Genomic DNA, 87,772 nt, shown 5'->3' with positions numbered 1-87,772 from the left:
CAGAAGGTTACGAACCAACAACACCGAATGTCGGCAACCCTGAATTGGACTCAAACGGAACAACAACAACAGTAACTGTAGACAATGCAGACGATAAAACAATTGACAGCGGATTCTACAAACCAACAGTTGAGCCAACACCAGTACCAGCAACATATAACTTAGGTGATTATGTATGGGAAGATAGTAATAAAGACGGTATCCAAAACTCTAACGAAGTAGGTATCGAAGGTGTAACAGTAACGTTAACGAAACCGGATGGTTCAGTCGTTACAACAACAACAGATGCGAATGGTAAGTATGAATTCACAGATTTACCAAATGGTGAATACACGATCACATTCGAAGCACCTGAAGGTTATGAACCAACATTAGTTAATGTAGGAAATACTGCGCTTGATTCAGATGGAACAACTACAACAGTTACAATCAATAATGCAGATAACTACACAATTGATAGTGGCTTCTTTAAACTAGTAGTAGAACCAACACCAGTACCAGCAACTTACACAGTTGGCGATAAAGTTTGGGAAGATACAAACAAAGACGGTATCCAAAACTCAAATGAACCTGGCATCCCTGGCGTAGAAGTAACGTTGACAAAACCAGATGGATCAACAGTTACAACTACAACAGACGAAAATGGTAATTATGAGTTCACAAACTTACCGAATGGTGAATATACAATTACATTTGAAACGCCAGAAGGTTATGAACCAACATTAGTTAATGTAGGAAATACTGCATTAGACTCAGACGGCAAAACTGTAACAGTGATTGTAAATAACGCAGATGATAAAACAATCGATAGCGGATTCTACAAACCAGTAGTAGAACCAACACCAGAGGATCCAACACCGGAAGAGCCAGGCACACCTGAAAAGCCGGAAGAACCAGGCACACCTGAAAAACCAGAAGTTCCGACAACACCGGAAGAGCCAGGCACACCTGAAAAACCGGAAGTTCCAACAACACCAGAGGAACCAACTGCACCAGCTGTTACTCCAGCTCCAAGCGTGGAACAACCAGCAGTTGAAAAACAAGAAAAGCCTTCTGAAGAAGCAAGTTCTAAAGAGAAGAAAGAAGCTTTACCAGACACAGGTGAAACAGAAAGCACAAATAACGCACCATTATTCGGTGGATTATTTGCAGCTCTAGGTTCAATCTTGTTATTCGGTAGACGTCGTAAAGACAATAAAGATAAACAATAAGTTTAACTAAAAAAATCTATCAATGATTTTTGGAACACATCTCATTTGAGGTGTGTTCTTTTTTTATACATAATGAAAGTAATAGGGATTAAAAGAAATTATTGAATTTGCAGCGTTTAAATAGATAAAAAGAAGAAAAGGTGATTTAATGACGAAAATGAGTGATTATCAATCTCCAATAGGAACATTAACGCTTGTAAGCGAAGATGATGTATTGACAGGTATTTATTACGAAGGACAAATTAATAAAGAAGATCCAAATATAGATAAAGTGGCATTAACCTCAGTGCCAGTTTTTAACCAAGTCAGGGATTGGTTAGATCGTTATTTTAAAGGGGAAAATCCAGAAATTAATTTTAAGTATCATGCTTCTGGTACTGAATTCAGAGAACAGGTATGGAATGAGCTTGTTAAAATTCCTTACGGTGAATTAGTAACGTATGGAGATATAGCACGTAAAATTGCACAGTTAAGAGGTAAGAAAAAAATGTCTGCACAAGCAGTTGGTGGAGCAGTAGGCAGTAATCCGATTTCTATTATTATCCCTTGCCACCGTGTGGTAGGCCACCATAACAAACTGACTGGATATGGTGGCGGATTAGATAGGAAACGTTATTTATTAGAATGTGAACATCATGACTTAAATCAATTTACGACTTAAATTTCTAAACATTGGTGTAAGAATTGCTCTGCTTGTTGGTATATTGTTTTAATATTACTATTAAACGAACGATCAAAATCGTGTTCATCACTATCGAGTGTAATTAATGTGGAATTAGGAATATATTGTTTCAACCGTTCGCTTTCACTAAAAGGAACATCAATATCTCTTGAAGCATGCGCAATAAAAATGGGAGGCAATTGTTTTAAAGCACGTGCACTTAAATTTAATTCAGTTTTTTCAGCATCTTGAATACCGACAAATTCATACCACTGTCCGATGCCTCTTGTATATAAATAGAGTGGATAACGAAACTGAATCGGTCCTTCTGTAATCGGTTGTGATTGAATCATCATATCAATCATAGCTGAGTTCAGATGGGCCGTTTTCTTTTGGAATTCACTGTGCGGTAATTTGAATTCAGGCAAGTCCACTTTTGCATAACCATAAAAATCAATGACACCTTTAACAGTACGTTGAGATGCGATTTGCAAAGCTAAATAACCACCGGAAGATCGTCCGAAAGTAAAGAGTGGCAAATCAGGATATATTTTATTGATGTTATCAAATACTAAAAAAGTATCATTTAAAATAGTGCCGATATTGGATTCGGGTGCTAACCGATAGGGTGCTTCCACTAAATGAAAATGTTGTGTCAGTATTTGAATTGCTTCATCAGATAAATCGTGAGGTGAACCCGCAATTAAACCACCACCATGATAATAGATGATGATACCTTTCGGTTGTTGTGAAAGGTGCGTACGTATATGAAGTTGGAAATTATCAGGTGTTTGTATGGTATGTGTTTGTGTATCTATTAGAATCACTACTTTCTGCTTGAATAAGTCACTACAAATGACTTGTTAATAGTTTAAGCTTTTTTGAATAGAAAAACGAATCATAAATATATAAATAAGAGGGAATGACACACATGTTCATTCCCTCTTATTCATTAGCTATATTATTGAATGGATGCGCCAAGCAATCCGAATCCGATTGAAATAATGACTAATGCAACACCAAAGATAATAGAAACTTTTCCTGATAACTTACAAGTTTTATACAGTAAAACACTCAATAAATAACCAGAAAGTAAAGTCTGTAAGTTAAATACGCTAAGTACTTTATTACCTGGGTCAAATATATTCAAGCTTGTGATCGAAATTTTCACAATATCTAAACCAACAATCACTTGAATCACTAAGACAATCAGTGCTACTAATGAGCTGATTAACAGCGCAAATAATGTTCCCGCAAAAATGCTTTTCTTTTTCACATTAGATTTGAAAATACGCGCAATTGCCCAAACGATTAAAAATGCGATAAGTAAATAGAAAAGTTGTGAGAAGAGGCCTCCAATAACAGTGACTGGTCCCATAAACGATCTAGCTTGTTCAACTTGTGCTTGATTCATATTTGAGTTGGTTTGTTTCATGAGTTCTGTCCAATCACTAAAAGCGAAAGTCAACCATAGTGAACCAATAACTACGACAATCCAAATAATTAAATTAAGTATCCATTTTGGACGTTCTCTGAATTTGCTAAAGGAATCCCCTAGCAGTAAGTTAGAATTTTCCATATGCTACTCCTTATGTAAGATTTATTAAGAGCGTATCATAGTCATTAATTTTAATAAATGGTTTTTCTAAAAATGATAAAAAATTTTTATTGATGTTTTAATCATTTGATTTCATTGTTAATGAACGTTGCTTAAATTAGTAGACAACTTTAAAGATTATAAATATCTAACTTTATTAATGTAAAGGTATTCATTTATTTTTAAGTTGTGATATTATGCAATTGTGAGTTTACAATTAATCGTTAGGAGAGAGAATTAGTGTGAAAAAGAAAATGACATGGATAATTTTAATCATTGCGGCAATTCTACTATTATTTATTATCGCAATCATTGTTAAAAATGCTGGAGGCACATCAAATAAGGAAAATACATATAGTGTCTATAAAGCTAAAAAAGAAAGTCCGCTAACTATCCAAGGTAAAGCTTCTCCGGAAACAGTGAAGTCTTACCAAAATAATTCAACTATCGGTACATATATCAATACCACTGTTTCAAATGGTCAAGATGTTGAAAAAGGTCAACAAATTATCAGCTATGATACGAGCCAGAATCAACGTCAAAGCTTACTTGATAAAGTGAACCAATCAGAACGTGCAAGACAAAAAGCGCAAGAAAGTGTCAATCGTGCACCAAATGATGAGCAAGCCAACGAACAACTATCAGAAGCACAAGCAAACTTAAATAAAGCGAATCAATCATTAAATCAATTTGATCAACAAATTAACGATAGCTTATTTGCGGCTTTCCCAGGAAAGATAGAAATTATGCAAGAGGATTATCCTAATGAAGGTGAAACGATTCTTCAATTAATTTCAAAAGATCCGCAAATCAAAACAACAGTAACTGAATATGATTTGAATAAAATTAAAGAAGGACAAAAAATTGAATATAAGGTCAACAGCACAGGTGACAAAGGGACAGGTGAAGTTATAAAGATATCTGAACTTCCAACAAGTTATGAAGACAGTCTGAATGAAAATGCGATGAGTGGTGCTTCTGCTGCAGGTGCTTCTGAAGAAGAAGGAGCAGGACAAGCTTCGAATCCTGTTATGAATGATGTATCAGGTAAAGACAGTTCAAACGATGCTTCGAAATATAAAGTGCTTATTGGTCATTTATCTTCTCCAGTACGTGCAGGTTTATCACTAGATGCTTCTGTCGCTACTGACAAAATTAAAATTCCTCAAAATGTATTGGACAAAGATAATACAATTTATGTTCTAAATAAAGAAAATAAAATTGAAAAACGTAAAATCAAAGTAGAAAAGAAAGAGGGTTCTATTTACATTAAGTCAGGATTGAAAGAAGGAGAACGTTTAGTTCAAAATCCTAAATCATCTCTAAAAGAGGGAGATAAGATTGAGGTGAAAGAATGATTAAGTTAGAAAACATCAATCGTTCTTTTAAAAATGGAGATAAAGTGAATCATATCTTAAAGGATATTTCCCTGGAAATAAAAAAGGGCGAGTTTATCGCAATTATGGGACCTTCTGGTTCAGGTAAAAGTACGTTGATTAATATCATAGGTTTCATTGATAGAGGCTATGAGGGCGAATACTTATTTAATAACAACAATTATAAAAAGAGTTCGGATAATCAATTAGCTGAAATTAGAAACCAAGTTGTAGGTTTTGTCTTTCAAAATTTTAAATTGATACAAAATAACACCGTGCTAGAAAATGTAAGTATTCCTTTAGTTTATGCAGGTATCGGAAGTCAAGAACGAAAGCAGCGTGTTTTAAATACACTGCATAATGTCGGGCTCTACGATAAAGAAAATTTTGTGCCAAATAAATTATCTGGGGGTCAACAACAACGGGTGGCAATTGCGCGTTCCATAGTGAATCAACCAAAGTTTATTATCGCAGATGAACCTACGGGTGCACTCGACTCAAAAACTTCAGAAGATATAATGGAATTATTTATACGTCTGAATCAAGAACAAGAGACAACGATGATTATGGTGACACATGATAGAGCAGTAGCTGAAAAAGCAGATCGCATCTTCCACATCTTGGATGGGCGCATTCAGGAAGAAGAGGTGATAAAATGAGTCGATTATCTAATATACTCATTGTTTCGCTACGTTCAATCATGAAAAATAAGCGACGTAATATCTTCACAATGATTGGGATTATTATTGGTATTGCGGCCGTTATTACTATCATGGCTTTAGGAAATGGATTTAAAAAGACCGCAAATGAACAGTTTTCAGATTCAGGTGCTTCTAAAGATGCTGCGCTTATTAGCTTTATGCAGTCTACGGATGCTGATATAAAAACAGAGCCTTTTGCACCTAGTGATATTCAATTAGCGGAAAGAGAAAAAGGAGTAGAAAAAGCACAGATTAAAAAAGATAAAGATCAAGCATTTACAGCTAAAGTGACGAATTCACGTAAAAATGGCAATGCAAATATTTACGTGAAGGACCAATTTAGCAATGTAGATGAAGGTCACGGTTTTAATCAAGGTGATAATGCGATTGAAAACAAAGTTGTAACCATTGATAGGAAATTAGCTGAGGATTTATTTGATAAACCTAAAAAAGCAGTTGGACAATCACTATATATTAATGGACAAGGATTTAAGATTGTCGGTATAACCACGGGTGATGGCTTTGAAAATAATGTCGTACATATGCCGACACAAACGCTTGAACATTATTTACCCAATCTAACGCAAGATTTTGCACAGTTAGAAGTTAAGATCGAAGATGGTTATAACAAAAAGAAGTAGGTGAACGTGTCGCAAAGGTGTTATCGAAAAAAGGAAGCGGCCAAGCAGCAGGTAGTTATCAATATTCAGATATGGAAGAAATGATGAAAGGCATCAGTAAAATATTTGATGGAATTACGTACTTTGTAGCAGCAGTCGCAGGTATATCTCTATTCATTGCAGGTATTGGTGTGATGAATGTGATGTACATTTCCGTTGCGGAGCGTTCAGAAGAAATCGCAATACGTCGCGCGTTCGGTGCTAAAGCAAGAGATATTGAGATACAATTCTTAGTTGAAAGTGTCGTACTTTGTTTAATAGGTGGCATTATCGGATTATTATTAGGTATCGGCATTGCTTCGCTTGTCGATGTAGTCACACCTGATTATATCAAGAGTGCTGTAAGTTTAGGCTCTGTTTTACTCGCAGTGGGTGTATCAACTTTAATTGGTATTATATTCGGTTGGATACCAGCACGTGCAGCAGCTAAAAAAGAATTGATTGATATTATTAAATAAAAAGAAAGCAGACCGAGAGTTGAAAAGTTCTCTGGTCTGTTTTTCTGGATATATAGCACTTCAGCAGTTGATATTATAAAATAGTGGTATATGTGAAAAGAAAGAAATTGTAAAAAGAGAAGGGGCACAAACATGGATATTAAACAAATGGGATATTTTATTGCAGTTGTACAACATGGCGGTATGACAAATGCCTCTAAAGAACTTTATATTGCACAGCCCACAATCAGCAAAGCAATCAAAGATTTAGAAAACGAACTGGGCAGTGCGTTATTTGATCGTAGTAAACGTCATTTAACTTTGACAGACAGCGGAGAGATTTTCTATAAGAAATCATTGGAAATTATGAATTTGTTTGAGAACCTGCCTAAAGAAGTGAATCAGTTAAAGGGACTTGAAGCGGGTCATATCAGTATTGGATTATCAGCTGTCATGAACATGAATAAATTCATTGATACACTAGGTAATTTCCATCAAATGTATCCAAATATTACGTACAATTTGGTAGAGAATGGCGGGAAGGCATTAGAATCTCAAATCATCAATAATGAAATTGACATTGGCATTACAACTTTGCCTGTAGACAGTGCTATCTTTGAATCTATTCCACTTTATACAGAGGATATTTTGTTGGTTGTTAGTGAAACACATCCATTCGCTGGACGTGAAATGGTAGAAATGCATGAGTTAGCAAATGAAGATTTTATATTGTTTAATGAAGATTTCTATTTAAACGATAAAATTATTGAAACAGCTAAACGTTCTGGTTTTGTGCCTAAGACTATTTCCAAAATTTCGCAATGGAACTTTATCGAAAACTTATTAACAGCTGGATTAGGAGTCAGTATCCTACCAGAAAACATTGTGAAAATGCTGCGTGGGCCTATTCATAGTGCGAAAATTAATGATGCTTCTATGAGATGGCAACTAGGTGTGATTTGGAAAAAAGAAAAGTATATCAACTATGCGACAAGAGAATATATTGATTACATGAAATCATCATTAACTATATAAAAAATTAGACAAAGGATGTCACTTTTTGCGACAGCATAAGGGCGTCCTATTTTTATTAGATTGTAATATACCTAAAGGGGGTATATGATAAGTGTGGGAGTAAAGAAAGGGTGAAAGGTATGTTAAAAAGAATCGGAATGGTTATGTTAACGTCGTCTCTGATACTTACCGCTTGTTCAAATGATCAAGAGGACACACAAACCTCAAGTCAAAATGCTCAAAATACAACACAAGATAAACAGACTTCAAAAGAGGGAGAACATCACATGGGGCATCATCATGGTCAAATGCCTGAACATATGCATCATGCACGTCACAGTCAGTTTGATGAGGGGGATGATGTTAGATTGAAAGAAGGCCACATGCCAGGCATGATGAATGCTGACGGTAAAGTTAAAGGCGCTTATAATACATGTGTGTACGAAGTCAGTTATCAACCAACTGATGGCGGTAAAAAAGTTTCTCATCACAAATGGGTCGTGAATGAGGAAATAGAAAATGCACCGAAAGAAGGTTTCAAAAAAGGGGACACTGTTACTTTGAAAGCGAATCATATGAAGGGTATGAAAGGTGCGAAAGCAACAATCGATAAAGTAGAAAAAACAACAGTTTATACAGTGGACTATAAAGATAAAGATAATGGCAAGATGGTTAAGAATCATATGTGGATGACTGAGGATGAATTGTCACCAAGATAAGTAAAGTTCACTAGAATGTCATAATGGGGTATAAAGCGAATGTTTAAGAGGTTGCACAGATCATACAATTATATTTAACGGTATTTTCAATGTTTTCATTTCTAAAGCAAGACAGTTGTTCGGTAAAATGAACAGCTGTTTTTGTGTGCTTTTAAATTTATTGTTAAGACTGTCAGAAAGGGGTATATACGTTATGGAACAAGATTGATGGTAACAAAAGTTCGTATTTGGAAGAAAAGTAATCGATGTTATCGCTTTCATAGAAAAAAGTAATAGGTAGTATCTAAAATCGATATTTTTATTATACACAGAATTGTCATAGAATAAGGAATGTAAGTCAAAAGAATGTGTATAAATAGTGATGGACACTAGATTCAGACACCAGAATCGATTTGGAAATGACCATTTATACGCTTATTTTTAAGGAAAGGTGTTAGCTTATGACATCGAAGGTTTTAAAGATTATCTTCCAAATTATCTTGATTATGGGCATCACGTATTTAGGCAACACCCTTCAGCACCTTTTGCATATTCCATTAGCTGGAAGTATCGTCGGCCTAGGACTCTTTTTCCTACTATTACAATTTAAAATTATACCTGTCAAATGGGTCGAAGCGGGTTCCAACTTCTTGCTAACAACGATGGTGTTTTTCTTTATCCCTTCCGTCGTTGGTGTAATGGATATCATAGGTGACATACACCTCAACTTTATTTTGTTCTTCGGCGTCATCATTCTCGGAACAATAGCTGTCGCTTACGTCTCTGGGCTAATTGCTGAGAAGATGGCCAGAAGACAACATGGTGGTAAGGGGAGTCACACATCATGATTATTTTAAAAGACATCATAATGATAGTACTGACAGTGGTTATGTATCTTGCAGCGAAGAAGCTGCACAAGAGATTTCCTAGCCCATTCTTAAATCCAGCCCTAGTTGCTTCAATTGGAATTATAATCGTGTTATTGTTGTTCCGTCAGAATTATAATTCTTACATGGCAGGCGGCCATTTAATTAATTACTTGCTGAGCTGTACGGTTGTTTGCTTAGCTTATCCGCTTTATATCAATCGTCATAAAATATTTGAAAACTTCAATATTATTTTTACAAGCGTATTGACTGGCGTATTACTCAATTTTGTGTTAGTTTATTCGTCGTTGAAGATTTTAGGCTTCAATAAAGAAGAAATTGTCACATTATTACCGCGTTCCATCACAGCAGCGGTTGGTATCCAAGTATCTCACCAAATGGGCGGTGCAGATACAATTACAGTACTATTTATTATTACCACTGGCTTAATCGGCAGTATGCTCGGCTCATTGCTGTTGCGTATGGGGAACTTTAGAACTTCCATTGCAAAAGGGCTTGCATTTGGAAATGCATCACATGCGTTCGGAACAGCAAAAGCCTTAGAATTAGATTTAGAATCAGGTGCATTCAGTTCAATTGGTATGATTCTGACTGCAGTCATCAGTTCAGTGTTGTTACCAATCCTGATTATTCTTTTTTATTAGCATTAGAATATATAGACACACTTTGCATAACGCAGCATCAAACACTAACTAAAGGGTAGTTTGAATACAGTTACTTTTTTAATGAATAGAAAGGGGCTATTTTTAAAATGGCAAAAATTAAAGCAAATCAAGCACTTGTAGAAGCTTTACTACAATGGGATATTGATCACTTATATGGTATCCCGGGCGACTCTATCGACGCAGTAGTTGATAGTTTACGTACAGTAAGTGAACAAATTAAATTCTATCATGTTCGTCATGAAGAAGTAGGAAGCTTAGCAGCTTCAGCTTACACAAAACTTACTGGTAAAATCGGCGTATCATTAGCAATCGGTGGTCCAGGTGCGATCCACTTATTAAATGGTATGTATGACGCTAAAATGGATGGCGTTCCTCAATTAGTGCTAGTAGGTCAATCTAATAGTACTGTACTTGGTACTAAAGCTTTCCAAGAAACAAACTTATTATCATTATGTGAAGATGTTTCAGTATACAACCGTCAAATCTCAGAAAAAGATGACGATATCTTTGGTATCGTAAACGAAGCTATTAAAACAGCTTACGAGAAAAAAGGTGTGGCAACTTTAATCTTGCCTAACAACTTATTAACTAACAAAGTTAAAGATACAACTAATAAAGTTGTAAACAAAAAACGCCCAACAATCCCAGCACCAAACACAGCTAAAATTAAAAAAGCTGCAAAATTAATTAATAAAGCTAAAAAACCTGTAATGTTAATGGGTACTGGTGCAAAACATGCTGGACCTGAAGTAGAAGCTTTAATCAATAAAGCACAAATCCCTACAATCATCACTTTACCAGCTAAAACAATCATTCCAGATGACCACCCATATAACTTAGGTAACATCGGTAAAATCGGTACAAAACCTGCATATCAAGCAATGCAAAATGCTGACTTATTAATCATGGTAGGTACAAACTATCCATATGTTGACTACCTTCCTAAGAAAAATATCAAAGCCGTTCAAATCGACATTGATCCAAGTGCAATCGGTCACCGTTTCAAAGTAAATGCTGGAATTATCGGTGACGCTAAAATCGCGTTAACTGAATTAACAAACCTTGTTAAACCAGTTAAAAACCGTAAATTCTTAAAAGAAGCATTAGATAACATGGCTACTTGGAAAGAATGGATGGAAAAAGACCTTAACAATGATTCTTATCCAATCCGTCCAGAACACTTGATGCAAGCTATCAACAGAGAAGCAGACAATGACGCTGTATTCTCAATTGATGTTGGTACTTCAACAGTATGGTCAACACGTTACCTAAACCTTAAACCAAGTAACGAATTCATTATTTCTAGTTGGTTAGGTACAATGGGTTGCGCGTTACCAGGTGCAATTGCATCTAACGTAGCATTCCCTAACCGTCAAGTTATCGGTATCGCTGGTGACGGTGGTTTCCAAATGGTAATGCAAGACTTCGCAACAGCTGTTCAATATAACATGCCAATGGTTATCTTCGTATTGAACAACAAACAATTAGCGTTCATCAAATACGAACAACAAGCAGCTGGTGAATTAGAATATGCAATCGACTTCTCAGATATGGATGTTGCTAAATTCGCTGAAGCATGCGGCGGTGCTGGTTACACATTAGAAGATCCAGCAGACATCGATACTGTTGTTGAAGCTGCATTAAATGAAAACAGACCAACAATCGTAAACGTACATGTTGATGCGAACGCTGCACCACTTCCAGGTAAAATCGTACCGGATGAAGCAATCAACTATGCTAAATGGGCATACAGATCAATTACTGAAGATAAAAAATTAGACTTTGATGAAATCCCACCACTTTCAGTAGCAGCTAAACGTTTCTTATAATATTTAAGAAATGAACTGAATACTCAATTTCGACGAGTAGTGCATTTTGCATTACTCGTCTTTTTTTACATCGAATTAATATTGAAATATTCTGTCAACTCCACTATACTCTAGTTATTCATGAAAAAATACATAGAGCGAAAGCAGGCGATACATGTGGACTTTTTTTATTTTCCAGTAGATGAAGACATAAAGTTAGCACAACCTGAAACATTCATGGCTGAACCTTTATTTCAAATGATTGAACAAGATAGAGCATTTCTTTCAACGTATTTACCGTTCATTGATCATACATTAACGGTGGAAGATGAACTCAACTTCATTAAGTTAATGTTGAAGAAACAGGCTGCAGATGAACATCGTCTTTTTGTGATTTACTATCGAGACCAAGTGGTTGGTACTATTGATATACAGCAAATTGATTTAGAAAATAAAAAAGCTTTTGTAGGATATTGGTTGCAGAGTAAGTATAATGGCTTAGGAATCATTGCCCGTTGCCTACATAAAATCTGTGATTTCGCATTCAATACTTTGGATTTAAATAAGTTATCGTTGCACATCAACACTAAAAACAAAGCCAGTCAAAAAGTCGCAGAACGTGCAAACTTCCGTTTTGTTGGAACGGATAAAGATGAGTCATTTGAACGTGGACAATTTGAAGACTTTCATAGATACGCTTTGCTGAAACATGAATTCAATACAGAAACTTCATTGTAAATTAAGATAACACTTATCAACTTTATAAAAAGGTTGTTATACTGATGATATAAAGAAAGATAGGAGTTGTCGGTGTTGAGCGAACGTAAATTAGTAGCAGAAACAGAAATTGAAGTAAACGGCTATGATATTGATGCGATGGGTATCGTCAGCAATATTGTCTATGTCCGTTGGTTTGAAGATTTAAGAACAATATTTGTAAATAAGCATCTAACCCCTTCTGAAATGTTGAAACAAAATATTTCACCTATACTTATGCATACCGAAATTGATTATAAGATACCACTTACTATTCACGACAAACCCGTTGGCAAATGCTGGTTAACGAAAATCAGTCGTTTAAAATGGGTGTTTGAATTTGAAATCAGTACAGGTAATCAAATACATTGCCAAGGTATGCAGTATGGCGGGTTCTACAATATTGTTGAACAAAAAGTAGTACCAGTACCTGATGCATTCAGAGTTTTATAAGCTACATTAAATCTTCGGAAAATGAATGTTTTTCGAAGATTTTCATATACATAGAAAGAGGATTGATAGTCATGACTGAACATCCGCATTTAAAAGCTATAAAAGCAGCATTTCCTCAAACAATTCCAATTTTCGCAGGGTTTTCATTTATTGGTATTGCTTATGGTATTTATATGCATTCATTAGGCTTCCCGCCAATTTATGCGATGCTGATGAGTTTGTTGATTTTTGCAGGATCCATGGAATTTGTGGCCGGAAGTTTATTATTAGTTCCATTTAATCCATTAAGTGTCTTCGTATTGACACTTATGCTGAATTCCAGACACTTATTTTATGGTATTTCCATGTTGGATCGATTTAAAGGGACAGGAAAATATAAGCCATACTTAATTTTTGGGATGTGTGATGAAACCTTCGTAATTAATAATATGGCGAATGTACCTAAAAATGTCGATAAGACCTTATTTATGTTCTATGTCACATTATTAAATCAATTTTATTGGTTTTTCGGTACGACAATCGGAAGTCTGTTCGGTGTCTTTATTAAGTTTGATACAAAAGGCTTAGATTTTGTGATGGTCGCTCTTTTCGTTGTAATCTTTTTAGAGTCTTGGTTGAAAGAAAAGAATCATGTAAGTTCATTAATTGGGTTGGCTATCCCTATAGTTTGTTTGGTCATCTTCGGACCTAATCAATTCATCTTACCTTCAATGATTTTAATTGTGCTCGCATTGACTATCCTCAGAGGATATTTCGCAAGAAAGGGTGTGGCTTAATATGACCTTAACCCAACAAATTTTAACGATTGCGGTTGTTGTGATTGGAACGATGTTGACACGCTTCTTGCCGTTTTTAATCTTTTCTAAAGATAAAGAAACACCAAAGTTTGTACAATATTTAGGCGCTGTACTTCCTGCAGCGGTATTTGGTTTCTTAGTCGTTTATGCGTTACGTAAAACGCCTATCTTAACTGGCAATCATGGGCTGCCAGAGTTGATGGCGATTTTAGTGATTATTATCTTGCATGTGATTAAACGTAATATGTTGATTTCAATTGCGGGTGGTACAATCGCTTATATGATATTAGTTCAATTTGTATTTTAAAAAGCAATCCTTACATTTACTTATTTTTAAAGTGAAACGTAAGGATTGCTTTATTTTAGATGAAGGTAAGGAATTGTTATGGTAAGAAAAGTTTTGAATACTACCGCAACTGTTGTTCTTCAAAGTGATTAAGTTTCCAAATAATCACAGATACTAACCAAAACAATAAGAATACGCCAACGAGCAGATAACCTAAATGATTAAATTCAATTGATGCAACTTCATCCCAAAAAGGACTGTGCAATTTAAAATGTTCACCAATCATTTGTAGTATTTCTACAGTACCGATTATCAACGCAGCTATGACGGAGATAGCGGTAATGGTAATATTGTAATAAATTTTACGAACTGGTTTTAGAAATGCCCAGTGATAAGCAGACTTCATGAGCGCGCCATCTAGTGTATCTAATAAACTCATGCCTGCCGCAAATAATAATGGAAGTGCGATAATGCCAGCAAAAGGTAATGACTGTTCAGCAGCTCCAGATGATAATGCAAGCAAAGCAATCTCACTTGCAGTATCAAAGCCTAATCCAAATAGGAAACCTAATGGTAAAACGTGCCAACTTCTGTTGATGAATTTAAAATAAGGACCAACAAATCGTTGAATAAGCCCTCTAGAAGCTAACAATTGATCCAGTTCATCGTCAGAAACTTGTTCAAAGCGTAAACGCATAAATAAACGAATCAATGACACTAAGATAATTAAGTTCAAAATACCAATTAGTAGTAGAAACAGACCAGAAACCATCGTTCCGATGATTCCACCAATAGCTTGAAAGAGGGGCATCTGTCGCTGTGCCCATGATACTGAAACACCTAATAAAAGTGCCATGATAAAAACTACGCTGGAATGGCCGATAGAAAAATAGAAGCCAACACCTGACGGATTTTGTTTTTCTTGCATCAGTTTGCGAACTGTATTATCAATAGCTGCAATGTGGTCAGCATCAAATGCATGACGTAAACCTAGTGTATATGCTAAGATACCCATTCCGAATAAAATAGGGTGTGTATGTGCACCCATCCATAAACAAGTAACACCTATCAGGTGCAATAATATAATAATGATTAAATAAGGAAGCATATCTTTAATATGAGTAGTCCTGATGTTCAATAGCGTCATCTGCTTTCTGTATTTTATAATTTAGTAAATATAATAAATTAACTATGAAAGAACTCTATTATTTTAATATGAATAAACAAGTAAGTAAATAACTAAAAGAGAATGGAGCTATTGTATTGAAAAAGTGATTTTCAAGTCTGCATAGGGTAAGTGAAAATAAGGATATATAGTGAAAGAGAGGTTTTTATCTGTGTCAGATATTGATTATATTTCATCTTTTGATGGTGTGAATCTCTACAGTAAAATTACGTTAGGTGAACAGCCAATGGCTAATTTGATTATTGTACAAGGATTGTCAGAAGAATTAGATGATTATGATGGTGTGGCTTCAACATTTAATGAATATGATTATAATGTCATTCGTTATGATCAACGAGGTCATGGTAAAACTCCTGGTGACAAAAATCTTTATGAACATGTAGATATCGTCGTAGAAGATTTAAAGGCTGTTGTAGATTATGTTAAAGCACAATTGACAGGAAAAATATTTATTTTAGGCCATGGTGTAGGCGGTACAATAGCGACATTATTTGGTATACGTTATCCGAATGCAGTGCACGGTTATATTTCTGCAGGTGGTTTGTCTCCAACGGGGCAACCTGTCTTTCGTGATGATGTCGTAGATCATTCAGCAGAAATAGAAAATCAGGATGAAGAAGCGGATATTGAGAAACATAAAAGAATCAAAGCATTTAGAGAAGCGGTCCGAGATATGGATATCGAATTTTCGAAGTTTGAAGACAAAGTGTTGATTATGCATGGTGGCAGTGACCGCATTGTAAGTTCTGATGATGCAATCCAATTCTTCAAAGAAGCTAAAACCACACATAAATCATTAAGAATTTATGACGGGTTAGATCATGAGTTATTAAATGTAAGTTCATATCGCGGTATGTTATTATCAGATATTGTAAATTGGTTAGATTTTGAATTATCTATGGAGAACATTGATAAGTAAGCACACCAAGAATGAACAACAATTCAACTGATTCAAGGAGTTTGAAAGAAAATGAAGAAAACACAACCGACCTTACATGATATTGCGAGAATTTCTGGCTTGTCGATTGCGACGGTCAATCAAATATTAGAAGATAAAAAGCATGTTTCTAATGATCAAGCACGTGCACGTGTAGTGGAAGCATTAGAAATGTTAGGCTATGAACCGAGTCGATATATTCAATCTTTACGCGGAGAAAGTATTAAAACAATCGCATTTATTATACCGAGACACGATGCTTATTATGCCTCTGTCATTGATGCGATTGAGCATCAACAAGGTTCAGAGTCTATTCGAATTATTGCGATGGCATCTAATGAACAAGTACAACGTCAAGATGAACTGATAGATTGGTTTGTATCACAACAAGTAGATGGTATTATTGTTTCGCCAGTTTCAGCACAAATGCGTATTTCAAAACGTTGGAGAGACATTCCAATGGTAATTATTGATAATCAAATTGAGGATGAACAGATACCTTACATTGGATTAAATCATGAAGATACAGCCTATCAAGCTGCTGAACATTTATTGAAACAAAACCATCAATCAATCGCTTTAATTTTAGGTAATCCTGCTTCTAGTGCAACAGCTGATACAAGAATGGGATATAAAGCAGCATTAGAAGATTTTGAACAACAAATGGATGAACGACTAATCTCATATCAATATACTGATTTAAGTTTACAAGCTACAGAAAAATACGGCTATGACACCGTCCAGCAACTCTTTGCGCAATCAAATCATCCAACTGCATTGATTGCTTCGAATCATGCGATGTTGTCTGGTATTTTACAAGCACTTAAAACAAAGGAATTAAAAGTGCCTGAAGATGTTGCAATTGTTACATTAGAAGAGAATAGTTGGAATAAAGTACATTATCCATCATTAACCGCTGTAGGTATTCATGCTGAAACTATCGGCGCATCAATTTTTGCACGCTTAAAACAATTTTTTGAAGGAGAAAGTGAACAAATTCAATCAGATTGGTTAATGGCACAGTTAAATGTCAGAGACTCTAGTGTGCACTCATCTAAAAATGAATAAAAAATAAACAGGCTTAGAAACAATGTCTTAAAGAAAGGGAGAAAAGACAGGTTTCTAAGTCTGTTTTTTTAGGGATTTTAGAAATGATATACTAGGGATTTTTCAATCAAACGTCATCTCGGTTTGGGACAACTGAACGTGCATTTTGTCTGCATACGTGAATAAGGGCAATAGTAGAGACAACAATACTCATAATAATGGCTATGACAGCACCCGATTCTGGATGGTCAACGTGTCCTGTTTCTGGCAAGTCAGCGTATGATGCGGTTTCACCCTGATAGTGTGAGCCTGCATCTTCACTTTTTGAAGTTGTTGCTGATGCTTGATGCGCATAGGTTTGTCCTGCTGTTGCTTTTGAGGTTGTGGACTCAGTATCTGCTTCTTTACGATTTCTTTCTGCATCTGCGATATTTGTCTTTGAAACATTTTCTGCAAGGGAAGGATCGGGTTCAACATCAGTAGCTTGAGCCACATCAGTTGGATGCGATGTAGGGATAAATGTTTCAGTTGTTTGAGCAGTATCAGTATTTTCGACCAAAGCGGATAATTTAGCGGACTGTTCATTTGCGTAATCATGACTTTCAGCAGCATTCATCACTCCAGGCATATTAAAGAATAGTAAACCGCTTAAAGCTAGCGTAGAAACATGAAGCAAGCTTTTCTTTTTACTTAACTTCATAGGCATGAAAACAACACTCCTATTTCAAAATGAAAGTGTCATGTCATCCATGGTGTTATGAGTATGAGGTATAAACTGTCGGATGAAACAGACAAAACGACAACGAAGAAAATTGATATACACATGCGGATATGTGAGAGATAGATTTCTGGTGTACGGCTTTATGGGATAGTATTGCTTTCCGCAGTGATTCGGCGTTATCATCAATTTCTTCACTTCAAGCATGGCATAGGAATATTAAGCTAACTTAAAATTGAGTTTAAAAAAGGATAAACTTCGTAAATTTTCAGTATATTAGAACTTTTTAGGTATTAAATTGCTCAAAATCCTACGGTATCAAGCATTTTAGCTTTTACCCGATAAAATCACCCGAATTTGTTGGTTTAAAGTTATTTACTAAAGTGTTATAGTTGCTAATGGAAAATAATTTGTATAGACAAATAACAATAAAAGTCTAAAGGGAGTCTTTTAATGTTGTTTTAGGGTTAACAAGATTATTTTTATTAATGGTAAGTGTTTAAATTAATTGCTATCGTTTAAACTAATTGTGACAACTTTATAAACGTTATGATTATAATTACTCTTTATATTTAAAAATAAAGAGTAATAATAGTCATAATAAAGAGTTTGTGAAATTATTCGCAATTTGTTCACAAAATGTTTGCAAAAGGTATTGAAAACGCTTTATAAAAGGTAGTATGATGTCGGTGGTAGGAAAATTAAATATATAGTAGGAAAAGAGGTCATTTGGCATGGATATTATTTTGGGAACTGGGACGTTGTTGCTAGTCCTTCTAGCAATGTCGTTATTCTTAAAATTTGCTCCTTATGGTAAACAGGGGCTACAAGCACTTTCAGGTGCAGCATGTGCAACATTTTTACCGCAAGCATTCTTAAGTTATGCGATCGGTGGCGTGTTCCACTTGGAATTCTTCCAAAGAATTGGAGACTTAGCAGGAAGCTTAAGTGGTATTGCAGTAGGTATTTTAACTGGTTTGAAATTGGGAATCTCTCCAGTCTTCGCAGTTATCATTGGTTTAGTTTTACATGATCAAAAATTACTACCGGCATTTATCGCTGCTTACTTAGTGAGCTTCTTGATTAAATTGATCGAGAAAAAAGTACCAGAAGGCTTAGACTTAATTGTCGTAATCTTAGTCGCTCCGGCATTAGCATTCGGAATCGGCGGATTAATTTCACCAGGAGTAATGGCTGTGTTAAGACAAATCGGTGGTGCGATTACAGCAGTTGGTGACAATAATCCTTACGCTTTAGCAATTATTTTAGGCTTAATCATTCCGGTGGTAGGTATGACGCCATTAAGTTCTATGGTATTAACAAGTTTACTTGGTTTAACAGGTGTTCCGATGGCTATCGGTGCATTAACAACTACAGGTTCATCATTCGTTAACTTTATGATGTTCAGAGCACTTAAAATCGGCGGCTTAGGTAAAGCCTTCGCAGTTGCAGTAGAACCTTTAACACAAATCGATACAATCGCAAAATATCCGATTCAACTTTACGGCGCAAACGCCATAGTCGGTATGTTTACAGCGACAATTGTTACGATTGCAGGTTTAGTTATTAATGTAACGGGAATGGCAACACCAATAGCTGGTGCAATTGTATTGTTTGGATTTAACAAACCAATTCCATCACTTATTACTATCGCAGCTGTTATCGTGACAGCAATTATCCTTGGTTGGATTTTAGGTAAGATTATGAACAAAATCAACTTCAAGAAACTATCTGACAAATTACCTGAAGGCAAAGCAGAACCGTCAAAAGCAAATTAATTAAGCATTTCTTATAAAGAGATTAAGGAGATGACAATACGCTATGGCACGTAAACATGATTACCAAAGCGCATTTGATATAATCGGTCCAGTTATGATGGGACCATCAAGTTCACACACTGCAGGTGCAGTAAAAATCGGTAACGCAGCAAGAATGGTACTTCAAGGAGAACCTGAAGATATTGAAGTTCATTATTATGAATCATTTGCACAAACACACTTAGGACACGGTACAGACGTTGCAATCGTTGGTGGCTTACTAGGATTCAGCACTTTCGACGAACGTATCAGCAATGCAGTAAACATTGCTAAAAACGATGGTATCGATGTTCGTTTCATCGAAGAAACAGGAAGAAGTTTAGGAGAGCATCCTAACTGTGCATTAATTAAAGCAAAACAAGGTGATCGTCACATCGAATTGAACGGAATCTCAATCGGTGGCGGAACTATTAAAATTAAAAGCATTAACGTCAATGGTCAATGTATTCTAATGAACCACGGCTTACCATTATTAGAAATCGATGGACCAACTGACAATGCGACAATCAACCATTTAATCAATGATTTAATCGAACACGGTGCAGACATCAACGAAGAAATCAAAACGATTAATCCAGATGGCTGTTTAATGGCTTTACACTTAAACAAAGCCTTACCAGAAGAAGCACTTAGCGATTTAAGAGAGAAATATAGCGACTTAAACTTTGCATATATAAAATAAAGAGGTGTAATGTATGTTTGATTCAATTAAAGAGATCATAGATTATGCGAATAAACATGATATGAAATTCTCAGAAATTATGATTGAAGAAGAGAAAGAATTAAGTGGGAAATCACGTGATGAAATCCGTGAACAAATGAGACAAAACTTACAAGTAATGCGCGACGCAGTTGAAAAAGGGACAACTGGCGAAGGCGTTAAAAGTGTAACAGGGTATACTGGTCAAGACGCAATTAAAATAAAAAATTATAACGAAAACAACCATGCGCTTTCAGGTAATGAAATGATGAGTGCTGTTATGGGTGCAGTTGCGACAAACGAAGTGAACGCAGCAATGGGTATCATTTGTGCTACTCCAACAGCTGGTTCCTCCGGTACAATTCCAGGTACACTATTCAAATTAGAAAAAACACATGGCTTAACTGAAGATCAAATGGTGGACTTCTTATTCACAGCAGCTATCTTCGGCCGTGTTGTAGCAAACAACGCAAGTGTTGCTGGCGCAACAGGCGGTTGCCAAGCTGAAGTTGGTTCAGCATCAGCTATTGCTGCAGCAGCTGCAGTTGAAACATTCGGCGGTAAACCAGAAGCTTCAGGTCAAGCAATGGCTATCGCAATCAGTAACTTATTAGGTCTAGTTTGTGACCCAGTTGCTGGTTTAGTAGAAATTCCATGTGTAATGCGTAACGCAATCGGTTCAGGTAACGCATTAATCTCAGCTGACTTAGCATTAGCTGGCGTGGAAAGCCGTATCCCAGTAGATGAAGTAATTGAAGCTATGGATAAAGTTGGACGTAACTTACCAGCTGAATTACGTGAAACTGGTCTTGGTGGTTTAGCAGGTACACCGACAGGTGAAGCAATCAAACGTAAAATCTTCGGTGACTCACAAGTTAAATCATAATTGCCTGATGAATATGTAAATTTCATTAAAAGTTAAATTGATAAATTCTAGAAACACGCAACCTGAAAAAGGTTGCGTGTTTTTATTTATAAAAACATAAGTTGTCACAAAATTCAAAATACATATTGCAATTTGTATCTTTTATGGGTAAACTAGTCAAAAGGGGATGATGGGATATGATAACAAGATTACTATACATTTTTATTGCTTTCTTCATTAACTCAGCCATTACGTTTTACCTGACAGATATCGGTACAATGATGAATAGTCTGTTGAAATCAATGTCTATCAGTATGATCATTGTATTCTTATTCTATTACACAAAGTTAATGATGGAGACCAAAGGGGAATAACTAAATAGTACGACTTAAAATGAGATGACTTCGGGGTACATCTCATTTTTATTTTGAATGAAAGGAAGGATTATCATGTCCACATTAGTAATTATTGCACATCCTGATATTCAAGAAGGCGACGTTAATCAAGTATGGAAGAAAACATTAGAAGATCGTTCTGATTTAGTGACGGTACATGACTTGTATCAAACTTATCCAGATGGAAACATTGATGTTGAACATGAGCAAGCGTTATTACAGAAACATGATTATATTATCTTTCAATATCCCATGTTTTGGATGAGTTATCCGCCACTTTTACAGCAATGGTTCGATGAAGTCTATACACATGGTTTTGCGTTTGATGGCGGTGACGCTTTAAAAGGAAAACATTTCGCATTAGCCATTTCATGCGGCCAACCAAAAGCACATTATAAAGAAGATGGACCGATAGGGTATACGATTGACGAAATTTGTAATCCATTAAAAGGTGTTGTTAATTTAATCGGTGGCCATTTCTTTGGCATTCATGCGATTTACCAAACGGATGACATCGATAATTTTGCGACTCTCGCAGAAAATGCTGATGAATATGTGGCATTTGTTGAAAGACTTCAAAAACAGTAACCACAAGCATTTTCCTTTAGACTCCTTGGTAGGTTCACTATACTATAGGTGACTACATAAGATGAGGAGCGAAAATAGTAATGGAACAACAAGCAATACGCGATCAAATTTTACAAGCATTTAATTTTAGACATGCGACAAAACGTTTTAATCCAGACAAAAAAGTGAATGCGGAAGATTTCCATACCATTATTGAAGCTGGGCGTCTTTCACCAAGCTCAATCGGTGCGGAACCGTGGCGCTTTTTAGTCGTTCAAAATGAAGACTTACGTCAAAGATTAAAAAAAGTATCTTGGGGTGCACAAGGCCAATTAGATACAGCCTCACACTTTGTGATTTTACTTGCGCGTAAAAACGTACGTCCGGGTACAGAATATTTAACACATATTATGAAAGAAATAAAAAATGTACCAGATGATGTATTAGAAGATATGAATAAACGTTATGAAATGTTCCAAAATGATAGCTTGGATTTATATGAAAGTGAACGTTCATTATGGGACTGGGCAAGTAAACAAACATACATTGCCTTAGGTAATATGATGTCAGTAGCCGCATTTTTAGGTGTAGACTCTTGTCCAATTGAAGGTTTCAGTATGAAAGAAGTCACACAATTGCTTTCTGATGAAGGAATTATGAATGAAGATGAGTTCTTACCATCCGTTATGGTAGCTTTCGGTTATCGTGCAGAAGATCCGAAACGTGCCAAAACTCGTCAAGCATATGAAGATGTCATTGAATGGCTTGAATAGTTATTTATGAAAGACTTGAGCTTTAACAGCTTGAGTCTTTTTATTTTAATTGTCTGAATCTTGTGTTTTTTACCTTTGTTTCAATGCTATAATATTACCTATATTCTTGATTTATAAAGATGTAATACATATTAAAGGGGAGTTTTAAGATGGTAAGAATAAAAATGTTTGATGTCGCACCTTATGAAATCGACGCAATTAAAAATTGGTCTGCAGAACACCAAGTAGAAGTGGATTATGAAAGCAATCCTTTAACTATGGACAATATTGAACAAGTAAAAGGATATGATGGCTTATCATTATCTCATAATGGACCATTCAATCCTGAGATTTATAGTAAATTAGAAAGCTATGGTATTAAACAAATTGCACAACGCAGTGCTGGATTCGATATGTATGACTTAGAAGAAGCCAAAGCACATAATTTAATCATTACAACAGTACCCAGCTATTCACCAAGTTCTATTGCTGAATATGCAGTCACAGGCGCTTTGTATTTTGTGAGACAGTTGCCACTTATCAAACAACGTATGGAGAATCATAACTTTGTATGGGATGCACCATTGATTTCACGTCCTGTCAAAGATTTAACCGTAGCGATTATCGGTGTAGGACGCATCGGTAGTATTTCAGCGCAATTGTTCTCAAATTTCGGTTGTAAAGTCGTTGGTTACGATATCGAAGATAAGCCGGAATTAGAAAATATTGTTGAATTTAAAGATTCGTTAGAAGAGGCAATCGCACAAGCAGATATCGTTTCACTTCATGTCCCGGGAAATAAAGAGACGTACCATATGTTCAATCAAGCAGCATTTAATCATTTGAAAGATGGTGTGATCTTTGTCAACTGCGCACGTGGTATGGTTGTTGAGACACAAGCTTTGCTAGATGCATTGAATAGTGGTAAAGTAGCGGGTGCTGTTATCGATACGTATGAAAATGAGGCGCAATATTTCCGAAGAGATTTTTCAAATAAAGAGGTTCAAGATGAAACCTTACTAGAGTTGATTGAACGTAATGATGTGTTAGCTTCTCCTCACATCGCATTCTTTACACACGAAGCTGTAAAAAATCTTGCTGAAGGCGGATTGAACAGTACTATGGAAGTGTTAGAAACAGGAGATGCACAAACAAGAGTTAATTAAAATGCTGTTGATAAATAAAAAGATAAAAGAAAGGAGGAAGTGATGAGATGAAAGTGTTTATGCATTTAAGCTGGTTTTTTAAACAAGAGAAGTTGAAGTATATTGGCGGGCTATTAGTATTACTCTTTATCGCATTATTTCAGCTTATTCCGCCGCAAATCATCGGTAAAACGATTGATGCGATTGCAGCTGATCGTTTAACGGGAAGGCAGCTATTTACTTATATGATGATACTTGCTTTTGCGGCAGTGATGATTTATATTCTACGCTACTCTTGGCGTGTTCTGATTTTTGGAACAAGTAATAAGTTAGGGAAGATTTTGCGTAACCGTTTATATGAGAAATATACTTCTATGAGTCCATCTTTCTTCCAAAGACGTCGAACAGGTGACTTGATGGCCCATGCGACCAATGATATTAATGCTGTTCAAGGTGCCGCAGGTCCAGGGGTGTTAATGATTGGCGACTCTTTAATTACAGGAACATCAATTTTAATTACGATGGCACTGACAATCAACTGGAAATTGACGTTGATAATTATGCTGCCTTTACCTATTTTAGTCTTATTAACAAGTTATTATGGTCGTTTGATGAGCAAAGGCTTTAAAAAAGCACAAGCGGCATTCAGTCGTTTAAATGATAAGACACAAGAAAGTATTGCTGGTATTAAAGTTACTAAAACAATGGGTTATGAAAAAAGTGACCAAAAGGACTTTAAAACTATCAGTGATGATGTGGTTCGAAAAAATTTAAAAGTTGCGCAAATTGATGCCTTATTCAGTCCAACGATTATGTTAGTGATTGGTACAAGTTACTTCCTCGCGTTAGTGTTTGGTACATTTATGATTTTCAATCATACAATTACGTTGGGTCAGTTAATTACCGCAACAACGTATCTCGGTATGTTAGTGTGGCCGTTACTTGCGTTAGGTTTCTTCTTTAATATTATTCAAAGAGGTCATGCATCCTATGAAAGAATTAGTGGTATTTTAGACACAGAAAATGAAATAGATTTAACTTATAAAGTAAATGGTTATCCATCAGGACCCATCACTTATCAAATTAAATCTTTTACTTTCCCGGGCAGTGAGCATCCTTCGTTAAGAGATGTACACTTTACTATTGAAGAAGGTATGACTGTCGGTATAGTTGGGCGTACAAGTTCAGGAAAGAGTACGTTATTACGACTGTTAGTACGTGAATTTGATACGCAACGTCCTGAAGATATTACTTATGGCGGTATTCCAATCCGTGATTATGAAATCCAACATTTACGTGCGATGTTTGGTTATGTACCGCAAGACAACTTCTTATTCTCTACAACTATCCGAGAAAATATTGCTTTTGCGGCACCGAATAGTACAAAACAACAAATTCAACAAGCAGCTGAGACCAGCTATGTTCATCATGATATTTTAAATTTCCCTCAAGGGTATGACACGATTGTTGGAGAACGTGGTGTTTCATTATCAGGAGGTCAAAAACAACGTGTTTCTATCGCACGTGCAGTCATTTCGGATCCGCCTGTCTTGATGTTTGATGACTCTTTGTCAGCGGTTGATGCAGATACAGAAGAACATATTCTTAATAATATGAGAGACCAAAGACAAGGCAAAACGAATATTATTACTGCCCATCGTATGAGTGCAGTGAGTCATGCGGATTTAATTATCGTGATGGATGAAGGTACAGTGGCAGAACAAGGGACACATGAACAATTGATGCGCAATCAAGGTTGGTATGCGAAAACTTATCAGTCACAACAATTACGCGACCAATTAACTAAAAAGTTAGATGAAGCGGCACATGAAGAGGAGGGTGATTATCATGGCTAGAAGACAGAAAATGCATGGTGATAATCAGCTCAGTGCGCGTGATCAGTGGCATACATTAATGCGCTTGATGCGTTATACCTTTCCGTTTAAATGGTTGATTTTAGCTGCCTTTGTGATGCTTGGGATTTCCACAGCAGCAGGTGTGGCGGTGCCTTATATTGTGAAAGTGTTTATTGATGATTACTTTACACCAAGACACTTTCCACAACATGAAATCATTTGGATGATTGTTATCTTTATCGGCATTGAATTGATTGGTGCGATAACAACATATATTAACATTTATATGTTCCAAAACTTCGCATTTAAAATTATCCAACAATTACGTATTGATGCGTTTGATAAAATGGGCGAACTCGGCATGAAGTATTTTGATGAGGTGCCAAGTGGAAGTATCGTGTCACGATTAACGAATGACACAGAAGCCATCGTCAACATGTTTGTTGGGGTTTTTTCTTCCTTTATGATGGCATTATTTACAGTCATTTCAAGTTTTATTATGATGTTTATTCTAGATGTCAGACTTGCGTTAATGGCTTTATGTTTTATGCCGATTATTATCATTATTTTAGCTTTATATCGTAAATATGCTTCAATATTCTTTGCGCAAGCACGTCAACGGTTATCTGATTTGAACGCGAAACTTGCCGAATCTATTGAAGGTATCCGTATGATTCAAGTCTTTAACCAAGAACGCAGACTACAAAAAGAATTTGATGAAATTAACGAAGAGCACTATCAATATAACTTGAAAACGATTCGCCTAGATGGTCTATTATTACGTCCAGCCATCGGTATGTTAAGTATCTTTGCGACAGTAATGATACTAAGTTATTTCGGATTATTAAGCTTCTCTTCGACTGTGACGGCAGGGGTTGTTTATGCGTTCGTACAATATATGCAGCGCTTTTTCGAACCTATTAACCAAGTCAGTCAAAATTTGAATATATTCCAACAAGCTATTGTCGCAGCTAACCGTGTCTTTACATTACTAGATAACGACACATTAGAACCTAAACAAAATGAAATCGTTGACCATCATATCACAAAAGGTAAAATTGAATTTAAAGATGTAACCTTCAGTTATGATGGAGAACACAATGTATTAAAACATATTACATTTACTGCTAATCCTGGTGAAACAATAGCGCTTGTAGGCCATACAGGTTCTGGTAAAAGTACGATTATTAATTTATTTATGCGCTTTTATGAATTTCATCAAGGTGAAATATTAATTGATGGTCAATCTATCAAATCAATTCCAAAGCAAGAATTGAAACAAAAAGTAGGACTGGTTCTGCAGGATCCGTTTATCTTCTATGGAACAGTCTTATCTAACATCCGCTTATATCATCCAACAATGACATTCGAACAAGCAAAAGCTGCTGCAGAATTTGTGCATGCTGATCGCTTTATTGAACAACTGCCAGATCAATATGAGCATAAAGTAATAGAGAAGGGTAGTGCATTCTCTAGTGGTGAACGTCAGTTAATCGCATTTGTGAGAACGATGGCAATTGACCCTAAAATTCTTATTTTAGATGAAGCAACTGCTTTTATTGATTCTGAAACAGAAGAACAAATACAAAACTCATTGAAAGATATGCGTAAAGGACGTACAACGCTCGCAATTGCACATCGATTGTCGACGATTCAAGATGCAAATCAAATTTTAGTGTTAAATCAAGGTGCGATAGTCGAACGGGGTACCCATGAAGAATTACTTGCGCAAAAAGGCATTTATTATAATATGTATTTGCTGCAAAATGGATAAAAGAATAAGCGTAACAAAAGAAGCACCTAAAGCCGTTTGAACTTTAGGTGCTTCTCTTTAGTTTATGTAAGTGTTATTCCTTACCAGCTAAGAATAGTTTAAACTCTGGGAATTGTTCAATCACACGTCTTGCGAATGAACAGCTCACAGTGATTTTAAGTTGATTTGCATTCGCGTAATCTACTACTTTTTCAACGAGTTTCGTTCCGATACCTTGGCCGCCTAATTCATCACTGACAGCAGTATGGAAAATATCAATCACATTTTCTTACTCATCTCTGAATTCAATGATGGCGCTCGGTGAACTTTCTTCCCCAATAAAGAACTTATGGTCGCCTTGCTTTAAATCTGTCATAGTCATAATCCCCTTTATCTATTTAATGTTACTCCTATCTAAATGGTACAAAACAAAGCGGGTCAGAAACAAGGGTTATTACAAAAATTATATGTTTTCTTTAATGTAAGCGTTTTCTTTAATTTATAAATTTACAAAATAATTAGAGTCAAATTAAAAAGAGTACTTTTCTCTTTAATGTTTATATGAATAGTGAACCTAACTGTTTTTTAATTATAAAATATTAGGTTGAAAATTTCAGAATTCTGAGAATCTAAAAGATTTCATGAATACCATTGCAATTTAGTGTATTTAAGGGTATAGTTTAAAACATAATGATTACGATTTGGAGGGACCTTTTAAGATGAAAAAGACACTTTTCATAATATTATCTTTAGTCTTAACAGTTGTATTAGCAGCTTGCGGTAATGGTGACAGCAGCAAAGAGAGCGGTAATAAAGACAGTAAAGATGCTAAGTACAGCGAAAGCAATAAGATGAAAGTTAACACAACTGTATTCGCATTCCAAAGTTTTGCGGATCAAATCGGCGGTAAATATGCAGATGTGAAATCAATTTACCCACCAGGTACAGACTTACATAGTTTTGAACCAACACAAAAAGAAATCATGAACATTTCTAAAGGCGACTTATTTATTTATACAGACAAAGAAATGGACCCAGCAGCGGGTAAAATTGCGAAAACAATTAAAGACAACAAGAAAGTGCTTGAGTTAACAAAAGGCTTAGACAAAAACGCGATTCTTCCTGGTGAAGAACATGAGCATGAACACGAACATGAACATGGTGACCATGAAGAAGGTGAACACCACGAACACGGTGATCATGAAGAACACGGTGAACATGAAGAGCATGGTGATCACGAAGAACACCATCATCACCACGGCAAATACGATCCACATATTTGGTTAGATCCAGTAGCAGATAAAACATTTGCGAAAGAAATCAAAGATGAATTTGTGAAAAAAGACCCTGATCACAAAGATTACTACGAAAAGAACTACAAAAAATTAGTTCAAGACATCTCAGATGTAGATAAAGAATTAAAAGACGTTTCTAAAAACAAAAAACGCGACAAAGTGATTATCTCTCACGATTCATTAGCTTACTTAGCTAAACGTTATGACTTCGAACAAGAAGGTATTAACGGCATGAACAACGATGAACCAACACAAAAAGAATTAATGGCTATCGTTTCTGATATCAAGAAAGAAAAACAACCATATGTATTATACGAACAAAACATCACTTCTAAAGTGACAGATATCATCAGAAAAGAAACTAACACGAAACCATTACCATTCCATAACTTATCAGTTTTAACAAAAGATGAATCAAAAGATAAAGATGTTACTTATCAATCATTAATGAAGAAAAACATCGAGTCACTGAAAAAAGCTTTAGACAACTAATGTGATTAACGTTTATGATACGCATTTCCGGTTAAATCGGAAGTGCGTATTTTTTTTATTTACATGAAACAAAATACTGGTATAAAAATTATACTAGTGTTATAATGAGTTTAACAAAGTAAGTATAATAATTATACTGAATAAAGGAGGTTTCCATATATGGAAAATATTAAACGCATACATCATATTTCAGCAATTGTAGGTGACGCACAAGAGAACTTAGACTTCTATCGTAATGTACTTGGCTTACAATTGATTAAACAAACAGTAAACTTCGATGACCCAGGTGTTTATCACTTATACTTCTCAAGACAAGATGACGACAAACGTATGGTAATGACATTCTTTAACTGGCCAAATCAACATAAAGGTCGAGTGGGAAGCGGACAGGTTGGACGTATCGCATTCAGAATTCCTAAAGGCTCAATGGATGCTTGGGAAGCAAATTTAAATGAACAAGGTATTGAAACTAAAATTTCTGGTTTGTTCGACGAAGCAACATTAGAATTTAATGATGTGCATGGACTAGCTTTAGCATTAGTTGAAGGACAAGAAGAAGCTGAAGATAATGCTATTATAGGTTTCCATGGTACAGAACTATTATCTGCAGATCCAGCAGGTACTCGCAGTACATTAGTTGATGATATGGGATTAAGAGTTGTTAACGAAAACCCTTCTAAAATCCACTTAGAAACAGAGGGCGAAGAAAAACACCAAATCATTATGTCTGCACAACCATTGCCAAAAGGTTTATTCGGTGTAGGTACAGTGCATCATGTGGCTTGGTCTATCCCAACAGAAGCAGAACATTTAGAATGGCAAAAACACATGGAAGACCATGGTTACTTTGTGACAGAAGTTAAAGACCGTAACTACTTCAAAGCGATTTACTTCAAAGAAAAAGGTGACATCGTATTTGAAATGGCGACAGATGGTCCAGGCTTTGCGGTAGATGAGCCGAAAGATCAATTAGGTCAACATCTTCAATTACCGCCACAATACGAAGATAGACGCGAAGCTTTAACGCAAAATCTTAAACCATTGAAATTATAATATCAGTTATATAAAAGAACTCCTGTACTTACTTATTTAGAGTAAGTGACAGGGGTTTTTTCGTTTGAATAATGATAATAACAAGATGAGGAATTATTTTTTAAAGGTTCAAAGTGCCATAAATATTTTAACTTCGAAACATTTGGACATATAAAAGAAAGATTTGGATATTCTATTGTTTTCAGAAAAATGATAACGTTTACATGAATAGAAAATTAATTATTTGAAGGTACAAAGACAACACCAGAAATAACAATCTATAGATAGAGGTGAAAGGATTGGAAAGAAAATTAACGCGCTTTGAAAAGTATGCATTTGGATTCGGAACAGTAGGAAAGGACGCCATTTTTAATATTGTCAGTTTGTTTTTAATGTTCTATATTACGGACATTGTTGGACTCTCACCCGCATTCGTCGGAGTGTTGTTCTTCGCAGCACGTATTTGGGATGCGATTAACGACCCGATTATGGGCATGATTGTTGATAATACACACAACCGCTTCGGCAAATTCAAAACATGGCTCGTTATCGGTACATTAATTAACGCTGTCATCACAGTATTACTCTTCACAAACTTTGATTTCGCAGGCAACGGCATGTACATTTATATCTCAATCATGTACATCATATGGGGTATGACTTATACCATTATGGACATCCCATACTGGTCTTGGTTGCCGAACCTAACAAATAATCCGCGTGAACGTGAAGAAGTTGCGGTAGTGCCACGTTTCTTTGCGAGCTTTGCAGCATTTGTGATCGGAAGCTTCGGTTTAATGTTTATCCATAAATTAGACGATTTCTTAGGTCAACCGTTCAGAGGTGCAGGTATTTTTGCGCTTGCAATCATCTGTAGTATTACATTTATCATTACTATCGGTATTACAGTATTCTTCGTTCATGAAGACACTGAAATTGAAAGACAAAACGCAATTAAAGTCCGTTTTAAAGATATTTGGCGTATTCTCTTTAAAAACAAAGAGTTGCTTGCGGTAATTGGTGTAATCTTAGCATTCAACTTATGTGGACAAATGATTAACGCAATTATCTTGTATTACTTTAAATATGTGGCAGGCGTAGAAAGCTTATTCTCTGTCTTTAACACAATGATTATTATGGAAATGGGATCATTATTGATTTTCCCATACTTAGTTAAGAAAGTCGGACGTAGTGCAGTATTCAACTACGCTGTATTTGGAATTATTATTGGTTTAGTAGTTATCTTGCTTGCAGGCTTTATTGCGCCGCACGCAGCAATCTGGGTAATTATTGGCGGTGCATGTATCCGCTTCGGTACAGGTACACTTGTCGGAATCAACACAGTCGCGTTAGCTGACGTAATCGACTACAGTGAAGTGAAATTCGGTCAACGTAACGAAAGTGTCATCACATCAACACAAACATTCTTAGTAAAATTAGCACAAGCATTTGCGGGATTAAGTGTCGGTGTCGGTTTATCAATGATTGGTTATGTGCCAAATGTTGAACAAACAACAGATACAATCTGGGGTATCAGAATCGGTATGATTGGAGTACCAATCTTCTTTATCATCATTTGTAGTATTTTATATCATAAAGCCTTCAACTTAAAAGGCGATTTCTTACGTGATATTCAACAAACACTTGAATTTAAACGTAAAAGAGAAGGACGTCCGCCGATTCATAAAGAAGAAAAACTGTAACAATACAATAAGCAGTGTTAGAGCTTTCATTCATAACTCTATCCACTGCTTTTGTTTTACAGCAACAAAAAAGTAGCTGCTTGATAGTTTCATTTATTCAGATTGCAATGCTTTTCTGGCCTTATAATTTTTGCGGTATTGCGTAGGTGGACAGTTAAAGTACTTAGAGAAAGCCTTGGAGAAAGCAAGTGACACATCATAATTAAGTTCATCTGCAATGGCTTGCACAGTTTTATTTGTGAATTTCAGCTGTTCAGCCGCAAAAGCCATACGAAGATCGGTGAGATATCTACTTGGTGAAGCGCCAAATTGCTTTTTGAAACGTTTATAGAGCTGACTACGGCTCATGTTTGCGATTTGAGCAGCATTATCAACAGTAGTATCTTTGCTTTTGAAGTTGTCATTGAAATATTCTAAAGCATCTTTTAAATCTGTTGCTTCACGTTGATCAGGAATTACAATTTCTTTTTGGTTTTGTTGTGTTAGGAAATATAACAATTCAAATAGTCTTATCTTTAGTAAGATATCGTGGGTGTCCTCAGGGGTATGGCTGTTTGCCAGAATGCAGATTTTAAAGATTAATTTAAACAGTGTTTCAGTGTTTTGATTTAAGAGGACGAATTCATCTGATAAAGAAGTACGTGTAATAAAGCTGATGGCATGCGTGCCGCTGAAGCCGACCCACATATAATGCCAAGGTGTTTCTCCTGTCGCATGATATTTGACATGCATGCCTTTGAGCAATAAGAAGACATCACCTTTCTTTAAATGGTAAGTCGTATCATTCACAGTAAAGGTGCCGGTTCCTTGTGTCACGATATGCAAGACAGCAGGTTTAGTGACTTCATATTCATAGCCGTTACCTACGTATAAGTTTTCTTTGCCGCATTCATCAACTTGGGCTTCGTAGCTTGTTTTTTTAAGTTTTGTCCAAAAGACTTGCACTTGTCTCACTCTCTTTCTCTCTATGATAGAGCCATTATAACACGTATATTTAACAAAATTATATAATTTTTGAAAAATACTTAGGAGGGTCATACCTTGAAATTAGATTTACACTATAACTTAGAACAATTACATGTTAATACATTACCTTATGCCGCTTATTTTATCCCAAAGCCGCAACAACACAATACTTCTGTAACACAATTATCTGGTGACTGGAACTTCGGTTTCTTCAACAGTGTGGCAGAGTTTGAAGCAAGCCGTCATAAAGCGACACAAACTTTACCGGTACCGTCTGTGTGGAATTTACATGGATTTGACCAAACACAATATGTCAATATTAAATATCCAATCCCATTTGATCCGCCGTATGTACCAGAAGATAATCCATGTGGTTATTATGAACGCAACTTTACCATCGATTCTATCTATGACAATGACCATCAATTTGTGTTGAACTTTGACGGTGTCAGCAGTGCGTATTATGTATGGATCAATAATACATTTGTAGGCTACAGCCAAGTTTCACGCAGTGCGTCACGTTTTGATGTCACATCTTTTGTTCAAGAAGGAGACAATACGATTCAAGTATTAGTCGTTAAATATTCAGATGGTACGTATTTTGAAGATCAAGATATGTTTAGACATTCAGGTATCTTCAGAGATGTGTATATTGTAGAACGTCCTAACAATCGTATTGAAGATTATACGATTCAAACGACAGTCGATACAGCTGTACAAACAGGTGCAGTCCATTTAGATGTGACGCAAGTAAATGGTAAACCTGATTATACAGTAGCGCTGCTTGACCAAGAAGGTGGCGTCATTACTGAACAAAAAGGGACAAATGAAGATGTTTTAGTATTAAATGTAGAAGATGCTGCTTTTTGGAGTGCTGAAACACCTTACCTTTATACGCTAGTCATCACTACTGCGGATGAAGTTATCACTGAACAGGTCGGTTTACGTGAAGTTGAAATTAAAGATCAACAGTTATGGATTAATGGTAAATCTGTGAAATTGCGTGGGGCTAACTATCACGACAGTAACCCGGAAACGGGATATGTCTTAACTGAAGCGCAAATGCATGAAGATTTGACATTAATGAAACAAGCCAACTTTAATGCGATTCGTACAGCACACTATCCGAAAGCGCCTCGCTTCTATGAGTTAGCTGATGAATACGGGTTCTACGTGATGAGTGAAGCGGATCTAGAAACACATGGCGTAGTGCTGTTTTATGGAGATGAAAATACTAAAGACTTTAATATTATCGCTGGTGATCCGCAATACGAAGCACCGATTTTAGATCGGATTGAAGCGTCTATTGTACCGCTGCGCAACTTCTCATCTATTATTATGTGGTCATTAGGTAATGAATCTGGATATGGTGTCAATATTGAGAAAGCAGCTGAACTTGCGAAGGATTTAGATGCAACACGTCCGGTCCATTATGAAAGTGCCTTTTACGCAGAAGGTGGGGAAGATTTCTCTAAACTAGATATGATCAGTCGTATGTATCCGTCACCTGAGGAAATTAAAGAGCGTTATTTAGATAATCAAAATATTACACAACCCTTTATCTTATGCGAGTATGCACATGCGATGGGGAATTCACCAGGCGGTCTTTTAGAATATCATGAATTATTAGAAGCGTATCCAAGCTTTATTGGTGCGTTTGTTTGGGAATGGTGCGACCACGCAGTAAATATCAGTCAAGATGAAGCGCAACCAGTCTTTCGTTATGGCGGAGATTTCGGAGAAGATTTACATGACGGCAACTTCTGTGTAGATGGTATCGTGTCGCCAGATAGAACGCCGCACGAAGGTTATTATGAATTCCAACAAGTGAATCGTCCGGTGATTTTATCTCATTATGATAAACAGACGTTAACGTTTTATAATCGTCTCGATTTTATTGATGCAGATGAAGTCTTGCAATTACGTTTTACGATTACGACATTATCAGGTGAACAATATGAAGAGTATGCAGATTTAACAGGATTTGAACCACATACTGAAATTTCTGTGGAACTGCAGACGTTTATTGATGAAGCGATTTTAAACCAAATCAGTGATATTTTAGTAGAGTATATTTCACTTAAAGATCAAACAATTTTAGGTCATGATCAAATCGTTCAAGAACGTTTGGAATTTGAAACAGTAACAGAGCATGAAGCTGCTTATCAAGTTTCAGTGGATGATACAGCACATACTATTCACATTTCAGGAGAGAATAGTGATTATGCGTTTGATACGCGAACTGCTTCATTAACGCACGTTACACAAGCAGGTAAGCTCGTGCTTCATGAACCTACTGCAATCCGCATTTGGCGTGCACCGACAGATAATGACATTAATATTCGTAAGCAATGGGAAGAAATGGGTTACGAACATGCGCATACGCGTGTATATGATTATTCGATTGTCGAATCTGAAGGCGGCGTAAGTATTCAATTCCAAATCAGTATTGTGCATAAACGTGTGCCGAAAATCTTAACAGGTACTTTAACTTGGTTAGTGCATGCGGATGGTAAGATTGAAGCGGATTTAGAACTTGAGAAGAATGCGCGTAAGCCGTTCTTACCGAGACTTGGCTTAGAATTCAAGTTATCAAATGACTATCAAAAATTAGCATACTATGGTCATGGACCCTTCAGCAGTTATGAAGATAAGCAGCTTGCGAGTCATTTAGGTTACTTTGTTTCTACAGTCAATGATAATTTCTGGCCGCATATCAGACCGCAAGAAGACGGCAGTCACAATAATACAACACATGTGACATTAAACAATACAACAACACAAGTTGCGTTTAACGCTGAAACACCATTCAGTTTCAATGCGAAACCTTATTCAGATGCGCAACTTACAACAGTAGAACATGCGGATCAATTACACTTAGATGGTTACACATATGTTAATATCGATGTCGGTCAAAGTGGTATCGGTACAAACAGTTGTGGACCGGAATTACCAGAACGTTATCGTATGGATGATGCAGAGTATCATTTAAACTTTACATTGGAGTTCAATACATTATCTTAAATCCTAGTACACGAGACAAATCACAAGCTATAAAAATAAGATATAACCACAAAAAAGCAGAAGGTGACGTTTAATCAGTCAACCTTCTGCTTTTCTTTATGGTTATTAATCTGTATAGCGATGAGACATAAGTTCTTTTAAGTTGCGGATTTCTTCTTTGATGAATTGTCCTGTGTTCGTATCGCGGATACGTTTACGTTGAAGTTCTTTATCGACAAGACGTTTTGTAGATAATTCATCTGCACCGTAACGTAATACGTTTTCTTTCGTGTTGAAGTGTTGGTGTGCCACTAGCTGCATACCATAAGAGTTGTACAGTAACGTATAACCCGCAATACCTGTTGTAGATTGATACACTTTAGAGAAGCCGCCATCAATGACGATCATTTTACCGTCGGCTTTAATCGGATCTTCACCATCAATTTCTTTGACTGGTGTATGCCCGTTAATGATATGACCTTGTTCAGGATCTAAATCAAAGTCTTCTAAGAGTTTGCCTACAACTTTAGGGTCTTCACGTAGTGAATAATATGGGTTCTTTTCTTCTTTATGAGTTGCTTTATCTTTAATGAAATAACGTTCGAATGTTGTCATGGCACGTTTTCCGAATAATGAAGAATATTTACCTGTCCATAAATACCAAACTAAGTCAGTTGCTAAATCGTCGGTAATATCTTTATTTCGGAATGCTTTACGCATATACATTTCGAATTGGTCTAATAATGGACGGCCAGCATAGAATGTGCCATCAATTTCCATGCCTTCCATATTGCCATGTTCATCAATCGGGATACAGCCGTGAATTAATAAATTACCGTTGTAAGGTAAGTAAAGTGAACCTTTATCCATTAAGAATGTCATATGACGTTTAAGCTTTTCTGATTCTTGTACAGAAACTAATAATTTATCAATGACCTCTTGTTCTTCTGGTAATAATTTAGCTGGATCTTCTGGATCTACTGTCACGAAACATGTATCTGTTAATTCATGTGTTTGGCCATGTAATGTATACGTTAAGTTATCATAGTCAACATGTTCTAAGACTAAGCGTTCTTCCATTTCGAAAGAAGGACGACGTTTGATAATCGGCATTTCTAATTTGAATTGAATCATCGCAATGGCTTGATGAATTTTAGTGATTTGAAGTTGTTCTTGTTCAGATAAGTTAGAATCAGAACGTAATTTTGGACGGAAAGCTGGGTTATCACCATAGTATTTTTCAGCTAAGTTTAATAATGGGCGTAAGTTGATACCGTAAGCATCTTCAACGATATTCAAGTTATCGTAACGTGCACAAATACGTAAGATGTTAGCTAGACAGACACGAGAACCGGCATAGGCACCAATCCAAATCGCATCGTGGTTGCCCCATTGGATATCAACAGAATGATAGTTGATTAATGTTTCTACAATTTTTTCAGGTTCAGGACCACGGTCATAAATATCACCGACAACATGTAAGTGATCTACGACTAGACGTTGAATTGTGTAAGATAAACCGATAATTAAATCATCTGCTTGTTGAGTTTCGATGATTTGACGCATCAACGTATTGTAGTAAGGTGTTTTATTCTCAAGTTCGTTGGTTTTATAAAGTAACTCTTCGACAATATAAACAAACTTTTTAGGTAATGCTTTACGTAATTTAGAACGTGTATATTTTGAAGCGGAATATTGAACCATTTGAATCATTTGGTCAATACGTGTTTCATACCAACGGTTTAATGGCTCTTTTGTTTCGAAGCTGCTTTTAACCATTCTTAATTTATCTTCTGGATAATAAATTAAAGCAGTGAAATCGCTGATTTCTTGGTTCGACATTTTATCTTTGAAGATGTCGTTGACTTTCGTACGAACATTGCCTGAACCGTTACGTAAGACATGTTGGAAAGATTCATATTCTCCATGTAAGTCACTGACAAAGTGTTCTGTACCTTTTGGTAATTCTAAAATAGATTCTAGACTGATAATTTCTGATGCAAGTTGTTCTTCATGGTTGAATTTCTCTGCAAGTAAATCGAAATACTTATTTTTAAGTTCACGTTCGTTGGTAATCATTTGTGCCTCCTGGGTTTAATAATAGCGCTTACATTTGATTATTGTACTTTTTTAACAATTTTTCAATGGTGACGTTTTAAAAAAACGAAAAAATAATGTGTGGTTGGATTAGAAAGAGGGAGAATAGAGAAATAAACTAAATATTTGAATCAGCTATGTTAAAATAAAAATAACATAAAAATATCAGGAGGTCTTATGACACCATTATTATCAGTACATCATTTAACGAAACAGTTTTCTAATAGCCGCTTCTCCATCAATGATGTCTCCTTTCAAGTTGATCCAGGTGAAATTGTCGCTTTAATCGGCAAAAATGGTTCAGGCAAATCAACGTTAATTCGTATGATTGTGGGAGATTATCCTTTAACTAGCGGAGAAATCTATTTTTTCAGTCAACGTGTCTCACCTGAAGATACAGCTTACAAAAATGACATAAGTGTTGTATTTGATTCCATGAATTTCACTAAAAATATGACCGTTGATAAGTTGAATCGTATGTTTCAAAAGGTGTTCCGCCATTTTGACAGTACTTTGTTTAATGATTATATCCAGCGTTTTGAACTGCCAGAAAAACAGGCAGTTAAATTCTTTTCAAGAGGTATGTCTATGAAACTCTCTATGGCAGTCGCATTGTCACACAAAAGCCGTTTATTGATTTTAGACGAAGCGACAGCAGGATTAGACGCAGCAAGTCGTGATGAGATTCAAGATGAAATTGAAAAGTTCGTACATGATAGCAATCGTGGTGTGTTGATGACATCTCATATTGCGGAAGATATTGACCGCTTAGCGACAAAGTTAGTTTTTCTGAGACATGGCCAAGTTTATACGCAAATTGACAAAGCAGCATTATTCAACAATTATGCACGTTTAACATGTGATGAAACAGAATTTGAAAAACTTGAAGACGAAGATGTGTTGGCAAAAAAACACCACTTAGGTGAAGTTCAAGCGATTGTGTTAAAAAATGAACGTACTTTATCTTTTGATTTAGAACCTATCGAGTATATTGATCAAGTCAACAAAATAATCTTAAGAGGTGAAGACATATGAAGGGTTTAATTTATAGTCAGTATTATTCAACTCAGAAAGCATTGTGGATCTACCTAGGTATCGGTTTATTGTTAGGTATCGGGTTCACAGCTGTGGATTTAGAAGGGTTTCAACCGTTAATCAGTTTAATCATTTTAATGTTTTCTGTTTCAGCTGCGACTGATAATTTGAAAAATGAAGCAGCAGTGGGTTGGTATAAATATGCGATTACATTACCTGTCAGTCGCAAAGAAATTGTACAAGCACATTATGCATATTATTTTCTGTCTGCTGGATTAGGGTTAGCCATTGTTCTGTTTATTTTTGCAGGCAGATATCTATTAGGCTTCGGTACTATTACGGAATCCCTTTCAGCTATCATGTTAGGGATAGGAATTTGTTTGTTAGTGTCATTATTTTATCCGTGTACCTATGTGGTTGGTGCAGATAAATCGAATATAATTCAAATGATTATCACAGGAATTATAGTAGTTACATATCTCGTGTATAACACTGTAACACTTATCATTGGCGGTTATATGTATGGCTCAGGTAATGATGCCATGCAGCATACTGGTTTTGAACTGGGACGCATGTCTATCTTCCTTGTCTTTGCGCTAATACTTGCGCTGTTTGGTTACTTCATAGGTTTGAACAAGTTTAAAAATCAGAATTTCAAAAAAATCAAAATAAATCATAACAAATAGATAAAGCACACTTCATTTTTTTGAAGTGTGCTTTGTTTTCGTATTGTTTAGTTTTGTCTATGACGGCGTTTCGCAATGTAAGGGTAAGCAAAGTATACTAACGCAATTGCGATAATAGCATACATGATATATGAGTATGTATGCATTACATTTAAAATATCGTGCCAGTTATCGCTTAACGATTTACCTAAATAGATTAAACCGAAGTTCCAAATTGTTGTGCCGACTAATGACAATGTCGCAAATGTGACGATGTTCATTTTGTTGACGCCTGCAGGAATAGTAATCAATACACGTAAGACTGGAACGAAGCGACAGATAAAGACTGCGATTGCACCGTATTTTTTAAACCAATTGTTGGCACGTTCAACGTCTTTACCTTTAAGTTTAATCCATTTACCGTATTTGTCTACGAAGCGGTAAAGTTTCTGTTCATTAACTAAGCTACAGATGTAATACAGAATCAATAGCCCCATAAATGAAGCGACTGTTGCGATAATCAATAGCAGCCAAATAGAAATATGTGATTTTGCGGCTAATACACCTGCGAAAGTCAGCACAATTTCTGAAGGCACGAAAGGCAGGATATTCTCAGCAAGAATTAAAATGAAAATTGCGAGATATCCCCAACGCGAAATAAAGTCAGTCAGTATTTGTTCCATGGTAATGCGATGACTCCTTTTTATGTACAAGTTTTATAATGTTTTAATTTTATTTAAAGAACACCTGTGGTTTTGTGTCCAAGCTATATTGTACTAAAAATAGAACCAAATAACATCTATTTATATATCCAGCATAAGCATGTCCAAATTTAAAAATCGTAAAAGTCAGGCGTAATCATGGTTTATTCGAGGTGTTTTATAAATAACAAAATAATATTGTGTCATTCATAGTGTTCAAATTTCTGTAAAAAAGTTATTGTGAACGGTTTCAAATAGTGGTAATATTTACTAGAACAACTTAGGTCATATGATGACCTAATGTATTTTGAACACAGAAAGTTGGGATATCTATGAGTGAAAGAAAGAGTAACGTACGATGGTTCTTCGCATTTGCGTTCTTTATTATTGGGGTTATTGCCTATATGGACAGATCTAACATCTCCTTAATTGCGGCACCAATGATGGAAGATTTACATATGACGAAGGCTCAGTTTGGTTTATTAGCAACATTCTTCTCAGCGGGCTATGCCATGATGCAAGTCCCATCCGGTATTCTTGCGGAAAAATTCGGACCGCGAAAAATGTTGACGATTGCGTTGATTTGGTGGAGTGCATTTACGATTTTAACTGGTTTAGTTAAGAACCACGGTTTATTATATACTGTGCGTTTCTTATTCGGTGTAGGGGAAGCGCCGATGTATCCATCGAACGCAGTATTCAACTCATATTGGTTTACTAAAAATGAAAAAGGGCGTGCATCTAGTGCGTTACTTGCAGGGTCATATTTCGGTCCGGTTATCGCACCGATCGTGACAGTATGGATTGTAAGTTTATTTAACTGGCAAGCCGTATTCTATATCTTCGGGGCAGTTGGTTTTGTGATTGCGTTATTGTGGGTGATTATCGCAAAAGACTTACCTGAACAACATAAAATGGTTAACAATGCTGAAAAACGTTATATCATTCAAGGTCGTGACGTGGTTGATGCAGGTGAAAAACAATCTGCACCATGGAGCGCATTCTTTAAACATTTCAGTTTCTATGCGATTGCAGTTCAATATTTCGTAGTACAATTTATTGTTGGTTTATTCTTAATTTGGTTACCGACTTACGTAATGGAACAATATCATGTTAAATATACAGCATTAGGCTTATTGGCAGGGGTGCCATGGCTTGCGATGTTTATTTGTATCATGATTGCTGGTGCAATTTCAGATAGAATTTTACAAGCTGGCAAATCACGTTTTGTCGCTCGTGGTTCAATTGCGATTGTAGGTATGGTTGTCTTTAGTATTGGTTTATTATTCGCAATCCGCAGTGAAGTATTAGAAGTGAATATCGCTTGGTTAGCAGTATGCTTAAGCGGTATGGGTGTCACTACTGGTATGAGCTGGGCAGCAGCTGCTGACATCGGACGTAACTTCTCAGGTACAGTTTCAGGTTGGATGAACTTATGGGGTAACGTCGGTGCGATGTTAAGTCCATTAATCGCTGGTATTTTAGCTGATTTGATCGGTTGGACTTGGACATTACAATCATTAATTATTTTGGTTGCGATAGCTATATTAATGTGGTTCTTCGTTAAACCAGATAGTCCGCTTGTAGTCAATCGTTCTAAAATGTAAGCACAAGTATAAAATAAGATAGTAAATACAGGTCATGTTACGATGAATGAGAGAAAGGGTCTTATCAAGCGTAGCATGACCTTTTAATTTTATTATGGTTCGTTGAATTATTTTAGGGGAAAGAAAGTACTGGTAAAATATAGAAATTGGAGAGGGAAAATATGATTACAGTAATTGTTAAAACAAAAGTCAACGATATGAATTATGATAAATATACACAATTAATGGGACAATTAGTCGCAGCATCACAAGCTGAAGCATCAAATATCAGCTATGAACATTATGAAAATGCGAATATCCCAAATGCCTTTGCGATTATTGAACAATGGAGTTGTGAAGAAGGCTTTGAAAATCATAAGAAATCTGATCATTTCCAAGTGTATTGGCAAGAAATCGTACAACTTTGTCTAGATGAGCCAGAAATTATTGTCTTTGATAACCAAGAAACACTCACAGAAAATTAAGCAACAAATAAGGCAGGGCATGACTTTAGTGCTATAATAGGACATAAATAGACAAAGACATAAAGATGTCTGTCATGTCAAATCAGTAAGGAGAATGAAGAGTATGATTTACCAACATGGAACTTTGGCGACGTTAATGGCTGGAATGCTTCAAGGCACAGTATCTGTAGATGAGATGCTTGAACAAGGAGATATGGGCATCGGTACATTGACAGGTTGCGACGGTGAAGTCATTTTTATTAACGGTAACGCTTATCACGCAGATGAATACGGCGGTTTCAGACACTTAGACGGTCATGAGATGTTGCCGTTTGCGACCATTACGAAATTTGACCCTACACAGGCATTTGAAGTGTTGAATGTTACAACTCAAGATGAATTGTACGATCAAATTATGGAACGCATGAAGAGCCGCAACTTATTCTCAGCAATCCGTATCACAGGCAGTTTCAATCATGTCCATGTACGTATGATGCCGAAACAAGAGCCGCCATATACGCGATTAATGGAATCAGTGAATCGCCAACCAGAACACCATTATGATTATTTAAATGGTACAATTGTCGGTTTCTTCACACCTGAACTGTTCCATGGTGTTGGTTCAGCAGGTTTCCATTTACATTTCGTGGACCAAGACCGTACAGTAGGCGGCCATATTTTAGGCTTTGAATTAGAACGAGGCAGTGTAGAAATTTCTGATGCAGAAACGTTCGAGCAACACTTCCCAACTAAAGATGAAGCATTCTTAGAAGCAGATATTGATTACGAAAATATCGATGAAGAAATCAGAATGGCAGAATAAGCGAAACAACATCCTAACGTCAGGATATAATACGCGGGTATTATGTTCTGGCGTTTTTTATTTTCATATAGGACATGACCATCTGATAAATTAAAAGATAGATGACTTTAATATTTGAAAGGAGAAATCGTATGGCGCACTATATCAAGTCGCTATTTAAATTTAATAAACACAATGTGAATTACAGTAAAGGAATAAGACAAGGCTTATTGATGCTGACACCGTTACTGTTAGGATATCTGTTAGGTTACTTCCAATTTGGTTTATTAATAGCGACAGGGACATTGGCTAACATTTATGTCTTTGGCGGATCTGATAAATCTAAATTACGTATTTTATGGTGGTGTGCTGTCGGGTTTGCGTTATGTATTACATTTGGAACACTGACAGTTGCAACACCGTTGCTGTTTGGAATATTGTTGCTGCTTGTTACTGTTGTAGCATACTACATATTCAGTGCTTTAGAAATTCCTGGTCCTTCAGCAACTTTCTTCATTGTAACGTTTGCGTTACCGATTAACATGCCGATTGCGCCGGAACAAGCATTGACACGTGGCGTTTTTGTATTTATCGGCGGTATCTTTGCGTTAGCAGTTGTAGCAATACTGTTAAAATTACAAGAGAAAAATACACAAGAGCGTGCCATTGAAGCGGAGTATCAAAGCTTATTAAAACTTGTTAAAGAATACGCAGACAGTGAGAAATTCAAGAAAAATACTGAGCAGTTGGTCAATCAGTTTAAATCTACAGATAAACAGCTGATTACTTCTTTTACTTCTAATAAGAAACAATCTGAACAATTACATCGTTTATATTTACTGCATAATAACGCAGAAGGTATCTTTGCTGAATTGTTAGAGTTGAAGACTAAAGAAGTCGAAACATTACCAGATGTTTTAATTGAAATGATGCAGTATATTGAACGAAGTGTTTCTTCAAGGTTAGAAGAACAAGAAATCATGCAGTGGAGAGAAAAAATAGAGCTGCCGGTTAGCTTTCAACGTTTAGAAAAACAGATTTATCGTACAGATGAAATCTTACATAGTCCGACAGGCCAAATTGAATACGAAGCGAATCTAAGACAACCATTATACGGACAACAGTTAAAATATAACTTAACATTAGATTCACTCGTATTAATGAATACTTTACGTTACAGCATGATTATGGGTGCCGCCATCTTTATCGCGTTGATGTTTGATTTTGATAAAGCGTATTGGATTCCATTGACGGCACATACGATACTGATTGGAACGAATACGATTCATAGTATGGAACGTGCCGTTGCCAGAACAATTGGTACGTTTATCGGGGTCTTCTTATTGACCGTTATTTTATCCCTTCACCCGCATATGATTGTTAGTATTATTGTACTTGCGTTAAGTGCGACGATTACTGAAGTTATTATCGGTGCGAATTATGCGATAGCGATGATTTTCATTACAACGCAAGTCATTATGTTGAACGGCCTTGCATCAGGCAAGTTATCTATTTTAATTGCTTTACCAAGGGTTGTAGATGTAGTTATCGGTGTGATTATCGCAGTCATCGGTCTCTTAATACTCGGCAGAAAAAATGCATCGCAAACATTACCAGATGCGATTGCTGAAGTGGTTCGTTATGAAATGTCTTTCTTCTATTATGTCTTCTCAAGAAATGAACATTTAGCAAAACAAGCACCGAAGTTCAATGAATTAAAATTACGTATCAAACTAAGCAATATGAATAGTATGTACCAAAACGCACATGGTGAGTTATTTGCGGATAGTACAAAAATCAGTGCGTATTATCCAATTATCTTTGCGTTAGAAGAAATCAGCTTTATGTTATCAAGAGCGCAAAACAATCCAAAACCGCAAACGATTGATGATGTCGTTATGGGTCAGTATTTAATTGCGTTTGAAGGTATCGCGACGCACTTTGAACAACATGTACCGCTTTATCAAGGTACAGGCTTACCTTCTTTACCGCAATATACGAATATTCGCACTGCGCTGTTGAATATCCAACAATATGCACGTTTAAGAAATTCAGACAAGATTGGAGATCCTCAATAAGTGGTATAGCAATATTAAGTGATATTGAAGAGGAGGGCGTTATATGCCTTGGACATTAGATGACTATCCAAATACTTGGAAGAACTTAGATAAGTTAGAACGCAAGAAAGCGATTGATATCGGTAATGCGATGTTAAAAGATGGTTATGACGAAGGTACATTGATTCCGATTGCGACAAAACAAGCTGAAGAATGGTATAAAAATGCGTCGAAAGAAGAACTTGATGAGTTAAAAAATAAAAATATTACAAGTCATCAAAAAGATAAAGACGCACGTCCGGAATTAAATGAAAATGATGTCGAAGTCTATAAAGAAGATAACGAGTGGAAAGTCAGAACGCATGGTGCGAAACAAGCTGCAGATAGTTATGATAAGAAAGAAGAAGCGGTTAAACGTGCCAATGAAATCGCAGATAACCGTGGCACAAAAGTACATGTTAAATCTTAAATTAAGTGCACGATAATGATTATTTAAAACAGGACTTGGGTATTTTAAAAGTACCGATTCACAGTATGCAATATAATAAGAAACTGAGCGCGTTGCATTGTGAATCAAGGGAGCAACAGATACGTTATTATAGAAGAAAGCCTCTTAACAAATTGCGTTAAGAGGCTTTCGTTTGTCTAATATACTGTTGTTTATGCTTGTGTGATTTGCCATCCATAAGGTTCTGGTAGTTGAGACCAATCTTGATCGTATTCTTCTGTTGTTAGTAAGCATTCATCTAATGATTTTGTTAATACTTCTTGGTCTAAGTCTGTACCGATAATCACAAATTGTGTATGGCGGTCGCCAAACTCAGGATCCCAGTTTTCACGCACATCTTCACGTTCATGCAAGATTTCACGTTGTTGTGCTTCAGACATTGCCGCAACCCAGAAAGTAACAGGATGGATAGAGACTGAAGAACCTGCTTGTGACATTAAGCACGCCACATGATTATATTGTGCTAACCAAACAATACCTTTAGCACGTACAATTGTATTCGGCATATTTTCTAACCACTTATGGAAACGTTCTGCGTGGAATGGCATTCGACGTTCATATACAAATGAAGCAATACCGTATTCTTCTGTTTCTGGAGTATGTGTCGCATGACCGCCTTCTGTTAATTCTTGAAGCCAGCCTGCAGAGTTTGATGCAGCTTCAAAGTCGAATAAGCCAGTGTTTAACACATCGCTCAGTTCAACTACTGAATTTTGTGTACGGATGAATTTCGCAGTTGGTTGTAATTTGCGTAAAATACCTTCTAGTTTGTTTAATTCTTCTTCTGAAACTAAGTCTGTTTTGTTTAAGACTAAAACGTCACAGAATTCGACTTGGTCAATTAATAAATCAGCAATAGTACGTTCATCTTCTTCACTTGTACCTTGATCGCGGTCAACTAATAAATCTTCTGATTTGATGTCGTTGATGAAGCGGTTCGCATCAACAACAGTAACCATTGTGTCTAAACGGCAGATGCTTGTTAAATCGATACCAAGTTCTTCATCGATATATGAGAATGTTTGTGCGACAGGTACAGGTTCAGAAATTCCTGTTGATTCAATCACGATTTGATCAATGCCGCCACGTTTAACAATATTTTCAACTTCTTTTAATAAGTCTTCACGTAATGTACAGCAGATACAACCGTTAGAAAGTTCCACTAATTTTTCATCAGTACGTGAAATGCCCCCGCCTTCAATTACTAAGTCTTTATCAATATTCACTTCACTCATGTCATTAACAATGACCGCAATGCGTAAGCCTTCTCTATTTTGTAAGATATGGTTTAATAAAGTTGTTTTACCTGAACCAAGGTACCCACTCAGTACCGTTACTGGTATTTTAGCCATAAATAAATCCTCCTATTTATATATACACGCGTTTAATCGTAATTATTACGATTTATATTGTATAGAAAAAAAGAACGGTGCGCAAGGTGATGAACCTAAACTATGAATGTTTAAAAATAAAGAATTGTCTATTAAATATGCAGAGACTCGTTTTGTATCTTTTGAAAATTTATGCGCAAATATTCGTTTGTGAATTACAAATAATTAATTTTAACTACAAACTTCGTTATAATAAAGATGTCTGAAGAACGGGGGATTATTATGTATGTAGAGAGAAGAGAAACACTTAACCTTAATGCGCTTAAGGAAGATTTAAAACGTAATATCACAAAGTTTCAAGAACAAAATTATCGAATTGAAGAGCTCGTGGACTTTGTGAGCTTACATCATTTGTATGCATCAGCGTTAGAAGAAGTCAGTACGAAGTTGAGTATTTTAGATAATGACTTCCAAATCTTATATGAACATAATCCAATTCATCATATGGAACGACGTGTTAAAGAAATCAGCAGTTTAGTACGTAAGCTGGAAACAAGGGGATTGCCAGTAACGACTGACTCTGCACGTCAAAATATTACAGATATCGCTGGAATTCGTGTGGTATGTAATTATTTGGAAGATATTGAAGTCGTAGCTTCTTTATTATTAAGACAAGCTGATGTTAAATTATTAAAACGTAAAGATTATATAGAAAATCCTAAAGAGAATGGCTATCGCAGTTTACATCTTGTAGTATCAATACCGGTGTTCTTAACAGATACGGTTGAGTATGTACCAGTCGAAATTCAAATCCGTACGATTGGTATGGATATGTGGGCCAGCCTTGAACATAAATTACGTTATAAAAATGCGACAAATACAGAAGTTTATAAAGATACATTAAAAGAATGTGCTAAAGAGATCGAAACAGTAGAGTATAAGTTGCAGAAAATGCATGGAGACATTTTAAAACAGGTCAGCCATGAAGATTAATCGGAAAGAAGTTGAGTCTATGAAGATTCAACTTCTTTTTTTATGAAAAAATCAATGTAATGTACACAGAGGTACTCAGATGGTTGGTAAATTAGTTATTTGGTATATTTAACCGAAAAAATCCAAAAAAACTTAAAAAAACTTTGAAAAATGCATATTTAGTACTTGATTTATGCATAAATATGCGTTATAATTACATATGTAAGGTTGATAGAGGCGATAACTAAAGGAATTAAGTTATTTGACTTTAATTGACCAAATAATAATTATACAAATTTTAACTTGAAAACAAGACATGAAATTGCAAGGACACAATAGATAATGTAGAAGTAGAGAAATAAAAAGAACATGTAATATTAAAGTGTTTTGAATCTTTGACAAGGTGGGTATATTTGAAATGTAAGAAGTAGTTTATCTTGTCAACTAATTGAATATCCGAATTTAAAGCACTTATCTGTTAATAATATGACTCGCACAGCGAAAAAGTATTGTGTACTTGCCACAGGAAATAACATAAATGGAAGTGTAAAACAGTTATTTTAAGTCAGACAGAGATTCTTAAAATAATGGAATTTTACCAATTAACGGAGGTTATGAATATATGAATAACGGATTTTTCGGAAATGAATTTGACTCAATTTTTAGAAGAATGATGCAAGATATGCAAAATGCAGATGGAAATAAAAAATATTATATTAATGGTCGTGAAGTATCACCTGAACAATTACAAGCATTACAACAACATCAAGGTGGTCACCCTTCACAACAAGTACAAAGTGCACAACCAGGACAAGCTGGCGGTGGACAAGGCGGCGAAGACTATTTAGAAAAAGTAGGCCGTAACTTAACTGAAGAAGCAAGACAAGGCTTATTAGATCCAGTAATCGGACGTGACAAAGAAGTTCAAGATACTGCAGAAGTATTAAGCCGTCGTAATAAAAACAACCCAATCTTAGTCGGTGAAGCTGGTGTAGGTAAATCAGCAATCGTTGAAGGATTGGCACAAGCAATTGTGAAAGGTAATGTACCAGCAGCAATTAAAGATAAAGAAATCATCTCAGTAAACATTTCTTCATTAGAAGCAGGTACTCAATACCGTGGTGCTTTCGAAGAAAACATCCAACAATTGCTAGACAGCGTTAAAGAACGAAAAAATGTCATCTTATTCTTTGACGAAATTCACCAAATCATCGGATCAGGTTCTACTGGCGGAGATTCAGGCAGCAAAGGCTTATCTGATATTATCAAACCAGCATTGAGCCGTGGTGAAATTTCAGTTATCGGTGCAACTACTCAAGACGAATATAGAAACAACATCTTGAAAGACCCAGCTTTAGCACGTCGTTTCAACGAAGTAGTTGTTAAAGAACCATCAGCACAAGATACAATCAAAATCTTAGAAGGTGTTCGTGAAAAATTCGAAGAACACCACAATGTAACATTACCTGATGATGTATTGAAAGCTTGTGTAGACTTATCTATCCAATACGTGCCACAACGTTTATTACCGGATAAAGCATTAGATATCTTAGATATCACAGCTGCACATTTAGCTGCACAAAATCCTGTAGTAGACAAAGTGGAAGTTGAAAAAGAAATTAAAGAATTAGAAGATAAAAAATCTAAAGCAGTCAGCGAAGAAGCTTATTCTGATGCAGACAAATATCAAAAAGAAATCAAAGAATTACAAGACAGACTTGAATCAGGTCACGGTGAAGGTTCAACAGCAACTGTTCAAGATGTAGCAGACACTGTAGAACGTATGACTGGTATTCCAGTATCACAAATGGACGACAATGATATTGCTCGTTTGAAAAACATTTCTAAACGACTAAAAAGCAAAATCATTGGTCAAGATAAAGCAGTAGATATGGTAGCTCGTGCCATCCGTCGTAACCGTGCAGGTTTCGATGAAGGTAACAGACCAATCGGCAGCTTCTTATTCGTAGGTCCTACTGGTGTAGGTAAAACTGAATTAGCAAAACAATTATCAATCGACTTATTCGGTAATAAAGAAGCGCTTATTAAATTAGACATGAGTGAATACATGGACCGTACAGCTGTATCTAAATTGATTGGTACATCTGCTGGTTATGTAGGTTATGATGATAACTCTAATACTTTAACTGAAAAAGTTAGACGTAACCCTTACTCAGTCATCTTATTCGATGAAATCGAAAAAGCGAACCCACAAATCTTAACTTTATTACTACAAGTAATGGATGACGGTAACTTAACAGACGGTCAAGGTAATGTCGTAAACTTCAAAAATACAATCATCATCTGTACTTCAAACGCAGGTTTCGGTGATGAAGATGAAAAAGATCGCGAAGCATTAATGGACGACCTTAAAAAATTCTTCCGTCCAGAATTCCTTAACCGCTTCAACGGTATCGTAGAATTCGTTCATTTAGACAAAGATGCATTACAAGATATCATCAACTTATTATTAGATGATGTTGCTGATACACTTGATAAAAAAGGTATCTCACTTGAAGTAAGCCAAGATGCTAAAGATTGGTTAATTGATCAAGGTTACGATGCAGAACTTGGTGCACGTCCATTACGTCGTGTGGTTGAAAGAGAAATTCGTGACCGTATCACAGACTACTACCTAGAACACACAGATGTGAAAGACATCGAAGTAACACTTGATGGCGATGACATCTTAATCAACGGTGAAAAAGTAGATTCTCTATAATCCACCACGATTGAATAATTAAATCACATTTAAATTTCACGCTCTCATCTATAGAAATATGGATGAGGGCTTTTTTATTACTTTCTTGTAAGCGATTGCAATCTTCGAAACTTTGTATTAATATACTTGTATACAAGTATGTAGAACGAAAAGAGGTGCGTGATGGAAAAACAATATCCGAAACAATGGTTAGCGAATATGACAACAGGGGAAACAGTTGCGGCTGAGTTACGTTTGAAGATTATCAATGGTGAATTGACATCAGACGATGCCTTGACTGAAAATCAAGTCGCTAAACAATTCAATGTCAGTCGTTCTCCTGTGCGTGATGCGTTTAAATTATTGAAACAAGATCAATTGATTCGTTTAGAACGTATGGGGGCAGATGTCTTAACGTTTGGAGAAGCTGAACGTCGTGAAGTGTATGATTTACGCATTATGATGGAATCTTTTGCGTTTGCGCGTATTAAAGATGAAGAACGTGCAGCGTTAGCTAAAACTATGCGTAAGCATTTAGAGATGATGAAAGTAGCGGTACAGTTTGAAGATGCAGAATCTTTTACTGAACATGATATTTTGTTCCATGAAGTGTTAATTCATGCGACGAAGCACCGTTATTTACTCAGCAGCTGGAATAATATTAAACCTATTTTATTGTGTTTAATCTTGTTATCGATGCGAGATAGAATGCAGACGGACCCTGATGATTTTGAAAGAATTCATGCCAACCACGAAGTATACGCACAAGCCGTTGAACATAACGATACGACATTATTACGCGATGCATTCCATCGTAATTTTGATGATGTCGGAGATTATATCAGCGCATTATTTTTAGAGAAGAAATAAGGAGGTCAAACCATGCAGTATATGATTGGAGTCGATATTGGCACAACGAGTACGAAAGCTGTTCTTTATGATGAAAATGGTCAATATTTGTTAAAACATAATATTGGTTACGACATGCAGACACCAGATGTCGATACCTCTGAAGAAAATCCAGATGAAATTTTTGATGCCGTTTTAATGACGATTAAAGCAGTCATACGAGAAGGCAAAGTAGGACCAGATGATGTGAAGTTAATCGCATTCAGTGCACAAATGCATAGTTTAATTGCGATGGGCAACGAACAAAAACCATTAACACAAAGTATTACTTGGGCCGATAACCGCGCAAGTCGACATGCTGAAGAAATTCGTCAACAACATCACGGACACGAAATCTATAAACGTACAGGGACACCGATTCATCCAATGTCGCCGTTATCTAAAATCTATTGGTTGAAAGATGAGCATCCAGAGATTTATCAACAAGCGACAAAATATATTGATATTAAAAGTTATGTCTTATATCAACTTTATGGACGCTATGTGATGGATCATTCTATCGCTTCAGCAACAGGTATGATGGACCTTGAAACATTGACATGGGATAAACCAGCATTAGATTTGCTTGGGATTACACCAGAACAATTACCAGAACTTGTGCCGACAACATATATCTTAAAAGGAATGAAACAACGCTATGCGACACTATTAGGTCTAAACAAAGAAACACCTGTAGTTATCGGCGCAAGTGATGGCGTATTGTCAAACTTAGGTGTGAACAGTTTCAAGAAAGGCGAAGTAGCGGTTACTATCGGTACATCAGGTGCGATTCGTACTGTGATTGATCATCCAAGAACAGATGAGAAAGAACGTATTTTCTGTTATGTCTTAGATGAAGGACAGTATGTGATTGGCGGTCCAGTAAATAATGGCGGTATTATTTTACGTTGGTTGCGTGATGAATTGCTTGCGAGTGAGGTAGAAACAGCGAAACGTCTTGGTGTCGATCCTTATGATGTTTTGACAAAAATCGCAAGCCGTGTAGAACCAGGTGCGAAAGGTCTGATTTTCCATCCTTATCTTGCGGGTGAACGTGCACCTTTATGGAATGCGGATGCAAGAGGTTCGTACTTTGGTTTAACGTTATCACACCAAAAAGAACATATGATTCGTGCAGCGCTTGAAGGTATTTTATACAATCTGTATACCGTTTATCTTGCGTTAATTGAGATGATGGGTGAAACACCAACGGCCATTAAGGCAACAGGTGGTTTTGCGAAAAGTGAAATGTGGCGCCAAATGATGTCGGATATTTTTGACACGGATTTAATTGTACCTGAAAGTTATGAGAGCTCTTCTCTTGGTGCGTGTGTTCTAGGACTGAAAGCATTAGGAGAAATTGAAGACTTTTCAATTATCGAAGACATGGTCGGAACAACACATGCACATCAACCGAACCAAGAAGCGGTAGAGATTTATCAGCAATTGATTAGTATTTATATTGATTTGAGTCGTAGTTTGGCTTCGCAATATCGTAAGATCGCAGATTTCCAAAGAAAACATTTATAAAAACAAAAAGCCATGAGCCACTGAGAAAAAGCAGTTGAAGTGTCTACCCATAATTATTAAGCACTTCGGCTTTTTCTTTGACTACTGATGTAAACGCTGTCAGTATAGGTGCTCATGAGGAAAGCGAGGAAAAGTTATGTTTACAGAAATTTGGCCGTTAATCACGGTGGTCATTGGTATTTTAATTTTATTAGCACTCATTATTGTATTGAAGTTGAACACATTTATTTCCTTAATTATTACATCAATGGTCACTGCGTTGATGTTAGGTATGCCGTTAGATAAAGTCGTTGAAACCGTCGAAAAAGGTATGGGCAGCACGCTCGGACATATCGCAATTATCTTCGGTTTAGGTGCAATCTTAGGTAAGTTGCTCTCTGATGGTGGCGGTGCAACACGTATCGCAGATACCTTAATTGATAAATTTGGAGAGAAACATGTCCAATGGGCAATGGTTGTCGCTGCCTTTGTGATCGGGATTGCGTTGTTCTTCGAAGTTGGACTTGTACTATTAATTCCTTTAGTCTTTACTCTAGCAAAACGTACGAAAGTATCTCCACTTAAAATAGGATTGCCGATGATTACAGCGTTATCTGTAACGCATGGCTTCTTGCCACCACACCCTGGTCCAGTCGTTATCGCGAAAGAATTACATGCTTCATTAGGTGAAGTATTATTATATGGTTTCATTATCGCGATTCCAGTTACGATTATTGCAGGTCCGGTATTCGGTAAAATTGCACAAAAATTAACACCGACTGCTTATACAAGAGAAGGTGACATTTCATCATTAGGTGCACAAAAAGAATTTAAAGACTCAGAGATGCCGGGCTTTGGTGTCAGTGTGTTAACTGCGACACTTCCTGTTATTTTGATGTTAATCGCTACAGTTGTTCAATTGATTACAGGGAATGTAGACAATTCTAAAAATGCATTTATCGGTATTATCAACTTTATCGGTACAGCTGATACAGCGATGTTGATCGCGGTACTCTTTGCGATGGTTACAATGGGTATCCGACAAGGCCGCAACAACAAAGCGATTATGCAGTCTGTAACAGATGCGATTTATCCGATCGGTATGATGATCTTGATTATCGGTGGCGGCGGTACGTTTAAACAAGTACTGATTGATGGCGGTGTCGGTGATACAATTGCGAAGATGTTCGAAGGCTCAACGATGTCTCCGATTTTACTGGCATGGATTGTTGCGGCAGTTCTACGTCTTGCGTTAGGTTCTGCGACAGTTGCGGCAATTTCAACAACAGGTATTGTATTACCGTTACTTCAAGCCAGTGATGTCAATGTCGCATTAGTTGTGCTTGCGATTGGTGCCGGCAGTGTAATTTTATCTCACGTTAACGATGCAGGATTCTGGATGTTTAAAGAGTACTTCGGCTTAACAATTAAAGAAACATTCTTAACTTGGTCATTACTTGAAACGATTATTTCTGTTTCAGGACTTATCTTTATTTTATTCTTAAGTTTATTTGTATAGATTTAGAACGCACGTGTCTTTCATTAGATGCGTGCTTTTTTGTTATAGTAAAGATGAAGAGGTGAAGACCATGACACGCATTGTGATAATAGAAGATATTTCGCTTACCGCAAAATACATATTAGAGACTTTGAATCCGGTACACTATGAAATTGTTGTTGTATATGACTCAAATCGAGAACCTGATCAATACCCAGGTATAATTTATCAACCAATGGATTATTTAGACTTAGCACATTGGCAGAAATACATAGAAAAAGAAGATATCGTGCTGATGAATGCATTGCCTGAAATGTTTGGAGATGGTTTGTGGCATGGTAAGCCTCATGTCCTACGTCAATTGATTAAAGATTATGTATGTGCGGCTGGACCACTTGAAGTGATTGAGTATCATGACATCATCGCATATCAAAAAGTGAAGACGAAGCAAGCTGCGTCACTTCAACAAATGTCGGTATCTCAAGACTATACAGCTCATCAAAGTATTACTGCTTATACGCATTACTTAAAGAAAATGTCTTTAGGTCTTATTCAAGTGAAAGGACAACCTGAACGCTTTGATATTCACTTACTCAATATGAAACGTCCTTTGATTGCGATGAATCAAGTGCCATTAACGCATGGTGTCAAACTTACGCTTCAAGCAAACAGCTTGTTGTATCAACCTAAAAGTAACGCCTCAGTTTTTTATTTTATTCAAAAGCAACAATCGCTATATACCTGTTTAACGCATTTTACGCCGCATTTACCTTGGCGCATTTATCAATCTACACAAGCAGTGATACATGAATGGGTGATGCGAGGATTTCGCAGTTATTTAAGACGCTTAAATCAGGGTAACGAGAAGTGAAACAAACATAAAACAAACAATCACATTTAGAAAGGAAGAGGAACATGGAACGTCGCTTATTTGAGTTGTTGAAATGGTTAGTGGAACATCCTACAGAAAGTCCGCCAGCACGTAATACAGATCCGTTGCAAATAGAAATACAAAATTACTTAGAAGGATTAGGCTTTGAAGTCAAACGTGAACCTTTATATGAGAATGACAGTATAGTGGTTGGTGTATTAGCGGGTGAAAATAAGGATGCACCGAAGTTGATATTAAACGGTCATGTAGATGTCGCAAATGTAGAAGATCCTAAACATTGGCAATATCCGCCATTTAAATTAACTGAAGTAGATGATGCAGTGTATGGTCGAGGTGTCAGTGATATGAAAGGCGGCATGGCTTCGCTCTTTTATGTCTTAGAACAACTGCATGCACAAGGATTAAAACCAGAAGGTGACATCATTGTACAATCGGTTGTGGAAGAAGAAGTCGGAGAAGCAGGTACTAAGACGGCATGTGAATTAAGTCCTAAAGCTGACTTGGCATTAGTATTAGATACAAGTGATGCACAAGCGTTAGGGCAAGGTGGTGTGATTACCGGCTGGATTACAATACAAAGTAAAACGACAATTCATGATGGTGCACGCAGCCAAATGGTACATGCAGGCGGTGGCCTACATGGAGCGAGTGCGATTGAAAAGATGGCTAAAATCATTACAGCGTTAAAAGAACTAGAACAACATTGGGCAGTTATGAAATATTATCCAGATATGCCTGCAGGTGCTAATACGATTAATCCAGCGGTTATTGAAGGCGGTCGAAATCCTGCCTTTATCGCAGATACTTGTCGTTTATGGATCACAGTTCATTTCTTACCGGATGAAGATTATCATGAAGTGATTAAAGAAATTGAAGCGTATTTAAATCGTGTGGCTGAAGCGGATGTCTGGTTAAAAGATAATCCACTTCAATTTGAATGGGGCGGTACTTCTATGATTGAAGACCAAGGTGAAATCTTCCCAAGCTTCACACTGCCAGTAGAACATGAAGGTTTCAAAACCTTAGCAAAAGCCCATGAAACCATTCATCACACACCGCTTGAGACAGGTATGTCCACAACAGTGACAGATGGTGGTTGGCTAGATGATTACGGTATTCCGACGATATTGTATGGCCCGGGATTATTAACAGAAGCACATAGTGTGGATGAGAAAATCAATAAACGAGATTTAACGGAGTATAGTGCGGTATTATTGGAATTCTTAAAAGATTGGTATCAACATCCTCAGTCAGCATCAACCATGAAAAAGCAGTAGGCAGAAGAAAATGGAAAATAGAAATGAATAAATGAAAAGACCCGCGGCTTGCGGGTCTTTGCTTATTTCTCACACTTTATTGATATGAGACTTATCTTAAGATTTAAATGTATTTTTTAAACGTGAAATCCAATTACGTCTTGGTTGAGACGTACCCTTGGGACGCGCCTCAGTAAATGGTGTTTTGTGTTTGATAGCTTTTGCTAATTCAACTGCTTGATGCATCAAGTAAAGTTGTGAATTTAAAGGCAGTTGATTGTTGTTAACGTAATGGTAGACGCCATTCTTATCTTGATAACGACCTTTTTGGTTATCAGATAATTGTAAGTTCACAAAGTTTAATAAGCGTTCTCTGATTTTCGCATCATGAACAGGGAATAAAATTTCTACACGTTTAATCATGTTACGTGTCATCGCATCTGCAGATGATAAATAGATTTTTTCATCTCCATTGTTATGGAAGTAGTAGATACGAGAATGTTCTAAGAAACGACCTACAATACTTACAACTTCGATATTGTCGCTCACGCCTGGAACACCAGGTTTCAAACAGCAGATACCACGGATAATCAATTGAATTTTAACACCTGCTTGTGATGCTTCAAATAACTTTTTGATAATCGTTTTATCTGTTAAAGAGTTCATTTTCATAATGATATGACCATTGCCATATTCTTGATGATTTTTGATTTCAGTTTCGATACGTTCTACGAATACATCACGAATATCAAACGGTGCTACAATCAATTCATTGTAGTGAGGTTTGATTGAATAACCGCTTAAGTAGTTGAAGAAGTTAATCGCATCTTCAGCAATACCTTTATGTGTTGTGATGATACCCATATCTGTATAGATTTCCGCTGTTTTATCGTTATAGTTACCAGTACCTAAGTGTACAAAGGGTACAAGACGACCTTTTAAGCGTTTAACCACTAATGTAATTTTACTGTGTGTTTTCAGATGTGTCATACCGTAAATTACATGACAACCTGCATCTTCTAACATACGTGCCCAATGGACGTTGTTTTCTTCATCGAAGCGGGCTTTCAATTCAACAAGAACAGTGACTTGTTTACCTTGTTCAGCCGCATATTTCAAACTTTTGATAATCGGTGAATCTTTGCTGACACGATACAATGTTTGTTTAATCGCAATTGTATCAGGATCTTCAGCAGCTTCACGGATGAAGTCGACAATCGGTTCAAATGATTCGTATGGGTGATGGAAGAAAATGTCACGTTTTAACGCTAAATCATAGACATCATTGTAACCTAATGATTCAGGAATTTGCGGCGTATAACGGTCATAACGTAAGTTTGGCAGTTGTGGTGTTAAATAACCAACTAAACCAAATACCATTGTTAAATCTAATGGACCATCCACAAAGTAAACATCATCGTCATGAATTTCTAATTGTTCTTTTAGACCTTCAATGTCTAATTCATTTGTATTACGTGAATCAACTTCTAGACGTACAGCTGAACCGCTTTTACGCATTTTCAAGAAGCGTTCGATTTCGATTAATAAATCTTCAGCACCGTCTTCATGAATTGTTAAGTCAGCATTACGTGTAATACGGAATGTGAAAGTTTTTCTGATGTCATAGCCTTGGAAGAGGAATTCAATGAAATAATCGATAACATCCTCAACCATTAAAACGTATTGTTTATCTTCATCTTTTAAAATCATGAAACGATCAATTAATGATGGAATTTGAACAATTGCTGTATTTGTTGTTTCATCAGTATCTAATTCTACAAAGATATTCAAACTTTTATTAACAAGCTTCGGGAATGGATGATATGCATCAATGCCCAGTGGTGTTAACGTCGGTAAAATATTATTTTTGAATTCTTGTTCTAATTCATTTTGTAACGTTTCATTTAAATCTTGTGGTTTGGTAGTAATCACATTATATTCGCGTAAACGATTCGTCAATTCGTTATAGCGTTCGTACTGTAAATCAACAAGTGGCGTATTTTTTTCTTTTATAGCAGCCAGTTGTTGTTTAGGTGTCATTTGAGATTTGTTCTCGGGTTTGTTGAAGTTCATTTTAACTTGGTCTTGCAGCCCAGCTACACGGACCATAAAGAACTCGTCTAAGTTAGATGCGAAAATCGCAATAAAATTTAATTGTTCTAATAAAGGATTTGTTTTGTCGCTCGCTTCTTGTAAGACACGATAGTTGAAGTCGAGCCAGCTTAATTCTCGGTTATTGTAAAACTCTGGTTTGTTGAGATCTTTTTCAACGACTTGATTTTCCATAATGACCACCCCATGGTAAGTAAATAGACTTTATTTAAATAAAAAAATTGAAATGACTATGTTCTGTGATGTCATTCAGAGATGTCAGTAATTGCAATTTAAATTTTATATTGAACGCTCAAGTGCAACTTGTTGTATAACTTATTTCATTGTATACAAATGCTTAAATCCACAGAAACATCCATTTGTAACTTAACATATTAATGTTAAGATTTTGTAAAGTTTATTGATACTTTTCCTTTTAATACTTTTTCTAAGTGTTTCTTTTGACGGTTTGCTTGATATTCTTCTGCAATCGGATGACCGGTGTAATAGGCATTTAAAGTATAATGCTCTTTATCATTTTTCACGAGTTCAATACGTTTGATTGGATTGGTATGTGACACATTCAAGGCATCGATGAATTTTAAAATACCGCCAAGAGATTGTAAGTCGCTTAGTTGGTCACTGTTCAACCAACCGGTTTCATCATTATAGAATTTTAATAAGCTTTTATTTTTAAAGCTTGCCATTAACGCTAATTGAACACGATCATGGTGACTAAAACCATCAATCATTGAGTTTGAGATAATGTAATACGTATGTTGTGATGCTGAATCGGCATCGATAAAACGACCTAAATAATAAATATAAGCCGCTTGTTTAAAAAGGCGTTGGTCTTTCTCAGATAATTTGATAATGTCTTGTTCTTTTAATTGATCTAATAAGTCACCAGCTAAAACGACACGTTGTTTGGCACCTACACCTTCATGTTTATAGGTGTTAGACAATTGATATAATGCACGGTTACGAACGTTAAAACGATCAAAAGCATCTTTGATCTTTTGGTTGAGTTGATACATCACATAACCTTCACGTAAACCTTTTCTAGAGAAAGTGAATTGTGTCGCATCTACTTGTTTGAATAATGCTTTAAAGACAGCGACAGCAGGTAGAATGATATCTACACGGTCACGACTTAAGCCGTCTAAGTTTGTTAAGTCGTCACGTGAACTGTCTTCAATTAAATCAAAAACTTGATTTAAGTCATCACCCGTCATGGTATAACAATGCACGCCGCCAATAGGGTAAGCGACTTCAGATTGATGGATACGTGCTACGTTACGTGCAGAACCGCCGACACCGACTAAAGCTACTTTTTGGTTATTGATCCAATCAAGTGAACCAAAGGCTTTGTCTAAGAATTTCTGCATTTTTTTAATCGCATCTTTGTCATTATGATCTTTACCTTCAAAGAATTTACGAGATAAAGTAACGACACCGAATGGGAAACTGTGAGAATGAATTAACTCTTTTCCTTTAAATAACGTAACTTCAGTAGAACCACCACCGATATCGACAGAAAGTCCATCTACAATGGCAGTAGAGTTAATAATCGCATAGAAACCGTAATAAGCTTCATCTAATTCTGGAACAATAGATAGTTTCATACCGATTTTTTTCTTCACTTGTTTTAAAATGTCGTCTCTGTTTTTCGACTGACGAATTGCAGCTGTCGCAATCGGATGCAGTTCGTCTACTTTATATTCATCTGCGACTTTCTTAAAGCTTTGTAATGCTGAAATTAAGACATGAACACCTTCATCGTTCATTGTTAAGTCATCTTCTAAATATTGACTTAAACGTGCAGGTGTTTTTATATTTTGTATTTCCGTAAGGCCTGTTTTACTATCGTATTCAAACACAACTAATCTAATGGTGTTTGAACCGATATCGATTAATCCAATGCGTTTCATGAGAACCCCCTCTGATTGCTTAGAAGCAGTCAGCAGACGATTAATCAATTTCTGTCCTGGTAAAATCATATGACTAACTCCTTCTTTTAGAAAAAATGAGAACGCTTAATGCCTGATATGACAACAAGAGTCACATTCTTTACTCACTTTAATTTTATCACAAAACATTACATTCTACATTAACTGTATAGACTAAAATGATAGTAATATTCATTATTTTGAACAAGCAATCGCGTACACTTTAAATTTTCAAATAGGACATAAAAAATAGATAATAGAGATACGTGGAAATGAAAAAAGGTGGTATAATAATTTTATTAAATGGATAAGAAAAGAGGGAACGATATGAAACGCAGCCTTCTCTTTATGGGGATAATTATGTTGAGTCTTTTCGTCTTAGCAGCTTGTGAAAAAGAACAATCCAAAACATATCAAGGCGAATTAGCGGGGGCAGATGTCATTGATACTTTAACTTATAAAGGCGATAAAATGGTTAAACAATCAATGATTATGACAATTAAGTACGACGAAAATGGACTTTCGAAAAGTGATGCTGAAAATATTTTAGCTAAACAAGAAAAAGTGTTCGAAGGTTTAAAAGGTGTTAAATACAAAAAAGATATCAAAGAAGACAAAGCAGTTCAAAAAGTAGACATTGATTATAAAGAAGCAGATTTAAAACAGTTATCACATAGAGTCGGTGTGACTGGGCCAAAAGAAGGCAATGACTACGTCGATGTTAAATCTGTAGAACGATCATTGAAAAAATCTGGTTTAACTGTTAAAAAACCACTCAGCGAAGAATAATCTCATCATAAAAACAGCAAGTCACTTCAGTGTGATTTGTTGTTTTTTGTTGCTTTTAATCAGATACTAAACATTAAATATAATACTAAATATAGATTTTAACGTGATTAAATAAGAATAATTGTTATAATCAAATTGGTAATGATGGAGAGCTTTCGATTCTTCCTAAAGTAATCAATTAATTTGATAATTTAAAAAGAGAGGCTAACTATGTTAAATATCCAAGATTCAAATTATTTTAAGAGAACTATTAAAATTTTCGTCGTAGCAATGACTCTTATTTTAATTGCTTTTGTGTTATCGCTTATCTTTAGCCCATCAATTGAAACTTTTAAAAGTATATCAAGTGGTTTACCTTCTAACCTTGAGGATGCACAAGAATTAAATAAAGTTTGGGAATATATATTAAATAATGGTGGCCGTGTTCCGCTTCAAATGTTTATATTTTCCTTAATTCCAATACCATTTTTGTACTGTTTAAATATAATTTCTACAAGCATAGTTACAGGTATCATGTTTGGATTTGCAATTCATTTTGATTTTAATAAAGGGATTATTATGGTCGGATCCGCAATTCCCCATGCAATTATAGAGATATTTGCCATGTGCATCGTTATTAGTGGTTTATATAAATTAAATCAAGCAATCGTCAGAAAGATAAGCAATTTATTTAGAAGTAATAAAAAGCAAAATTTTTCATTTAAACTAGCTTTAAGTAATTTGCTAAAAGTATATCTTCTAGTTGCTTTACCTTTATACATACTCGCAGCGTTTTTAGAAACATACTTCACAGATTTCATATATAATCTTTTCACTTAAAGACAATGTTGCTATATTTTAATAGTCGGCATTAGGATGATATTTTTGTCTGATTTTTGTTGAACATTAAGAATGAATTTTTGAAAATATACACAAAAATCACATTAAATAAACGAGTGATATGTTATAATCTTGTTTTGAAACGAAAGCAAGCAGTTAACGTATAAGTAGCTGCTTAGAAAAGGTGATATCGTGAATGAAAACGAACAACGTCCATTAGCTCAGACACAAGATAATCCTTATCAGTCAAATCGTGTAATGAAACGAGATTTTTGGTTGATTCCGCTGTTCTTCCTTGTGATTCCATTAATTACTGCACTAGTGATGTTTCCATTACGTTTAATATATGAAAGCCAATTTGGTGATTTAACAAGGCATACATTTATATTGTTGAATGTGATCGGCAGTTTAGTAGGTCAAATAGTGGTAGTACTGATTTATTACTTGATGCATCGAAAATATATCATACCAATTGCGAAATCACGTTTTGCGAAAGTAAAACGCTACGCTTGGGTGTTGCTTCTTACATACTTAGCGATGTCTGTTGCACAAGCAATCTATGGTGGGTTGATGTTATTACTACCGAAACATCTACAATTTGATAACACACAAAACCAAATGATTCTTCTTCAACTCTTTGATAATCCTTGGGCATGGCCAGTTTTATTTATTGATATTGTGATTTTGACATCGATTATAGAAGAATTGATATTCCGTCATTTAATTATCCATGAACTCGGTAAGAAAATCGGATATACAGCTGGCGCTATTTTATCCATTATTATATTTGCGGGTATTCATGTAACAGGGGCTGTCTCGCCATTTGAATTCGGTGTATATGCGATCATGGCAGGTGCATTAGTCTTTGTTTATATGTATTCACGTCGTAATTTAGCGGTATCTATTGCTTTTCATATGATTATTAATGGTATTGGCTTTATTGGCATAGTCGGTCAGTTCATTATGGATAAATTTTCATAATATAAAAGTATAATCAAACACTCTAAAGGCTGCATATGCAGTCTTTTTTCATTTCCTAGGAAATAATTAAATTAAATCGCGCATTATATAGACTTTGATGGTTAAGATAAGTTTTTAACGTTTTATGATTTATTTATGCAAATCTGATTCAGTTTTGTACAATAAAGAAAACAACAAGAGGTGACAACATGACACAAACAACAAAGACACTAGAAAATCCTTTTGACTCAACTAAAGTTATGAAACGTGATTTCTTCCTATTTCCATTATCTTTCTTCTTATTATTTGGTGCGGCAGTACTACTGCAACTTGTGCTTGGTCTTTATTATGGTGCCACTAATCGAGAAGTTCCGATGATAAAGTATGAAGAGTTTGGCGGTATCGCACAAGATGCCTCAAGTTTAGGTTTGTTATTCATTTTCTACTTAATGCATAGACGTTATCTGATACCTATCGCGAAAGAGAGGATCAGGCGTGCATTTAAACTATGGTATCTAATTATTGGCGGAGGTATTGTGGTTTTCACTTTAAATGCCGGTATAGGATACCTTATGGAACATGTGTTACACCTAGATAATACGCAAAACCAAGCTATGATTGAAGCTATGTTTGAACATCAATGGTTATGGCCATTCTTATTAATCAGCATTGTTGTCCTCGCGCCAATTGTAGAGGAGCTTTTATACAGACATGTGATTATTCATGAACTCGGTAAGAAAATTGGCAATGTTCTAGCAACACTATTATCCATTATTTTGTTCGCAGGTATACATATGATGTATGCGACTTCTATATATGAAGCTTTACCTTATGTGATGATGGGTACGGTCTTTTCTATTGTTTATTTGATGAGTCGAAAAAACTTAGCGGTTGCGATTTTGCTTCATGCCTTCAACAACGCAATCGGCTTTATTTTATTTTTCTTTTCTTAAGTCATAGATATGCATGAACACTGGCTAAGTATAAAGTCAGTGTTTTTATTCTATACTTAGATAATTGTCATATTTTTCAAAATTGAAATATGTTAAATTGTATAAGAAAGGGAATAGAAAGGTGATGGATAATGTCATCTCTCTAGATTGAAGAAAAGGAGCAGTAGTATGGCGATTTTAGAATTAAAAGATGTGTGCTACAAAGCGGATAAACGTCTGATTATTGACCATTTAGACTTAACGGTTAAAAAAGGCGAAAAAATCGCAGTTGTAGGACCATCCGGCAGCGGGAAAAGTACGCTGTTTCATTTGTTGTGTGATTTAATCAGTCCGACGAGCGGTCATATGTATTATAACGGCAAGGAATACGATGCGTATGAGCCGGAAACATTACGTCAACGTATCAGTTATATGCCGCAAGAAACAGATTTATTTGATCGTACAATCGGAGAAAATTTAGCGTTTCCTTCTATTGCGCGAAATGACAAATTCGATAAAGACAGAGCGTTAAAACTATTATCAGAATTTGGTTTAGGTCATTATGATTTAGACACTAACGTTGAGTTTTTATCTGGAGGAGAACGTCAGCGTATCTGTTTAGCACGTCAGTTGATGTACATACCAGATGTTTTATTATTAGATGAGGCCACAAGTGCTTTAGATGCGGATAATACCGAGAAAGCAGAAGATGTTATTTTTGGCTTAGCGAAAGATGAAGGGGTATCAATTATGTGGATTACCCATAGCTATGACCAAAGTATGTCACACTTTGACCGTCGTGTGGATATTGTCGATGGTAAAGTCAATAAAGATAAGAAAGGGGTAATTGATGTATGAGTACAACAGCCTTAGCCCTGACGGCACTGTTATTAATTATCCCGATTGCAGTCTCTATTAAAGAGAAATTAAACATAGCAAAAGATTTAATCATCGCATCGATTCGTGCAGTAATTCAGTTAGTTATCTTAGGTTACATTCTGCATTTCATATTTGATTTGGATGAACCGTGGATTTTAATTTTATTCGTCTTAATCATTATTATTAACGCGTCATGGAATACAATCAGTCGTGCATCTAAAGTGATGCACCATGTCTTTTGGATTTCATTTGTATCTATCTTTATCGGTACCGCAATTCCATTAGCCGTGATTGTCTTTGTGGGCGCTATTAAATTTACCGGTAATGAATTGATTCCCATCGCAGGGATGCTTGCGAATAATGGATTAATTGCGATTAACCTTGCGTATCAAAACTTAGATCGTGCTTTTGTAAAAGAATACGGTACAATCGAATGTAAACTTGCATTAGCCGCAACACCGAAGTTAGCGTCTAAATCAGCAGTAAGAGAAAGTATTAAACTTGCGATTGTCCCAACGATTGATTCAGTGAAAACATATGGTTTAGTTTCTATTCCAGGGATGATGACAGGTATGATTATTAGTGGCGTGGATCCGCTTCAAGCCATCAAATTCCAACTCTTAGTTGTCTTTATCCATACCACTGCGACAATCACAACAGCACTCATCGCAACATATCTAAGTTATAAACAATTCTTTAACCATCGTCATCAACTCATCGGCAGTATGATGGAAGATGAAGACGATGATAACTAAATCTACAATAAACAGAGCTGTAAAGCTGGGAAACTATTTCTGCTTTACAGCTCTGTTTTTTTAGCGAATATTGAAAAATAAATTCATACACTTACATTTTGATTTCAATTCAACTATAATGGAAAGGTTGAAAATATTAATTTTACATACAAAAGAGAGGAGGCAAAGAGAATGTCAGTTATGAGAATAGTAACGTTTATTATCAGTGTGTTTATTGTCGGCATGGTCGAAATGATGGTTGCTGGGATAATGAATTTAATGAGCGCGGATTTACATGTTTCAGAAGCGTGGATTGGCCAATTAGTGACGTTATACGCAGTTACTTTCGCCGTTTGCGGCCCGATTCTAGTCAAAGTTACTAATCGTTTCAGTGCGAAAACAGTATTACTTTGGACTATTGCGGTCTTTGTCTTCGGTAATGCGTTAATTGCGGTATCACCGAATTTCACATTACTGATTATCGGACGTATTATTTCTTCAGCTGCCGCAGCTTTGATTATTGTTAAAATTTTAGCGCTGACAGCTATGCTGACGGCACCACAGAATCGCGGTAAAATGATTGGTATTGTGTATTCAGGGTTCAGCGGTGCGAATGTCTTCGGCGTACCGATCGGAACGATGCTTGGAGGATGGCTCGGTTGGCGCGCGACGTTCGTTTTTATTATCGTGGTTAGTGTCGTAGCTGCTTTCTTAATGATGCGTTACTTACCGACACCTGCTGAACTGTCAGCTGTGTCAGGTGATACATCTGATACGTCGTCACAATACAAAATTTTAAACCGTGCAGAAATCATTAAATATTTAGCAGTGACCTTTATGTTGCTGACTGCGAATTCAATTACGTTTGTCTACATTAATCCGTTGATGCTGACAAATGGTTATGACATTCAATTTGTCTCTATTATTTTATTAGTAAATGGAATTGCCGGAACATTAGGGACATCCATGGGTGGTTTCCTTGCAGATAAATTAACTAGTAAGACTTGGTTATTAATTGCCGCAATTGCGTTTACGTTATCTTTAGCCGCAGTTAACTGGTTTATTACGAATTCTATCATCATTGTATTAATCATCTTTATTTGGAATATCATGGAATGGAGTACTAACCCAGCCGTACAAAGTGGTTTGATCGACCACGTGAAAGGCGACGCGAGCCAAGTGCTCAGCTGGAATATGTCTAGTTTAAATGCGGGTATTGCAGCGGGCGGTATGATTGGTGGCTTAATCGTCTCAAATATCGGTGTACATGCGGTTGCTTATAGTTCAAGTATCTTAGGCATTGTGATTGTATTAATTGTCTTAAGTATTAAACAAACACAAAAGCCGCAAATATAAACAAAACGCTTAATCCAATTTTGGGTTAAGCGTTTTTCTTATTCGAAAATATAAGCATCTTCAATTGTTGTATAAACAGGCCAATCCACATGACCCTCTGTCACAAATTTGCCTAGTGTGTCCATCATCTGTTGCATCAAAGTATGTGTATGAGGCGTTATAGGAAGATGATGAGCATGTAAAATATCTGTATGTCCGAACCAAAAAACAACATCTAAAATATGATAAGGTGTTTTAAAATTTTGAGCTGTTGGTGCACTCCAATTAAAACAGTAGAGCCATTTCTTCTTATATTGATAATGATCTAACCAACGTAAGGATGGTTGTTTAAATTCATAATAGGTGATTGCTTCTGACTGGCCCTTGCCCGTTGTGATATCAAAGGCAGCTGTATTTACGGTTACATCATTATTTTTCATGATTTCTAAAAAGCGCTCAGGTGCTAACTTGCGTGATTCATTACGGATATAACAATCACCTTCTTGTTCAGTGAAACCCACTAACACAGGCCACTTGTCAGGGGTTGTATCTACCATAGTGGATTCATCAAAGATAGGACTGTAAATTAATTCTAAACCTTTAGAAGGTCCGTACTGCGCTAAATCTTCTTCTAGCGCATGCATCATTTGATGTGTTGAGAGTGCTGCTAAGTTGGTAGTGTCATAAAGTTTTGTGACTGTGTTCAGAAAATGTTGCGCAGTGTTTTGACTGTGTTGTACCTCATCAAAACGTAATGGGCCACTCATTAAGACCGCTTTATGAAAAAGAGGTTGTGCTGCTTTTAGATGCATTAATGCTTGAATACTCATGGCACCTGCAGACTGTCCACACAAAGTGATGTTGTTAGAATCCCCACCGAAGGCTTCGATGAATTGGTTGACCCACAATAATGCGGTGAATTGATCGGATAAGCCGCAGTTCATATCGTAATCTTCATGAATCGCATTAAAATTCAAATAGCCGAGTGCACCTAAACGATAGTTGAACGTAATGACAATGACTTGCGCATGTTCAGCGAAGGCTTGTGGGTTATAAAGTTCAGCTGAACCGTGACCATTGAGATAACCGCCGCCATAAAACCAAATCATAACTGGTAATTTTTGATTGAAAGAAGCGGTGATGGGTTTCCAAATATTTAAATATAAGCAATCTTCGCTTTGATGTTTAATCTTAGGCACTTGTGTGTCTTCAGGATGTGTAGAGAAAAACGCTTCAAGTTTATTAAAGGGTTGGGGCGGAATGGCTTTAAATTGATCAGCATGTAAAGGTTCTGACCATGTTGTCTTAAGTTCAGCATGTTTAAAGCGTCTTTCGTTAATTGGCGGATAAGCGTAAGGAATACCAAAATACGTTTCACAGTGTTGTTTAATTTGTCCGATAATCGTGCCTGCTTTTGTGTGTCTTGTAATAGATGTCATTATACTCGCTCCTTTCCTCTAACATAGCATAAAAAAAGAAACAGCTGAGAGACATAACATCTGTTCAGCTGTTTCATATCATTTATTGTGATGAAGTTTTAGCTTCTGCTTGGCTAGAAATATCTTTTTCTAAAGTTTGGTTGATTTCTACTGCGTTCTTATAGTACTTACTTTCAAAGTAACTGCCGATACCGATTTTATAGAAGACTAAAGCGACGATAATAATGACTATAAAGTCATATGGATAATGAATCCAGTTAATACCGTTAAAGTCTTTACTGCCGATAAAGGATAGTCCAGAAAGTACAAGTAAATAGATAATCAACCATAGACTGCCACGCAATTGATTGCGAGTGTTTTCCCAGTTTAATTTGTATTCATAGAAGAAGTACATCGGTAAACCTAGAATAATGATAAAGATAACTTTCGCAGTCGTCGGCCACATTGCCCAATAAATCGCAAGTGACGTTAAGGCGAACGATAAAGGTGCTGCTATTTTCAAGAAGCGTGCTTTAAATGGACGATGAAGTTTTGGACCCATCTTTCTTAAAGCCATCGCTGTTGTCGGTCCTGTTAAATACGCAACTAATGTTGAGGTTGCAATCACGGTTGCGAGTGTACCCCAAGATCTGAATAACGTCACCATAACCATTGCTAGAATGGCATTGACAATAATTGCGACTCTTGGAATATTATATTGTTTGTTGATACGGCCTAAAATTTTAGGAATATGTCCATTTTTCTCCATAGCGTTTAATACACGACCTGTTGAAGCAACGAATGAGACCCCAGTTCCAAATGGTGAAACGAATGCTTCAATGTATAGTAAAATCGCTAGCCAATTCAAGTTTAATAAGATAGCTAAGTCAGCGAAAGGTGAATTGAATTGAATACCTTTCCAACCTTTATCAGCGACCATATTTTCAGGTATAGATGTAATAAACACACTTTGTAGAACGACATATAATAACGCAGTTAATGATAAACAAATCACGATACCGCGTAAAATGTTTTTCTCTGGTTTTTCAATTTCAGCACCCATGTTAATTATGGTTTGGAACGCGTTGAATGAAAAGATAATTCCTGATACTGTAACTGCCGCAAATATCGGTGCAGTACCATAAGGAATGAAACTGCTTAATAAATGACCATAGTTTCCTGGATGGAAACCTGATAGTAATAATAAGATGACTGTTAACGTCGGTACACCTAATTTAAAGAATGAGATTAAACTTGTAAAAGATGTAAGAACTTTCACTGACCAATAGTTCAACAGTGAAAAGATAATAATAATGACATATACAGCGAATAAACCAATATTACTGATTGTACCGTCTTTCATCAGAACACTTGTGAACTTTGCCCACTCCCAAGGCCAAGAACTCATGTATTGTACAGCAGATACGGCTTCAATCGGGATAATCGTAACTAAAGCAACCCAGTTCGCCCAAGAGGCGATAAAGCCGAGTAATGAACCGTGTGTATATTGTGCATAGTTGCTCATCCCGCCAGATTGCGGCAGCATTGTCGCGACTTCTATATAGTTATATGCGACTAAACTGATGATGATGAAACCAATCACCCATGAAAAGATTGCTGCAGGACCTGCAACAGATGAAGCTTCCCATGCCCCGAACAGCCAACCTGAACCGATTAATGAACCAAGTCCAAGTAACACAAGCTGTGACAGGCTGATTTTACCACTATTAGTTTGTTTCATAGTAAAACTCCTAAGTTTCAGAGAACATGCTCTCTTTATTTGTAAAGCAAAATAAGCTTGCTTCATTTTTATATCAGGCAAACCTAACTCATGATAGAACATTATACGGAAAATTCAGATGACGTCAACAGGAAAAGGACAGGTTTATATTTTATGAATGAAAACGCATGAAAATACGATATAACGGTGGTTTTTGTATATTCATTAATGGTGATAATACGTAAAAAAACTGTCGTGGCGCATTTTCTTGTTTTAATATATTTAATGATTATGCATAGAGAAAAAGTAGAAAACAAATTAAAATGCAAGAAAATCATCGCTTATAATCAAGACAATCAATGACAACTCTGGAATGAGAAAGAAAAAGAGAAAAATAAGTGAATGAGTGTTTTAGAATACAAAAAGTGTAAAATTGAGGATTAGAAAAATAGATAAATGGCTATGGTATATTAAGCCTGTAAAAAAAGGAGCACAACAATGACAAAGAACAGATTAAATGATAAAGCAGAAGCATATTTCACACGTGCGCAGGAGTGGCATGATGAATATAAAGCACTACGTGCTATTATCTTGAAAAATGAAGACTTAACAGAGGATTACAAATGGATGCACCCATGTTATATCTTGAATGATAAAAATGTGGTGTTGATTCATGGTTTCAAAGATTATTGTGCATTATTGTTTCATAAGGGTGCTTTAATGAAGGATCCAGAACATAAGTTGATTCAACAAACTAAAAATGTACAAGCAGCAAGACAATTACGTTTTACATCACTTGCTCAAATCGAAGCAGAATCAGAAATGATTGCAGCTTATGTGGATGAAGCAGTGGAAATTGAGCATTCTGGTAAAAAGGTCGAAATGAAAAAGACTGAGGAGTATGACATGCCGCAAGAATTACAAGCAGCGTTGGAAGCGGATGAACAGTTAAATGAAGCATTTAACAATCTTACTCCTGGGCGTCAGCGTCAGTATATGTATTTTATCGGCCAAGCCAAACGGGAAGCTACAAGAAAAGCGCGTGTTGAAAAATACAAAGCTCAAATTTTAGCAGGTAAAGGTATGAATGATTAGTCGTTTTAAGTAATTTAGTTACGCGGTAGGGATTAAATATTGATTTAATCCACTCTAAATTATGAAATTTTGAAAATATGTCAATTTTTTTCAAAAAAATTCGCGATTAATCCGACCAAATGGTTTAGTTTGTGTTATAGTTATAAAGTACACTATTAATCAAGTAAGTCGAAGATACAATTTTTAATTTATTGTATTGAACAAAAGAACAGACACTGTTGAACAGCGCTGTATTATAACGTAGTTGAGGTGAAGGTTGCAGCGCAACCGAATCTAAAGCAATTAACAAGTCATTTGCGACTTTGTTTAGGAACTTATCCGTTAAGTTATTGAAACATTGGGCAAGTGATTTTTTTATTGACTGCTTTTAGGGTGTGTACAGAGAACAATAGACAGACTGTTCTTTACTCACAACTTAGAACTTACTTTAGGCTTAAACAAATTCGATAAAGAAAGGAATTACTTTAATGCTTAGTATTAAGAACTTATCTAAGGTTTACCCTGGAGGTAAAAAAGCGGTAGATGATATCTCGCTTGATATTCAATCAGGGGAATTTGTTGCATTTATTGGTACAAGTGGTAGTGGTAAAACAACTGCTTTACGTATGATCAATCGTATGATTGAAGCAACGAAAGGACAAATTACGATTGATGGCAAAGATGTCAGAAAGATGAATGCGGTAGAATTACGCCGCAGTATTGGTTATGTGATTCAACAAATCGGTTTAATGCCGCACATGACAATCAAAGAAAACATTGTACTGGTTCCAAAATTATTAAAATGGCCAGAAGAAAAGAAAGATAAAAAAGCACGTGAGTTAATTAAATTAGTTGACTTACCAGAAGAATACTTAGATCGTTATCCATCTGAATTATCAGGCGGACAACAACAACGTATCGGGGTTGTACGTGCTTTAGCAGCTGAACAAGACATTATCTTAATGGACGAACCGTTCGGTGCTTTAGACCCGATTACACGTGATACATTACAAGACTTAGTTAAAGAGTTACAACAAAAACTAGGTAAAACATTTGTTTTCGTTACACATGATATGGATGAAGCAATCAAACTTGCAGATAAGATTTGTATTATGTCTGAAGGTAAAGTCGTTCAATTCGACACACCAGATAATATTTTACGTCATCCAGCGAATGACTTCGTACGTGATTTCATCGGTCAAAACCGTTTGATTCAAGACCGTCCGAATATGCGTACAGTAGAAGATGCGATGATTAAACCAATTACAGTTCGTGCAGACGATTCATTAAACCATGCGGTTGATGTGATGCGTCGCCATCGTATCGATACAATCTTTGTGGTAACTAACCAAGACAGATTCTTAGGTTACATGGACATTGAAGATATCAACCAAGGATTACGTGCAGGTAAAGAACTGATTGATACAATGCAACGTGATATTTATCGCGTAAATGTGAATAGTAAATTACAAGACACAGTACGTACGATTTTAAAACGTAACGTACGTAACGTGCCGGTGGTTGATGATCACGACACATTAGTCGGTTTAATCACACGTGCCAACTTAGTAGATATTGTTTATGACAGCATTTGGGGTGAAGGTGCTGAAGAAGCGCTACAAGAATCTGAAGCATCAGGTATTAAAGAAGCACCGGTAGAAATGAATCACGAAAAAACGTCGGATGCAGGAGTTGAGCGATAATGAAAGAATTCCTTCAAGAATATGGCGGCGAACTGATTCAAAAGACGGGCGAACATTTCTTTATTTCTATTGTTGCGCTTCTCATCGCTATCGTCGTAGCAGTGCCGATCGGTATTTTGTTAGCTAAAACTAAAAAAGCAGCAAGTATTGTATTAACAACAGCAGGTGTGCTGCAAACGATTCCGACACTTGCAGTATTAGCCATTATGATTCCAATTTTCGGTGTAGGTAAAACACCAGCAATTATCGCATTGTTTGTGTATATCTTATTACCGATTTTAAATAACACTGTATTAGGTGTTCAAAATATCAACCCAGATGTTCGCCAAGCAGCGATCAGTATGGGAATGACAAAATTCCAACTGATGAAAGATGTTGAGATGCCTTTAGCATTACCGTTAATTCTAAGTGGTATCCGCTTATCAAGTGTGTATGTTATCAGTTGGGCAACACTTGCAAGTTATGTAGGTGCAGGCGGTTTAGGAGACTTCGTCTTCAACGGATTGAACTTATATAACCCAATCATGATTGTGAGTGCTGCAGTACTTGTTACAGCATTAGCATTAATTGTCGATTACGTACTACGCGCAGTAGAAAAATGGGCAGTACCAAAAGGCTTAAAAGCATAAAATATCCAGATAGGGAGGACATTGGAACTTTATGAAACAGATAAAAAAATACTTGATTCTGATGGTGACTTGTCTTGTTGTATTATCTGGATGCAGTCTGCCTGGTTTAGGCGGTGGTCGTGCAGATGATGATTCAGTAGAAATTACATCACTTGCAACAAGTGAGTCTCAAATCATGTCACATATGGTGCGCTTAATGATTGAGCACGAAACAAAAGATAAAATCAAACCGACATTAATTAATAATATGGGTTCAAGTACCATCCAACATAACGCGTTGATGAACGGTGACGCGAATGTTTCAGGTACACGTTATACAGGTACGGACTTGGTCGGTGCTTTAGGTGAAGATCCAATTAAGGATCCTAAAAAAGCAATGAAAGTGACACAAGAAGGATTCGATAAAAAATTCAATCAAAAATTCTTTGATTCTTACGGTTTTGATAACACGTACGCTTTCATGGTGACAAAAGAAACAGCAGAAAAATATGACTTAGAAACAGTTTCTGACTTAAAGAAACATGAAAAAGAGTTACGCTTAGGTGTAGATAGTTCTTGGTTGAACCGTAAAGGTGACGGTTATCCAGGATTCAAAAAAGAGTACGGCATTAGTTTTAATACTGTACGTCCAATGCAAATCGGTTTAGTTTATGATGCATTGAAAAGTAAAAAACTAGATGTTGCATTAGGTTATTCAACTGATGGACGTATCGCGGCATATGACTTGAAAGTATTAAAAGACGATAGAAAATTCTTCCCGCCATATGATGCGAGTCCAGTTGCTAAAAAAGATTTATTAAAGAAACATCCTGAAATTAATACAGCATTGAAAAAATTAGAAGGCAAAATTTCAACAGAAGAAATGCAGCATTTGAACTATGAAGCAGACGGACAAGGTAAAGAGCCTGCAGTCGTAGCCGAAGAGTTCTTACAAAAACATAATTATTTCGAAGATAAGAAAGGCGGGCAAAAATAATGAAAGGTAATTTATTCCAACAGCTGATTGAATACTATTCATTGAACGCCGGTTATCTGTGGGGACTTTTCTTCCAACACTTACTCATGTCAGTTTATGGCGTTATCTTTGCTGCGATTGTCGGAATTCCAATTGGTATTCTGATTTCAAGATTCGGCAAATTATCTAAGACTGTCATTACTATTGCGAACATCATTCAAACAGTTCCTGTTATCGCAATGTTAGCCATTCTGATGTTAGTCATGGGATTAGGTCCAACAACAGTTGTAGTCACTGTATTCTTATATGCCTTATTACCGATTATTCAGAACACATACTCAGGTATTATCGGTGTCGATGCCAATATCAAAGATGCTGGTAAAGGTATGGGTATGACAGGTAATCAAGTATTGCGTATGATTGAATTACCACTAGCTTTATCAGTGATTATCGGTGGCTTACGTATCGCATTAGTTGTCGCAATTGGTGTTGTAGCGGTTGGTTCATTCATCGGTGCACCGACACTGGGTGATATTATCATCCGTGGTACAAACGCGACAGACGGCACAACATTCATTCTTGCAGGTGCGATTCCAATTGCTTTAATCGCAGTCATCATCGATATTGTTTTAAGATTCTTAGAAAAACGTCTCGATCCTGTGAAGAAAAGAAAACCGAAAGGTCCACTACCTCAAGGTGTAGATGGGTAATTAAATTAGAAGGTATCGCATGCAAGATGATTTCATCTGATATGCGATACCTTTATCATTGGTATTGAAACTAATCATAAGGAGGAACTTATTATGGCATGGTTACAAGTTAATTATGATTCAATCACATTAGGTAAAGAACAACGCTTTAATGCGTTTTTACCAGAAGAACCTTCACAATTTGAAACAGGTAAACCCGCAAAAGAATTACCTGTGCTTTTATTACTACATGGTTTATCAAGCGATGAAACATCTTATTTAAGATTTACAAGTTTAGAACGTTATGCGAAAGAACGTCAAATCGCAGTGATTATGCCAGCAGGCGATCACAGTGGTTATGCGAATATGGGTTATGGTCATAATTATTATGATTATGTATTAGAAGTATTTGATTATGCACTTCAAATCTTACCGTTATCTAAACGTCGTGAAGACCACTTTATCGCAGGTCATTCTATGGGTGGTTATGGCACAATCAAATATGCATTAACACAAACAGAGCGCTTCTCTAAAGCAGCACCATTATCTGCAGTTTTTACACCTGATTGGTTGATGGATATAGATTGGCATGACTTCTCTAAACATGCGATATTAGGAGAGAAAACAGCGGCTAGAGGAACAGAACTTGACCCTTATTACTTGGTAGATCAAGCAATAGAAAAAGGATTAGATATTCCGGAATTATTGATTATGTGCGGTACAGAAGATGATTTATACCAAGACAACCGTGATTTCATCAGTTATTTAGATGACAAAAAAATCGCATATCAATTCGAAGATGGCCCAGGTAAACATGACTATGCATACTGGGATAAAGCAATTGAATATGCATTAGATTGGTTCTTAAAAGATAGAAAATAATATAGAAATCAGCGAAATAGAAACACAGTGATAAAAAAATTCCCCTCAAACTCAAAAATAGGTTTGAGGGGATTTTTTATATCATTTTCTATTCTTGTTAAACAGCTGAAAGGTTAAGAAGGACGATAGGCATCAATCACAGTATTTAACATGTTATAGATATATTCATCTGTAAGCACTTCAGGTTTAATTAAGATATTAAAATAAATCGGTGAGAAGATTAAATCAATAAACATATCTTGATGTTCCTCTGGTATATAAGGTGCGCTGACCTGTTTTAACATCTGACGATATTGGTTGAAATAATCTTCCATAAAGTGATTGCGCAAGTCATTCTCTTCATTGGTTAATAAGATTTGAATGACTGCTTTACCTAATGGTGTTTTATAAAGACGTGTGATTTTAATCAAAGTGGCATATAAATCTTCAAAGAAATCACCTTGAAGTGTGACATCAGAATGTGCCTTGTTTAAAAACATATCAATAATCATACTGTCTTTATCTTTCCAACGACGATAAATAGTCGCCTTTGAAATCTGTGTATTTTCAGCTAATTCATCTATAGTAATAGAATTATAGGATTCACGTTCTAACATTTTGCCTAACTCATCAAAAATCCTTATATTTATCTTCGGATCTTTTGGTCTGCCTGCCATATTAATGACCTCGTTTCAAATGTGCTAGTTTCTCTACTATCTCAAAAATGATGATTGCGCTCAAGAACCATGCAATTAAACCAACGAAAATACTGAGAATCCAGTTGTTTGTCCAAACTAACATCAACCAAGTAGCTAAGATGTTGAATAAAACACCTGTCATACCGAATACTGCACCATTACTGACATGAGCTGCAACTTTGTCACCATATTGGATACCAGAAGCAATTAAAGCGATTAAGAATACAGCTGGAAATACTGCGAAGATGCCGCCGAATTCTTTCCATGGAATAATAACAGATACTATATAACTCAAGCAGACGGACATGCCGCCGGCTAAAAATTTAACAAATAGCATTTTCATTTTTTATTCAAACCTCCGATTAAATATGTTTCAGTGCTAGGATGATACAAGATAAAACAAACCAGCAGGCGATAGAGAATACTGCGCCTTTTCTATATCCGATATGTTTTACCGCGATTGCTGTTAAAGCGACACTGATAATACAGCCGATAATACCGATAACAGCACCAGCACTTAAGTGGATAGATTCATAAACTAATTTATTGCCGGAAAAGTCAACAGATAATGTGACTAAGGCAGCTAAATAAACAGCTGGGAAAGTAGAAAAGATACCACCCAATTTGCCGCCGAGTTTTGACGCGATAACAGTCGCCAAAGTAACAGCCAATCCACCGAATATAAAGCGGATGATCAAGCTTATTAATGAAATGCCGAACATAATGAAAATTCATCCCAATCTATATAGTTTTAAAACGAAACGCATCGTTTACTAATAGTGTAATACGCACATATTTTCTTGTAAACAGGATACAACTCTTCATAATTGAACATTTAATGAAAACTTTAAATTAAAACGCTTACATTTAATTCATGTTAATAAATCAAAAAAATAGAGACAGGTCATCCTGTCTCTAAACGAATGGAAAATTAAAGCTGTGGTAGGTAAGAGGTCTTACAATAAGATTGTTGCTAAGAAAGGAACGATTGCGACAACAATGACACCCACTAATACAACCGCGATGCTCGCCATTGAAGTTTCTGTTTCACCAAGTTCTTGTGCTGCAGAAACACCGAGTGTATGGCCACTTGTTCCTAACGCTAGTCCACGTGCAATCGGATTATCAATGTGGAAGAAGCGTAATAGTTTATTACCTAATGCATAAATAATGACTGCGTTTAAAATCACTGCTAAAGATGTTAATTCTTTTACGCCGCCGATACCATCTGATACAGGTAATGCGATGGCAGTTGTCGCAGCTTGCGGAATCATTGATGCCACAATACCGCTTCCGAATTGGAATAATTTAGCGAATGCATAGATACCGAAGATTGCGATGACTGTACCTAATGCAATACCGCTGAAAATTTTAACCCAATATTTTTTAAGTACGTCACGTTTTTTATACAACGGAATCGCAAAACAGATAGTTGCAGGTTCTAAGAAGAAGTTGATAATGTCTCCGCCGATTTTATAGTTTTCATAACTGATCCCAGTTACCTTTAAAAACGCAATCCCAAAGACCATACTGACAAATAATGGTGCTAATAAGAAGAAACCATTGGTCTTTTTAAAGAAGTATGTGGCAACTAAGAAAGGAATCACAGATAACAAGATACCAAAATACGGTGTGTTAATGCCTAAATGTTCAATCATACATGATCCTCCGCAACTCTATTGTGATGTTTGACTGAATGTTGTTCAGATTTACGTTTAATAGGTGAACCCTTCACTAATATTTGAGAAACAAATCCAGTACAAAGTAGTAATAAAACAGTTGAAATAATAATCAACAAGATAATTAATATCGGACTCTTGCTTAAAATACCAAGTGAGTTGATGACTGAAATACCAGCCGGTACGAATAGGAAACCGATATTGTTTGTCAGCGCAGTTCCCACGCCTTCAACTTCACCGAGTTTAATGATGCCTGTTGAAAGTGCGATGAACATCAATACTAAACCAATCACTGATGCCGGCATTGGAATAGGGATGAAACTTTCGATAATTTTTGAAATTAATAAAATGATACTGATGACAAGGACTTGATGTAAGAATGAATACGCTTTTGCTGTTTTGCTTGTTTTTTTAACGTTTGCTTGTGCTTTTTCCATCGTGGATTGCCTCCGTTCGTTTCTTTATCTTGTCTCTAGTTTAAGACGAAAAAACGAGATTGTGTGCGTTTTCACGATGAGATGCGAGTATTCGTATGCGAGTTGCACTAATCAGAAGTTGAAATTCAGAGTAATATTTCTAGAATGTAAGCGAAGCAATCTGAGTTGCTGAAAAGTAGAATTGAAATACAAAAAAGCCTAGTTTCTTGTAAAGTGGAAACTAGGCTTTTGTCGTTTGATTGATTAGAGTTACTCTAACCCAATAGTTTGTTTAAATGCTTTCATATAAGAACGACTGACTTGTACTTTGAGATCATTGGTCATAGTAACTTGATACGTATAATTGAACCAAGGTTCTACAGTTTGAATATGTGCTTTGTTGATAATGGTCGCACGGTGAATACGAATAAATTGTTTCTCATCTAAGCGCTTTGCGTAATTATTCATAGGTTCTGATGTTTCATAATCATGGGTTAATGTGTGCAGCGTTGTTTTTTTATTATTTACTGTTAGGGCGATAATATCTTTTTGATTCAACACATAGATACGTTCATCTACTTCAATCGGTAAGACTTCAGGTGCCTTGTCTGTGGATTTTTGTTTCTGCTGTTGATGGTTCGTCACTTCTGATTTAACTTCAGTTTCTGTTTTTGTATGAGTTTGCAGTTGAGCAGCCACACGGGCAACTGCCGCGTCGATACGCGCTTGTTCAAACGGCTTCAGTATATAATCTGTCGCATTCAGTTCAAAGGCTTTTACCGCAAAGTTGTCATGTGCTGTCGCAAAAATAATATAAGGAGGCTGACGCATTTTCTTAATTTTTTCAGCTAAATCCAATCCACTTTCATCCATCAGATGAATGTCTAAAAAGATGACATCATACGTATCGTATAATAATTTTTCTAAGGTTTCTGAGATTGTTTCAGCTTCTTCTATTTTGTCGAATTGACCATTTTGTGTCAGTAAGTAATTTAATTCATTACGTGCTAATGGCTCATCATCTACGATTAAAGTTTTCAAATCAATTGACCTCCTTCGTCACTTTGTGTGCGATATGGAATGGCACAACGGACTGTTGTTCCATCTTCATTAGAATTAATTTTCAACATAGACATTGGTCCATATAGACCCGATAATCTCAAATTCAAGTTTTCTAACGCACTGCCTGTACCGCCAGATTCAGAATGTACAATGGCTTTGCCGATATAAGGCATTTTGTTTTTAGGAATGCCCATACCATTATCTTTAACAGTGAGATATAAGTAATGTGCTTCGAGTTTTACTGTAACTTTGACATTGTTGTTAGAACGACGATTTCTAAACGCATGACGAATAGCGTTTTCGACCAAGACTTGAATGATAAACGGTGGTAAGAGTGCATGTTGTGCTGCTGGATCAATGTCAAAGTCGATGTTGAAGCGATTAGGGAAGCGTGCTTGTTCTAATGAAAGATAAGCTTCAACTTGTTGTAATTCTTTATCAAGCGTAATGGTGTTATTGCGCGCACCTTGTAAGTTAGAACGGAAGAATTGGCTCAGTTGCAGTAATAAATTACGCGCTTTTTCACTATCAATTCTGACTAAAGCAGAAATTGTATTAATCGCATTAAAGAAGAAATGAGGATTAACTTGCGCTTGTAATGACTTGATTTCAGCGTCTTTTAATAACTTGCTTTGTGTTTCTGCTTGGCCAAGTTCCAGCTGACTTGAGAAAATATTGGCTAGACCTGTGGCTAATTGTTTTTCCACAAAGGTTAATCGATGTGCATCTGTAAAATACAGTTTTAACGTACCGACCACTTTGTCTTTAATATGAAGCGGAATCACAATGGCGGCTTCTAATGGACAATTCGGATGGTGACATCCGATTTCTTCACGTGAATGTGCCTCTTTGATTTTTCCGCTTTGAATCACCGTTTTAGATAAATCTGTAATAATCGCTTTTTGCGGTACATGATGATCACTGCCTGCACCGACATGGGCTAAAATATCATGACGATTGGTAATCGCAACCGCTTGGACTTGCATTAAATCCTTAATGATTTGTGCGGCTTTAAAAGCAGATGCTTCAGTCAAACCTTCTCTGAAGTAAGGCAAAGTTTCATTAGCCAGTTGTAAGACATCATGAGTTTGAACTCCACGCATTTGTTCTTCTTGTTTAATTGTTGAAATAATAATAGATAAGAAAATTGCGGTACCGATACTGTTCATTAAGGTCATTGGAATCGCAATGAAACTCACAAGCGACCAAGCATGACCAGAATGTTCAGCAAACAACAGAATACATGTCATTTGAATGACTTCTAATAACGCACCGACAATGACACCTAAGAAAATAGGAGGGTAGCGTCGTGCTTTTAAATAGTAACGGCCGACATAGCCTGATACAAGCGCAATTAAGATAGAAGATACGAAATATGTAAAAGCATTCGCACCACCGATATAAAATCGATAGATACCTGAGATAATCCCTACAACTAAAGCGACACCAGGCCCGCCGACGAGACCTGAAACACCGATAGTCAACACACGTGTATTTGCGAGTGAAGTATCAGGAGCTAAATGAGTATAGAGTTGACCTGATAAAATTTGCGAATCTCTAATCACGACACCCGTTACGTTAGAGAGCAAAGCAAAGATGACAAACATAATCGCAAGCTGCCATTTCGCACGCCAAGTTTCTCGATGATGCATCAAATTCTTGAAATAATTGAAGTTCATCAAGAGGTAAGCGAGCAAAATAATCAAGCCGACACGTTCGAGTAAAAGCATAAATAAGTTGAGCATTGAAATCACCTGTAATGTTCGAATTTTGTGACAACATAATCATAATTAATTATATTCTATACTATTGATGTAAAGTAACACTTATATTTAAGCGGAATAGCATGTATTTATAGAATTTAAGTTGAAATTGTTGTAAGATATTTCATATATTGAAAATGATAGGTTTAGTTTATATTGCTATTGTAGCATAAGCTAAATCGCTATTTTTTTCGATTTTTTTGCAGGGGTATAGGAGGAATTAAATATGACAGCAACAAGACCGTTCAAAGGTGACAACAGATTGTTGTTAGGTATCATTCTTGGGGTCATCACATTCTGGCTGTTCGCACAGTCTGTATTGAATGTGGTACCGACACTTCAAGAATCCTTTAGTTCAAATGCAGGAACGATCAATATTGCGGTCAGCTTGACAGCGTTATTCTCTGGTTTGTTCGTTGTGGGGGCCGGAAGTATCGCAGATAAAATCGGGCGTGTCAAGATGACGTATATTGGATTAATCCTCAGTGTCGTGGGCTCACTGTTGATTATTGTTTCCAATTTATCAGCATTATTGATTATCGGTCGAATCATTCAAGGTTTTTCTGCAGCTTGTATTATGCCTGCTACTTTAGCCATTGTTAATGAATATTACCAAGGCAAAGATAGACAAAGAGCATTAAGTTATTGGTCAATCGGTTCATGGGGTGGTTCAGGTATTACGTCATACTTTGGCGGATTAATGGCCACATTCGTAGGTTGGCGTTGGATTTTTATCGTATCTATTATTGTCGCTATTTTAGCGATGATTCTAATACGTCACACACCTGAAACAAAAGCTTCAAGAGATAGTGATGTGCGTAGTCACAAATTTGACGTTGTAGGTTTAGTAGTTTTAGCGATTATGATGTTAAGTTTAAACGTGATTATTACACAAACATCTCACTTCGGATTCTTATCACCATTGATTTTAAGCTTAACTGTTGTGTTTATTGTTTCAGTTATTTTCTTCTTAATTTACGAGAAGAAATTACAGAACCCATTAATTGACTTTGGCTTATTTAAACACAAAGGTTACTCTGGGGCAGTGATTTCAAACTTCGCGTTGAACGCTGTAGCCGGAACTTTAATTGTCGCAAATACGTATTTCCAACAAGGACTCGGATTTACATCTAACCAATCAGGTATGATGAGTATCACATATCTTATCACAGTACTTGTGATGATTCGTGTCGGAGAAAAAATCATGCAGAAACTTGGGGCCAAACGTCCGATGTTATACGGATCGTTATTGAACGCAGCAGGGATGTTACTGATTGCTTTAACATTCTTGCCGACAGGTATTTATGTCGTATCTAGTGTCATCGGCTATCTGCTATTCGGTTTAGGGCTAGGTATGTATGCGACACCATCAACAGACACAGCTGTAACAAGTGCACCAGACAATAAAGTCGGCACTGCATCAGGTATTTATAAAATGGCATCATCATTGGGTAACGCATTTGGTATTGCGATTTCAGGTACGATTTATGCCGTTGTATCTGAGAGTGTCAACTTGCAAGTAGGCGCAATGGCAGGTATCGGTTTTAATATCTTATTAGGCCTTATTGCGTTTGTTACAGTATTGTTCTTAGTTCCAAAATCACAAGGCGAAACTTATTAATAAAAAATGTTCCACGCAAAAAAATAATAATGAGAAACGTATGACAGCAGAATAGAAATGAAAAGAAGGAGCAGTACTTGTTGTTTAGTTTATGAGGGAAACTAAACAATGAGAACTGCTCTTTTTTATGTTCAAGAGTATTGAATTTTATAATTTAGGTCGATTTGATTTAAGTAAGATACAACTGTTGAAATAAAGCACACTGAGTATCAATGTGAGTAGACTACTGATACCTATTAGTAATACAACAGGTGGGAAGACACTAAAGGCAATAGACCAGCTGGCATCTTTTAATAACCATGAAGGCATGACCCAAGCACTATAAAGCAAGCCGATGATGATAAGTACGGTTAGACTTGTTGATAATTTATTTAGCCAACTTGATTTGTTTAAGTGTCTATGTTGTTTAAGAAGATAGCTGTTTCTTATGCAAGCTGCACATAACACAGTGAACATTAAAATAACCCACCATAAAGTAATAGTTAATAACACAAGATTATCCGCTGCTGTTTGATGCAGTGCTGTGAAGTTTTGATAATGTTCAATTTGGTAGAGTAATGTTTGTGCTAAGTCAGGTAAACCAGGCGCGTTCAAATTTGCTAAAAGGATGACCGCATTTTGATACTTGGTATCTAAAATAATCATTGATGAATAATTAGGTAATGTACCAGGATGTAAGACTTGATTTGAGTACTGATCAATAAACCAGCCAGCGCCATAGCCATTCATATGCGATTTGTCAGGCACATCTGTCAACAGTGTGTGTGATTGTTTAATGAGTGCTTGATTTGAAGCGGATGGTTGTAAGTTCATTTTCACAAAAGGAATCAAATCAGTTGTACTGCTGATTAAGTAAGCGGCAGGTGTATCACCACGGAAATAATCAGGGTCATTTGCTTTAACATCTCTTCCTTCTAATACATAACCTTGTGCTTTTGCGGCTTGCTGCTTATCTGTTTTAAAGAAAGCATGATCCATGTGAAGCGGTTTAAGAAAATGCTTATGCATATAATCTTCATATGAAGTGTCTGTCACTTCTTGTATAACTAAGCCTAAGATATTGTAATTCATATTAGCATAGTTAAAAGAATCGCCTGGTTTGCTTCTTAAAGCCTCATAATTCAAACTTTCTACACGTCCCTTTAAGTTATCTTTCTTTGTTGGCACTTAACCTTCTTGATCTGGTGACATTTGATCATCAATACCGCTGGTTTGAGCGAGTAACATCTTTAAAGTGATATCTTGTTCATGTCCTTGATAGGTTAAATGAAGCCAAGGTAAATAATTTGAGACAGGTGCTTCTAATTTAACTTTGCCTTGCTTAGCAAGTTCTAAAATAGCTAAGCCTGTGAAAGCTTTTGTATTAGATGCGATTTCATAACGTGTCTGCGCATCAGCTAATGTATGTTGTTTGAGATCGGCATACCCATAGCCTTTATTTAAAGCGACTTCGTTACGTTTAATGAGCGCAACACTTAATCCAGGTATGTGATCTTCCTGCATGGTTTTTTCAATACGATGATCGACCAATTGATTTAATGTCTGGTGTTTAAAATGATTTACTGAATACTTTGTATAAGAAAATACCAAGCTATAACTTATACTTAAAAATAAAACAGAGGTAATAACTAAAAGTAATATGTAAGAGTAAGTGGATTTTGTTTTCACAATACGTGTGCTCCTGTAAGTTTAGTTTTTATTATTATAGCACGGGGGTTGATTCATGTGAGAGATGAGAAATATTTGTGAACAGTTTATAAAAATGTAGGTAAAATGTGAAAGTTCTATGTAATTTAAATAAATTGACTGTACTTTTCTAAAGAATAGGAGTATGTTTTTGCCATTCAAAACATGAAGAGTCTAGAGGTCCTTAGATATGAATATAAAACAAATAAAACACATATTGATCGGAACACCTAAACGTAACAGGGAGTTATCGAGTGAAAAAATAAGTAAAGTCAAAGCTTTAGCTATCTTATCTTCAGATGCGTTATCATCTGTTGCCTATGGTCCAGAACAGATTTTATTAACATTGACTGCGCTTAGTGTTTTGGCGACATGGTATACTTTACCGATAACCGCAGGTATTTTAGTCTTATTAGTTGCTTTAGTTTTGTCTTATAGACAAGTGATATATGCATACCCTCATGGGAGGCGGCGCATATACTGTCACGAAATATAATTTAGGAGAAAAGTTATCATTGTTGGCTGGCGGTGCACTGTTAGTAGATTATACATTAACGGTCGCAGTTAGTATTTCTTCAGGAGCAGATGCTTTTATCGCTGCGTTTCCTGCTTTATATAACCATAAAGTATTGATAGCTTGTCTGCTTGTCATCATTATTTTGATTTTGAATTTAAGAGGGGTGACAGACTCTGCGACAGTATTGTCATTTCCAGTTTACTTATTCATTTTCGGAATGTTGATATTGATTGGGTATGGTGCATTTAAAGTAGTGACCGGTCAAACGACACCAGAAGTTCATGCGTCTATTGGTACAGCAGTACCTGGAGTAACGTTATTTTTATTACTACGTGCTTTTTCTTCAGGGGCATCGTCATTAACCGGTATTGAAGCAATATCGAATGCGGTGATGGATTTTAAAGATCCGGCACCTAAAAACGCCGTCAAAACGTTGATTGCGATGGGAACTATCCTCGCGTTGATGTTAGTAGGTATTGTTGGTTTATCGTATTGGTATGGCATTGTACCGAAACTTCAAACTACAGTACTTTCACAACTTGCGGCACATGTATTCGGACAAAATGTTGCCTTTTACTTTATTCAAGCATCTACAGTATGTATTTTGATTTTAGCTGCGAATACAGGGTTCACCGCCTTTCCATTGCTTGCGGCGAATATGGCACAAGATAAATACATGCCACATATGTTTACAGTCAGAGGTGATCGTTTAGGTTACTCAAACTCTATGATTATCCTAGGCGGTGTTGCGATTGTATTGATTATGTTATTTAAAGGACGTACCGACAGTTTAATTCCTTTATATGCGACAGGTGTCTTCATTCCATTTACACTTGCGCAATACGGTATGGTCGTAAAGTGGGTTAAAGAACGTCCGAAAGGTTGGTTCTTTAAATTAATCGCTAACGCAATCGGCGGTACTATCACACTCGTAGTCTTTATGATTTTTCTGATTACAAAGTTCTCACAAGTATGGCCGATATTAATTTTCTTGCCCTTAGTTGTAATGGGATTATTACGTATTCGTACGCATTATCACAATATTGCTGAAGAGCTGCGAACAGACAATTTCTTTAAAGCGATGCGTCATGTTGACAAAAATTTAGCCTTGATACCAGTCAGTTCGGTATCTTCTATCGTAGATAAATCTATTGCCTACGCTAAAATGACATCTGATCACATTATTGCGGTTCATGTATCGTTTGATGAACATCAAGATCAAAAGATGCTAGAGAAATGGCAAGCACGTTATCCCAATATTCGTTTGGTCATGTTACATTCGCAATATCGCAGTGTAGTTAAACCCTTAGCACGCTTTATTGATAAAATTCGAAGCAAAGCTGAAAATGATCGCTTTGTGATTACCGTTATTGTCCCTCAGTTTATTACGAATAAAACATGGCAGAACTTACTGCATAACCAAACAGGTATTTTATTAAGATGGACATTGTTTTATAAAAAAAATTGTATCTTAGCCATGATTCCTTTGAAATTGAAAAAATAATTTATCAAGCGCATGGTATATAAAGAGGGAAGCGACTATAAAAGGCTCTATACTATTTAGGACTGGTGATA

At 36.2% G+C, this 87,772-nt stretch carries 74 protein-coding genes and 5 pseudogenes; 58 read left to right on the top strand and 21 right to left on the bottom strand.

What is annotated here, in order from left to right:
- Both HMPREF2846_RS00510 and HMPREF2846_RS00505 read left to right on the top strand, forming a co-directional pair.
- Positions 1–1,211 (top strand): LPXTG cell wall anchor domain-containing protein (locus tag HMPREF2846_RS00510; RefSeq protein WP_141751847.1); only part of this gene is annotated, 1,211 nt, incomplete at its 5' end.
- A gap of 148 nt (positions 1,212–1,359) precedes the next feature.
- Positions 1,360–1,872, top strand: coding sequence for a methylated-DNA--[protein]-cysteine S-methyltransferase (locus HMPREF2846_RS00505; RefSeq protein WP_002479836.1), 513 nt, complete (start codon positions 1,360–1,362; stop codon positions 1,870–1,872).
- Here HMPREF2846_RS00505 and HMPREF2846_RS00500 read toward each other — a convergent pair.
- Positions 1,869–2,699 (bottom strand): alpha/beta hydrolase, encoded by an 831-nt coding sequence (locus tag HMPREF2846_RS00500; protein ID WP_070625187.1) that lies wholly within the window; start codon positions 2,697–2,699, stop codon positions 1,869–1,871. The two genes, HMPREF2846_RS00505 and HMPREF2846_RS00500, sit on opposite strands and share 4 nt — an antisense overlap.
- 134 nt (positions 2,700–2,833) lie before the next feature.
- Positions 2,834–3,451 carry a YIP1 family protein gene (locus tag HMPREF2846_RS00495; protein WP_070625185.1) on the bottom strand — a complete coding sequence of 206 codons (618 nt, stop codon included), beginning with the start codon at positions 3,449–3,451 and terminating at the stop codon, positions 2,834–2,836.
- Positions 3,452–3,711: 260 nt separating this feature from the next.
- Between HMPREF2846_RS00495 and HMPREF2846_RS00490 the strand changes: the two genes are divergently transcribed.
- The 12 genes and pseudogenes from HMPREF2846_RS00490 to HMPREF2846_RS00435 all read left to right on the top strand — a co-directional run bounded on the left by HMPREF2846_RS00490 (position 3,712) and on the right by HMPREF2846_RS00435 (position 14,048).
- Positions 3,712–4,827, top strand: coding sequence for an efflux RND transporter periplasmic adaptor subunit (locus HMPREF2846_RS00490; protein WP_070625183.1), 1,116 nt, complete (start codon positions 3,712–3,714; stop codon positions 4,825–4,827).
- Entirely contained in the window at positions 4,824–5,504 is a 681-nt protein-coding gene (locus HMPREF2846_RS00485; RefSeq protein ID WP_002479832.1) for an ABC transporter ATP-binding protein, read from the top strand. Before HMPREF2846_RS00490 ends, HMPREF2846_RS00485 begins: the two co-directional genes overlap by 4 nt.
- Positions 5,501–6,684: pseudogene (locus HMPREF2846_RS00480) on the top strand (ABC transporter permease). The gene HMPREF2846_RS00485 and the pseudogene HMPREF2846_RS00480 overlap by 4 nt, the downstream one beginning before the upstream one ends.
- A 132-nt stretch (positions 6,685–6,816) precedes the next feature.
- Positions 6,817–7,698: a cidABC operon transcriptional activator CidR gene (locus tag HMPREF2846_RS00475; RefSeq protein ID WP_002479830.1), complete on the top strand. Its 882-nt coding sequence runs from the start codon at positions 6,817–6,819 to the stop codon at positions 7,696–7,698.
- A 119-nt stretch (positions 7,699–7,817) separates the two neighbouring features.
- Complete coding sequence (locus HMPREF2846_RS00470; protein WP_060803683.1) at positions 7,818–8,396, top strand: YdhK family protein; 579 nt, start codon at positions 7,818–7,820, stop codon at positions 8,394–8,396.
- 440 nt (positions 8,397–8,836) lie between these two features.
- Positions 8,837–9,223 carry a CidA/LrgA family protein gene (locus tag HMPREF2846_RS00465; protein ID WP_002479828.1) on the top strand — a complete coding sequence of 129 codons (387 nt, stop codon included), beginning with the start codon at positions 8,837–8,839 and terminating at the stop codon, positions 9,221–9,223.
- Complete coding sequence (locus tag HMPREF2846_RS00460; RefSeq protein WP_002479827.1) at positions 9,220–9,906, top strand: LrgB family protein; 687 nt, start codon at positions 9,220–9,222, stop codon at positions 9,904–9,906. Before HMPREF2846_RS00465 ends, HMPREF2846_RS00460 begins: the two co-directional genes overlap by 4 nt.
- Positions 9,907–10,013: 107 nt before the next feature.
- Positions 10,014–11,756, top strand: coding sequence for a pyruvate oxidase (locus HMPREF2846_RS00455; protein WP_002479826.1), 1,743 nt, complete (start codon positions 10,014–10,016; stop codon positions 11,754–11,756).
- A 156-nt stretch (positions 11,757–11,912) separates the two neighbouring features.
- Positions 11,913–12,473, top strand: coding sequence for a GNAT family N-acetyltransferase (locus tag HMPREF2846_RS00450; protein WP_070625181.1), 561 nt, complete (start codon positions 11,913–11,915; stop codon positions 12,471–12,473).
- Between the two features lie 72 nt (positions 12,474–12,545).
- Positions 12,546–12,944 (top strand): acyl-CoA thioesterase, encoded by a 399-nt coding sequence (locus tag HMPREF2846_RS00445; protein ID WP_037557637.1) that lies wholly within the window; start codon positions 12,546–12,548, stop codon positions 12,942–12,944.
- A 71-nt stretch (positions 12,945–13,015) separates the two neighbouring features.
- A complete protein-coding gene (locus HMPREF2846_RS00440) occupies positions 13,016–13,720 on the top strand; it encodes an AzlC family ABC transporter permease (protein ID WP_023015109.1) in 705 nt (234 codons plus the stop codon).
- 1 nt (position 13,721) lies between these two features.
- Positions 13,722–14,048, top strand: coding sequence for a branched-chain amino acid transporter permease (locus HMPREF2846_RS00435; protein WP_023015108.1), 327 nt, complete (start codon positions 13,722–13,724; stop codon positions 14,046–14,048).
- Positions 14,049–14,148: 100 nt separating this feature from the next.
- Here the strand turns inward: HMPREF2846_RS00435 and HMPREF2846_RS00430 are convergent, their stop codons facing one another.
- Positions 14,149–15,195: a HoxN/HupN/NixA family nickel/cobalt transporter gene (locus HMPREF2846_RS00430; RefSeq protein WP_082709448.1), complete on the bottom strand. Its 1,047-nt coding sequence runs from the start codon at positions 15,193–15,195 to the stop codon at positions 14,149–14,151.
- 169 nt (positions 15,196–15,364) lie between these two features.
- Here HMPREF2846_RS00430 and HMPREF2846_RS00425 point away from each other — a divergent pair, with 169 nt between their 5' ends.
- Positions 15,365–16,132, top strand: coding sequence for an alpha/beta hydrolase (locus HMPREF2846_RS00425; RefSeq protein ID WP_002479820.1), 768 nt, complete (start codon positions 15,365–15,367; stop codon positions 16,130–16,132).
- A gap of 51 nt (positions 16,133–16,183) precedes the next feature.
- Complete coding sequence (locus HMPREF2846_RS00420; protein WP_002479819.1) at positions 16,184–17,218, top strand: LacI family DNA-binding transcriptional regulator; 1,035 nt, start codon at positions 16,184–16,186, stop codon at positions 17,216–17,218.
- Between the two features lie 106 nt (positions 17,219–17,324).
- On the opposite strand, the gene HMPREF2846_RS00415 is transcribed toward HMPREF2846_RS00420, so the two are convergent.
- Positions 17,325–17,903, bottom strand: a complete 579-nt coding sequence (locus HMPREF2846_RS00415) for a hypothetical protein (protein ID WP_023015104.1) — start codon at positions 17,901–17,903, stop codon at positions 17,325–17,327.
- Between the two features lie 746 nt (positions 17,904–18,649).
- Between HMPREF2846_RS00415 and HMPREF2846_RS00410 the strand changes: the two genes are divergently transcribed.
- The 9 genes from HMPREF2846_RS00410 to HMPREF2846_RS00375 all read left to right on the top strand — a co-directional run bounded on the left by HMPREF2846_RS00410 (position 18,650) and on the right by HMPREF2846_RS00375 (position 27,786).
- Positions 18,650–19,693: a PTS sugar transporter subunit IIC gene (locus HMPREF2846_RS00410; protein WP_057509997.1), complete on the top strand. Its 1,044-nt coding sequence runs from the start codon at positions 18,650–18,652 to the stop codon at positions 19,691–19,693.
- Between the two features lie 43 nt (positions 19,694–19,736).
- The gene (gene sdaAB, locus HMPREF2846_RS00405) at positions 19,737–20,414 is read left to right on the top strand and encodes an L-serine ammonia-lyase, iron-sulfur-dependent subunit beta (protein WP_002479816.1); all 678 of its coding nucleotides are present in this window, start codon (positions 19,737–19,739) and stop codon (positions 20,412–20,414) included.
- Between the two features lie 13 nt (positions 20,415–20,427).
- Complete coding sequence (gene sdaAA, locus HMPREF2846_RS00400; protein ID WP_002479815.1) at positions 20,428–21,318, top strand: L-serine ammonia-lyase, iron-sulfur-dependent, subunit alpha; 891 nt, start codon at positions 20,428–20,430, stop codon at positions 21,316–21,318.
- 176 nt (positions 21,319–21,494) lie between these two features.
- On the top strand, positions 21,495–21,671 hold the full coding sequence (locus HMPREF2846_RS14305) for a hypothetical protein (RefSeq protein WP_002479814.1): 177 nt from the start codon (positions 21,495–21,497) through the stop codon (positions 21,669–21,671).
- Positions 21,672–21,746: 75 nt separating this feature from the next.
- Positions 21,747–22,280: an NAD(P)H-dependent oxidoreductase gene (locus HMPREF2846_RS00395; protein WP_002479813.1), complete on the top strand. Its 534-nt coding sequence runs from the start codon at positions 21,747–21,749 to the stop codon at positions 22,278–22,280.
- A gap of 80 nt (positions 22,281–22,360) precedes the next feature.
- Positions 22,361–23,032 (top strand): NAD(P)H-dependent oxidoreductase, encoded by a 672-nt coding sequence (locus HMPREF2846_RS00390; protein WP_070625180.1) that lies wholly within the window; start codon positions 22,361–22,363, stop codon positions 23,030–23,032.
- A gap of 149 nt (positions 23,033–23,181) precedes the next feature.
- Positions 23,182–24,177 (top strand): D-2-hydroxyacid dehydrogenase, encoded by a 996-nt coding sequence (locus HMPREF2846_RS00385; RefSeq protein WP_070625178.1) that lies wholly within the window; start codon positions 23,182–23,184, stop codon positions 24,175–24,177.
- A 47-nt stretch (positions 24,178–24,224) separates the two neighbouring features.
- On the top strand, positions 24,225–26,012 hold the full coding sequence (locus HMPREF2846_RS00380; RefSeq protein ID WP_023015100.1) for an ABC transporter ATP-binding protein: 1,788 nt from the start codon (positions 24,225–24,227) through the stop codon (positions 26,010–26,012).
- Positions 26,005–27,786: an ABC transporter ATP-binding protein gene (locus HMPREF2846_RS00375; protein ID WP_256273941.1), complete on the top strand. Its 1,782-nt coding sequence runs from the start codon at positions 26,005–26,007 to the stop codon at positions 27,784–27,786. The genes HMPREF2846_RS00380 and HMPREF2846_RS00375 overlap by 8 nt, the downstream gene beginning before the upstream one ends.
- A 73-nt stretch (positions 27,787–27,859) precedes the next feature.
- Here the strand turns inward: HMPREF2846_RS00375 and HMPREF2846_RS00370 are convergent.
- A pseudogene (locus HMPREF2846_RS00370) lies at positions 27,860–28,141 on the bottom strand (GNAT family N-acetyltransferase).
- Positions 28,142–28,484: 343 nt separating this feature from the next.
- Here HMPREF2846_RS00370 and HMPREF2846_RS00365 point away from each other — a divergent pair.
- The 3 genes from HMPREF2846_RS00365 to melB all read left to right on the top strand — a co-directional run bounded on the left by HMPREF2846_RS00365 (position 28,485) and on the right by melB (position 32,287).
- Positions 28,485–29,552 (top strand): metal ABC transporter solute-binding protein, Zn/Mn family, encoded by a 1,068-nt coding sequence (locus HMPREF2846_RS00365; protein WP_070625176.1) that lies wholly within the window; start codon positions 28,485–28,487, stop codon positions 29,550–29,552.
- Between the two features lie 159 nt (positions 29,553–29,711).
- Positions 29,712–30,605, top strand: a complete 894-nt coding sequence (locus tag HMPREF2846_RS00360) for a VOC family protein (RefSeq protein WP_023015098.1) — start codon at positions 29,712–29,714, stop codon at positions 30,603–30,605.
- Positions 30,606–30,883: 278 nt separating this feature from the next.
- Positions 30,884–32,287, top strand: coding sequence for a melibiose:sodium transporter MelB (melB, locus tag HMPREF2846_RS00355; RefSeq protein WP_023015097.1), 1,404 nt, complete (start codon positions 30,884–30,886; stop codon positions 32,285–32,287).
- A gap of 93 nt (positions 32,288–32,380) precedes the next feature.
- Here the strand turns inward: melB and HMPREF2846_RS00350 are convergent, their stop codons facing one another.
- Positions 32,381–33,241: an AraC family transcriptional regulator gene (locus HMPREF2846_RS00350; protein WP_176745452.1), complete on the bottom strand. Its 861-nt coding sequence runs from the start codon at positions 33,239–33,241 to the stop codon at positions 32,381–32,383.
- Positions 33,242–33,328: 87 nt separating this feature from the next.
- Between HMPREF2846_RS00350 and HMPREF2846_RS00345 the strand changes: the two genes are divergently transcribed.
- Positions 33,329–36,277 carry a glycoside hydrolase family 2 TIM barrel-domain containing protein gene (locus tag HMPREF2846_RS00345; protein WP_070625172.1) on the top strand — a complete coding sequence of 983 codons (2,949 nt, stop codon included), beginning with the start codon at positions 33,329–33,331 and terminating at the stop codon, positions 36,275–36,277.
- 105 nt (positions 36,278–36,382) lie between these two features.
- Here the strand turns inward: HMPREF2846_RS00345 and HMPREF2846_RS00340 are convergent, their stop codons facing one another.
- The gene (locus tag HMPREF2846_RS00340; RefSeq protein WP_002479802.1) at positions 36,383–38,335 is read right to left on the bottom strand and encodes a fructose-bisphosphatase class III; all 1,953 of its coding nucleotides are present in this window, start codon (positions 38,333–38,335) and stop codon (positions 36,383–36,385) included.
- 195 nt (positions 38,336–38,530) lie between these two features.
- Here HMPREF2846_RS00340 and HMPREF2846_RS00335 point away from each other — a divergent pair, with 195 nt between their 5' ends.
- Positions 38,531–39,388, top strand: coding sequence for an ABC transporter ATP-binding protein (locus HMPREF2846_RS00335; RefSeq protein ID WP_070625170.1), 858 nt, complete (start codon positions 38,531–38,533; stop codon positions 39,386–39,388).
- The gene (locus HMPREF2846_RS00330) at positions 39,385–40,074 is read left to right on the top strand and encodes an ABC-2 transporter permease (protein ID WP_070625168.1); all 690 of its coding nucleotides are present in this window, start codon (positions 39,385–39,387) and stop codon (positions 40,072–40,074) included. The genes HMPREF2846_RS00335 and HMPREF2846_RS00330 overlap by 4 nt, the downstream gene beginning before the upstream one ends.
- Positions 40,075–40,121: 47 nt before the next feature.
- On the opposite strand, the gene HMPREF2846_RS00325 is transcribed toward HMPREF2846_RS00330, so the two are convergent.
- Entirely contained in the window at positions 40,122–40,736 is a 615-nt protein-coding gene (locus tag HMPREF2846_RS00325) for an undecaprenyl phosphate transporter UptA (protein WP_070625166.1), read from the bottom strand.
- 350 nt (positions 40,737–41,086) lie between these two features.
- On the opposite strand from HMPREF2846_RS00325, the gene HMPREF2846_RS00320 reads away from it, so the two are divergent.
- From HMPREF2846_RS00320 to HMPREF2846_RS00300, 5 genes are all read left to right on the top strand, one after another.
- A complete protein-coding gene (locus HMPREF2846_RS00320; RefSeq protein WP_002479798.1) occupies positions 41,087–42,361 on the top strand; it encodes a pyruvate MFS transporter in 1,275 nt (424 codons plus the stop codon).
- A 161-nt stretch (positions 42,362–42,522) separates the two neighbouring features.
- On the top strand, positions 42,523–42,825 hold the full coding sequence (locus tag HMPREF2846_RS00315; protein WP_002479797.1) for a putative quinol monooxygenase: 303 nt from the start codon (positions 42,523–42,525) through the stop codon (positions 42,823–42,825).
- Positions 42,826–42,919: 94 nt separating this feature from the next.
- A complete protein-coding gene (budA, locus tag HMPREF2846_RS00310) occupies positions 42,920–43,627 on the top strand; it encodes an acetolactate decarboxylase (protein ID WP_031262481.1) in 708 nt (235 codons plus the stop codon).
- 131 nt (positions 43,628–43,758) lie between these two features.
- Positions 43,759–45,684, top strand: coding sequence for an FUSC family protein (locus tag HMPREF2846_RS00305; RefSeq protein WP_070625164.1), 1,926 nt, complete (start codon positions 43,759–43,761; stop codon positions 45,682–45,684).
- Between the two features lie 43 nt (positions 45,685–45,727).
- A complete protein-coding gene (locus HMPREF2846_RS00300) occupies positions 45,728–46,132 on the top strand; it encodes a DUF2188 domain-containing protein (RefSeq protein WP_002479794.1) in 405 nt (134 codons plus the stop codon).
- Between the two features lie 191 nt (positions 46,133–46,323).
- On the opposite strand, the gene HMPREF2846_RS00295 is transcribed toward HMPREF2846_RS00300, so the two are convergent.
- Positions 46,324–47,523, bottom strand: a complete 1,200-nt coding sequence (locus tag HMPREF2846_RS00295; protein ID WP_070625162.1) for a GTP-binding protein — start codon at positions 47,521–47,523, stop codon at positions 46,324–46,326.
- A 261-nt stretch (positions 47,524–47,784) separates the two neighbouring features.
- Here HMPREF2846_RS00295 and HMPREF2846_RS00290 point away from each other — a divergent pair, with 261 nt between their 5' ends.
- From HMPREF2846_RS00290 to HMPREF2846_RS00260, 7 genes and pseudogenes are all read left to right on the top strand, one after another.
- Positions 47,785–48,495: a GTP pyrophosphokinase gene (locus tag HMPREF2846_RS00290; protein ID WP_002479792.1), complete on the top strand. Its 711-nt coding sequence runs from the start codon at positions 47,785–47,787 to the stop codon at positions 48,493–48,495.
- Between the two features lie 601 nt (positions 48,496–49,096).
- The gene (locus HMPREF2846_RS00285; RefSeq protein WP_002479791.1) at positions 49,097–51,196 is read left to right on the top strand and encodes an AAA family ATPase; all 2,100 of its coding nucleotides are present in this window, start codon (positions 49,097–49,099) and stop codon (positions 51,194–51,196) included.
- 162 nt (positions 51,197–51,358) lie between these two features.
- Positions 51,359–52,045, top strand: a complete 687-nt coding sequence (locus HMPREF2846_RS00280; protein WP_060803590.1) for a GntR family transcriptional regulator — start codon at positions 51,359–51,361, stop codon at positions 52,043–52,045.
- Positions 52,046–52,057: 12 nt separating this feature from the next.
- Positions 52,058–53,593 (top strand): gluconokinase, encoded by a 1,536-nt coding sequence (gntK, locus tag HMPREF2846_RS00275; protein ID WP_070625161.1) that lies wholly within the window; start codon positions 52,058–52,060, stop codon positions 53,591–53,593.
- A 136-nt stretch (positions 53,594–53,729) separates the two neighbouring features.
- The gene (locus tag HMPREF2846_RS00270) at positions 53,730–55,091 is read left to right on the top strand and encodes a gluconate:H+ symporter (protein ID WP_070625160.1); all 1,362 of its coding nucleotides are present in this window, start codon (positions 53,730–53,732) and stop codon (positions 55,089–55,091) included.
- 70 nt (positions 55,092–55,161) lie between these two features.
- Positions 55,162–55,941 (top strand): hypothetical protein, encoded by a 780-nt coding sequence (locus tag HMPREF2846_RS00265; RefSeq protein ID WP_070625158.1) that lies wholly within the window; start codon positions 55,162–55,164, stop codon positions 55,939–55,941.
- 41 nt (positions 55,942–55,982) lie between these two features.
- A pseudogene (locus tag HMPREF2846_RS00260) lies at positions 55,983–57,239 on the top strand (acetylornithine deacetylase); the annotation flags it as partial.
- Between the two features lie 96 nt (positions 57,240–57,335).
- Here the strand turns inward: HMPREF2846_RS00260 and HMPREF2846_RS00255 are convergent.
- Together HMPREF2846_RS00255 and ppx are read right to left on the bottom strand one after the other, a co-directional pair.
- Entirely contained in the window at positions 57,336–59,504 is a 2,169-nt protein-coding gene (locus HMPREF2846_RS00255; RefSeq protein ID WP_002479785.1) for an RNA degradosome polyphosphate kinase, read from the bottom strand.
- A 206-nt stretch (positions 59,505–59,710) separates the two neighbouring features.
- Positions 59,711–61,240, bottom strand: coding sequence for an exopolyphosphatase (gene ppx / locus HMPREF2846_RS00250; RefSeq protein WP_031262477.1), 1,530 nt, complete (start codon positions 61,238–61,240; stop codon positions 59,711–59,713).
- Positions 61,241–61,585: 345 nt separating this feature from the next.
- On the opposite strand from ppx, the gene HMPREF2846_RS00245 reads away from it, so the two are divergent.
- The 7 genes from HMPREF2846_RS00245 to HMPREF2846_RS00215 all read left to right on the top strand — a co-directional run bounded on the left by HMPREF2846_RS00245 (position 61,586) and on the right by HMPREF2846_RS00215 (position 67,727).
- Complete coding sequence (locus tag HMPREF2846_RS00245) at positions 61,586–62,047, top strand: DUF1307 domain-containing protein (RefSeq protein ID WP_002479783.1); 462 nt, start codon at positions 61,586–61,588, stop codon at positions 62,045–62,047.
- A 210-nt stretch (positions 62,048–62,257) separates the two neighbouring features.
- Positions 62,258–62,866, top strand: a complete 609-nt coding sequence (locus HMPREF2846_RS00240; RefSeq protein ID WP_070625154.1) for a stage II sporulation protein M — start codon at positions 62,258–62,260, stop codon at positions 62,864–62,866.
- A gap of 192 nt (positions 62,867–63,058) precedes the next feature.
- Entirely contained in the window at positions 63,059–63,847 is a 789-nt protein-coding gene (locus HMPREF2846_RS00235; RefSeq protein WP_083309941.1) for a CPBP family intramembrane glutamic endopeptidase, read from the top strand.
- Between the two features lie 188 nt (positions 63,848–64,035).
- On the top strand, positions 64,036–64,779 hold the full coding sequence (locus HMPREF2846_RS00230; RefSeq protein WP_070625151.1) for a CPBP family intramembrane glutamic endopeptidase: 744 nt from the start codon (positions 64,036–64,038) through the stop codon (positions 64,777–64,779).
- 168 nt (positions 64,780–64,947) lie between these two features.
- Positions 64,948–65,616 (top strand): ABC transporter ATP-binding protein, encoded by a 669-nt coding sequence (locus tag HMPREF2846_RS00225; protein ID WP_023015085.1) that lies wholly within the window; start codon positions 64,948–64,950, stop codon positions 65,614–65,616.
- Positions 65,613–66,392 (top strand): ABC transporter permease, encoded by a 780-nt coding sequence (gene fetB / locus HMPREF2846_RS00220; RefSeq protein ID WP_002479779.1) that lies wholly within the window; start codon positions 65,613–65,615, stop codon positions 66,390–66,392. The genes HMPREF2846_RS00225 and fetB overlap by 4 nt, the downstream gene beginning before the upstream one ends.
- A gap of 171 nt (positions 66,393–66,563) precedes the next feature.
- Complete coding sequence (locus tag HMPREF2846_RS00215; RefSeq protein ID WP_023015084.1) at positions 66,564–67,727, top strand: MFS transporter; 1,164 nt, start codon at positions 66,564–66,566, stop codon at positions 67,725–67,727.
- Between the two features lie 38 nt (positions 67,728–67,765).
- Here HMPREF2846_RS00215 and HMPREF2846_RS00210 read toward each other — a convergent pair whose 3' ends face one another.
- Together HMPREF2846_RS00210 and HMPREF2846_RS00205 are read right to left on the bottom strand one after the other, a co-directional pair.
- On the bottom strand, positions 67,766–69,145 hold the full coding sequence (locus HMPREF2846_RS00210; protein ID WP_070625149.1) for a carboxylesterase family protein: 1,380 nt from the start codon (positions 69,143–69,145) through the stop codon (positions 67,766–67,768).
- 82 nt (positions 69,146–69,227) lie between these two features.
- Positions 69,228–70,865, bottom strand: a complete 1,638-nt coding sequence (locus tag HMPREF2846_RS00205; protein ID WP_070625147.1) for an APC family permease — start codon at positions 70,863–70,865, stop codon at positions 69,228–69,230.
- A 477-nt stretch (positions 70,866–71,342) separates the two neighbouring features.
- Between HMPREF2846_RS00205 and HMPREF2846_RS00200 the strand changes: the two genes are divergently transcribed.
- From HMPREF2846_RS00200 to HMPREF2846_RS00175, 6 genes are all read left to right on the top strand, one after another.
- Positions 71,343–71,939, top strand: coding sequence for a YdeI/OmpD-associated family protein (locus HMPREF2846_RS00200; RefSeq protein ID WP_070625145.1), 597 nt, complete (start codon positions 71,343–71,345; stop codon positions 71,937–71,939).
- A 467-nt stretch (positions 71,940–72,406) separates the two neighbouring features.
- Positions 72,407–73,621: a betaine/proline/choline family ABC transporter ATP-binding protein gene (locus HMPREF2846_RS00195; RefSeq protein ID WP_002479773.1), complete on the top strand. Its 1,215-nt coding sequence runs from the start codon at positions 72,407–72,409 to the stop codon at positions 73,619–73,621.
- Positions 73,621–74,250: an ABC transporter permease gene (locus HMPREF2846_RS00190; RefSeq protein ID WP_002479772.1), complete on the top strand. Its 630-nt coding sequence runs from the start codon at positions 73,621–73,623 to the stop codon at positions 74,248–74,250. Before HMPREF2846_RS00195 ends, HMPREF2846_RS00190 begins: the two co-directional genes overlap by 1 nt.
- Positions 74,251–74,281: 31 nt before the next feature.
- Entirely contained in the window at positions 74,282–75,226 is a 945-nt protein-coding gene (locus tag HMPREF2846_RS00185) for an osmoprotectant ABC transporter substrate-binding protein (RefSeq protein WP_002479771.1), read from the top strand.
- Entirely contained in the window at positions 75,226–75,915 is a 690-nt protein-coding gene (locus tag HMPREF2846_RS00180; protein WP_002479770.1) for an ABC transporter permease, read from the top strand. Before HMPREF2846_RS00185 ends, HMPREF2846_RS00180 begins: the two co-directional genes overlap by 1 nt.
- Positions 75,916–76,008: 93 nt before the next feature.
- On the top strand, positions 76,009–76,776 hold the full coding sequence (locus HMPREF2846_RS00175) for an alpha/beta hydrolase (protein ID WP_070625143.1): 768 nt from the start codon (positions 76,009–76,011) through the stop codon (positions 76,774–76,776).
- 113 nt (positions 76,777–76,889) lie between these two features.
- Here the strand turns inward: HMPREF2846_RS00175 and HMPREF2846_RS00170 are convergent, their stop codons facing one another.
- From HMPREF2846_RS00170 to HMPREF2846_RS00140, 7 genes are all read right to left on the bottom strand, one after another.
- Positions 76,890–77,432, bottom strand: a complete 543-nt coding sequence (locus tag HMPREF2846_RS00170; RefSeq protein WP_002479768.1) for a TetR/AcrR family transcriptional regulator — start codon at positions 77,430–77,432, stop codon at positions 76,890–76,892.
- Between the two features lies 1 nt (position 77,433).
- Complete coding sequence (locus HMPREF2846_RS00165) at positions 77,434–77,796, bottom strand: DUF3147 family protein (RefSeq protein ID WP_070625141.1); 363 nt, start codon at positions 77,794–77,796, stop codon at positions 77,434–77,436.
- 19 nt (positions 77,797–77,815) lie between these two features.
- Entirely contained in the window at positions 77,816–78,175 is a 360-nt protein-coding gene (locus tag HMPREF2846_RS00160; protein ID WP_002479766.1) for a DUF3147 family protein, read from the bottom strand.
- 234 nt (positions 78,176–78,409) lie between these two features.
- Positions 78,410–79,111 carry an antiholin-like protein LrgB gene (gene lrgB, locus HMPREF2846_RS00155; RefSeq protein WP_002479765.1) on the bottom strand — a complete coding sequence of 234 codons (702 nt, stop codon included), beginning with the start codon at positions 79,109–79,111 and terminating at the stop codon, positions 78,410–78,412.
- Positions 79,108–79,569, bottom strand: coding sequence for an antiholin-like murein hydrolase modulator LrgA (gene lrgA, locus HMPREF2846_RS00150; RefSeq protein WP_002479764.1), 462 nt, complete (start codon positions 79,567–79,569; stop codon positions 79,108–79,110). The genes lrgB and lrgA overlap by 4 nt, the downstream gene beginning before the upstream one ends.
- Positions 79,570–79,818: 249 nt before the next feature.
- Positions 79,819–80,589 (bottom strand): response regulator transcription factor LytR, encoded by a 771-nt coding sequence (locus HMPREF2846_RS00145; protein WP_070625139.1) that lies wholly within the window; start codon positions 80,587–80,589, stop codon positions 79,819–79,821.
- Complete coding sequence (locus HMPREF2846_RS00140) at positions 80,586–82,355, bottom strand: sensor histidine kinase (protein WP_002479762.1); 1,770 nt, start codon at positions 82,353–82,355, stop codon at positions 80,586–80,588. The genes HMPREF2846_RS00145 and HMPREF2846_RS00140 overlap by 4 nt, the downstream gene beginning before the upstream one ends.
- Positions 82,356–82,599: 244 nt before the next feature.
- Between HMPREF2846_RS00140 and HMPREF2846_RS00135 the strand changes: the two genes are divergently transcribed.
- Positions 82,600–83,994 (top strand): MFS transporter, encoded by a 1,395-nt coding sequence (locus tag HMPREF2846_RS00135; protein WP_002479761.1) that lies wholly within the window; start codon positions 82,600–82,602, stop codon positions 83,992–83,994.
- Positions 83,995–84,141: 147 nt separating this feature from the next.
- Here the strand turns inward: HMPREF2846_RS00135 and HMPREF2846_RS00130 are convergent.
- Positions 84,142–85,662, bottom strand: a pseudogene (locus HMPREF2846_RS00130) (serine hydrolase domain-containing protein).
- Between the two features lie 208 nt (positions 85,663–85,870).
- Between HMPREF2846_RS00130 and HMPREF2846_RS00120 the strand changes: the two are divergent.
- Positions 85,871–87,701, top strand: a pseudogene (locus HMPREF2846_RS00120) (APC family permease).
- Positions 87,702–87,772: the final 71 nt, after the last annotated feature.

The sequence above is a fragment of the Staphylococcus sp. HMSC056G08 genome (genome assembly GCF_001812305.1).
GTDB lineage: Bacteria > Bacillota > Bacilli > Staphylococcales > Staphylococcaceae > Staphylococcus > Staphylococcus simulans.
The sequence above is the reverse complement of the archived record's forward strand: the minus strand, read 5'-3'. Positions and strand labels throughout refer to the sequence as shown.

Bases quoted from the DNA above. Each gene is read 5' to 3' on its own strand.
- HMPREF2846_RS00505 (WP_002479836.1), top strand. From the start codon at position 1,360: ATGACGAAAATGAGTGATTATCAATCTCCAATAGGAACATTAACGCTT.
- HMPREF2846_RS00495 (WP_070625185.1), bottom strand. From the start codon at position 3,451: ATGGAAAATTCTAACTTACTGCTAGGGGATTCCTTTAGCAAATTCAGA.
- HMPREF2846_RS00485 (WP_002479832.1), top strand. From the start codon at position 4,824: ATGATTAAGTTAGAAAACATCAATCGTTCTTTTAAAAATGGAGATAAA.
- HMPREF2846_RS00475 (WP_002479830.1), top strand. From the start codon at position 6,817: ATGGATATTAAACAAATGGGATATTTTATTGCAGTTGTACAACATGGC.
- HMPREF2846_RS00470 (WP_060803683.1), top strand. From the start codon at position 7,818: ATGTTAAAAAGAATCGGAATGGTTATGTTAACGTCGTCTCTGATACTT.
- HMPREF2846_RS00465 (WP_002479828.1), top strand. From the start codon at position 8,837: ATGACATCGAAGGTTTTAAAGATTATCTTCCAAATTATCTTGATTATG.
- HMPREF2846_RS00460 (WP_002479827.1), top strand. From the start codon at position 9,220: ATGATTATTTTAAAAGACATCATAATGATAGTACTGACAGTGGTTATG.
- HMPREF2846_RS00455 (WP_002479826.1), top strand. From the start codon at position 10,014: ATGGCAAAAATTAAAGCAAATCAAGCACTTGTAGAAGCTTTACTACAA.
- HMPREF2846_RS00440 (WP_023015109.1), top strand. From the start codon at position 13,016: ATGACTGAACATCCGCATTTAAAAGCTATAAAAGCAGCATTTCCTCAA.
- HMPREF2846_RS00435 (WP_023015108.1), top strand. From the start codon at position 13,722: ATGACCTTAACCCAACAAATTTTAACGATTGCGGTTGTTGTGATTGGA.
- HMPREF2846_RS00420 (WP_002479819.1), top strand. From the start codon at position 16,184: ATGAAGAAAACACAACCGACCTTACATGATATTGCGAGAATTTCTGGC.
- HMPREF2846_RS00415 (WP_023015104.1), bottom strand. From the start codon at position 17,903: ATGCCTATGAAGTTAAGTAAAAAGAAAAGCTTGCTTCATGTTTCTACG.
- HMPREF2846_RS00410 (WP_057509997.1), top strand. From the start codon at position 18,650: ATGGATATTATTTTGGGAACTGGGACGTTGTTGCTAGTCCTTCTAGCA.
- sdaAB (WP_002479816.1), top strand. From the start codon at position 19,737: ATGGCACGTAAACATGATTACCAAAGCGCATTTGATATAATCGGTCCA.
- sdaAA (WP_002479815.1), top strand. From the start codon at position 20,428: ATGTTTGATTCAATTAAAGAGATCATAGATTATGCGAATAAACATGAT.
- HMPREF2846_RS14305 (WP_002479814.1), top strand. From the start codon at position 21,495: ATGATAACAAGATTACTATACATTTTTATTGCTTTCTTCATTAACTCA.
- HMPREF2846_RS00395 (WP_002479813.1), top strand. From the start codon at position 21,747: ATGTCCACATTAGTAATTATTGCACATCCTGATATTCAAGAAGGCGAC.
- HMPREF2846_RS00390 (WP_070625180.1), top strand. From the start codon at position 22,361: ATGGAACAACAAGCAATACGCGATCAAATTTTACAAGCATTTAATTTT.
- HMPREF2846_RS00385 (WP_070625178.1), top strand. From the start codon at position 23,182: ATGGTAAGAATAAAAATGTTTGATGTCGCACCTTATGAAATCGACGCA.
- HMPREF2846_RS00380 (WP_023015100.1), top strand. From the start codon at position 24,225: ATGAAAGTGTTTATGCATTTAAGCTGGTTTTTTAAACAAGAGAAGTTG.
- HMPREF2846_RS00375 (WP_256273941.1), top strand. From the start codon at position 26,005: ATGGCTAGAAGACAGAAAATGCATGGTGATAATCAGCTCAGTGCGCGT.
- HMPREF2846_RS00365 (WP_070625176.1), top strand. From the start codon at position 28,485: ATGAAAAAGACACTTTTCATAATATTATCTTTAGTCTTAACAGTTGTA.
- HMPREF2846_RS00360 (WP_023015098.1), top strand. From the start codon at position 29,712: ATGGAAAATATTAAACGCATACATCATATTTCAGCAATTGTAGGTGAC.
- HMPREF2846_RS00340 (WP_002479802.1), bottom strand. From the start codon at position 38,335: ATGATTACCAACGAACGTGAACTTAAAAATAAGTATTTCGATTTACTT.
- HMPREF2846_RS00335 (WP_070625170.1), top strand. From the start codon at position 38,531: ATGACACCATTATTATCAGTACATCATTTAACGAAACAGTTTTCTAAT.
- HMPREF2846_RS00330 (WP_070625168.1), top strand. From the start codon at position 39,385: ATGAAGGGTTTAATTTATAGTCAGTATTATTCAACTCAGAAAGCATTG.
- HMPREF2846_RS00325 (WP_070625166.1), bottom strand. From the start codon at position 40,736: ATGGAACAAATACTGACTGACTTTATTTCGCGTTGGGGATATCTCGCA.
- HMPREF2846_RS00320 (WP_002479798.1), top strand. From the start codon at position 41,087: ATGAGTGAAAGAAAGAGTAACGTACGATGGTTCTTCGCATTTGCGTTC.
- HMPREF2846_RS00315 (WP_002479797.1), top strand. From the start codon at position 42,523: ATGATTACAGTAATTGTTAAAACAAAAGTCAACGATATGAATTATGAT.
- budA (WP_031262481.1), top strand. From the start codon at position 42,920: ATGAAGAGTATGATTTACCAACATGGAACTTTGGCGACGTTAATGGCT.
- HMPREF2846_RS00305 (WP_070625164.1), top strand. From the start codon at position 43,759: ATGGCGCACTATATCAAGTCGCTATTTAAATTTAATAAACACAATGTG.
- HMPREF2846_RS00300 (WP_002479794.1), top strand. From the start codon at position 45,728: ATGCCTTGGACATTAGATGACTATCCAAATACTTGGAAGAACTTAGAT.
- HMPREF2846_RS00295 (WP_070625162.1), bottom strand. From the start codon at position 47,523: ATGGCTAAAATACCAGTAACGGTACTGAGTGGGTACCTTGGTTCAGGT.
- HMPREF2846_RS00290 (WP_002479792.1), top strand. From the start codon at position 47,785: ATGTATGTAGAGAGAAGAGAAACACTTAACCTTAATGCGCTTAAGGAA.
- HMPREF2846_RS00285 (WP_002479791.1), top strand. From the start codon at position 49,097: ATGAATAACGGATTTTTCGGAAATGAATTTGACTCAATTTTTAGAAGA.
- HMPREF2846_RS00280 (WP_060803590.1), top strand. From the start codon at position 51,359: ATGGAAAAACAATATCCGAAACAATGGTTAGCGAATATGACAACAGGG.
- gntK (WP_070625161.1), top strand. From the start codon at position 52,058: ATGCAGTATATGATTGGAGTCGATATTGGCACAACGAGTACGAAAGCT.
- HMPREF2846_RS00270 (WP_070625160.1), top strand. From the start codon at position 53,730: ATGTTTACAGAAATTTGGCCGTTAATCACGGTGGTCATTGGTATTTTA.
- HMPREF2846_RS00265 (WP_070625158.1), top strand. From the start codon at position 55,162: ATGACACGCATTGTGATAATAGAAGATATTTCGCTTACCGCAAAATAC.
- HMPREF2846_RS00255 (WP_002479785.1), bottom strand. From the start codon at position 59,504: ATGGAAAATCAAGTCGTTGAAAAAGATCTCAACAAACCAGAGTTTTAC.
- ppx (WP_031262477.1), bottom strand. From the start codon at position 61,240: ATGAAACGCATTGGATTAATCGATATCGGTTCAAACACCATTAGATTA.
- HMPREF2846_RS00245 (WP_002479783.1), top strand. From the start codon at position 61,586: ATGAAACGCAGCCTTCTCTTTATGGGGATAATTATGTTGAGTCTTTTC.
- HMPREF2846_RS00240 (WP_070625154.1), top strand. From the start codon at position 62,258: ATGTTAAATATCCAAGATTCAAATTATTTTAAGAGAACTATTAAAATT.
- HMPREF2846_RS00230 (WP_070625151.1), top strand. From the start codon at position 64,036: ATGACACAAACAACAAAGACACTAGAAAATCCTTTTGACTCAACTAAA.
- HMPREF2846_RS00225 (WP_023015085.1), top strand. From the start codon at position 64,948: ATGGCGATTTTAGAATTAAAAGATGTGTGCTACAAAGCGGATAAACGT.
- fetB (WP_002479779.1), top strand. From the start codon at position 65,613: ATGAGTACAACAGCCTTAGCCCTGACGGCACTGTTATTAATTATCCCG.
- HMPREF2846_RS00215 (WP_023015084.1), top strand. From the start codon at position 66,564: ATGTCAGTTATGAGAATAGTAACGTTTATTATCAGTGTGTTTATTGTC.
- HMPREF2846_RS00210 (WP_070625149.1), bottom strand. From the start codon at position 69,145: ATGACATCTATTACAAGACACACAAAAGCAGGCACGATTATCGGACAA.
- HMPREF2846_RS00205 (WP_070625147.1), bottom strand. From the start codon at position 70,865: ATGAAACAAACTAATAGTGGTAAAATCAGCCTGTCACAGCTTGTGTTA.
- HMPREF2846_RS00200 (WP_070625145.1), top strand. From the start codon at position 71,343: ATGACAAAGAACAGATTAAATGATAAAGCAGAAGCATATTTCACACGT.
- HMPREF2846_RS00195 (WP_002479773.1), top strand. From the start codon at position 72,407: ATGCTTAGTATTAAGAACTTATCTAAGGTTTACCCTGGAGGTAAAAAA.
- HMPREF2846_RS00190 (WP_002479772.1), top strand. From the start codon at position 73,621: ATGAAAGAATTCCTTCAAGAATATGGCGGCGAACTGATTCAAAAGACG.
- HMPREF2846_RS00185 (WP_002479771.1), top strand. From the start codon at position 74,282: ATGAAACAGATAAAAAAATACTTGATTCTGATGGTGACTTGTCTTGTT.
- HMPREF2846_RS00180 (WP_002479770.1), top strand. From the start codon at position 75,226: ATGAAAGGTAATTTATTCCAACAGCTGATTGAATACTATTCATTGAAC.
- HMPREF2846_RS00175 (WP_070625143.1), top strand. From the start codon at position 76,009: ATGGCATGGTTACAAGTTAATTATGATTCAATCACATTAGGTAAAGAA.
- HMPREF2846_RS00170 (WP_002479768.1), bottom strand. From the start codon at position 77,432: ATGGCAGGCAGACCAAAAGATCCGAAGATAAATATAAGGATTTTTGAT.
- HMPREF2846_RS00165 (WP_070625141.1), bottom strand. From the start codon at position 77,796: ATGAAAATGCTATTTGTTAAATTTTTAGCCGGCGGCATGTCCGTCTGC.
- HMPREF2846_RS00160 (WP_002479766.1), bottom strand. From the start codon at position 78,175: ATGTTCGGCATTTCATTAATAAGCTTGATCATCCGCTTTATATTCGGT.
- lrgB (WP_002479765.1), bottom strand. From the start codon at position 79,111: ATGATTGAACATTTAGGCATTAACACACCGTATTTTGGTATCTTGTTA.
- lrgA (WP_002479764.1), bottom strand. From the start codon at position 79,569: ATGGAAAAAGCACAAGCAAACGTTAAAAAAACAAGCAAAACAGCAAAA.
- HMPREF2846_RS00140 (WP_002479762.1), bottom strand. From the start codon at position 82,355: ATGCTCAACTTATTTATGCTTTTACTCGAACGTGTCGGCTTGATTATT.
- HMPREF2846_RS00135 (WP_002479761.1), top strand. From the start codon at position 82,600: ATGACAGCAACAAGACCGTTCAAAGGTGACAACAGATTGTTGTTAGGT.